The organism is Ruegeria marisflavi (assembly GCF_025673445.1).
Classification (GTDB): Bacteria; Pseudomonadota; Alphaproteobacteria; order Rhodobacterales; family Rhodobacteraceae; genus Ruegeria_B; species Ruegeria_B marisflavi.
This window is the reverse complement of sequence record NZ_JAOVQN010000010.1, coordinates 1-110,234: the sequence shown is the minus strand read 5'-3', so window position 1 is coordinate 110,234 and position 110,234 is coordinate 1. Positions and strand designations below refer to the sequence as shown.

Here is a 110,234-nt window from a genome sequence, read left to right as displayed (position 1 = left end):
CGCATCGGCTGTTCCGACAGCCGCAGCCCCTGACGTGCGATATCGCCAGCCAGATGGGTGTTTTCGGCGGGATAGATCGTGTCGACCCCACCGGCCATCACCGCGATGGTGCCGCTGGGCAGCGCCGCCAGATGTGCGGCGGTGTCGATGCCGCGCGCCAGGCCCGAGACCACGACAAAACCGGCGGCGCCCAGTTCCTGAGCCAAGGCCCGCGCCATGCGGGTGCCCAGTGACGAGGCATTTCGGGCACCCACCAGCGCGATCATCGGGCGGCGCAGCAGGGCCGGATCGCCGATCAGCCACAGGATTGGCGGCGCATCCGACAACTCCGCCAAGTGAAGGGGATAGTCGTTATCACCCAAGCACAAAAGCCGCGCTTGCGCGGCTTTTGCGGCCTTGAGCTCTGCTTCGACAACACCGGGCGGGCATATTTCATAGCCCTCGACCCCGGCGGCACGTGCCACTTCAGGCAGCGCAACCAGCGCGTTCTGCGCCGTGCCATGCTCGTGCATCAGTCGGCGGAACGTTGTCGGGCCAACTCTGCGCGAGCGCAAAAGGCGGAGCCAGGAAAATCGGTCCTCTTCCGTGGTGGGTGGGAGTGGGGGGTGATAGGAAGAAAACTGTTCCTCGGTCATCCGTCGCTCCGCCTGTTTGCAGAAACAGGTTTACAGCCCGGCCCGTTAACAGGTGGTGAATCATGCTAAATTTTTCGCAGTTTTTTGCGGTCGGGACAGAAAGTCACGCTCAACTATCTGAAACAAAAGAACTTTGATGAATGATCTCTGGACGAGCCCGTGGGCTGCTCGAACGCAGAGAAGCGAATCGGCGGCAAAGCTGTTTACCTTGCCGCCGTCCGGTCTCAGGCTGCGGAGCCCCCCACAGTCAGCCCATCCATCAGCACCGTGGGCTGTCCCACACCCACCGGCACCCATTGGCCTTCCTTACCGCAGGTGCCCATGCCGGGGTCGAGCGCCATGTCATTGCCCACCCCCCGAATGCGCATCAGCGCCGAAGGACCGTCGCCGATCAAGGTGGCTCCCTTGACCGGGGCGCCGACACGGCCGTTGCGCACCCGGTAGGCCTCGGTGCAGGAAAAAACGAACTTGCCGTTGGTGATATCGACCTGGCCGCCACCGAAACCCACCGCCCAGATGCCGTCTTTGATCTCAGCCACCAGATCGGCGGGATTGGCATCGCCGCCCAGCATTACGGTATTGGTCATGCGTGGCATCGGCTTGTGCGCATAGCTCTGACGCCGCCCGTTGCCTGTGGGTTCCACCCCCATCAGGCGGGCATTCTGCCTGTCCTGCATATAGCCGGTCAGAATGCCGTCCTCGATCAGCACGGTGCGGCGCGAGGGCGTACCCTCGTCATCAATGGTAATCGAGCCGCGCCGGTCAGGCAGGGTGCCGTCATCGACCACAGTAACCCCGCGCGCGGCAACCTGCTGGCCCATCAGCCCGGCAAAGGCAGAGCTTCCCTTGCGGTTGAAATCGCCCTCCAGCCCATGGCCAATTGCCTCGTGAAGTAGAATGCCGGGCCAGCCCGGCCCGAGGGCAACTTCCATGACCCCCGCAGGCGCGGGTTCGGCATCCAGGTTGACCAGCGCGATTCTCAGCGCCTCCCGCGCCTGGGCCTGCCAATAGGCCGGATCAAGCAAGCCATCGAGCCCAACCCGGCCTCCACCACCGGCGCTTCCGCTTTCCCGGCGGCCGCCGCGTTCGACAATCACGGATACGTTCACGCGCGTCATGGGGCGCACATCCCGGACGTGCACGCCGTCGGGGCGCAGAATCTCTATTTCCTGAAGGCTGGCCGCAATCGACGCTGATACCTGCACGACTCTTGAATCGAGGTCGCGAGTATACGCGTCGATTTCTCTCAAGGTCTCGATCTTCACCGGAAAGGATGCCGATTCAATCGGATCATTTTCCGTGTAGAGGTGTTTGTTGGTCGGTTTAGGTGCCTCGGCCAGAATACCGCCGCCGTCTTGAACAGCCAGTCGTGCGGTTTCTGAGGCACGGCGCAAGGCAGGAATAGAGACTTCGGTCGAATGCGCGTAGCCTGCCACCTCTCCGCGAACGGCGCGCAAGCCGAATCCTTCGGATGCGTCATAGGATGCTGAACGCAGACGCCCGTCGTCGAAGCTCAGCGCCTCCGATTTGCGCCGCTCGACATAGATTTCGCCATCGTCCGCGCCGTCCGTCGCCTGACGCAGGATCGTCTGCGCCTGGTCCAGCGGAAGCGCGGTTTCAAAGGGGCGAAAACGGTCTTGCGCCATGGTTTACGTCCTTGTCATTTGATCCAGATCAAAAATAGCGTCTGTTTGACGCAAGCATTTTGCTTTATCTGCCTCCCGGAATATGATTTTTAACGCGACCAAAGACAACGGGCGGAGTGGATCTCGATTCATTGTTCGCCCGTAAGGGACGCAAAGATCAAACGATCAGGACAGAACATGAAGAACGCTTTGACGCTTTCGGCGCTTCTCGCCACCTTTACCGGCCTGCCGGCAGTGGCGCAGGAACTTGAATCGATCGGGAAACCGGTAGATGCAGCCATGGGTTTCCAACCGGCCGCCACGGAATTGGCTCGCGAATTGCAGTCACTCGATTACATGGTGCTGGTCATCATCTCGGCCATCTGTATCCTGGTCGCTGGCTTGTTGATTTGGTGCATTGTGCGTTTCAACAGTCGCGCAAATCCAACACCCGCCAAGTTTTCGCACTACACCCCGGTCGAGATCCTTTGGACCGTGGGGCCGATCCTGGTCCTGGTTTTCATCGGTGCCTTCTCGCTTCCGGTTCTGTTCAAGAGCCAGGAAATTCCCGAGGCTGACATTCACATCAAGGTGACCGGCTACCAGTGGTACTGGGGTTATGAATACACCGACGAAGGCTTTGGCTTTGAAAGCTTCAAGTTGGAAAAGGAAGCCCTGACCGAGCACGGCTATTCCGAAGACGAGTATTTGCTTGCCACCGACACCGCCGTTGTCGTGCCTGTGGGCAAGGTCGTGGTCATGAGCGTGACCGGCGCCGATGTCATCCATGCCTGGACCATCCCGGCCTTCGGCGTGAAGCAGGACGCTGTCCCCGGCCGCCTGGCCCAGCTGTGGTTTGCAGCCGAGAAAGAAGGCGTCTATTTCGGCCAGTGCTCAGAACTGTGCGGCAAGGATCACGCCTACATGCCGATCACGGTCAAGGTTGTGAGCGAAGCCGAATATGCCAAGTGGCTGGAAGGCGCCAAGGAAGAGTATGCGGGCATTCCGCAGTCCATCCTGGTTGCTTCCAACTGATCGGCACCCGGCGATTTCTTCGCCAAAACTTGACTGATACAAGCTGCGCGGCCACCGCGCAGCTTTCGCCCAAAGAGACGAGCGCATGAGCGACGCAAGCTTCAACGCAAGCCCTTCCCGGATCGCAAGCCGCCAAGACGAGGCAGGCTTTGGCGATTACTTTACGCTGCTCAAGCCGCGTGTGATGTCGCTTGTGGTGTTCACTGCGCTTGTCGGGCTTCTGGCGGCACCGGTTCCTGTCCACCCGTTCATCGCGTTTTGCGCAATCTTGTTCATCGCGATCGGCGGCGGCGCCTCAGGCGCACTGAACATGTGGTGGGATGCGGACATCGACCGCGTCATGAAACGCACCAAGAAACGTCCGATTCCGGCAGGCAAAGTCGAACCAGGTGAAGCACTGGCACTGGGCCTGGCGCTTTCCGGCATGTCGGTGATGATGTTGGCGCTGGCCACCAATGTCTTTGCCGGCGCGTTTCTGGCCTTCACCATCTTTTTCTACGTGGTTGTCTATACCATGTGGCTGAAGCGGACGACGCCGCAGAACATCGTCATCGGTGGCGCCGCTGGGGCGTTCCCTCCGGTGATCGGCTGGATTGCGGCGACCGGCGGCATGTCGGTCGAACCTTGGCTGATGTTCGCACTGACCTTCATGTGGACTCCTCCGCATTTCTGGGCGCTGGCGCTGTTTATGCGTTCGGACTACGACGATGCGGGCGTACCGATGTTGACCGTGACCCATGGCCGTCGCGCCACGCGGGTGCATATTCTCGTCTACACGATCCTGCTTGCGCTGCTCGCTTTGGGTACCGCTTTCTCGGATATCGGCGGCCCGGTCTACCTGACTGTTGCCTTGGTGTTGAATGCGCTCTTCCTGATGGGCGCAGTGCGGATCTGGCGTCGTGACGAAAACGACTCCGAGGCCGATAATTTCGGGGTCGAGCGCAGTTTCTTCAAACTGTCCCTTCTCTATCTGTTCCTTCACTTCGGTGCGATTCTGGTCGAAGCCCTGCTCAAACCTTACGGGCTGGGGGGCTGGCAATGAGCCTGCGTCCGACCCATGAACTGCATCAGCGACGGTTTGGCCGGAATCTAGGGGTGGCGCTGACCTTGGCCGGGTTCATTGTGATCATCTTCGGTCTGACCGTGGTCAAAGTGACCCGTGGGGACTTCGAACCGCCGCGCGGCAATGTGGAGGTGCAGAACTGATGGCGTTGAAGGGACCTCAGAAAACAGTTGTGCAACTGGTATCGGTTGTTCTCGTGATGGGCGCGCTGTCCTGGGCATCAGTCCCGTTTTACGACTGGTTCTGCCGGGTCACAGGTTTTGGCGGGACGACGGGTGTGGCGGACGCGGGCTCGGACAGCATCCTGGACAAGACCATCAAGGTTCGCTTCGACGCTTCAAAAGAGCGCGGAATGCCGTGGGAGTTCCGTCCGGTCCAGCAGGAAATGGAACTACGGATCGGTGAAACCGGCCTGGCCTTTTACGAGGCCTACAACCCCACGGACCGACCAGTGGCAGGGCAGGCTTCCTACAACGTCGCACCTTATTCGGCAGGGGGCTATTTCGACAAGATCGCCTGTTTCTGCTTCGAAGAGCAGGTGTTGCAACCGGGCGAACGGGTGCAGATGCCCGTCAGCTTCTTTGTCGATCCCGAGATCGTAAACGATCGGGACGCGAAATATGTGCATACGATCACGCTGTCGTATACATTCTACGAAATCGACCTGCCCGAGGGCTATGCCGCCCTCGATAAGCAGACCGAAACCAATACGAACTAACGCCGCAAGGTGAGGGACACTGATGGCACACGCTAAGAACCACGATTATCATATTCTGGCCCCGTCGATCTGGCCGCTGATCGGCGCAATTGGCGGTTTCGTCATGCTGTTCGGGGCCGTGCTCTGGATGCATGGCATCACGGCCTGGCTGTTCTGGGCCGGCCTTGTTGCTGTGCTATACGTCATGTTCGCGTGGTGGTCCGAGGTTGTCGTTGAAAGCCGCCAGGGCGATCATACTCCGGTTGTGCGCATCGGTCTGCGTTACGGCGTGATCCTGTTCATCATGTCCGAGGTGATGTTCTTCTTCGCCTGGTTCTGGTCGTTCTTCAAGCATCGCATGTATCCGATGCAGGACTATATCGGCACGGAATACGTGGCACCGAACATCCACGCTGTCGATCCGTTTCACCTGCCGCTGATCAACACGCTGGTGCTGTTGCTCTCGGGCTGCGCGGTGACCTGGGCGCACCACGCATTGGTGCATAACAACGACCGCAAGGCGCTGATCCAGGGCCTGTCGATCGGCATTGTCCTTGGCGTCGCGTTCACCTTCCTGCAAGGTTATGAGTATGCCGAGCTGCTGCTGCACGAAGACTGGACCTTTGGCGGCGACCAGTTCTACTCGAACTTCTTTATGGCAACCGGGTTCCACGGTGCGCATGTGATCATCGGGACCATCTTCCTGACCATCTGTCTGCTGCGCGCGCTCAAGGGCGACTTCACACCGGAAAAGCACATCGGCTTTGAGGCTGCTGCCTGGTACTGGCACTTCGTTGATGTGGTGTGGCTGTTCCTGTTCTTTGCGGTCTACATCTGGGGCCAGTGGCCGCTGCTCTGAGCGCAAGGCTCGACGCAATATCCCGGAAAGCCGCCGCCAAGGCGGCTTTCCTTTTTCTCGCGATACGAACTATTGCACCCGATACAATTGCCCGGTTGCATTGTCGGGCTTTCCCAACATAACAAGGCACCGGCCTACGCCGGGCCGAACACCTTCTTGTCGGAGCCATAATGGGCCGGGTTTTGTTTTTGTTGATCTTCGGGGTTGCGGGCCTTGGCATCCTCCTGTCCCTGGGGACATGGCAGGTGCGCAGGCTGGCCTGGAAAGAGGGGCTGCTCGCCGAGATCGACAGCCGCATCGCAGGGGCGACCATGCCGCTTCCGGCACTTCCCGAACCGGACCAGGACAAGTACTTGCCTGTCGCGGTTACCGGCGTATTTGACCCTCAAGAGCTGCATGTGCTGGTGTCGGTAAAGATGGTGGGGCCGGGGTACAGGATCATAGCACCATTCGTCACCGACGAGGGGCGTCGAATTCTCGTCGATCGAGGGTTCATCCCGACCGAGGACAAGCAGACCGCGCGCGTCGCCGGGCCCATGGAGGTTACCGGCAATCTTCACTGGCCGGATGAGATCGACAGCTACACGCCGGTGCCGGATCTCAAGTCGAACATCTGGTTTGCACGCGATGTTGACGCGATGGCGGTAGAACTGGGAACCGAACCGGTCCTTGTGATCGCCCGGGAACGGACCGATCCGGGGGTCGCGCCGCTGCCAGTCGATTCCGCCGGTATCCCGAACGACCACCTGCAATACGCAATCACATGGTTTGCGCTGGCCCTTGTCTGGACCGCCATGACCATCCTGTTTCTGTGGCGCAGCCGCGCCCGAACGAAAGGCTAATATCCATGAAGTATATCTCTACCCGGGGCCAGGCACCGGAACTGACGTTCGAAGAAGCAATGCTGACTGGCCTGGCGCGCGATGGCGGTTTGTACTTGCCGGCCGAGATTCCCACTCTGACTCAAGACGAAATCGCGGGCCTTGCCGGGTTGCCTTACGAAGAGATCGCCTTTCGCGTGATGTGGCCCTTTGTAAGCGGTTCGTTCTCGGAAGATGAGTTCAAGGGCGCGATCGCACGCGCCTATTCCGGGTTTGGCCATGCTGCCCGGGCGCCGCTGAAACAGTTGAACGAGAACCATTTCCTGCTTGAGCTTTTCCATGGTCCTACGCTGGCCTTCAAGGATTTCGCCATGCAGCTGATCGGGCAATTGTTCCAACTGGCCCTGAAACGGCGCGGCGAGACGGTGACCATCGTCGGCGCCACCTCGGGCGATACCGGTTCGGCCGCGATTGAGGCGTTCCGGGGGCTCGACGCGGTCAATGTCTTCATATTGTTCCCGCATGGCCGGGTCAGCGAGGTGCAGCGCCGCCAGATGACCACGCCCGCCGACAGCAATGTGCACGCGCTGGCGGTGGATGGCGATTTCGATGACTGCCAGGCGCGGGTCAAGGACATGTTCAACGACTTCGCCTTCCGCGACGGGGTGCGGCTGGCTGGCGTGAACTCGATCAACTTCGCGCGGGTTCTGGCGCAGGTGGTTTATTACTTTTCGGCCGCCACCAGTCTGGGCGCACCGCATCGCAAAATCAGTTTTACGGTGCCGACTGGTAATTTCGGCGATATTTTCGCGGGCTACATCGCCAAGCGGATGGGGCTGCCGATCGAACAGCTGGTGGTGGCAACCAACCAGAACGACATCCTGCACCGCTGCCTGTCCGGGAAGGGCTATTTCAAGGGCGAAACGGTCCCCTCGATCAGCCCGTCGATGGACATCCAGGTTAGCTCCAATTTTGAACGCGCGCTCTACTACGCCTACGGGCAGGATGGGGCAGCGGTGTCGCAAGTGATGGAGGAGTTGAAATCTGGCGGTTTCAAAGTCAGTCAGGGCGCGATGGAGAGTCTGCTTGCGACATACAGTTCGGGCCGCGCCTCGGAAGAGGAAACGCTGGCCACGATCCGGACGACGCTTGCGAACAGCGGCGAACTGCTCTGCCCCCACTCTGCGGTGGGTGTGAAGGTCGCCGAAGAGAACCGTGGCGATGACCATTGCCCAATGATCACGCTTGCCACCGCGCATCCGGCAAAATTTCCGGCGGCCGTAGAACAGGCAAGCGGTGTGTTTCCGCCTCTTCCCCCGCGCATGTCTGATCTGTATGAACGTCCGGAACGGCTGACCCGCATCGCCAACGATCTGGCGGCCATCCAGGATCATATCAGAGGGCATATCGCCGAGTGACTGTAAGACAAGACCAACTGGCCAACGGTTTCCGGATCGTCAGCGAGCATATGCCGGGCCTGCAATCGGCGGCCATCGGCATCTGGGTAACCGCAGGTGGCCGTCATGAGCGGATCGAGCAGAACGGGATTGCGCATTTCCTTGAACACATGGCGTTCAAGGGCACCAATCGGCGCAGCGCGCTTGAGATTGCCGAAGCGATCGAGGATGTGGGCGGCTATATCAACGCCTATACCTCGCGCGAGGTGACGGCCTATTATGCGCGGGTTCTGAAAGACGATGTCGCGCTGGGTCTGGACGTGATCGGCGATATCGTTCTGAACCCCATCTTCGACCCGCGCGAAATCGAAGTTGAACGCGGGGTGATCTTGCAAGAGATCGGGCAGGCGCACGACACGCCCGATGATGTCATCTTTGACTGGCTCCAGGAAGAAAGTTATCGCGACCAACCGTTGGGCCGGACCATTCTGGGACCAGTGGAACGCGTGCGCGCGTTTTCGCGCGAGGACTTGTCTGCCTTTGTGTCCGAACACTACGGTCCCGAGCAGATGATCCTGTCTGCCGCCGGCGCAGTGGATCATGACAAATTGGTACGGCTTGCCAGCGAGATGTTCGGTCATCTCAAACCGTGCAAAGGTTTGATCGCGGCTCCCGCCCGTTTCACCGGGGGTGAGGCGCGCCATGACAAGGCGCTGGAACAGGCACATTTCGCGCTGGCCTTTGAGGGGCCGGGGTATCGCGATGATGCCATCTATACCGCCCAGATCTACTCGTCGGCCCTGGGTGGGGGCATGTCCTCACGGCTGTTCCAGGAGGTGCGCGAGGTACGCGGTCTCTGCTACACAATCTTTGCCCAGACCGGCGCCTATGCCGACACCGGTACCACGACGATCTACGCTGGCACCAGCGCCGAACAGCTCGGTGAACTGGCGACGATCACCATCGATGAGATGAAGCGCGCCGCCGAGGACATGTCAGAGGCCGAAGTGGCGCGCGCCCGCGCGCAGATGAAGGCCGGGATGCTGATGGGGCTTGAAAGCCCGTCGAACAGGGCCGAGCGGCTGGCCCGGCTGGTTCAGATTTGGGGAACCGTTCCCTCGCTGGAGGAAACCGTCGCCCGGATCGACGCGGTGACCACAGCGGATGTTCGCGCCTTTGCAGAGACTATGGCCGTATCCGCCCCGGCGGCGCTGGCGCTCTACGGTCCGGTTGCGGGCGCACCCGGTCTGGAAGAATTGCAGGAGAGGCGCGCGGCGTGATGCTGTTGGGCAGGCGCAAGCTGAAACTCGAGACCGAGCGGCTGAGCCTGCGCCCGCCCGTCCATTCCGATTTTCGGGATTGGGCGGCCCTGCGGCGTGCGTCCATGGGCTATCTGACCCCGTGGGAGCCTGCATGGGCCACAGACCATCTCAGCCGCAAGAGTTTCACCAACAGGGTCTATTGGGCACAACGATCCGTCGCCGGTGAGACAGCGGTTCCCCTGTTCCTGTTCCGTCGCGCGGATGATGTCCTGGTTGGCGCGATTACGCTCGACAATATCCGTCGGGGCCCGGCTCAGGCGGGGACGCTGGGTTATTGGACCGGGCAGGCCTACGCCCGTCAGGGTTACATGCGCGAGGCTATCGGGGCAGTGGTGCACCATGCGTTTACCCGGCTTGATATCAGCAGGATCGAGGCGGCCTGTCTGCCCGAGAACCTGCCGTCGCGCGGGCTTCTGGAAAGTTCGGGTTTCAAGTACGAAGGCGTCGCGCAATCCTACCTTCAGATTAACGGGCGCTGGCGAACGCATGTTCTTTATGCCGCCTTGCGCTCGGACAGGCGCGGGCGCACCGACGCGGGCTGAGGGCGCGCGCTGTCCAACAACGAAACGTCACATTCATAGAATTTGACGCGATGCACTCCCAATGCCGAAGCTACCCCAGAACAAGCATGGGGAAGGCGACGCATGGAGAAGTTTCCGGATATCGAGCGGCTGGGGTTCGATCTCAGCGAAGAGCAGCGCGCGATACGCGAAACTATGGCGCGGTTTGCCGCCGACCGGCTGGCGCCCGGTGCGGCGGAGCGGGATCGCAGCGCAGAATTCCCGGCGACGCAGGTGTCGGAGTTGGCCGCACTGGGTGGGATGGCAATGAAGACCTCCACCAAGGACGAAGGGCATGGTGCCGACAATCTCGCCTATGCGCTTGCGGTCGAGGCGATCGCCCGGGCTGACGCCTCGGTTGCTGTGATCATGGTGGCGTCGAACCTTTCGGCGGCCATACTCGCGGGGCATGCCACCGAGGATCAACGCGACCGGTTTCTCCGGCCCGTGGCGCGCGGCGAACGGGGGGCGCTGTCTTTTGGCCTGACAGAACCGGGGGCCGGGTCGGATGCCGCGGCGATCCGTACTACGGCGCGCTCTCAAGGCGACAGTTGGATTATCGACGGCACCAAACAGTGGATCACCGGGGCTGCCGGGGCCGAGGTCTTTGTGATCTTCGCCAAGACGCCCGAGGCGGGCGAGGGTGCGGTTACCTGTTTCATTGTCGAGGCGGATGCGCCCGGATTTTCCTTGGGACGAGTCGAGGATAAGATGGGCCTGCGGTCCTCGGGCACCGCCCAGTTGCATTTCAACGGCGTTCGGGTACCTGCGGCGAATGTGGTCGGCCAGGTGGGGCAGGGGTACCGCGTGGCTTTGGGGGCGCTGGCGCCCAACCGGGTTGCTATCGCCGCCCAATCCTTGGGAATCGCCGAACGGGCTTTTGAACTGGGGTTGTCCTACGCTCAGGAACGGCAGGTATTCGGTCAACCGGTGGCGGCCTTTCAGAACAGCCGTTTTTTGCTGGCCGATATGCGCTGTGCGCTGGATCAGGCCTGGTTATTGATGCTCCGAGCCGCGCGCCTGTTGGACAGCGGAATCCCGATCCGCGGCGAAGCGTCGATGGCGAAACTGGTAGCCTCGGAAACCTGCGGCCGGGTCGTCGATCAGATGCTGCAACTGCATGGCGGCAACGGCTACTCCCGCGAGTACGAGATCGAGCGGCTCTATCGCGATGCCCGCGTCATGCGCATCTACGAAGGTACCAGTGAGATACAACGCGAAGTCATCGCGCGCGACTTGCTGGGAAATTGAGCGAGGTTCGACGACGGTCCAAGCCGTGCTATCTTTCGGGCAGGAGGGATACCGATGTTGCGATCGATTGTTTTTGTCTTTCTTGCCCTGATCATAACCCCGGTCAGCGCCCAAGAGCGCCGTCCAAGCCATTGCATCGCGATTGCCGATGCCGCGCCGGGGATGGAGTATGTTCAACTGGCCAACTGGCAATTGCCGGTGCCGCAATACGCGGTGCGGATCAGCTATATCGCTCATGCCTCTTTCCTGCTTCAGACCGAGGGAGGACTGACGGCTGTGACTGATTTCACCGGGTTTCTCGGCACCGCGCCGTTGATCCCCGACATCGTGACCATGAACCATGCGCACGAGACGCACTGGACGGCCTTTCCCGACCCGGCGATTCCCCATGTCCTCGAAGGGTGGGGACCGTTTGGCGAAGGGATCGACCATTATCTTGACCTGGGCGAGATGCTGGTGCGCAATGTTTCGACCGATATCAGGTCGGATTTCAGCGGGATCGAGCCGAACGGAAATTCGATCTTTGTTTTCGAGGTGGCGGGGCTGTGCATCGGGCATCTTGGACATTTGCACCATGTACCCGACGATGCACAGTTTGCGGCGCTCGGGCGGCTTGATGTGGTCATGGCGGCAGTCGATGGGGGTACGACCATGTCACTGCCGGAAATGATGCAGGTGCTCAGACGCCTGAAATCCTCGGTCGTGATCCCGATGCATTGGTTTTCGGGGTATTCGCTGAACGCCTTTCTGGCCGGAATCGGCAACGAGTTCGATGTTCGCCGCGATGGGGTTTCCTCGATCGAGGTCAGCCTGCGAAACCTGCCGGATCGTCCCACGGTGGTTGTGCTGGAGCCGCGTTACCTGCGCCCCGATGAATAGGGCTTGCCGGGGAAATGGCGCTGAGGCATCACTGGGGTCATGACGCTGAATGCCGCCGACGCCCCGTTTGCCGCTCATCTGAGCGGGCTGTTGCCCGAAGGTGTTCTGCGCCCGGTCGAGCCACGCTATTTGACCGAGCCGCGTGGCCGCTGGCAGGGGCAGGCGGGTGTACTGGCGCTGCCGCGCACGGTGGATGACGTCGCAACCCTTGTCCGGGCGGCGAACCAGTGGCGGGTTCCGGTATTGCCCTATGGCGGCGGAACCGGGCTGGTCGGGGGGCAAGTGATGCCGGACGGCCCTGCTCCGCTTGTCGTTTCGCTCGAAAGAATGAACCGCATCCGTGCGGTTCATCCCGAAGAAAACGTGCTGGTGGCCGAGGCAGGATGTATCCTGGCCGATATTCAGGCTGCGGCTGCCAAAGCAGACCGTCTGTTTCCCTTGTCGCTGGCTGCCGAAGGATCGTGCCGCATCGGTGGAAATCTGTCGACCAACGCGGGCGGGGTGAACGTCTTGCGCTACGGCAACACTCGTGACCTTTGCCTGGGATTGGAGGCCGTGCTGCCTTCGGGTCAGGTGTGGCACGGGTTGTCCCGGCTCAGAAAGGACAATACCGGCTATGATCTTCGCAACCTGCTGATCGGCGCCGAGGGGACGCTGGGCATCATTACGGCGGCCGCGCTTAAACTGTCGCCGGTACCGGGGTCAATCGGTACGGCCATGCTCTCTGTGTCGTCGCCCAAGGCTGCGCTTGAACTTCTGTCTCTGTCACGCGCGCAGGTCGGCGAGGCGGTCAGCGCTTTTGAACTCATCCATCGCCAGGGTCTTGAGTTCCTGACCGAAGTTCTGCCGACGGTGCGTCAGCCTTTTGAAACTCCGCCGGAATGGTGTGTTCTGATCGAACTGGGTCTGTCGGGCGATGGAGAAGCAAGCGAGGCACTGGAGCATCTGTTCGAGACCGCGCTTTCCGCTGGTCTCGCCGACGACGGAGTAATCGCCCAAAGCGAGGCGCAGCGCTACGAGCTGTGGACTGTTCGCGAACACCTGCCCGAGGCCAATCGGCTGATCGGCTCAGTCTCGAGCCACGATGTGTCTCTGCCGCTTTCGGCGATCCCGGACTTCATCAAGCGGGCCGCTGCCGCTGTCGCCGAAATCGGACCTTTCCGGATCAACAATTTCGGCCATCTTGGTGACGGCAACCTGCATTACAACGTCTTCCCGCCCAAGGGGCACAGCCGGACCGAGTTTGCAGCGGTGGCCGGGCGGGTCCAGCGCGCCGTTCACGACCTGGTTCACGCGTTGGACGGATCGGTCAGCGCCGAACACGGGATCGGCAGGTTGAAGGCCGATGACCTGATCCGCTATGGCGACCCGGTGAAGCTGGCGGCAATGCGGGCGATCAAGACAGCGCTCGATCCAGTAGGGATCATGAACCCCGGAGCGGTCCTGCGCACTTAGCCTGGGTTTCGTGCCTCTGCTGGCAACAGCTAGTCGCGGACAGGGTTACAGGAAAACTCGTTCACTGTTACGCATCAACCCAACTGTCACGGACAAATGAATGCACGAAATATGATTTTTCTATGCATATGCCTCCTACTGCGTGACAATGATAGTGTTCAGGGAAGAACACGAAAATGAAACATCTTTTTCTGGCGGCTGCTCCGGCCTTTTCGACAGCAAGCGGTGCCTGGGCCGAAGGCAAGACGCATTATCTCGCTGTTCATGTGGACGAGAATGATCCGCAGGTCATGAACATAGCGCTAAACGACGTGGCAAATGTCACCAAGCATTAAGAAAGTGTGGGCGATACCGTCGTCGTAGAGGTCGTGGCCCATGGCCCAGGTCTCAATATGTACATCCCCGGCAAAAGCCCCGTTGCCGACCGAATATCGGTCATGAGCCTGGAGATGGAGAACCTGTCTTTCGCGGCTTGCGGCAACACCAAGGCTGCCATGAGCAAGAAGGCCGGGCACGAGATCGAACTGATGACAGAGGTAACAGTCGTTCCTTCGTGCGTCGGCCGCCTCATCGAATTGCAAGAGCAGGGCTACGCCTACGTGCGTCCGTGATGGGAAAAACGGGGCCGGTTCGGCCGGCCCCGAAAACACGGTTTATCCTTTCGGCAGGATGACCTTGTCGATGACGTGAATGACGCCGTTGCTGGCTTCGATATCCGCCGCAGATACGGTCGCATTGTTCACCATCACGCCGTTATCCAGGTCGATGGTCACCGAGCCGCCCTGCACGGTGGTCGCGGTCATGTCGTCGCTAAGATCCGTCGACATCACCTTGCCGGGAACCACGTGATAGGTGAGCACCGCGATCAACTGGTCTTTGTTTTCCGGTTTCAGCAGGTTCTCGACCGTGCCCGCCGGCAGCGCGGCAAAGGCTTCGTCTGTCGGGGCGAAGACGGTGAAGGGGCCATCGCCTTTCAGCGTGTCCACAAGCCCCGCAGCCTGAACAGCAGCCACAAGTGTCGAGAACGAGCCCGCGCCCACGGCTGTATCGACGATATCCTTGGCATTTCCACCCGCGCCGGCCGAGCTGGCAAACAGAACAGCGGCGACGGTAGCAAGGGCTGACTTTCGAAACATTCGGTATCTCCTTCGGTTTGCTGCCGGTGTTGGCATCGAAGTCGATTACGCAGAATTCCGGGTATCGGATGTCAGCAAATTAGCGACCCGCTCACTTGACGGAAATAGAGCGCGGCCTAAGCCGCAGGTTTTTGATCCGGCCAGTCAAAACTTCGTGAATCGTCGTGATCAAAGACCTTCGAATTCGCACAGGGCATGCACGTCCATGCCCATCTTTTCCAGCACCTTTCGGCCACCAAGTTCGGGCAGGTCGATGATAAAGGCGCAAGAAACGATCTCGCCACCCAGCCGTTCGATCAGTTTGATACCCGCAGCAGCGGTTCCGCCCGTTGCCAGCAGATCGTCGACCAGCAGGATCTTTTCCCCCGGCTGGATCGCGTCATCGTGGATTTCGACAATCGCTTCGCCATATTCCAGCTTGTAGTCCTGGCTGATGGTGGTTCCGGGCAGTTTGCCTTTCTTGCGGATCGGTACGAACCCGACGCTCAGCTGGTGGGCAATGGCCCCACCGAGGATGAAGCCGCGCGCCTCCAGTCCGACGACCTTGTCGATCTGCTCCCCCGCGTAGGGGTGTAGCATCTGGTCAATCGCCATGCGAAACCCGCGCGGATCTGCAAACAGCGTGGTCACATCCCGGAACATGATCCCTTCATGAGGGAAGTCGACAATTGTGCGGATGTAATCGCGGACGGATTTGGTTCTGGACAAGGGCGTATCTCTATCTTCTTTGACTGCCATTCGGCAGGTTTGATCGGACCACTATTGGATCGCGTCGGCACAGTTTTTAAGCCGGTCGGCGCAACAGGGCAGTTGCAATTCCCATACCCATCAGCGTGAGTCCACCCGTGCGCGTCAGACCAGAGATCACCGTTGGCCGCCCAATCCAGAGGCGCAAGCGATCAGCCAACATCGCATAGGCAAGCGCATTCAGCCCGGCAAGGCCGACAAAGGTTGCGATCAGTACCGCGAACTGCGGCAAGAGCGGCACCTCGGGGCGCAGGAATTGCGGTACGAAGGCGATGAAAAAGGCGATGGATTTCGGGTTGAGCGCGGTGACGGCGGCGGCATGAGTAAAGACCGAGCGTGCGCTGACCTCGTGTGACACCGGCACCTGGGTCAGTCCGGCGGTACCTGCACTGCGGAACAGGCGATAGCCGAGCCACAGCAGATAGGCGGCTCCGACCCATTTCAGGACCGCAAACAGCGTGGCCGAGGCCAGCACCAGGGCGCCAAGCCCGGCGAGCGAGGCGCTCATCGCGATCAGGTCGCCCAATGCCACCCCGGTTGCTGAGGCGACGGCCACTCCTCGCCCTTTGGACAGGGCATAGCTCAGCACCAACAGTACCGTCGGGCCGGGGATCAACAAAAGGGCGGTGGAAGCTGCGACAAAGGCAATCCAGAGGTCAAGAGGCATTTTGGAACTCCGAAAGGGATGGCTCAAGCAAGCCCATCTTTGCAGATCACGTCAAGCGGAGTTACCAAAACGCCGGGCACGTAACCATCAAACATAAACTGCCGGTCAGCGCGCCAAAGGCCAACCAGCCGAGGGTAAACCATATGCGGTAGAGGTCCCGGGCCTCGTCGGGAAGAAGTTTTCCGACTGCATGAGCCTTACCTGTCAGATCGCGGAAGCGGATTTGCAGATGCACCACCGGGGCCCAGCAGGCAAAGGGCAGGATGTTCAGCCAACGGGCCAGAAAATAGGGATCCATCAGTGCTCCTCCTCCATCACGAGAAACAGCCAGATTAGCATCAAGATCGGCAGGTTCTTTAGCAATTTACCAAGCGGCAGCAACCACAGGCCAGAGGCCAGCGCCGTAAAGACCACTGTATAGGCCAGGAAAAGGCCAAGCTGCAGCTAGCCAAGCAACCTCAGTCGTCATGCCGTTGCCAGACCGATTGCTAGCAACACATCCGCCGCCTGCCTGCGCGAGCCAGTACGATCAGGATGGGATCCGAAAGCATCCCTTCGCGGATCAGCGGCAGTAAACTTTGTGAAGGCAAAAAGAGCCAAAGAAGCCCGGAGACGAGGCAAAGAAGGATTCGGACTAGCCTCAGCGTCGATTTCATCAAGTAAAGCCGTGCGTGCCAGAGATCGGCTGTGCCTGTGGGCCGTGCAGCCAAGAACCGCGAAAACCCGCGTGGATGTTCGGGCTCGGGCAGATGCCCCAAAAGTGGCGCATCCTGCGCCTCGACCCCTTTGGCAAGCTAGTCTAACGCGGTGGTAGAGATCGGTTCGAATCTCAGCGCATCCCCCACTCGTGATATCCCGCGGGCCTGAAACCGGGGTATCGGTAGCACAGGTACTGGGCGCAGCTCCAGCCAGCGGCGTATGGCTTTCAGCAATCTTCCTTGCGTTACCCGTTCTGGTCTGCCGATCTCATGCGCGCCGGGGTCGGGACCTTTCGTGAGACGGGCCATGATGATGCGCGCCAGATCGGTGGCCTGGATCGGGTTGAACATCTGCTCGCCCCTGCCCATCTCGGGCGTGGCCAGCGGCAGCGCCGCCAGCCCCCCGCGCCAGAACGGACCCACCTTCGGCGCTGTCGGCCAGCACCAGACCGGGCCGCAGGATGGTGACCCGGTACCGTTTCGCCAATGCCTCTCCTGCCCTTCGGAAACGGGCAAAGGGTGTGTCGGCCTAGAGCTCCACCGCTGAAATCAGCACGGCGCGGCAATCATTGGGCATATAATCATAGACGGAATTGGGGGCCGATACATGCAGGGCCTGAAAGGTGTCGTCGCCGCCCGTCAGCAGCCCCGCCGCATTCACAACGTATAGGCAGCCCCTCAAGTGTAGTGTCCAAAAGGCGGAGCCGTCAGTTTCGGGCCGGGCTAGATCGGTGGCCACGGTCTGATATCCCATCTGGTCGAGCGCGCCCATTCGCCGGGCTGATGCAAGCACAGTCCAACCCAGCGCGCGAAGGCAACAATGCGATATGCGGTCGATGAAACCATCCGCCCCCAGTAGTGGAACCTTTGGTGCGTCGGTCACAGCACCCGGCCGGCAACCGCGTCAAGCCGGGCGAGCAGCGAGGGATCGCGCGCCTGGGGGGCGGTTAGGATGGCATTCTCGAGCGCCCGGTCGCAACTATGCGGGCAATCTACGCGCTCGGCGTTCAAGAGGGCGGGCAGGCCCTTGACCATGGCGCGGCCTTTGTCGGCATTGCCCATCAGCGTGGCGATGATCTGGCTCACGTCTACCTCACCATGCTCGGGGTGCCAGCTGTCGTAATCGGTGACCATCGCGACGGAGGCATAGCAAAGCTCGGCCTCGCGGGCGAGTTTCGCCTCGGGCATGTTGGTCATGCCGATCACATCGGCGCCCCAGTGTTCGCGATACATCTTGGATTCAGCCAGGGTTGAGAATTGCGGCCCTTCCATCGCCAGATAGGTGCCGCCGCGATGTACCGTGATGCCAGCGGAGCGGGCAGAGGTCTCGCAGGCGTCCGACAGGCGCGGGCAGGTGGGATGAGCGACGCTCACATGGGCGACGCAGCCGGTGCCAAAGAAGCTTTTCTCGCGCGCGAAGGTGCGGTCGATGAACTGGTCGACGATCACGAAATGCCCCGGCGCCATCGCTTCGCGGAAGGAGCCGCAGGCGGACACCGAGATCACGTCGGTGACACCCAGCCGTTTCAGCGCGTCGATATTAGCGCGATAGGGAACCTCGGTCGGGGAATGTACGTGGCCGCGCCCATGCCGAGGTAGAAAGGCCATGTCGACGCCACCCAGTCGCCCGGTCAGGATCTGGTCCGAGGGAGCTCCCCATGGGGTGTCGACGCTGACCCACTCCGCCGCGTCCAGCCCGTCGATGTCATAGATGCCGGAGCCACCGATCACGGCGATCTTGGTGTTGCGCATGTCTGGGCCTTTTCCTGTTGCGGGCGTTTCGCGTCCGAGTTGTGCGGATTCCGGCGCGTTTTTCAAGGGCGCGGCTTATCCGCCCTGGCAGTCGCCTTCGCATATCAGCCTGCGCTGCCGGGATTGCGCCAGAAAATCCAGCCAGGCCGCCTCGAACTGGTCGAGTGGCCAGGCAAGGTCCTGCGCCAGCCCGTGCTGGTCGCGGAAGGTGAAGCGGAAGGTTTCGCCCTGACGCATTGCAGTGATCAGCTCCTCGGCGCTGCTGCCCGAGAAGTTACACCCCAAGCCGGTCAGGCAGCCGGGCCAGTTGCTGTGCCAGACCCGGCTCTCAGCGCGCTCGACACGGATGCCCCCGGGGGCAAACAGCGTGCCCGGTTCGATGCCAATCTCGACCGCGAAGCCTTGGTCCTCGGGTGTGACAAAGAGGTATTGCGCGGCAAACGCGGGTTGAGGCGAGAACACGCCTACATGCCGCAGATAGCAGCGCTGTACGATGTGTCCTTGTTCCATGCGCTCGTCGCACATGGAATCCCAGATGCCGATCAACCGGTGATGGGTGACCTGCCAGTTGCCGGCGGTATCTCTGCCCTGCATGTCTTGGGAATGGGCGGGCAGGGCAGCGAGGGTGGTGAACAGGAGAGGGGTCAGAAATCGCATAGCTCAAAACTTTGTGGCGCATGTATTAACTGCAAATCACGTTGCTGCGATCCGGGTAGTCATGTGTGCTGCGCATGGCTGCTACCCGCGTGATGCCATGGCCGGATGGGTCCCGTTTCGTTACAAAGCCCGGAACGCGAACTCCCCATCTGGATCTGCCCCATGCCCCGTGCCTTCCTGGCAAGTGTTGCCAATCGTCTCGCCATTCCCGATCTGCGCTGGATGCCGGACGAGCCGCTGACCGCCTCGCGACTCAGGATCGAGCTACTGTCGGGGCTGACCGTGGCGCTGGCGCTGGTGCCCGAGGCGGTGGCCTTTGCCTTTGTCGCCGGGGTGCACCCGCTGGTGGGGCTTTACGCGGCCTTTCTGGTCGGGCTGATCACCGCACTAATTGGTGGGCGGCCGGGCATGATCTCGGGCGCCACCGGGGCGCTGGCGGTGGTTATGGTGGCGTTGGTGGCGCAGCACGGGGTGGAATACCTGTTTGCGACCGTGGTGCTGATGGGCCTGTTGCAACTGGTCGCCGGGGTCATGCAATGGGGCAAGTTCATCCGGCTGGTGCCGCATCCGGTCATGCTGGGCTTTGTTAACGGTCTGGCCATCGTGATCTTTCTGGCGCAGATGGGACAGTTCAAGGTGCCGGGCAGCATGGAAAACACCGGTCACGGGCTGGGCGGCGGGGAATGGCTGTCTGGGGGGCCGCTGATGCTGATGCTGGCGCTGGTGGCACTGACCATGGTGGTGATCTGGATCATGCCGCGGGTCACCCGCGTCATTCCGGCGCCGCTGGCGGGGATCGCGGTGGTCGCGGCGCTGGTGATCGGCGCCGGGCTGGATGTACCGCGGGTCGGCGACATGGCCTCGATCAAGGGCGGTCTGCCACAGTTCCACATTCCGATGGTGCCGCTGAACTGGGAAACGCTGGAGATCATCCTGCCCTATTCCGTCATTCTCGCCGCCATCGGGTTGATCGAGTCGCTGCTGACCCTGAACCTGGTTGGCGACATCACCGGCAAGCGCGGTGGCGCCAGCCAGGAATGTATCGCCCAGGGCGCGGCCAATGTGGTGACCGGTTTCTTTGGCGGCATGGGCGGCTGCGCGATGATCGGCCAGTCGATGATCAACGTGAAATCCGGCGGCCGGACACGGGTGGCGGGGATCGCGGCGGCGCTGTTCCTGCTGGTGTTCATCCTGGTAGGCGCACCGCTGATCGAGCAGATCCCGCTGGCCGCGCTGGTGGGTGTGATGTTCATGGTGGTGATTGGAACCTTTGCCTGGAACTCGCTGATGATCCTGCGCAAGGTGCCGCTGACCGATGCCTTTGTCACCGTTCTGGTCACCGTGGTGACCGTGATGGAGGACCTCGCGGTTGCCGTTGTGGTGGGGGTCATCGTCTCGGCGCTGGCTTATGCGTGGAACAACGCCAAGCGCATCCATGCGGTGACGCGCGAGTCGCACACCGCCAAGGGCGCCAAGGTCTATGAAATCCAGGGGCCCCTGTTCTTTGGCTCGACCGACGGGTTCGTTGAACTCTTCGAGGTCGAAGATGACCCCGACACAGTGATCGTCGATTTCAAGGAGAGCCGAGTTGTCGACCAGTCGGCGTTACAGGCTATCGAGGCGGTGGCGCTGAAGTACGAGGCGGCAGGCAAGCAGGTGATGCTGCGGCATCTCAGTCGCGACTGCCACCAGCTGCTGACCAAGGCCGGGCACCTTATGGTCGACAGTGACGATGATCCCGATTACGGGCTGGCGGTGGATTACTCGGTGCGGACGGGCATCCTAGGCGGCCACTGATCGGGAGCGCGCCTGACGGCCCTCGACCTGCCCGTGCCGCGCCTTTGGCGCGGGGGGCGAGGCTCTCGCCTCGCGTTCCTTGATATCTGCGCCAAGAATCAAGAGGATCTACGGTGCAAGGGTGGCGAGCCCAGCGAGGTCGCCCGCGAGAAGCGCTGGTTCGGCCCGGATGATAAGGTCGGGCGGCCAATCCCACCAGCGCAGGTCAAGAAGTCTTACAGTTGTTTCCGGGTCAAACCGGTAGCGGATCACCCGCGCGGGATTACCGGTAACAACCGCATAGGGCGGCACCGTGCCGCGCACCACTGCGCCGGCCCCGATGAGGGCGCCGTCTCCGATCCGGGCGCCGGGCAGGATCATCGCACCATAGCCGATCCAGACATCGTGGCCCACCACGGTATCGCGGCAGTCGGGTTGGTAGGAGGCCATTTGCGCCGGGTCGAAGACCGGGAAGGGGAAACAGGTGATCCCGTCCATCGCGTGATTGGCCGAGGCGGTGATAAAGCGCACCCCGTGGGCGATCTGGCAGAACCGCCCAAGTGTTAGCGTTTCGCGGGAATTCGGGAACAGATAGGGCGCCAGCCGGTTCGCCCAATCCGTCGGAGGGTCGAAGTCCGAAGCATAGCTGTAGTCCCCGGCCCGGAACCGGGGATGGTCGATCACCCGGTTCAGAAAGACGGTGCCGGCATGTTCCGTTCCGTCCGGCAGGGTGATCGGGTAGCGGCGGCTGGAATCGGGCAGAGGCATCAGTCGTCTGGCCTGGCCAGCGTGAAGAGATCGCGCACTACAGTGTAGTCGCGATAGCCGAGCCGGGCCAGCGGCTGGTAGGTCGTGACGTCGAAAATCCCATCCTTCAGGCAATCGTCGCGCAGGTGGATGCCCGTTACCTCGCCAAAGACCACCCGGTTTGACACGCCGGGCAGGGTGACGATCTGGGTCAGCTTGCATTCCAGTGCCGCCGGGGCGCCTGCGACGCGCGCGCAGGCGATGGTCTTGCACGCCTCGGGTGTCAGCCCGGCATGGGCGAATTCATCCACCTCACGCGGAAGCGTCTGAGAGGTCGCGTTCATCGCATCGCGCATCGCGTATTCGACGATGTTCACACAGAAGACACCGGTTGCCTCGATATTGGCGACCGTGTCCTTTGTATTGTCCTGGTCCGGTTTGCTGCCCGTGGTCGAGAACATCACCTGTGGCGGGACATAGGCGGCGCCATTGAAGAAGCTGTAGGGGGCCAGATTGTTGGTGCCATCGACGGCGCGGGTCGATATCCAGCCGATGGGACGTGGCGTGATGATCGCGTTGAACGGGTTATGCGGCAGGCCGTGCCCGTCTTCGGGTCTGTAGAACATGTGCGGTCGTCTCCAAGCGTTTGCCCTAGGGGTAACGAAGTGATAGGGCGATTTCCACCCAAGAGGAGAGGCAGGGCGGAAGGTGATCGAAGTCAAACCGGAAACACCGGACGATTGGTGGGAAGTCGAGGCGCTGTATGACCTGTGTTTTGCTCCGGGCCGCACTGCGTTGTCATCTTACCGATTGCGCGATGACGTCCCGCCCGTCGCCGGTTTGTCGATGGTTGCACGGGACAGTGACGGCACCATGGCGGGCGCGATCCGGTTCTGGCCCGTCCATGTGGGGGCCGCTGATGCGCTGCTTCTGGGGCCGGTTGCCGTACACCCGACCCATCAGGGCGAGGGGCTCGGTGGATTTCTGATCCAGGAAGGGCTTGAGGCCGGACACAACAGCGGTTGGGACCGGGTGATGCTTGTCGGCGATTTCCCTTACTACAGCCGGTTCGGCTTCTCCCGGCTTGATGGCGTAATCATGCCGCCGCCCACGAACCCGGATCGCGTTCTGGGACTGGAACTGACGCCGGATGCCTGGAAGGGCGTCACCGGCCACGTTACCCGCTGGACAAGGTGATCCGTTGAAATCCGGTTGAACAAACCCGATGTTGAACGGGATCGGGAGGTGAGTCCATGCAGGATATCGTGATTGTCGCGCCGGTTGATGTCGAGGCCGAACTGGATTCGCTGGCGCAGCGGTATCGGGCCGCGGGCGGCATCGGCATCCAGGTGTTGAATGCGGTCGGCGGCAAGGCCGAGTCGCTTTTGGACAAGCTGCCACAGCAGGTGCGCGGCGGCTTGACCGAGGCGACCGAACGCGCCCTTTCCCTGGCGATGCGGGCGGCGCAAGGGTCGCGGCGCGCGTTGCCGAAACAAACCGAACGCGGCAACATGGTCTGGACAACAGCAATGGGCGCAGCTGGCGGGCTGGGTGGTCTGTCCACCGCGCTTGTGGAACTGCCGGTCACAACCACCGTTCTGTTGCGGGCAATACAGGATGTGGCGGCCAGTTACGGCTTTGATCCGGCTTCGGAAAATGTGCAATTCGACTGTATCCGGGTGTTTTCAGCCGCGGGCCCGCTGGCGGTGGATGACGGTGCTGACCTGGGTTTTGTTTCACTCAGGCTGACCCTGACCGGCAATGCGATGCAAAAGATGATCGCCGCCGTCGCTCCGCGGCTGGCGGCGGCCATGGGACAGAAACTGGCGGTTCAATCGGTGCCGATCCTTGGGGCCATGGCCGGTGCGTCGGTGAACTACGTTTATACCCGGTACTATCAGCAGATCGCGCATGTCCATTTCGGGTTGCGCAAGCTGGCGATTGACGCGGATATCCCGCATGGCGAGCTGGTGTCCCGTCTGAGCGATCGGATGGCGCTTGCCGCGCGCTAAACGGGCGATTCCCCGGAATTCAGATATGTACCGGGGTGCGGCCATGAGGTAAGGACAGCGTCACCCCTCGAGTCGGCCGCTCGGCGGAGTGGCAGGTCATCATGGTCGATGTGTCAATGAATCCACAACCTCAGCCAGAGTTTTCCATCGAAACCGGCCTTGCGACGAGCCATATGCAATATGGGGCTCTGTGCTATCGCTTCAAAGGAGAAACGCTCAGAGTGCTGATGGTAACGACGCGCCGCACAGGGCGCTGGATACTCCCCAAGGGCTGGCCGATGAAGGGGCGCGATGGCGCTGGCGCCGCCGCGCGCGAAGCCTGGGAAGAGGCCGGCGTCATCGGAACCGTTCATGCCAGCAGCGTAGGTCTTTTCTTCTATTCAAAGATCCTTGGGAAACGAGGGCCGGTCCCCTGTATGGTGCAGGTCTATCCGATCCATGTCAGCGAACTGGCCGACAGGTATCCCGAACGTGGTGAACGCAGGCGCAAATGGTTCTCGGTGGCAAAGGCGGCCAAGATTGCCGGTGAACCTGACTTGGCGCGCTTGCTTGGTTCTGTCGATCTGGATCACTTGCGTCAGATGCAGTTTTGATCGCGCGCGTCGGAAGGTCCACTTGATCTTGATGGTTCGGTGGATATTTACTTGTCAGACCGTACGGGAATGTCTTGATGATTCAATATTCTCTGAAATGTAGTGAAGGCCACAGCTTCGAGAGCTGGTTCCAGTCGGCGGCGGCGTTCGACAAGCTGTCCGCGTCTGGGTTGGTGAATTGTGCGATTTGCGGTGGTAATCAGGTTGAAAAGGCGATGATGACCCCCCGGGTCCGCCCGGCGCGGTCTGCGGCCGGATCGCAGGATACCGAACGTCCTTTGAGCGCCCCGGCAAGTCCGGCAGAACAGATGCTGGCGGAGCTACGCAAGAAAATCGAACAGAATTCGGATTACGTCGGAAAAGATTTCGCTGCGGAAGCGCGCAAAATGCATCTGGGTGAAACGCCCGAGCGTTCGATCTATGGAGAGGCAAGGGTCGAAGAGGCAAAAGCCCTGCTAGAGGATGGCATTCCGGTATCTCCATTGCCGTTTCTGCCCAACCGAAAGGCCAATTAACGTGCATGTCGTCGTCACCGGAGCGAACCGGGGAATTGGGAAGTCCCTGGTCGAGCAATACCGCGCACAAGGGCACCGGGTAACCGGTGCCGCACGGAATGGAAGCTGCGAGATTTCGCTCGATGTGACCGACCCTGAACAGCAACGGAACATGGCCGCCGCGCTGGCCGGGCAGGATGTGGACCTGCTGGTTTGCAATGCCGGAGTCTATCTGGATAAGGGGCAAAAGATCGACGGCTATCCGGCCCAGATGTGGGCCGATACGTTTGCGGCGAATGTCACCGGCGTGTTCCTGACGGTTCAGGCGCTGCTGCCGAACCTGCGCGCCGCGCGGGGCAAGATTGCGATCATCTCGTCGCAAATGGCGTCGCATACGCGGGCGCCTGGCGGCAGCTACATCTATCGCGCCTCCAAGGCGGCGGCGTTGAATCTGGGCCGTAATCTGGCCGCAGATCTTGCGGGCGATGGGATCGCCGTGGGCATCTATCACCCCGGCTGGGTGCAGACCGACATGGGGGGAGGAGCCGCAGACATCACCGTGGACACGGCCGCTAAAGGGCTGGCAGAGCGGTTTTCCGCGCTGTCCCTTGAGACGACCGGATGTTTCGAAACTTGGGATGGACGGGCGCACCCTTACTGAGGCGCGACCGCCGCTACAGGTAGTTCAAAAATTTCGCCCGGTTCGATGTAGATCCGCATTGTGTCCCCAACGGTTTCCGAACTGATGGATGAAGGCGAACTGCTCGACACCGGTTTTCCGCTTTCGAAGTAGATGTTGCGCACCTCGCCGCCGGGCAGGATGACAGCCAGTGTTGCGGTCCCGTCCTCCTTGCGGCGCAGTTCCGCCGGACAATCCGACAGTGCAAGACCGGCGGTTGCACAGGGCACGGTTCCCAGCGCGTTCTGTCCATCGGTTCCTGATACGGTGGCGGCAAGCACAGACAATGGATAAACGCATAGGCTGGCAGCGAGAAGGGTGGCACGCATGGGCAATCCTTGATCCGGAGTACAGTCACCTGACGCTCGCATCAGGGCCACCCTCTGTAAACCCTGTTCGCAACACCCGAGCCCTGCGTCAAATCGGTGCGCCCTGAATGCCCCCTTGATCTTGCACACCCCCTTGCATATGAGGCTCCAGACCATTTCCAAGGCGCGGAGACTTTGCCCCCATGCCAACGCTCGTGATGAAATTCGGCGGCACATCGGTTGCCAATCTCGATCGTATCCGACGCGCGGCCAAACGCGTCGGCGTCGAGGTGGCCAAGGGTTATGACGTGATCGTCATCGTTTCGGCCATGGCGGGCAAGACCAACGAACTGGTCGGTTGGGTCAACGAAACTTCCCCCCTTTTCGATGCGCGCGAATACGATGCTGTTGTGTCGTCGGGTGAGAACGTGACTGCGGGTTTGATGGCGCTGACCCTGCAGGAAATGGATATTCCCGCCCGCAGTTGGCAGGGTTGGCAGGTGCCGCTGATGACCAATAGCGCCCACAGCCAGGCCCGGATCGAGGATATCCCGCCGCACAACATCAACCAGAAATTCGCCGAAGGGATGAAAGTCGCTGTGATCGCCGGTTTTCAGGGCGTTAGCCCCGAGGGCCGGATCACCACGCTTGGCCGCGGTGGCTCGGACACGACGGCGGTGGCCTTTGCGGCGGCCTTTGGGGCCGAGCGGTGTGACATCTATACCGATGTGGATGGGGTCTATACCACCGATCCGCGTATCTGCTCCAAGGCGCGCAAGCTGGAAAAAATATCGTTCGAGGAAATGCTCGAACTGGCTTCGCTGGGGGCCAAGGTGCTGCAAACCCGTTCTGTCGAACTGGCCATGCGATACAAGGTGAAACTGCGTGTCCTCTCCAGCTTTGAGGAACAAACGGACGAGGCGGGAACGCTGGTCGTCGATGAGGAGGAAATCATGGAATCCAATGTCGTTTCCGGTGTGGCCTATTCCCGCGACGAGGCCAAGATGACCGTTGTTTCGGTTCAGGACCGTCCTGGTGTCGCCGCCACCATCTTTACCGCGCTCAGCGATGGCGGGGTGAACGTGGACATGATCGTGCAGAACGTGTCCGAGGAGGGCATTACCGACATGACCTTCTCTTGCCCCACCGATCAGGTGGCGCGCGCCGAAAAGGCGATGAATGCCGTGCGCGATGCCGGTCATCTCGAATTCGAGTCGCTGATCGTCGACTATGACGTGTGCAAGGTCTCGGTTGTCGGTATCGGCATGCGCAGCCAGTCGGGCGTTGCGGCCAAGATGTTCAAGATCCTCTCGGATGAGGGGATCAACATCAAGGTCATCACAACTTCAGAGATCAAGATTTCCGTTCTGATCGACCGGAAATACATGGAACTTGCCGTGCAAGCGCTGCATGATGCGTTTGAATTGGACAAGGCGGCCTAATCCTTTCGGACCCGGACGCGCCTGACCACAGCAAGGCACAGGGGCCCATGGCGGACGGAACGGAAAGCGAATCCCGCAAGCTGCTTGGACGGCTGCGAGAAGCGATGGCGTCGGACGAAGCCGGTCAGGCTCGTCTGGATCGGATTACCCATCTGATCGCCGACAGCATGGGAACCGAGGTCTGTTCGGTCTATCTGTTCCGCGACGCCGAAACGCTGGAACTGTGTGCCACCGAAGGGTTGAAACCCGAATCTGTCCACCAGACACGCATGCGTCTGGGCGAAGGTCTGGTTGGTCGCGTGGCAAAGTCGGGCAAGGTCGTCAACACGCCCGACGCGCCTTCGGCCAAGGGTTTCCGATATATGCCGGAAACAGGCGAAGAGCGTTTCTCCTCCTTCCTTGGTATCCCGATCCAACGGCTTGGCGAAAAACTGGGCGTGCTTGTTGTACAGTCCCGCATCGCCAGGGAGTTCTCGGCCGACGAAGTCTATGCTTTGGAAGTGGTTGCCATGGTTCTGGCCGAAATGGCCGAACTGGGTGCCTTTGTCGGCGAAGGCGCCGCTTTGTCGCCGCTCCATCAGAAGTCCGCGATGTTCCGGGGGGGGACCGGGCAGGAGGGTGCGGCCGAAGGTCATGTCTGGCTGCATGAACCTCGTGTGGTTGTCACCAACCCGATTGCCGACGATCCGCATCGCGAACTGGAACGGCTGAATGAGGCGATCGAAGAGTTGCGGGTCGGCGTCGATCGGATGCTGGAAATGTCCCAGAATGGCGACAAGGAGCAGCTGCAAGTTCTGGAAGCTTATCGCATGTTCGCCAATTCCAAAGGCTGGATGCGGCGGATGGAAGAGGACATCGCGCGCGGTTTGAGTGCCGAGGCGGCGGTCGAAAAGGAACAGTCGCAGGCGCGGGCCCGAATGGAGCAGGTACAGGATGCCTACCTTCGTGAACGGCTGGCTGATCTTGACGATTTGTCGAACCGGCTTCTTCGCATCCTGACAGGTCAAGGCAAACAAACAGGCGCTGATCTTCCGGCCGACCCGATTCTTGTTGCACGCAACATCGGCCCCGGTGATCTGCTGGAATACGGTCGCTCTCTTAAAGGGATCGTGCTCGAAGAGGGTTCGGTCGGTAGCCATGCTGCGATTGTCGCCCGTGCCTTGGCGATCCCTCTGGTCGTTCATGCGGAACGCATCACGACCGAGGCATTGAACGGTGACCATATCCTTGTCGACGGTGACCAAGGCATTGTGCATCTGCGTCCAGAAGACAGCGTTGTCAGTGCCTTTCAGGACAAGATTGCGATGCAGGCCGATGCCCAGGCACGTTATGTCTCGATTCGAGAAACCCCTGCCGTCACGCTGGAAGGGCAACGCATCAATTTGGTGATGAATGCGGGCCTGATGGCCGATCTGCCTTCGCTCGAAAGTTCGGGTGCTGAGGGGGTGGGACTGTTCCGCACCGAGTTGCAATTTCTGGTGCGCAACCAGATGCCGAAACGCTCGGAACTGGTGGCGCTTTATTCTCGGGTGCTGGATGCAGCCAAAGGTAAGCGTGTAGTCTTCCGCACGCTCGATATCGGGTCGGACAAGGTTCTGCCCTACATGAAGCCAACCGACGAGCCCAACCCGGCGCTGGGCTGGCGTGCGATCCGGGTCGGGCTGGACAAGCCTGGCATCATGAGAATGCAGTTGCAGGCACTGATCCGTGCGGCCAACGGACGTCCGCTGACGATCATGTTCCCCTTCGTCGCGCAAGCCGAAGAATACCGTGCCGCCCGTGTCGAGGTAGACAAGACCATCGAGCGTGAGCGAATTCTGGGCCACAAGTTACCGGAATCCCTGGAAATTGGTGCGATGCTCGAAACGCCATCTCTGGCGTTTGCACCGCAAAAGTTCTTTGACGAGGTGGGCTTTCTCTCAATCGGGGGTAACGATCTCAAGCAGTTTTTCTTTGCCGCCGACCGCGAAAACGAGCGTGTCCGCCGCCGTTATGATACGTTGAACTGTAGCTTTTTGACTTTCATCGAAAAAATCGTCGAACGATGTGACGAGTCCGGCACACCGCTCAGCTTTTGCGGCGAGGATGCAGGGCGTCCTATCGAGGCAGTCTGTTTGGCCGCGATGGGAATTCGCACTCTGTCGATGCGCCCAGCTTCAATTGGGCCGGTTAAAAGTTTGTTATTGAGAACAGACTTGAGGAAGCTACGCGAGATCATCTTTGCAGAGCGTTACAAGGGCGTGCAGTCTGTGCGGCCTGCGATAACCGAATGGTTCCGTCAGCAGGGCTGAAGAACATCCAGACTCCTACTTTCTGGCAAGCTCCAAGGGGACAAATCCCGATGTTTGGCAACTGTGCCACCTTTCACTGAATATTCTCAGAATTTCATATGATTGGGATCAGACTCTCATGCTGGCCCTGAATATGAGCTTTTGTGGCGCAAGCTCCCGGCACGTCGGATATGTGGATAACTCAATCGGTTTTAGACCCAGAATTTTTAACGTAATATGATCTTCGTAATAGATATTTTGGCAATTGAGTTAAAAAAATTACCACTGTACGACTGGCGACCAATCTACTGCACATACTATTCACAGGAGTATAGTGGATAAAATGGCAGTAACAGATTGCCCGACCTGAACGTCCCTATGACGGGATGCGTGAAAGACCAAGGGGTGAAGAAAAGTATTGGCATTATCTATGATTTTTCGTTTATTTTTAAATGGTTATATGGTTATGCTTACGTCGCTTTTTGCAATGATCAGGAGTACTCTCGGTCGCCGAGTTGCCACGAAGGTTCAGGTCGAATTTTGCGGGAAGTTGAGGTTTAAATATTTGATTTTTATACATATTAAAGGTACATCCAAGGCGCTTTGTGGCCTTCCGAACAAATTTCTGGCCTCGCTGGCTCCGATTTGCGCCGACTGACAGGTCCCAAGGCGGCTACAGCGCTGTTTTGTATTCTCCATGACTTGATATTCTCGTGGAACTGAGTAAAGAAGATGAAGAAATGTTATCGCTAACATTTGGCTGGATGTGATGTTGCTTTGGTGCGATCCGTCTGGGCCCTCGCAAAGGAAGAATAATGGTATCCCGTGTTATTCCGGTTGAACCGTTCGATCTTGTCCTCTTCGGCGCTACCGGAGATCTGGCCCGGCGGAAAATTCTCCCCGGGCTCTTTCATCGCTACGAAGTTGGCCAGGTCCCGGAAGAGGCACGCATCATTGGTTCGGCTCGGACCGACATGAATCCGGATGACTTCAAGGCCGATGTCAGGGCGGCGATAGAGGAATTCACGCCGGATACCCCTTCCAGGCCGGCGGTTCTGGATCGGTTTCTCGGATGTCTCGATTATGTGTCGGTTGATGCGATGTCGGATGCAGGCTGGGCGGCCCTGAATGACCGGTTAAGACCGGATGTTGTGCGCGCCTTCTATTTGTCGGTCGGTCCGTCACTCTTTGCCGGGATCGCTGAGCAACTCGAAAAACACGGGATGGCGACCCCAGACGCCCGTATCGTGGTGGAAAAGCCGTTTGGCCGGAACCTGGAAACCGCGCGCGATCTGAACGCCAGCCTGCGAAAGTTCTTTCAGGAGCATCAGATTTATCGGATCGATCATTACCTGGGCAAGGAAACGGTGCAGAACTTGATGGCGCTCAGGTTTGCCAACTCGCTGTTCGAACCGTTATGGAACGCGACCCATATCGACCATGTCCAGATCACGGTTGCCGAAAGCCTCGGGATCGAGGGGCGAGAAGCGTATTACGATCACTCCGGCGCCATGCGGGACATGGTGCAGAACCATCTGGTGCAGCTTCTCTGCCTGACCGCGATGGAGCCTCCCTCGAAGTTCACGCCCAATGCGGTGCGGGATGAAAAGGTCAAGGTGATCGAGGCGCTCGATCCCGTCGCGTCGACGGACATTGCGCGAGGGCAATACCGCGCCCTTGAAGGTGAAGATGGTTATCTCGATCATGTCGGTGATCCGCAAAGCCGAACGGAAAGCTTTATCGCCATGAAGGTCAGGATTGCCAACTGGCGCTGGGCCGGGGTGCCGTTCTACCTCAGGACCGGCAAGCGGTTGCGCGCGCGGGTGTCCGAGATCATGGTGCAATTCCGCGATCCGCCACACACGATTTTCCCCAATGTGGAACCTGTTCACGGCAACAAGCTAATCATCCGGTTGCAACCTGACGAAGGGATCACCCTTCGGACCACGATCAAGGATCCGGGACCGGGCGGCTTCCGTCTGGCCGAAGTGCCGCTCGACATGAGCTTTGCTGAGGCGTTGGGCGCGGATTCCCGGCCACAGGATGCTTATGAGCGGCTCGTGATGGATGTGATAAGGGGCGATCAGACGCTGTTCATGCGCGGCGACGAGGTTGAGGCGGCCTGGGCCTGGGCCGATCCCATCATTGAGGGATGGGAGCGCACCAGAGACAGACCCTTCCCTTACGACCAGGGCAGTTCAGGCCCCGAAGAGGCCCTGATGCTGATGCATCGCGACGGGCGCCGCTGGCGCCAGATAGGAGGTTGAGCATGGTTCGATCGGTCATCCAACGGGTCACCGACAGGATTGCGGCACGCAGTGCTGCTCCGCGCTCTGCCTATCTTGACCGGATGGAGGCTGCCCGGGCCAACGGACCTGCGCGCGCACATCTGAGCTGCTCGGGTCAGGCGCACGCCTATGCCGGGGCAGGAGAGGATCAGCAGAAACTGGCAAGCAGCAGCGCAGGCAACCTGGGGATCGTGACCAGCTACAACGACATGCTGTCGGCGCATCAGCCGTTCGAACGTTATCCCCACTTGATCCGCCGCGCAGCCCGGACAGCAGGTGGAACGGCGCAGGTGGCTGGCGGCGTGCCTGCCATGTGCGATGGTGTAACCCAGGGAGCCCCTGGTATGGAGCTGTCGCTGTTCTCCCGCGACGTGATCGCGCTGGCGGCCGGTGTGGCGCTCAGCCACAACACCTTCGATGCGGCGGTGTTTCTGGGTGTGTGCGACAAGATTGTGCCGGGCCTGGTAATCGCGGCGCAGACGTTCGGGCACCTGCCTGCTGTCTTCATTCCCGCTGGGCCAATGACCAGCGGCATGCCCAACGATGAAAAGGCCAAGGTGCGCCAGAAATTCGCGGCGGGCGAGTGCGGCCGAGCAGAACTGATGGCGGCCGAGATGGCGGCCTATCATGGTCCGGGCACCTGCACCTTCTACGGCACCGCAAACACCAACCAGATGCTGATGGAGTTCATGGGTCTGCACCTGCCGGGGGCCAGCTTTGTGCCGCCGAACACCGGTCTGCGCGATGCCCTCACCGAAGAGGCCGCGCGCCGGGCGCTTGCCTTGAGCGCGCTGGGCAACAGCTATACCCCCGTGGCGCAGATTCTCGATGAACGCGCCTATGTCAACGGTATCGTCGGGCTTATGGCGACAGGCGGATCGACCAATCTGCTCATTCATCTTGTTGCCATGGCGCGGGCGGGGGGCATCCTGCTGGACTGGGCCGATTTTGCCGATATTTCTTCGGTCGTGCCGCTGGTTGCGCGCGTCTATCCCAACGGTCTGGCGGATGTGAACCATTTCCATGCCGCAGGCGGGTTGGGATACACCATCCATACCTTGCTGGAGGCTGGGCTTCTGCATCCCGACACGCAGACGGTCGCCGGGCAGGGGCTGGAGCGCTACACACAGGAGCCGACGCTGACCGATACCGGGCTGACGTGGCAGAACGGTACGGATCACAGCCTCAACGAAAAGATCCTGCGACCCGCCTCGGACCCGTTCCAGCAGACCGGCGGCCTGTCGCGGCTGACCGGCTCGCTGGGCACCGCTGTCATGAAGGTTTCCGCAGTCGCCACGGAACACCGTATTGTCGAAGCCCCGGTGCGGGTGTTCCACGATCAGGAAGACGTCAAATCCGCTTTCCGGGCCGGGGAACTGACCGGGGACATGGTCGTGGTGGTCCGTTTCCAGGGGCCAAAGGCAAACGGCATGCCCGAACTGCATTCGCTGACCCCGATCCTGTCAATCCTGCAAGGGCGTGGGCAAAAGGTGGCCCTTGTCACCGATGGCCGCATGTCGGGGGCCTCGGGCAAGGTTCCGGCCGCGATCCATGTGGTGCCCGAGGCGCTGGATGGCGGCCCGATTGCGCGGTTGCAGGATGGCGACATGGTGCGGGTCGATGCCGAGACTGGCGTTCTCGACATCCTGACAGATGGGGCGCTCGATCGTGCGCCCGTCTTGGCGGACCTGTCGGGCAGTCAATTCGGCACCGGGCGCGAGCTGTTCTCGGCGTTCCGCGCGGTTGTCGGATCTGCCGACACCGGCGCCAGCATCTTTGGAGGGTAGGGCGATGAAATTCACCGAAACACGGGCAATCTGCGAACTGGCCCCGATCGTGCCCGTTCTGGTGATCGAGGACGCGGCGCAGGCGCGGCCATTGGCCGAAGCGCTTGTCGCGGGCGGTCTGCCCGCGCTCGAGGTGACACTGCGCACGCCTGCCGCACTCGAAGCGATCCGGCGCATGGCCGAGGTGCCGGGCGGCGTGGTCGGCGCCGGCACTCTGGTCACGCCCGAAGACGTCCGCGCCGCCAAGGCCGCCGGTGCCCGGTTCGGCGTGTCGCCGGGGGCCACTGACCGGTTGATCGCCGCCTGCGAGGCGGAGGGTCTGCCGCTTTTGCCCGGTGCTGCCACCGCCAGCGAGGCGATGCGCCTCTTGGAGATGGGCTATGACATGCTCAAGTTCTTCCCGGCGGAGGCATCGGGCGGCGCACCGGCGCTCAAGGCCATCGGCGCCCCTTTGCCGCAAATCTCATTCTGCCCGACGGGCGGCGTGTCCCCCGGGAATGCCGATACCTACCTGAGCCTGCCCAACGTGGTCTGCGCCGGCGGCAGCTGGGTTGCCCCCCGCGAGATGGTACAGGCGGGCGACTGGGCCGGGATCGAGGCCCTCGCCCGTACAGCCTCGCGGCTGGGGCGGGCGCGGTAAGCCTCAGTCCGATCCGCGAAAGATCCGTAACATCAGCCGTTTGTACCAGCCACCTGACCTATCCGGGTCATCACTGGCATGGGTGCGCTGGGCCGCGGCGCCGACCGGGTCCACCAACTCCTTACCGCCTTCGAATTGAAGACGGTAGAGGTCGGCATAGATGCCGCCGCGTGACAGAAGCTCCTCATGGCTGCCTTCGTCCACGACTTCGCCGCGTTCCATCACTACGATCTTGTCGGCGTTGCGGATGGTGGACAGGCGATGCGCGATGACCAGAGTCGTGCGCCCGCCTGACAGCTGGTCCAGCGCCGCCTGAACGACCTTTTCCGATTGCGCATCCAGGGCCGAGGTCGCCTCGTCCAGCAACAGCACCGGGGTGTCGCGCAACAGCGCCCGGGCGATCACCACCCGTTGCCGTTGCCCCCCCGACAGGGCCGAGCCGCGCGGGCCGACCAGGGTATCCAGCCCATTTTCCAGCTTGGGCAGGAAATCCGAGACATGGGCGGCATCCAGCACCTGCTTCAGCTGCGCTTCGCTGACATCGGTACGGCCTAGCAGGATGTTCTCCCGCAGGGTCTCGTCAAACAGCAGCGCCTCTTGCGTCACCACCGAGAAGAGGCCACGCAACTTCTCCAGTGACATCTTGCCGACCGGCACATCACCCACGGAGACGCTGCCCGATTGCGGATCCACCAGACGCGTCAGCAGGTTAAAGATGGTGGACTTGCCCGCGCCCGAGGCACCGACCAAAGCGGTGGTCTTACCCGCTTCGGCCGTCAGGGTCAGCTTGCGCAGCACCTGCGCGTCGCCATAAGAGAGCGAAACATCCTTGAGCGCGATCCCGGGCAGGCCCGAGGGGGCCGCAACCGGTTTCGGCGGCGACAACAGCAGGATCGGCGCGTCGAGCAGGTCCTTGATCCGCTCCAGCGCCGCTGCTGCCGCCTGCCAGGTGCCCGAGATCGAGGCTAGCCGCCGCATCGGGTCAAAGCTGAGGCCGATGGCGGTAAAGAAGCTCATGAACTGGCCGACGCTCTTTTCCCCGGCGATGATCTCGGCCCCGCCATAAAGCAGCACGCCCATGAAGCCGAGCCCCGCCATCACGTCGACCAGCCCGGTGATCGAGGCCGTGCCGAACGAGGCGCGCACCTCGGACCGGACATAGGTGTTCATATGTCCGCCGAAACGGTCGAGCTGGTATTCCTCCAGCCCGTTCAGCTTGATCGGGACGATACCGTGGAAAATCTCGTCCAGCCGGGTCGCGAGCGTCGCGCCCTGATCGCGGGCCATCGCGGCCTTTTTTCGCACGTATCGTTGTGCCGCCGCAATCGGCAGAAACGCGATCGGCACGCCCACCAGCATCACCAGCGTCCAGACCAGATCGACATTCACCGCGACCCCCAACAGCACGACGAGCGACACCAGGTCCTTGCCCGCGCCGGTGATGATGACCTGCCAGACCTGGTTGACCGACCCCACATCCACCTGCACCCGCTGGATCAGGAATCCCGGCGGATGGGTCTGGTGAAAGGCGGTGTCCTGCCGGATCAGCCGTTTGAGCAAGTCCTTCCGCAGATGTGCCGCGGTTTCCTGCGAAATCCGCGCCAGCAGCACCTTCTGCCCGACGCTGGCCATGCCGCGTACTGAAAAGATCACGAAAAACGCAAGGCTGACCCAGACCAGCGCATCGGCGTTGCCGTTGACAAAGATCTCGTCGAACATCGGCTGCATCATGTAGCTGATCGCGCCCACCATCGAGCCTTCGAGCAGCATGAACAGCATCGCGATGCCGAGCAGGCCCATCCGGCTCTTGAGGTAGTTTCGCCAGAGCCAGCCCACCAGCTCGCGCGAGGACATCGGTTTTGCGCTCATGGTCGGGCCTTTGGTCGGGGGAATGGGGACAGATCGCGTGTCATGGTCGGCCCATTTAAGCAGGAGACCGCCGTGGCGCAAGCATTGCGCGGCTTGACCCGGCGGCGCATCCGGGCAGGGTGTTGGTCAAAGAGGTTGATCCGGGGAGAGGATTCAGGATGGCGGACACAGGATTTCAACCGGTTTCGGGGTTCGATTTGCCACGGTTCGCGGGCATTGCCAGTTTCATGCGCTTGCCGATGATAGATCTGGACGATCCGCGCCTGCCGCGGGTCGACATCGGTTTGATCGGCTTGCCCTGGAATGCCGGAACCACCAACCGCCCCGGTCCGCGCCACGGGCCACGGCAGGTGCGCGACATGTCCACGATGATCCGCGCGCAACACGGGGTCAGCGGCGTGCGTCCGTTCGAAACGGTCAATTGCGCCGATCTGGGCGATGTGCCACCCAATCCGGCCGACCTGTCGGACACGATGGACCGGATTACCCAAATGCTCACCCAGTTGCGAAGGGCCGGTGTCCTGCCGGTCTGCGTCGGTGGTGACCACCTGTGTACCCTGCCGGTCCTGCGGGCATTGGCGGCTGACGCGCCCCTGGGGCTGATCCATTTCGACAGTCACACCGACCTCTTTCATTCTTATTTCGGCGGGTCGATGTACACGCATGGCACCCCGTTCCGCCGTGCTGTCGAAGAGGGGCTGCTGGACCCGGCCCGGATGATCCAGATCGGCATTCGCGGTACCGCCTACGATTCGGAAGATCGAGAGTTTGCCGCCGCGCAGGGCATACGAATTGTCACCATCGAGGAACTGTTCGACCGTGGTCTCAAGGATGTGATGGCCGAGGCGCGGTTGATCGCTGGCACTGGGTCGACCTATGTCAGCTATGACATCGACTTCATCGACCCGGCCTATGCGCCCGGGACAGGCACGCCAGAGGTGGGCGGGCCAAACGCCTTTCAGGCCTTGCAGGTTGTGCGGGAACTGGTGGGCGTGAACATCGCGGGCGCCGACCTGGTCGAGGTGTCGCCGCCCTTCGACAACAGCGGCGGTACCGCCTTCCTGGCGGCGTCGATCCTGTTCGAAATGCTTTGCGTCATTGCCCCTGCACTGGCCGCGTCGCGCGGGGTGGATTGACGCCGCGAAACCGCTGGCTAGGGTGTGCCCAATGCAGACAAAAGGCACGGACATGACGGGCAACATCTCTCTGGCGCAGGGGCGCGAGTATCTGGCGATTCCGGGGCCGTCGGTGATGCCCGAAGAAGTGCTGCGCGCCATGCACCGGCCCGCGCCCAACATCTATGCCGGTGCACTGATTGACATGATGCCTGGGCTGACAGCCGACCTGCGGCGCATGGCCCGGACCGAGCACGATGTCGCCATCTATATCGCCAACGGTCATGGTGTGTGGGAGGCCGCACTGGCCAACACCATCGTACCCGGTGAACTGGTGTTGATACCTGCCTCCGGCCGGTTCTCGCACGGTTGGTCGGAAATGGCACGGGGCTTGGGCGCCGAAACACAGATCATCGACTTCGGCAAATCCGCCCCCTGGGACATGGATCGCATCGCCGAGGCGCTGCGCGCCGATACCGAACACCGGATCAAGGCGGTGCTGGCGGTGCATGTGGATACGTCCAGCTCGATCCGCAACGATGTGCCCGGATTGCGCAGGCTGCTTGACGAGCTGGGGCATCCGGCCTTGTTGATGGCCGATTGCATCGCCTCTTTCGGCTGCGATGTGTTCGAGATGGACACCTGGGGCGTCGATGTCATGGTCACCGCCTGCCAAAAGGGGCTGATGGTGCCGCCCGGCGTCGGTTTTGTCTATTTCAATGAAAAGGCGGCGGCCAAACGGGCCACCATGCCGCGCGTGTCCTGGTATTGGGACTGGGTGCCGCGCGGCAATCCGGATGAGTTCTTTCAGTATTTCGGCGGCACCGCGCCCACGCATCACCTCTATGGCCTGCGCGCGGCGCTCGACCTGATCCATGGCGAGGGCATCGAACATGTCTGGGCGCGCCACGCCAAGCTGGCCCGCGCCATCTGGGCCGCCTGCGAGATCTGGGCCGAGGGCGGCGATCTGGTCCTGAACGTGGCCGATCCCGCGTTCCGCAGTCATGCGGTGACCGCGCTCCGCCTCGACAGTGGCAAGGGTACTGCCTTGCGCCAGTGGACTGAAAAGACCGTTGGCCTGACGCTGGGGATCGGCCTTGGGATGGCCGGGCCGGGCGATCCCGCGCGCGACAAGTTCTTCCGCCTTGGCCATATGGGTCATCTGAACGGCCAGATGGTCATGGGATTGCTCGGGAGTATCCAGGCAGGGTTGACGGCACTGAATGTGCCCCATGGCAAGGGCGCACTCGAAGCGGCGGCAGGCGTGATCGCGTCCTGAGCTAGCCCGCCCGCTGTGCCAGCCGGGTGATGCCGTGGTTCAGGGCCATGGCCAGCAAGAGCGACGCGAACATGCCCCACATGGCCCAGATCAGGACGAAAACCCAGGTCAGGTTCACGCCCAGCATGATCAATGCCGCATTGGTGTAGTCGGGCGCCCGCCCGATGCGATGGTCGTCCATGTCCGGCAGTTTAGGGTCTTTCCCGTAAATGTCAGGTAAAACCTTGGCGATCAGCCGCGCGCGATCTCCAGCGCGCGGGGCAGGGCGGCGGCAAAGGCATCCAGTTCGGCAGCGGGGCCGCAGCTGACGCGAATGCAACGGTTTTGCGGCGCGGCGAAAGGCATCCGTACAAAAATGCCAAGCGAAACCAGCGCATCCAAAACTGCCTTTGCAAACGCGCCATCACTACCGCAGTCAATCGCTACGAAATTGGTGGCCGAGGGCAGCGGTGTCAGCCCGTTGTCACGTGCGATGGTGGCGATCCGGTCGCGGGCCGTGCTGATTTCGGATTGTACATGCGCCAGCCAATCGCCATCGGCCAGTGCCGCCAGCGCCCCGGCCTGCGCGGCCCGGTTCATGCCGAAATGGTTGCGCACCTTGTTGAAGGCGGCGATCAGCTCGGGCGCGCCAATGGCATATCCGACGCGCGCGCCCGCCATGCCATACACTTTGGAGAAGGTGCGCATCCGCACCAAGCGCGGATCGTCAGAATCCACCGGCGCGGCGGTACCCTCTGGGGCGCATTCCACATAGGCCTCGTCCAGCACCAAGAGCGTGTCTTCGGGCAGCGCCTGCATCGCGGCAACGATATCGGCCCCCTTGTGCCAGCTGCCCATCGGGTTGTCCGGGTTGGCGAGATAGACCAGCTTGGCCCCGACCTCACCCGCCTTGACAAAAAGCGCCCTCGGGTCCTCGTGATCGCCCGCGTATGGCACCTTGTGCAGCACGCCGCCAAAGCCCGCGACGTGATAGTTGAAGGTTGGATAAGCGCCCTCGGAGGTGACGACAGCATCGCCCGGTCCCACCATCAGGCGAACGAGATATCCCAACAGCCCGTCGATCCCTTCGCCCACCATGATGTTGTCGGGGCGCACCCCGTGATGCGCGGCCAGCGCCTGACGCAGGTCATGGTTTTCCGGGTCGCCATACATCCAGACCTCAGCCGCCGCCTGTTGCATTGCTGCAATCGCACGTGGCGAGGGGCCATAGATGCTTTCATTGGCACCCAGACGGGCGGCAAAGGGTGCGCCGCGCTGGCGCTCCTGTGTCTCGGGGCCGACAAAGGGCACGGTGGCGGGCAGCGATTGGGCAAGCGGGGTGTATCGGGGTCCGGTCATGCGCGCCACATAAGCGCAAGCCGCGGTGCCGGGCAAGGCTTGCCTTTGCTGGCCCCGCCTCGCATGGTGCGCGCAAATCCAAAGAGGTACCCATGCGTTACGTTTTGATCCTGTTGCTCGCCGGCCTCGGCTATCTGCTGTTCTGGCCCATCCCGGTGGCGCCCGTGGCCTATTACCCGCCGGAAAACCCCGGATTTACCGGTGAATTCGCCGAGAACCGGGTCCTGGACAAGGCCGAGTTCGTGCCGCTCCCCGAGGGAGAGATCGGGCCCGAGGATCTCGCGGTGATGCCGGACGGAACGGTCTACACGACCTCGCTGGCGGGTAATCTCTATCGTATCGACGGGGCGGCGCCGGAACTGGTCGACCGGTTGGGCGGGCGGCCGCTGGGCCTCAAGGCAGGACCCGACGGCGCGCTTTACATCGCCGACAGTTTCCGGGGTATCCTGCGCTGGACAGCGCCCGGCAAGGTCGAAACGGTGGTGGACCGGATCGACGGCGCCCCGGTGATCTATGCCAACCAGCTGGATCTGGGACGGGACGGCACGATCTACTTCTCGAACTCCACCGACCGGTTCGATCCCCGAACCCTCGGCGGCACCAAGCCCACCTCGGTTATGACCGTCTGGGAACAGTCCGATACCGGCTATGTCGCCCGGCGCACACCCGACGGAAAGGTCGAGAAGATCGCCACCGGCTTTGTATATACCAATGGCGTGGTGCTTTCGCCGGACGGGAATTTCCTGCTGATCAACGAGACCGGGCGGGCGCGGGTGCACCGGCTGTGGCTCAAGGGCGAGAAGGCAGGCCAGACCGAGGTGCTCCTCGACAACCTTCCGGGTTATCCCGACAATCTCGAGGCGCAGGGCGACGGCACCTATTGGCTGGCCTTTGCCAGCCCGCGCGTGCCTGCCGAGGCGCTGATGCCTTACCCTTTCCTGCGCAAGGTGGTCTGGCGATTGGGACCCAAGGTACGCCCCGCGCCGATCCATCGCGGCATGCTGATCCAGTTCGACGGGCAGGGGCGCATCCTGCGCACGGTGCAGGACCCCGATGGCCGGTTGGGCATCACCACCGGCGGCAAGCAGGTGGGCGAGCGGTTCTATGTCATGACGCTGGACAGCCCCGGTTTTGCCCGCATGGCGGCCGCTGACCTGCCCTGATCTGCCCCCACGTCGGGCTGGCGCTTGAACACAAGAGCGGGCAGTCTGGCGCCAAACAGGAATGGAGGCCCCGATGGCGCGCGTATCCGTCGAATACAAGGACCATGTCGCATTTGTCACCCTGACCCGGGGGGACAAGATGAATGCGCTGGACGAGGCGATGTTCAAGGCGATTATCGCGGCGGGGCAAGAGGTTGCGGCCTCGGACGCGCGGGCGGTGGTGCTGTCGGGCGAGGGTAAGAGCTTTTGTGCCGGGCTCGACGTGTCGAACTTTGCGGCCTTTGCGGGCAAGAACCCGACCCAGATGCTGATGCCGCGCAGCCATCACGATGCCAATGACTTTCAGGAGGTGGCGCTGGTCTGGCGCAGGGTGCCAGTACCGGTGATCGCGGCGCTACATGGGGCGGTTTATGGCGGTGGGTTACAGATTGCGCTGGGCGCCGATATTCGGATTGCCGCACCGGATACGAAACTGTCCGTGCTGGAAATGAAATGGGGCCTGATCCCGGATATGGGCGGCATGGTGCTACTGCCGCAGCTGGTGCGCTCGGATGTGCTGCGTCTGCTCACATATACCGCGCGGCCCATCAGGGCCGCCAAGGCGGCGGAATGGGGGCTGGTGACAGAACTGGCCGATGATCCGCTGGCCGAGGCCACAGCGCTGGCGCAAGAGATCGCGAGCAAGAGCCCCTCGGCGATACGTTCGGCCAAGCGCTTGATTGAGCTTGCTGAATCGGAGCAGCGAACCGATGTCTTGCTGGCGGAATCGCAGGAACAGGCGCGGCTGATCGGCAAGCCGGATCAGATGGAAGTAATCGCGGCCCAGTTGCAGGGGCGCGCCCCGGTCTTCAAGTAGCGGGTTCAGACTTTCGCGAAAGTCTGAAGACAAATCCTCGGAGAGGATTTGAGACAATTCCTTGCAGGAATTGGGTTCTTGTCAGTGTCGCTAATCGACCCCACCGGTTCTTGGCTGGTGGGGTCTCTATGTTGAGTATTTTCAGCGAAATGAAGGGGTTAGCCGAGTTCCGCCAGGCGCGCCAACGCCTCGTCGATCCGGGCCTCTTCCTCTTCGCGGGCGGCGAGGTTTTCGCGGGCCTCTTCAACCACTTCGTCCGGCGCGGACTCCACGAATTTGGGATTGTTCAGACGCCCGCGCAGCCCGCCCAGCTCCTTGGCGAGCTTGGCCTTGGCCTTTTCCAGCCGGTCCTTCTCGGCGCTGATGTCGATGATCTCGGCCAGCGGCAGGCCAAAGGCCGCGCCGGGGGCAGCGATCGAGATGCAGCCCTTGGGCATGACATCCGCTTTGGTCAGGCTGTCGATCCGCGCCAAACGTTTGATCAGTGCCTCGTTCCGGTCCCAGGCGGCCTGCCCGTGATCGTCGATTTCCGTCACGATCATAGGCACATAGAGGCCGGCGGGCACGCGCATCTGGGCGCGCGCGGACCGCGTGTTCTCGATCACCGAGATCACCCAGTTCATTTCGCGGTCAGCGGCGTCATCGACCAGATCGGCCGCCTTGTAGGCGGGCCAGTCGGCGTGCACCAGCATCTTTGCCCGCTCCGCTGTCAGCCCCCAAAGCTCTTCGGTGATGAAGGGCATGATCGGGTGCAGCATGATCATGCACTGGTCCATCACCCAGGCCATGGTGGCGCGGGTTTCCTCTTGCGCGGCGGTGTCGTCGCCTTGCAAGAGCGGCTTTGAAAGCTCCACATACCAGTCGCAGACCTTGCCCCAGACAAAGGCGTACAAAGCGTTTGCGGCATCGTTGAAGCGGTAGCTGTCAAGCGCCGCGTCCACCTCTTCGCGCACGCGGGCGGTTTCGCCGATGATCCAGCGGTTCACCGCGAATTGACCGTTTTGTACGTTTTCCAGGCGGGTGATTGACCGTTTTGTACCGTCATAAACGCCGTTCATCTCGGCAAAGCGGACGGCGTTCCACAGCTTGGTGGTGAAGTTGCGATAGCCGGTGATCCGCTCTTTCGACAGTTTCAGCACGCCGCCAATCGCCGCCATGGACGCATTGGTAAAGCGCAGGGCGTCGGCGCCAAACTCGTCGACGATCTCCAGCGGGTCGATGACGTTGCCGGTGGTCTTGGACATCTTCTTGCCCTTCTCGTCGCGGACGAGCTGGTGCAGATAGACGGTGTTGAACGGCACCTCGTTCACGACAGCAAGCTGCATCATCATCATCCGGGCGACCCAGAAGAACAGGATGTCGAAGCCGGTGATCAGGACCGAGGTCGGAAAGTACCGGCGCATCTCGTCGGTATCCTCGGGCCAGCCCAGCGTGCCGATGGGCCAGAGGCCGGAGGAGAACCAGGTGTCGAGCACGTCGGGGTCGCGGGTGATGCCGATCACTTCGATTTCGGGAGCATTCGGATCAGAGAACTCGTTGGAGAGTTGCTTTTCAACGAGTTCTTTGACTGTAAGGTCCGTAGGGATGACCCGGACGTCCCCGTAGTAGCTCTCAAATTGGCGAATGGCTTCTTCTTCTGTAGCAGCACAAACGCTGTGCATTTCGTCGAAGAAGAGAACTAACGCTCCGTCGTTGTTTGTTTTTGCCTTCGGCCCATACCAAACCGGGATCTGGTGCCCCCACCAGAGCTGGCGCGAGATGCACCAGGGCTCGATGTTTTCCAGCCAGTGGTAATAGGTCTTTTCGCCCGATTCAGGGATGATCTTGACCGTGCCGTCGCGCACCGCGTCCAGCGCGGGCCCCACGACCTTTTCGGCGTCGACGAACCACTGGTCAGTCAGCATCGGTTCGATCACCACCTTGGAACGGTCGCCAAAGGGCTGCATGATGGGCTTGGCCTCGACCAGCGGCACGATGGCTTCCGCCCCCTCGGCGCCGGGTTTCAGCGCGGCGGTGCCCAGGCGCGGGTCGGAGGCCACGGTCATCACGGCGAGACCTTCGCTGGTGATTTCGTCCACCACTTTTGCCCGCGCTTCGAACCGGTCGAGCCCGCGCAGATGGTCGGGGACCAGGTTGATCACGTCGATCTCGTTCTCGGTGAACGCTCGCCCGCGCGCATAGTCCTGCGCCTTGCCTGCTTCTTCGGCATAGGGCGCACCGTCGGCCCGCATCACGCCGCGCGTGTCCATCAGGCGGTAGAGCGGGATGCCGCCACGCTTGGCCACCGCATAGTCGTTGAAATCATGCGCGCCGGTGATCTTGACCGCGCCCGAGCCGAAATCCTTGTCCGGGTACTCATCGGTTATGATCGGGATTTGGCGGCGATGCTCTTTGGGGCCGACCGGGATTTCGCAGAGCTTGCCGACGATGGGGGCATAGCGTTCGTCCGAGGGATGCACGGCAACGGCGCCATCGCCCAGCATGGTCTCGGGCCGGGTGGTGGCGATGGAGATATAGTCGCGCTCTTCCTCAAGCACGATGTTGCCGTTTTCGTCCTTTTCCACATAGGTATAGGTGGCCCCGCCCGCGAGCGGGTATTTGAAGTGCCACATGTGACCCGCGACCTCGATATTCTCGACCTCGAGATCGGAGATCGCGGTCTCGAAATGCGGATCCCAGTTGACCAGCCGCTTGCCGCGATAGATCAGGCCCTTGTTGTACATGTCGACAAAGACCTTGATCACCGCGTCATGAAAATTCGGCGAATTTTCGTGGCCGGTGCGCGGGTCGCCCGCGGCGCCCGCCATGGTGAAGGCATTGCGCGACCAGTCGCAGGAGGCGCCGAGTCGCTTCAACTGTTCGACGATGGTGCCGCCGTACTGGCCCTTCCACTCCCAGACCTTCTTGAGGAACTCCTCGCGGCCCAGTTCGCGGCGCGAGGGCTGCTGGGTGGCGGCCAGCATCTTTTCCACCTGCATCTGGGTGGCGATGCCCGCGTGGTCCTGACCGGGCTGCCAGAGCGTGTCGAAGCCGCGCATCCGGTGCCAGCGGGTCAGGATGTCCTGAAGCGTGTTGTTGAAGGCATGGCCCACATGCAGCGCGCCCGTGACGTTGGGCGGCGGGATCATGATGGTGAAGCTTTCGTCGCGCGAACGGTTGGCGCCCGCCTTGAAGGCGCCGGCCTCTTCCCAGGCCTTGGTGATGCGGGCCTCGGCCTCGGCCGCGTCGAATGTCTTTTCCATCGCCATCGTGGTGATCCCTTCGGTCAATCGAGGGATCAATTACCCAAAGGCGGGGCGAAGGAAAAGGCGGCTGGCCATGTTTTCTTGCTGCATCGGGCCGGATCATGGGTGGAGGGGGCGGAAATGAGTATTTTTGACCAGAAAGAAGCGGCAAGTCTTTGTTAACCAGAATCGCCGCAGGCTGGGGAGGCGGTACAGGCTGGAGAGCCGATGACCGCACCAGGAAGAAGCCGCCCCTGTCCCGCGGCAGGATTATCCCCTTGCGGACGGACGGCCGCCGGATCGGGGCGCTTCGTTTGCTGCTTCTTTCTGGTTACAAATACTCAAATGGCGTAGCGGTGTGGCCGGGCACACCGCAGGGGTTTATCCGGCTGTCTGATACAGCGGCACCGCGCTGCTGGCGCCCTGGGCCAGGGCCTTGGCCTGATCCGCGCGGATGCGGTCGTAGAGCGCCAGCGCCTCGGGGGCGAAGAGGCGCGCGGGCGCGGCGACAGGGATGAAATTGCCCGAACTGTCTGTGCCGCGCGCGGGCAAGGCATAATCGCGCTCGGCCACCAACTGGCGGGCGTTTGGGTTGAGATAGCGGATCGCCATGCCGATGCGGCGGTCGTCCGAGCGGTTGGGGCCGGAGCCGTGGATGGTCAGCCCGTGGTGCAGCGACATCTGGCCGGGGGACAGTTCGATATGGGTCTTGTCGGCCTCGGCCACGTCGACGGCGATCTCCTGCCCGCGCGACAAAAGGTTGTTTTCGGAATAGGTGTCGGTATGCGGCAGGATCGGGTTCCTGTGGCTGCCCGCCACGAAATCCATACAGCCGCTTTCCACCGTCGCGGGCGACAGCGCCAGCCAGGCGGTCACCTGGTCGGGGGTTTCGCCCATGCCCCAATAGGTCAGGTCCTGGTGCATGCCGACCACATGGGTGGTGCGGGGTTCCTTGATGAAGAATTCGGCCGACCAGACCAGGAGGTCGGGGCCAAGCACGCCCTGGACCAGATCGAGGATGCGCGGGTCGCGGGCGATGCGGGCGGCAAGCGGCATCACCACATGGGCATTCACGCGCTTGTACATGTTGAGCGGCAGCGGCAGGTCGGAGGTAAGCCAGTCGCGCTCGATCTGTTCCAGGTCGGCGCGCAGGGCGGCGGCCTCACCCTCGGGCATCACCTGGAACGGGTGCAGGAAGCCGTTCTGCCAGTATTGCTCGGTCTGCTCGGCAGAGAGGTGGCCGTTTCTGGTGGCAATGGGGCTGGGCATCGCGGTCTCCGTCTGGTCGCATTTCCGGAAGGATAGCGGCGGTGTAGCGCGGTTCAGAGCGGTAAGTCTTGCCGGTCAGCATAAGTTCAGCTTAGCCTTGTGATCATGGTATCGCGGATCCCCTCGCTCAACTGGTTACGTGTCTTCGAGGCGGCGGCGCGCACGCAGAGCTTTGCCCGGGCGGGGGCGCAGCTGAACATGTCGGCGGCCGCCGTCAGCCAGCAGGTCAAGGCGCTGGAGGGGCATCTGGACGTGGCGCTGTTCGAGCGGCGGGCGCATTCGGTGGTGCTGACCGAGAGGGGGCGGGCCTATCTGCCCGGTGTGCAGCAGTCGCTGTTGATGCTCGAAACCACGACGGCCGGGCTGTTCGGGGGCGGGGGTGAGCAGATCGTTTATGTCCGCTCGATCCTGCTCTTTGCCCAGGGCGTGCTGGCCCCGGCGCTGGGCGGGTTCATGGGGCTGCATCCGGGGGTCGAGCTGCGGCTGAGTACCGGCAATGACGTGGCCGATTTCCAGGGATCGGTGGCGGATATGCAGATCGTGTTCGGCAACCCGTCGCTGTTTGGCGGGCAGGCGGACGATCTGATGGGCGAGCGGCTCTACCCCGTGGCGCATCCCGATCTGGCGGCGGGGATCCACCGGCCCGAGGATCTGCTGGCGCATCGGTTGATCGATGTTTCGGCGCATCGGGCGGGGTGGTTGCGTCTGTTCGAGGCGCTGCGCCTGTCACCGGCGGCGGGGCAGTTCCTGTTTGTCGACAACACCGTGATGGCGGCGGCGCTGGCGGCCGAGGGGGTCGGGCTGGCGCTGGCGCGGGCGCCTGCCAGCGATACGCTGATGGCGCGGCATGGGCTGGTGCGCTGCCTGCCCGGGGTCGAGGCGGCGGGGCTGGAGCGCTATCATCTGGTTTGTGAGGATCGCGCGCGGTTGCGCAAGCCCGCGCGCCTCTTCCGCTCCTGGCTGCTGGATCACCTTGGGGTGGCGCCGGATCAGGCGCCCAGACGGGCGCGGAAATAGGCCTCGACCCGCTTATAGGCCGGTTCGTGGAAATGCAGCGTCAGCAGGGAATGCCGGTTGCCGGGGTATTCGACGGTGTCCAGCCCGTCGCCGAACACCTCCTCCATCCGGCGCATCAGGCGGGAGGGCGACATCCGGTCGCCGCGATAGCGCAGCGCCAGACCCGGACCCTTGGCTGCCATGCCTGCGCAGGTCTCGGCGATGTCCGCCTCGCTCATATGCAGGGCGTCGCCGCCCATCAGCGGCAGCGCGGGCTGGCTGGCAACCCCGCCCAGCACCGCGTCATCGGCCATGAGCGTCAGGGCGAAACTGCCGGTCAGGCACATGCCGATCACGCCGATGCCCGTCCCCCCCTGGCGGTCGCGGATGTGGCGGGCCAGCGCGCGCATCCAGCTGGCGACCGGGCTTTGCCGCCCTTTAAGGAAGATGTTGAACTCGCGCCGGATGCAGAACAGCCGGGCCATGTTGCGGGCCATGGAGATCTTGCCGAAGGTGCCGAAGAGATGCGGCAGGTAGACGGTAAAGCCCGCGCGCACCAGCCGGTTGGCCAGGTCGAGCGTTTCGGGGCCGATGCCGGGCAGCTCTTGCAGGATCAGGATCGCGGGACCATTGCCCTTGACGTGAACCGGGTGCGTCACCTCCTGGCCGCCGTCGAGGGCAGAGGTGAAGTCGAAACGTGCATCCGGTTCCCAGCTGGTCATGCAAGCTTATACACTTAATGCGCGCATTTTTCCATGATCAACACCTGCAACACTCTGTTTTCGGATTGGCCCGGAAACGCCGGGGAACGGCGGGCGGTCACTGGACAATGGCCTGGGCGGGGCTAGTGTCGGAAGGCAAGCCCCCCGCGCAGGAGAGACCCATGGAAAAGTTTGGAAAAAGTCAGGCGGTGACCCGGGTCGAGGACAGCCGGTTCCTGACCGGACAGGGCCGCTACATGGAGGATGTCGCGCCCGACAGGGCGCTGGTGGCGATGTTCTTTCGCTCGCCCGTGGCGCATGGCGAGATCCTGGATCTGGATATCGACGCGGCGCGCACGGCGCCGGGCGTGCATCTGGTGCTGACGCTGGCCGATCTGGAGGCCGCCGGGATCACCGTGGGCATGACCGGGGCCGCGATGCCTAACCGCGACGGCAGCAAGGGGGCATCGCCCGAGCGACCGATGCTGGCGCGCGACCGGGTCCGGTTCGTGGGCGAGCCCGTGGTGGCGGTGATCGCCGAAACCGCGGATCAGGCGCGCGACGCGATCGAGATGATGGGCATGGATATCCGCGACTTGCCGGTGAAAACCGATGTGGGTCCGGGCGGGCCGGAGCTGCACCCCGAGGCGCCCGAAAACCGGGCCTTTGACTGGGGGATGGGCGACGAGGCGGCGACCGAAGCCGCCTTTGCCGCGGCGGCGCATGTGGTGTCGCTGCGGATCGATGACAACCGGATCATCGCCAATTCGATGGAGCCGCGCGGCTGCTTTGCCGAGATGGTCGAGGGGCGGCTGCATTTTTCCTATGGCGGGCAGGGGGTCTGGGCGCTGAAGGCGCAACTGTCCGAGAAACTGGGCCTTGCGCCCGAGGATCTTCGGGTGACCACGCCGGATGTGGGCGGCGGCTTTGGCATGAAGGCGTTTCCTTACCCCGAGTATTTCTCGGTCGCGCATGCGGCGCGGGTGCTGGGCCGCCCGGTGCGCTGGATGTCGGAACGGACCGAGGCCATGCTGACCGACAACCACGGCCGCGATCTGAGCTCGGTGGCGGAGCTGGCCTTTGACGCCGATCTGAAGATCACCGCCTACCGGGTGCGGACCCGCTGCAATCTGGGCGCCTATAACAGCCATTTCGGGCAGGCGATCCAGACGCAGTTGTTCTCGCGCGTGCTGACCGGCGTCTATGACATCCCCTCGGTCTGGTTGCAGGTCGAGGGCTATTACACCAACACGACCCAGGTCGATGCCTATCGCGGCGCGGGTCGGCCCGAGGCCATCTATGTGCTGGAGCGCGCGATGGATCGGGCGGCGCGCGAACTGGGCGTGTCGGGGGCCGAGTTGAGGAGGCGCAATTTCATCCGGCCCGAGGCGTTTCCCTACAAGACGCCCACGGGCGAGACCTATGACGTGGGCGCGTTCGACCGGCTGCTGTCGCTGGCCGAGGCGGGTACCGCCGGGTTCGAGGCGCGGCGCGCGTCGGACGCCGCGCGCGGCCTGCTGCGGGGGCAGGGCCTGTGTTACTATATCGAAAGCATTCTGGGCGATCCTTCGGAAGGGGCCCGAGTCGTGTTCAACGAGGATGGCACCGTGGACCTGCTGGTTGGCACGCAGTCGAACGGACAAGGGCATGAGACGGTTTATGCCCAGTTCCTGTCGGACCAGACCGGCATTCCGGTGGATCGGATCCGGGTCGTTCAAGGCGACAGCGACCGGATCGCGCAGGGTGGCGGCACTGGCGGGTCGCGTTCGGTCACGGTGCAGACCCATGCGACGCTGGCCACGGTTGACCGCATGGTCGCCGCATTCATGCCCTATCTGGCGGGCAAGATGGGGGTCGAGGAGAGCGACGTGACATTCGATAACGAGACCTTTCGCGCGCCGGGGTCGAACCTGACGCCGACCCTGCTGGAGGCAGCCGAGATGGCCCGGGTCGACGGGCGTGTCGAGCTCTTGACCCATGAGGCGCGCGCGACGCTGCCGGCGCGGTCCTATCCCAACGGCGCCCATGTTGCCGAGATCGTGATCGACCCGGAAACCGGCGCCGTGCATCTGGACCGGTACCGGGTGTGGGACGATTTCGGAAATCTTATCAACCCCTTGCTGGCCGAGGGGCAGGTGCATGGCGGGGTGGCGCAGGGGCTGGGCCAGGCGCTGATGGAGCATGTGGTGCATGACAGTGAGGGGCAGCTGCTCACGGCAACGTTCATGGACTATGCCTTGCCGCGCGCAGGCGACGTTCCCATGATTGGATTTACCTCGGTGCCGGTGCCGTCGACAGCCAACCCGATGGGGATGAAGGGCTGCGGCGAGGCGGGCACCGTGGGGTCGCTGGCCGCGATCGCCAACGCGGTGCAGGACGCGCTCTGGGACCGGGGGGTGCGGCAGGCGGACATGCCTTTCACGCCCCTGAGATTGTGGGAACTGCTGAATGCTGAACCTGTCATGGCTGAATAGACGTCTGCTTGGCTGGCTGGGCCGGCCGCTCAGCTCGGAGCATTCGGGCGAGACCCTTGAACGGGGGCCGCAGACCCATGTGATCATCCTGGACGGTACCATGTCGACGCTGGAGCCGGGGAACGAGACCCATGCCGGGCGCCTGTTCCGCCTGATCTGCGAGATGGGACCGCGCGCCTCGGTCTATTACGAGGCGGGGGTGCAGTGGACCAGTTGGAAGAACACGACCGACGTGATGGTCGGGCGCGGGCTGAACCGGCAGATCCGGCGCGCCTATGGCTATCTCGCCTCGCGCTATCGGCCCGGCGACCGGGTGTTCCTGTTCGGCTATTCACGCGGCGCATTCGCGGTGCGGAGCCTGGCGGGGGTGATCGACCTGGTTGGGCTGCTGCGGGCGGAACATGCGACCGAGCGCAATATCCGGCAGGCTTACCGCCATTACGAATGCAACCCGAACGGCGCCCATGCGGCAGATTTCCGGCGGCTTTACTGCCATTCGGACCTGCCGATCGAGATGGTGGGGGTTTGGGATACGGTCAAGGCGCTGGGGTTGCGGCTGCCGCTTCTGTGGCGGCTGACCGAGGAGCGGCACGCGTTTCACAGCCACCGGCTGGGCCGCAGCATCCGGCATGGTTATCACGCGCTGGCCCTGCACGAGACCCGGCAGGTGTTCGAGCCGATCCTGTGGGATTATGACCCGGATTATGATGGCCATGTGGAACAGGTCTGGTTTCCCGGATGTCACGGTGACGTGGGCGGTCAGCTGGGCGGGTTCGAGGCGGCACGGCCGTTGTCTAACCTGTCGCTGGTCTGGATGCTGGAACGCTCGGAACGTCATCAGTTGCCGCTGCCGCCGGATTGGCGCGCGCGGTTTCCAACCAGCGCGGTAGCACCTTCGGTTGGCACCTGGCGCGGCTGGGGCAAGATATTCCTGTTCCGTTCGGCCCGCCGCGTCGGCCGCGACCGCAGCGAGCGCCTGCATGAGAGCGTGAGCGCCGAAGCTTTGCCGGCCGGTCTGCCCGCGCTCGATACGCCGACAAGCAGTTTCGGCTGAGTAGGGCTGTTTCCAGATTGCGCGCCTGCCGGCGCAAGACGATGTCTCGGCGCCGTTCCGTCGCCTCGGGTGGGCGCGTGTGGCGGGCGGATTGCCAGTTTTTCAGCGTTTGCCCAGTGGCGAGGGAGGGAGCCTCCGGCGGGAGTATTTTTCACCAGAAAGAAGCCCGGACGCGTGTTGCTTCTTTCTGGTCTGACATACTTCGGGGGCTTAGCCGCGCGGGATGTTCAGCACGATGCAAGTGGTGGAGCCGGTTGCATAAAGGCGGCCATCCGCGACGCCCCTGATCTCGCCATGGGCGACGCCGGTGGAGCGACCGACGTGATCGGCGATGCCTACGCATTCGACCTCGGTTCCGGTCGGGATCGAGCGGATGATGTTGATCTTGTATTCCAGCGTCGTATAGGCCGCGCCCTGGGGCACCATCGTCTGCACCGCGCAGGCCATAGCGCTGTCGAGAAGGGTACCGTACCAGCCGCCATGCACGGCGCCAAGTGGATTACAGACATCAAAGGTCGGTGTGCCGCGAAAGGCGACGCGGCCTTCGGCGACCGCGTGCAGGTGATAACCCATGGTACGAGAGATAGGGGGCGCGGGCAGGCGTCCGTCCAGGATGCCCTGCATGAAGTCGAGCCCCGAGATATTGGCCATGTCGGCCGGTCCCAGCAGCTCTTCGGGGCCTTTGGCGAAAGTCATGGCGCGTTCCTCCGGTTCAGGGTCGAAGGAACGCTAGCAGGGGCCGCGGGATGCTCAACCGTTACGCAACGTTCTGGAGGGCCACCCTGGGGGTGACGCCAAGCGCGTGGCAGACATCGCGGGTCAGTTCGGGGCGGTTCAGCGTGTAGAAATGCAGCTTGTCGACGCCGCCGTCGATCAACTCCGAGCAGAGCTCGGTGCAGATGGCGGTGGCCAGCAGATCCTCGCGCCCGTCGCGGGTGGCCTTGTCAAAGGCGTCCTCGACCCAGGCCGGAATATGGGTGCCGCAGCGGCGGGCGAAGTTGCGCGCGCCTTTCCAGTTCTCGATCGGCAGGATGCCCGGGGTGATCTGCTTGTCGATGCCGGCCTTGGCGCAGGCGTCGCGGAAACGGAAGAAGGTTTCCGCCTCGAAAAAGAACTGGGTCAGCGCCTCATCCGCCCCTGCGTCCAGCTTGGCCTTTAACCAGTCAATGTCGGCCTGGGCGCTGGCGGCTTCGGGGTGGATGTCCGGGTAGGCGCCGACCCTGATGGCGAATTTGCCGGTTTCGGCCAGGGCCTGGATCAACTCCACCGAATTGGCAAAACCGCCGGGATGCGGCGTGAAGTGGCCTGCGCCCTGGGGCGGGTCGCCGCGCAGGGCGACGATGTCGGTGACACCGGCCAAGGCAAAACTGTCGGCGATGGCGAGGGTTTCCTCGCGGCTGGCCTGCACGCAGGTCAGGTGGGCCGCCACGTTGAGGCCCGAGGATTTGTGCAGCGTGGCCACCGCGTCGCGGGTCAGCTCGCGGGTGGTGCCGCCGGCGCCATAGGTCACCGAGACGAAACGGGGGGCCAGCGGCGCCAGTACCTGCACCGTATCCCAGAGCCGGAACGAGGCTTCGAGGTTTTTCGGCGGGAAGAATTCGAAGGAGATCTGGGGGGCGGTCATTTGTGCGGTCATCCTGCGCAAGGGGCGGTGTTTCGCCTCTTGTCGCACCCGCAGCATTGTGAAACAACTTCATAATACTCAAGAACAACATGAGCGATACTGTAAGATGCATATCGAATTCCGGCATTTGCGGACCATAAAGGCGATCCATGATTGCGGCGGTCTGGCCCGCGCCGCCGATCAGCTGAACATCACCCAGTCGGCCCTGAGCCATCAGATCAAGGGGTTGGAGGATCAGGCCGGGGTCGAGCTGTTCGTGCGGCGGTCGAAGCCGATGAAACTGTCGGCGGCGGGAATGCGCCTGCTCAGGCTGGCCGAGCAGATCCTGCCGCAGGTGGAGGCGATGCAGGCCGAGTTCACCTCGCTGCGCGACGGGAAGTCGGGGCGGATGCATATCGCCATCGAATGTCATGCCTGTTTCGAATGGCTGTTCCCGGTGCTGGAGGCGTTTCGAAAAAGCTGGCCGGATGTGGATGTGGATATCCGGCCCGGTCTGGCGTTTGATGCGCTGCCCGCGCTGCAAAAGGAAGAGGTGGATCTGGTTGTGTCCTCGGACCCCGAGGACATCCCCGGCGTCGAGTTCGTGGAACTCTTCGATTACAACGCGGTGTTTGTTGCGGCCTCGACCCATCCATTGGCCGAGAAACCGTGGATCGAGGCCGAGGATTTCCGGGGCGAGACGCTGATCACCTATCCGGTGGAACGGTCGCGGCTGGATGTGTTCAGCCAGCTTCTGATCCCGGCCAAGGTGGAACCGGCGCAGGTGCGTCAGGCCGAGCTGACGGCGGTGATCCTGCTGTTGGTGGCGTCGAATCGGGGGGTGTCGGTACTGCCGGATTGGGTGGTGCGCGAGGTGAAGTACAGTTCCGATTATGTGACGCGGCCCTTGACCGAGACGGGAATCACCCGGCGGCTTTATGCGGCGGTGCGCCGCGAGGACCTGGAAAAACCGTTCGTGCGGGAACTGGTCGGGCTGGCCCGGACCGAGGCGCGCAAGTTGCAGTCGCAGTAGCGCGGGCCATGGGGGAGACCCGGCGAGGCCGGGTCTCGGGGTCTTGGTGTCAGCACTTGCCGAAACATTGGTGGATGACCTGGATGCCAAGCGCCGTGATCGTCACGCAGGCCCCGGTCGGAATGCCGAAGGTGGTGCAGATCTTGATACAGGCCTTGGCGGCGGTGCCGTTGGGGATCGAGACCGGGATCGGGAAGCAGACCTTCTGGTTCACGATGGGGATCTTGACGCAGACCTTGTTGTCCTCGACGGTGACGGAGATGCAGGTTTCGCCCAGGATCAGCGGCGAGGCGTGCAGCATTGCGTCAGCCGGGGCCATGGACCGGACGCCCATTGCGTCGTGGTGGCTCTGAGCGGTCTGAACCAGACGGTCGATCTCTTCCTGTGGGAATTCGTGATATGTGGTCATTTTCTTCTCCTGGGATGCTGGGGGCGCGGGGGGCCGCGCTGTTTGATGCCTCGGAGTGTCGAGACGCCCGGCTTTGGTGCCGGACCTGTTCACAATGCGCCGTTTGGAGAGAGCGGGCTGTGTCCGAAGTCACAACCTATGGGTGCGAATCACCAAAAATGACAATTTTTGGATGTCGTTTCGACCACGGTGGTTGCATGTGGTGTTGCCGGACGGGAAAAAAGGGGGCGCTGCCCCCGTCGCGCTTTGCGCGCCTCCCCCGGAGTGTTTTGGACCAGAAAGAAGCGGGGTCAGATGCCCTGGTACATGTAGCTGTCGCGGTTGGCCTTGGCGCGTTCATAGCGGTCGGGCGAGGCACCGGCGGGAATGCCGTCGCCCGTTGGCAGGCACCCGGCCAGCAGGGTCAGGGCGAGGAGGGTGGCGGTGCAGCGGGCAAGGCGGCGCATGGCGGGGTCCTTTGATCGCGCGGGATATCGCATGAGGATCAGGTAAGCGTCCTGCGCGCGGTTTCAACTACTGGTTGGTTGCGGCCAGATAGCCGATACCGGCCGCCAGCAGCAGGCCGAGCACCACGGCGATGGTGATCTTGATCGCGGACCAGGGGCGTTCGCCCTGCACCCGTCCGGTGCGGCCGTTGACCACGAACCGGTAGGTAGTGCCACGGTACTTGTAGGCGGCGAGCCAGACAGGCAGCAGAATGTGTTTGAATGTCACATCCGACACGGTGGTGTCGATGGCATGGATGCGCTGCTGGTCGCCGCCGATGTCGAAACGCACGTCGCGTTCGATGACGCGGGCCATATGGGCGCGCGCCTCTCCATGCGCCTCGGCCAGCTCGACGGTATAACCCTCGGCCCGGAACCCGGCCAGATATTCGGGCCGATAGGGTTCGAGCGCGGCCAGGTCCCAGGGTTCCAGCGCGTCGGTATGGGATTTTGGCAGCGAGCGCGAGGCCAGCACCAGCACATCGTCGAAGAATCGGGCAACCCGGCCCGATTTTGGCGACCAGCGGATCTTGGGCACCTGTTCGGTCACGGTCTTGCCGTCGCGCACCACGGTGCGGGTCTCGTAATAGACGGTACCGCGCTCGCCCCGGTAGCTGGATTTGGTATCGGCGTCGAAGGTCCAGTAGGGCACGTAGATGCCCTGCATCCGGCGCCCCTTGCGGGCATATTCCTTCAATCCGTTCGGCGCGAACCAGAGCCGACCCAGCCAGTCGGTCATCGCCTGGCGGGCGCTGCGCTCGTCCAGCGCGAAGGGCAGCACGCCGCGCGGTTTGATATGGCGGTGGATGCCGGTGTCGGTCACCACGGGCGTGGCGCAGAACGGGCATTCGGCGGCGTGGGTGTCGGGGTCGAATTCGACCTGGGCTGCGCAATTGGGGCAGGTGAGGACGCGGGTTTCCTCGATCTCGGCCTCGGGCAGGGACTGCGCCATGGCAGCGTCGAAATCCAGCTCGCGCAGGCTGGCGCCCTTCCACGGGTCGGCGCGCATCGGTTCGCTATGGCCGCAATGGTCGCAGACCAGCATGCCCGCGCCCGGATTGAACCGGTAGTCAGCGCCGCATTGGGCGCAGGGAAAGCGGTGCTCCTGCACCGGTGCCGGGGCGGCACCGGGCGGGGGCGGGGGGATATCGGTCATGCCTCAGCCCTGTGGTCGGGTGATCCGGGTCAAACTGCCATCCTTTTTGACATATTGATGCCAGAGCGCAACCAGCGCATGCGCCAGCGCCACCAGCATGAGCGCGCCTCCCACCGTTTCGTGGATTTCGCCCACGGTTCGGGACGGGGCGTTCCAGGCCACCGCGCCCAGGGCGGGGGTGAGCACCATCAGCAGATAAAGCAGCCGGTGGCCCCAGAGGGCGGCTTTCTCCATCAGCGGGGTGGCGCCGGGCAGCGGGCCAGGGGCGCCCTTTACGCGGCGCACCACGATGCGGATCAGCACGAGGACAAAGACCGTGATGCCCAGCCAGACATGCGGCGTGTTGCCTTCGAACCCGCTGGCGCCGGTCTCGATCCGGGCTTTCAGCGCCCGGCCCATGTTCTCATGCGTGAGCCAGGTCGCGGCAATCAGGACCGCGATGAGCCAGTGCAGCGCGATCTGGAGGCGGGAATAGGCGGCGCGAGGGGACATGTCGGAGGCTCCTTGGACAAGCTACGTCTGGCTGTAACGGCGCTGGTCCCGGTTTCCGTCGGCGCGGGTCAGATGCCGGGGGGCGGCGGGGGCGGCGGCAGGATGGTGAAGAGCTGGGCCAGTTCGCGCACGTCCTCGGCCCGTTTCCAGCCGTCCTGCCCGGCGGTCCAGACATAGGTGTCGCGGGTCAGGCTGCCCTCGGTCGCCATGCGGCCCATCTTGGCCTTGGAAAACGGGCCCGAGGTCTGCCCGTCGACCGCGATGTGCCAGACATGTTCGACGGGCGGCGGCGGCGGAGCGGCTGGCGCGGCGGTGGCGGGGGCGGCGCCCCAGGGGCCGGGCTGGGCCATCTGCTGGGCCATGGCCATGCCCATCCCGGCGCCCAGACCGGCGGCCATGCCGCCGCCGGCGGGGTTGGCGGCGGCGGCGGTCATCGCCTCGGCCGCCGAATACTGGGTGAACTTGCCCAAATCGCCCGCCAGCCCCATCGAGGTACGCTTGTCCAGCGCCGCCTCGACCGCAGGCGGCAGGCTGATGTTCTCGATATAGAACTCGGGCATTTCCAGCCCGTAATCGGCCAGCGGTTTCGACACCTGCGCCGCGATGAGCTTGCCCAGGTCCTGGGTGTTGGCGGCCATGTCCAGCACCGGAATGCCCGAACCCGCGATCACGCGCGAGAACTCCTGCACGATGATGTTGCGGATCTGGAAGCTGATCTCGTCCATGGTGAATTCGCCATCGGTGCCGACGATTTCGGTCATGAAGCGGGCGGGGTCGGTGACCCGGATCGAATAGGTGCCAAAGGCGCGGATGCGGGTCGGCCCGAATTCCGGATCGCGCAGCATGATCGGGTTCTTGGTGCCCCATTTGAGGTCGTTGAACCGGGTGGTGTTGACGAAGTAGATCTCGGACTTGAACGGCGATTTGAAGCCGTGGTCCCAGTGCTGCAACGTCGTCATGATCGGCATGTTGTTGGTCTCGAGCATGTAGAGACCGGGGGTGAACACGTCCGCGATCTGGCCCTCGTGGACGAAGACCGCCGCCTGCCCCTCGCGCACCGTCAGCTTGGCCCCGTACTTGATCTCGTGGCCCTCGCGCTCGAACCGCCAGACCATCGTGTCGCGGGTGTCATCGGTCCAGTGGATGACGTCGATGAATTGGCCGGACAGAAAATCGAAAATACCCATGGTTCAGGTCTCCTTGCTACGCTTGAAGAGAGTTCTCATTTCTTCGTCTTCACGTTTTCTGCGTGCTTCAAATTCAGCCTGTGTTTCAGCTACCACGTGTAGTTCTGAATGCTGAGTAAGTTTGGAAAGCGCTTTCTGAATTTTCTCTAGTTCCTTGGAAATCTTCGTGATCGGTGGCGTGTTAGCATCCTGCCAAGTCAATTCCTTCACATCGATAATGTGTTCAGAAAAGTAACTCGATCCTTCAACGTCTTCGTACGACAGTTGTATTTTGAACGGCTCAATAGGGTTGTCGCCGATCAGTTGATGTCCAACCCCAAAAGCAAATGAAACAGATCTGTTCTGTAGTATTGTCATGATTGGATGCGTGAGGTCGCGCGGGTCTCGTAGCACCCGATCAAGAAATGGCCATTCGGGCGGAAGAATGGCCTTAATAGTAACGTTGATAGCTGCACCCGCTCCGACGTTGCTGATCTCCAAGTTGATCAACATCGGTTGATCTTTGCGTTGGCCCAAATGAGCAATCACAACCGGGTCGGTGCCAGCTTGTCTCATCAATCTCTGCTCTGAGAGCGCGTAGAATGAAACGACAAGTGAGACCAAGGCAACGGAGAGCGTAAGCAGCGCCGGTGTAATTGCTATGAACTCATTTCTATCTAAGCCGCTATTCAAAACATCGTTCAACAATAAGAAAACTATTGCGAGGCATACACCGATTGTTACCCCGAGCGCCAATAAGTCACCGTGCCGCAACGAGGATTTTTGAGCGGAATGCGATTTCCTGACGTATGGTTTTGCTTGATCGGCACTGTTTTCTATCACAGCGACAATCCCAACTTTTCCGTCGCGATGATGCGGATCACCGGGCGGGCTTCTTCGGCGCTCATGCCCTGAACGAGCCTATCGTCATAGAGCATGGCAAGCAGTTTCTCGTCCTGGCTGGTGAGCAGGGCGAATTCGTCATCGTCGTTGAAGATCGAGGGCCGCGCGGCGGGGCTGTCGTTGGACAGGCCCAACCCTTGGGCGATTTCCTCGTGGACGCAGCTGAGCCGCACCAGGTCGGGGTGTTCGGCCCGGATCAGCGCCACGGCGCGCACATAGGTATAGGGCGCATCGGGCGCGGTGGCGGCAAAGACGAAACAGTAGAAATCGCGCGGCAGGTTGACGAAGAGGTCAAGCTGCTGCTCGCTGATGCCGGGCACAAGGCGGCGCAGGCGGTCCTGCACAAAGGGGCCGTCATCCAGCCCGGCGACAAAGACGTGGAAGTTGGCGTTGCGCTCGGCGGTCGAGACCGGGTGGCCGGTCAGGCGACCCAGCCGCGTGGCGTAGGACTGAATACTGGCGCGATCCTTGTCGCGGCGGTCGAGCGGCACGGTGGGGCCGAATTCGACACCTATGCGCACGGGCGCGGTCCAGCGGCTGAGCCGGCCGCTGGAGCGGCCGCCGGTGGGCACCGGGGTATTGCCGGAATACTCGTTGAAAAAGGCGATATTAACGAAATTCCGCTCCAGATCCTCGGCGTCATAGGGCGTATCGGGGCCGCCGCCATCGGTGCGGAGGAGCCCCCGCGTGAGCAGGTCGTTCTGTACCGCGCTGTAATAGCGGGCAAGATCCTGGCTGGCGGCCGAGGCGGCCACGACCTCGGACCCGACGGGAGCCAGCCCCGCCGGCCGCGCCTGGGGCACGGGCGAGGTGCGCGGGGGCATGTCGCAGGCGGCAAGAGCCACAAGGGCAAGCAGCGCTCCCAGGGCGCGTATCAGGGGGAATCGTGGCAAGGGATCAGCCCGGAACCGCGGTGCCGGCATTGTCGCCGGTGCCATCGGCGCGGGCGCGGGCGGCGGCCAGCGTGTCGCGCAGCTCGGCCTCCATTTTCTTGAGCTCTTCCTCGGCCGCGGCGCGCTTGGCCTTGCCTTCGTCGGCGATCTGAAGGCTTTCCTGAATGGTGCCTATCAGGTCGGCATTGGCCTTTTTCACGGCATCGATGTCGAACACGCCGCGCTCCATCTCCTTGCGGATCAGCTTGTTGCTTTCGCGCAGGTTGGCGGCATTCGAGGTGAGAAGCTCGTTCGTGAGGTCGTTGGCGTCGCGCACGGCGGCGGCGGCCTCGGCGCTGCGCTGGATGGTGACAGCCTGCGCCAGCTGGGTTTCCCAGAGCGGCACGGTGTTGACCAGGGTCGAGTTGATCTTGGTCACCAGCGACTTGTCGTTTTCCTGCACCAGCCGGATCGAGGGCAGCGACTGCATCGTCACCTGGCGGGTCAGTTTCAGGTCATGCACCCGGCGTTCCAGATCGTCGCGGGCGGCGCGCAGGTCGCGCAGTTCCTGCGCCTTCATCACCTGGTCGCCCTCGGGCGCGGCGTCAACGGCGGCGGCCAGTTCGGGGATGTCGTGGCTGTCCAGCTCGTCCAGCTTTTCCTCTCCCGCCGCGATGTAAAGCGCCAGTTCGTCGTAAAAGCGAAGCGTCTTTTCATAGAGCAGGTCGAGCGACTTGATATCTTTCAAGAGCGTGTGTTCATGCCGCAAGAGGTTGTCGGTGATCTTGTCGATCTGGCCCTGCACCTCTTCGTACCGGGCGGTGAACTTGGCAAAGGGGGCGGCGCGGCCCAGCAGCCGTTCCCACCAGCTACGTTCGCGGCGCACGTCCAGTTCGCTGACCGAGAAGCCGCGAATGGTGGTGACAATGTTGCGCAGGCTGTCGCCAGCGGGGCCCACATCCTTGTTGCGGACATCGGCCAGCATGGCCTGGCTGATCTCCTGCAATTCGGCCTGCGCGCCCGAGCCGAAGCGGACTATGGAATTGGTGTCACCCATGTCGATCTCGCTCATCCGCTTGCGGATCTCGGCGCCCACGGGCGCGTCGGCCTCGGCCAGAGGCACCACCTCCTGGGTGGGTTCGGGCAGGGTGACGGCAGTGACCTCCTCGACCAGGCTGACGGCTTGGGCGGCTTTCTTCTGGATGCTGTCGGACATCTTGGGTTCCTTTGCTCTCGGGGCCGGTCAATCCAGCCGGACGCCTTCGCGCTGCAATCTTTCGCGCAGGACGTCGATTTCGATGGTCAGGTCGCTGCGGTCGTCCAGCAGCATCTTGCGGGTGCGGGCAGCAAAGTTCTGCTCCAGATCGTCAAGCAGCGCGAGATAGTCGAGCATGCTTTTCTGATCGCGGGTGCGGGAATAGATATCGGCGAACTTGACGGTCGCGTCGCGTGCCCCCTGAAGGTAGACGGTCAGGTACTTGCGGGCGCCGGTCAGGTCGCGCGGGTCCTCTTCGACGGTGCGGAACAGCTCGCGCGCGGTGGTCTGGAAACGTTCGACACGGGCTTCGATCTGGCGGTTGCCGGCGCGGCGGATGGCGTCGGACATGTCGGCAAGCAGGCTCTCGGCCTCGCCCACGACGCGGGCGACGCGGTCCTGCTGGAAGGTGTCGACCCCCTCCATCCCCTTGTCGCGCATCGGGTCGGGGCCAAAGGCCACCAGATGCAGGGCACCTGCGGCCAGGCCGAAGAGACCGGCGGCCAGAACCGAGGCGTCGCCGTCCATCAGGCCGGATTTGTAGACGGCAACCCCGGTTCCCAGCGCGGTCAGCAGCGTTGCCGCCAATTTGCGCGGGAAGGCGGGGCGGCGCGCCACGCGGCGGGCGTGATAGGCGGCCTCGGCCCTCAGCCCCTCGCGCAGGAGCAGGGCGGCGCCGGTCCAGAGACCGGCGGCGATCAGGCCAAGCGTCAGCCCGATGGCGCCGTCGTTCAGCGAGGTGAAGACCAGCGGAATGGCGGGCACGAACATCGCGTTCGCCCGCGCGCCTGCGGGGTCCACGCGGGCCCCTTCGAACTGGCCGCGTTTGGGCGTTTCGGCCTGGTCCGCCTTGGATGCCTCGGGGCTGTATTTGCCGCCATAGCGCTGGGCCATCGGGTCAGAGCCCCCCCCACCAGCCGGTGGCCACGCCGAACAGCAGCACCAGAAGCGCGGTATAGGCCAGTTTCTGAATGCTGTTCTGCGACACAGCCAATCCCCTGGTGGTTGTTCTGAAGGGAATCTAGGCGATGCGGCGCGGGCTTGCTAGGGGGAAGGTTGGGGCAATCGGCTCAGGGCCGCGGTTTGCCGCCGGTGGGGCGGGTGCCGGGCCGGGTGCCCGGTTTTGCGCCTTTGGCCGGACGCGGCCCCTTGGACGCGGCGGATTTGCCAGCGGTCACGGGCCGGGACGGGGCCGGTTTGGCGCCCGGTTTGCCGAACGTTTTACCGTCCGGTTTGCCGACCGGTTTGGTCCCCGGCTTGCCGACCGGTTTGCCAAGCGGTTTCGACCCCGGTTTGCGGGCCTCGTTCCGCGCGGCGGCGGCCTTGGCTGCACCCGGCGCGGGCCTGCGCTTGCGTTCGGGGCGGGCGGGGCGTTCATCGGTTGGTTGGTCCTCGGCATCCAGCCCCAACTGGTCGCGCAGCACCCGGCGGCGCACCTCCTCGACCTTGCCGGGCGCAAGGGTGCCCAGCTGGAACGGACCATAGGATATCCGGATCAGCCGGTTCACCACCAGCCCGATATCCTCCATCGCGCGGCGGATCTCGCGGTTCTTGCCCTCGCGCAGGCCGACGGTCAGCCAGGCGTTGGCGCCCTGCTGGCGGTCGAGCGTCACGATCATCGGCTGGAACCGCTGGCCCTCGATCACCAGGCCCTGGCGCAGCGGTGCGAAATCCTCGTCCTTGGGCGTACCCTTGATCCGCACCCGGTACCGGCGCAGCCAGCCGGTCGAGGGCAGTTCCAGCTGCCGCTTGATGGCGCCATCGTTGGTCAGCAGCAAGAGCCCCTCGGAATTGAGGTCGAGACGGCCCACGCTCATCACCCGGGGCATCTCTTCGGGCAGCTCGTCGAAAATGGTCTTACGCCCCTTTTCGTCGCGCGCCGTGGTCACCAGGCCGCTGGGCTTGTGATAAAGCCACAGCCGCGCCGGTTCGGCGGCGGCCAGCGGCGCGCCGTCGACCGTCACGCGGTCGCGTTCAGTCACGTTCAGCGCCGGGCTGTCGATCACCTTGCCGTTGACCGCGACGCGGCCGGCCTCGATCATGCGTTCGGCCTCGCGGCGCGAGGCGACGCCCGCGCGCGACAGGATCTTGGCGATGCGCTCGCCGGGGGGAGGGGTGTTGCTCATCCCCGCGCAATAGACCATTTGCCGCGCTTGCGGAAGATGGATGATCGGGGCAGGGTCGGGCATGGTTTTCAGATCGCATATGGATCAGGCGCTGGCGGAGGCGCGCGCGGCGGGCGCGCGCGGCGAGGTGCCGGTGGGCGCGGTGATCGTGGCCCCGGACGGGCGCGTGGTAGCCGCCGCCGGCAACCGCACGCGCGAGACCTGCGATCCCACCGCGCATGCCGAGATTGTGGCGCTGCGCGCGGCCTGTGCCGCCGCCGGGTCGGAACGGCTGGTGGGGCATGACCTCTATGTGACGCTGGAGCCCTGCGCCATGTGCGCGGCGGCGCTGGCTGCGGCGCGCATCCGGCGGGTGTATTATGGTGCGGCGGATCCGAAATCGGGCGGGGTGGCGCATGGGGCGCGGGTGTTCTCACACCCGCAGGCGCATCACGCGCCCGAGGTCTATGATGGCATCGGCGGCGAGGCGGCGGCGGAACTGTTGCGCGGGTTTTTTGCTGAACGGCGGAACAAGGAAGAGGGTTGAGATGGAATTCAGGTTTCGCGAAGGCGAAGAGGTGGTGGACCTGCCCGAAGGCACGGACGCGGGCGTCTATTTCATCGGCCGCATCCGCACCCCCTGGAGCGACCGCAAGGACTGCCCCCGGCAGGGGCGCGAGGACGGGCCGGAATGCCGGATCGAGCTGGATGCGCGCTGGGCGCCCGCGCTGCGCGGGGTGGCGGAGTATACCTGGCTCGACGTGCTCTACTGGCTGGACAAGAGCCGCCGTGATCTGGTCACCCAGAACCCGAAAAGCGACGGCAAGCTCTTTGGCACCTTTGCCCTGCGCTCGCCGCAGCGGCCCAACCCGATCGGCCTGTCGCGGGTACGGCTGGAGCGGGTGGAGGGCACCACCCTGGTGGTGCGCGGCCTCGATTGCCTCGACGGCACGCCGCTGATCGACATCAAGCCCAACCGCTGTGAGTTCACGCCCAAGGCGCCACCCAAACCCGGGATCTGAGGTCTTTCCCTCTTTTCAACCTGCGGTTTATCCGGTTCACTGCCGGTCCGGACAGGGCAGGGGGCGCAAATGGTACAGGTGTTTCTGGATGCGGTGGCGATCCGCTTCTATCGCGGCATCGGGGCAGAGATGCAGCGCATCGGCCCGTTTTCCGCGATCAACTTCTTTGTCGGCGCCAATAACGCGGGCAAGTCCATCGTGCTGAACTTCATCCACGACCGCCTGCCGTTCTGCGAGGGCAAGTCGCAGCGGCTGGAGCCGAACTCGCCCGAGATCCATCGCGGATCGGGTGTGGAAGGCGAGTTCGTGGCGGCGGTGGGGGTGTCGAAGGAGCGGTTTCTGGAGGCGGTTTGGGAGCGGTTTCCGCAGGCGGAAATGCATGTGCATGAATTTAAGGGAAAAGTCTCCGCCATATTTGACGAGTTGTCTGTCGGCGAGTGCGTTTGGTTTCGTTCTGGCCTTCGAATAGGAGACAGAGAGTACCATCCGCAGCCCGACATTGAAGCCTTGTCCAAGCTTTTTCCGGATAGAGAATGGAACGCTTTATGGCAAAGCGTTCAAGGCTCCTCTGGTGGAGGCCTAAAAAATCATTGGATCCCGCAGAGCCTGGACACACTTGGTAAATGCTTGGCACTCACTTTCCCCTCCACTCAGAAGATCGAGGCAAAGCGCGGGATCGGCCGGGCCGACGAAGCCTTCAACGGGCGCGGCGACGGGGTGATCTACGAATTGGCGCGCCTTCAGGAACCTGGGTTCAACGAGGATGAAAAGCGGGTCCTGTTCGAGCAGATCAACGCCTTTGTGCAAGAGGTGACCGGCAAGCCGGATGCAAGAATACGTATTCCGCATGATCGGTCACAATTGCTGGTCGAGATGGACGGCAAGGTGCTGCCGCTCGACAGTCTGGGTACCGGCATTCACGAGGTGGTTCTGATCGCCTCGTTCTGTACCATCCACCAGAACCAGATCATCTGCATGGAAGAGCCGGAAATCCATTTGCATCCGCTCTTGCAGCGCAAGCTGGTGGAATATCTGCGCGACCACACCGACAACCAGTATTTCATCGCCACCCATTCGGCGGCCTTTATCGACACGTCCGGCGCGGCGATCTTTCATGTCGAGAATGACGGGCGACAGACCCGCGTGCGCCCGGCGCTGGTTCGGCAGGACAAGTGGCATCTGCTCGACGATCTGGGCCTGCGCGCCTCGGACCTGTTGCAGGCCAATATGGTGATCTGGGTCGAGGGGCCGTCGGACCGCATCTACCTCAACCACTGGATCGCGGCGGTGGACCCGGACCTGCGCGAGGGGATCCATTATTCGATCCTGTTCTATGGCGGTGGGCTGGTGTCGCATCTGTCGGCGGGGGCGGAGGAGGACGGGGTGCAGGACCTGATTGACCTGCGCCGGATGAACCGCAACATGGCCATCGTGATGGACAGCGACCGGGCGGGACCTCGGGCGCGATTGAAAGGGACGCCCGAGCGGATTAAGCGGGAGTTGACTGACGAATGGGGCATGGTCTGGATCACCAAGGGGCGCGAGATCGAAAATTATGTCGATCACACGGCCTTACAGACGGCGCTGCAAACCCTGCATCCCCGGATCTATGACCATCCCGCCGAGGGTGGTGTCTTTGACCACGCCTTCTACTTCCATCGCAAGGACGGCAAGGTTCATCAGGCCGCCGACAAGGTCGGCGCCGCGCGGCTGGTTTGCGAAGACCCGGCCAAACTCGATATCCTTGACCTGCGAGACCGAGTGACGGAGCTTGCCCGGCGCATTCGCGGGGCGAACGGGCTGGCTGTGCGCGGGAAGGCGTGACGGGCGCAGATCACCCGGCCTCGGACAGGTGACGTCAGGAGGCCCGGCATTGTCCCGGTTGAACCGGGCTGGCGAGGCGGGCAGCCTCGGGGGTCATCCGTCCGCCTCCAGGCGGTAAACCGCGTGTTCGCCCTCGAACCCCTTGAGACGCAGGGGAACCGGGGCCGAGAAACGGCAACCTGCGTCACTGCTGACCATCTGGTGCAGGGCGTCCGAGACCAGGATCTCGCCGGGACCGGCGGCGGCGGCGATGCGCGCGGCCTTGTTCACCACGGTGCCAAAGAAGTCGCCCCGGTTTTCGACCACCTCGCCGGTGTGCAGGCCGATGCGCAGGGCGAGGGTTGCGTCGGGTGAACCAGTTGCCGCCCGAATGGCCCGGGCCGCGCGGGCCGCGCCGGTGGCGGACTGGAACGAGGACATGGTGCCATCGCCCAGCGATTTGACCAGCGTGCCGCCATGGCCCGTGACAATCGTCTCGATCCGGCGGAAATGGGCATCGAGCAGGCGCACCCATTCGGTATCGCCCATGGCCTCGGCCTGGGCGGAACTGTCGACGATATCGGTGAACATGATGGTGGCGAGCCCGCCGGTGCCGAACCGGTGCGATCCGGCCTGGGCGGCCGCGATCAGGCGTTGAAAGGCGGTGTGCTCGATCCCCAGCTTGTCGCGGTTTGAGTCGGCCTGAGAGATATGGTGCTGCACCATCTTCCAGCTGCCGCGTTCCAGCACAAAGACAAAGGTCACCCGATGGGTGCCACGGCTGCCGGTGCCGAGAAAGGTGTAATGGCTCTGATAGGTGGCCCAGCCGGCTTCACCATGCTCATAGGCTTCGATTTCAATATCCTCTTCGATGAAATCGGGGACCTCGGACAGATGATCAGCGAGACCGTCGCGCACCAGCTGTCCGCGCCAGAGCTCGCCATCGGCGCTTCCGATATAGACCAGCGCGTCGGATTGCGACAGGTAATGCGGCAGGTCGGCCACCTTGTGGCTGCGGATCAGGGTGGTCCAGCGGCGCACGATGGCTTCGATCTCGGGCGAGCGCTGGATCATACCTTCCACTCCAGCCGATGGACCCGGTGCAGGCCGTCAAAGCCCTTGAGCGGGATCTCTGCCGGCGGGTGAATGACCAGGTCCACCACCTTGCCGGTCAAATCACAGGTGGCGCCGGAGATCACGATTTCGCCCGGTGCCGCGGCGGCGGCGATGCGGGCGGCCTTGTTGACCACGCTGCCAAAGAAATCTTCGCGGGTCTGGATCACCTCGCCGGTATGGATGCCGATCCTCAGGGCGATGGCGGGGCCGTCGAAGGCCTCGGTCGCGCGCAATATGGCCTGCGCCGCGCGCAACCCCTGCTCTGGTGACGGGAAGCTCGACATGGTGCCATCGCCCAGTGATTTGACGAACTGCCCGCCCCGCGCCTCGATGATCTCGCGCAAGCTGTTGAAATGGCGGGCCACCTCGGACGACCACAGCCGGTCGCCCATGGCCGAGGCCAGGCGCGAGGAATTGACGATGTCGGTGAACATGACCGACGCAAAGCCCTCGCGCTGATCCAGCGAGAACCCCTGTTTCGCGGCGGCGACCAGATCGGCGATGGCCGTCTGTGCGGCACCGGTGAACTCCATGTTCGGGATCGGGACCGATCCATGGCGATGCACGATCTTCCAGGCGCCGTCCTCGAGCGTGAAGATCAGGGTCGAGCGGACCTGGAACACCCGGTCGGGGTCGGTGACAAAAACCAGTTCGTGGCACAGGCAGGCCCAGCCGGTGCCGTCGTGCTCGTAAGCCTCGGCAAAGACCTCTTCATGTTTGAGGAACTCGGGAATGTCCCCAAAGAAATCTCCGATCCCCTCACGTACCGATGGGCCGACCCAGATCTCGTCCTGTCCGGTTCCGATGAAAAGTAGGTGGTCCTTTTCGGTCATCATGTTGCGCAGGTCATTTGGGCGCCTGTTGGGGATCGCGTCGATCCAGCGCCGTGCCATGGCCAGCAGCTCGGGAGAGGCGACAACACCGCTCATTCCCGCCACTCCAGCCGGTGGATGACGTGTTCGCCCGCAAGTCCCTTGAGCGACGTGGTGACCGGGTCGGCAAAACGAAATTCGCGGCCGGCAACCAGGATGCGGGTCGCGTCCGACAGCCGGATGTCGCCGGGTTGTGCGAGGACTGCGATCCGCGCGGCCTTGTTCACCACCAAGCCGAAGAAATCGCCGCTGGCCTCGGTGACCTGTCCGCTGTGCACGCCGATACGCACATGAAGGTGTGGTTCCGTTTCGCGCTCGGCCATCCGCTCCTGGATTTCCTGAGCCGCCAGCAGCGCGGGACCGGCACCGTAAAAGGCCGACATGGTACCGTCCCCAAGTGTCTTGACAAGCTCGCCCCCGTGCCGGGTCACGATGGTCTTGATCTCGCGAACATGGTTCTGAACCAGATCGCTCCACGCGGTATCGCCGATGGTTTCCGTGATCAGTGTGCTGTCGGCGATGTCGGTGAACATGATCGTGGCCAGCCCGGCGTGTCCGAGGTTTGGCCGGTCGCGCGCGGCGGCCTTTGCGATCTCGTCGAAGTTCCCTGGATCGTAGCCCAGCGAGGTGGCGTTTGGGACCGGGTTCGAGTTGTGTAAATGAACGATTTTCCACTGGGCCTCTTCGAGGCCGAAAACGATGGTGCCCCGGAACTGGATTCTTGCGCCCGTATCCGGCGTGACCATTGTTGCGCTCCAGACCGACCAGCCCATGACATCCCTCTCGAATGCATGGATGTCGATATCTTCGTAGCGGAAGACGGCAAGCTCTTCGCGGGTTTCGGAAAAGAACCTGCGCAGCACGTCACCGGTGAACAACTCGCCCTCGGCGGACCCGAGGTAGAGAAGCGCGCTGCTGTGCGAGAAAAGCCCGCTGGCAGATCCGTCGCGCCGGGCCGTGCACTGGAGAAACCGCCTGGTAATGGCGGCGAGTTCTGGCGAGTTCTGGTAGCGGTCGGGCATGCAGAGCCTCCGGCCGGCGGAAATAGGGGATGACTGTTCCCTTTCTAAAGCCTCGGGCGGCTTTCCCGCAATCTCTTGCATGCGTGCAGGGTTCGGGCCGACGAGAAACATGCAAGGGGCAGGAAACATTCATGCAGTTTTCACCATCGAAGCCTTGCAGCGCGCGCCGCAGTCCTCAGGGTGAGAAAGACAGGTTCGAAGAGCGGTTCGGTTAGTCTCGCCACTCCAGCAGATGGGTCAGGTGCTCGCCCGTGAGCCCGCGCAGGGCCACGGTGGCGGGATCGGCAAAGACGAAACCGCCGCTGTCGCCGACCATCAGACGGGTGGCATCGGAGACGCGGATTTCACCCGGCCCGGCAAGGGCGGCAATGCGGGCGGCCTTGTTGACCACGGTGCCGAAAACGTCCGTGTCGCCGGCGATCAGGTCGCCGGTATGCAGGCCGATGCGGATCCGCAACCTCGGCTCGGCTTCGGCCTGGGCCACTGCCTGCTGGGCGGCTGCAGCGGCGGAAAGCGCGGCACGGGCCGATGGAAAGCTGGACATCGTGCCGTCGCCCAGCGACTTGATCAATGTCCCGCCCAAGCCTTCGATCAGCGACTTTACGGTGCCGATATGGGTCTTGACCGCAGCCGACCATAGGGCGTCGCCGATGGCGGCGGCGATGGCGGTGCTGTCGGCGATATCGGTGAACATTATGGTGGCGAGCCCGGTGCGGGCTGGTGCCTCGGTTCCGGACAGGGCTGCATCCAGAAGCTCATCAAAGCGCGCGAGCTCTCGCCCCAGACCTTCGGTATTGGTTCGCGGGATCGAGTTGTGGACATGCGCGATGCGCCATTGGCCCTGTTGCAGGTGAAAGATCAGGGTAGTGCGCACCACGGCGGCGGTGCTGTCGGGGGCCTTGGCCTCGTGCAGCGTGATCGACCAACCCACCGGACCACAGGCGAAACCGTCGATCGAAATGAAGCGCAGGCGCATGCGCGGGTGGGCATCGACAAACCGGCCAAAGGCCTGCCGGAACTCGGTGCCTTTGCCGATCTCGTCAGGGGCGGTGCCGACGTAGCACAACAGCGCGTCATCCGTCAGCAGATTGACCATCGTGGCGCTGTCGCCGTTGGCATAGGCTTCGTGCCAGCGGCGCGCGATGGCGGCGATCTCGGGGCTGGGTTGGAGCGGTGCGCTCATTCCTGCCACTCCAGACGATAGGTCACATGCCGCCCTTCCAGCCCCTTGAGACTGACTTCGACAGGTGGGGAGAACCGGAAGTGCCGCGCGGCGCCGACCATGATGCGGGTTGCGTCCGACAGGCAGATGTCGCCCGGTGCCGCCAGCGCGGCAACGCGCGCGGCCTTGTTCACGACGGTGCCGAACAGGTCGCCGTCCTGTTCGACCAGATCGCCGGTATGCAGGCCGATCCGGATGCGCAGATGCGGCTCCTCGGTGGTGTTCGTGATGATGTTCTGCAATGTTACCGCCGCGGACAGTGCCGCCGAGGCCGAGGGAAAGGCCGACATGGTGCCGTCGCCCAAGGTCTTGATCAGCGTGCCGCCATGCTCGGTGACGATGCTTTCGACCTGTTTCAGATGCGCCTGCACGGCAACCGACCAGCGGGCGTCGCCCAGGGTTTCGGCCAGCACCGAACTGTCGGCGATATCGGTGAACATGATCGTGGCCATGCCGGTGCGCTGGAACTGGGCCGGGGTGGCAAGTGCTGCTTCGAGCAGATCCTCGAACCCGCGCGATTCGTATCCCAGCGCCTCCATGTTCGAGACCGGGTTCGAGTTGTGCACATGCACGATCCGCCAGACGCCCTGTTCAAGATGCAGAACGAAGGTGGAGCGAAAGGTGATCTCCTTGCCGGTATCCAGCGACACCCGCTCGCCGAACCATTCGACCCAACCCAGTTCGCCGCATTCAAAGCCGCGAAACTCGTCCCGGTCCCAGGCAAAGCTGGGGATGTCCTCCATATAGCTCGCCATGCCCCGGCGCAGCGTGTCGCCGCGCCAGATCTCGCCATGGGAGGAGCCGATATATCCCAGCGCCGGATCGGCCGAGAAGAGGTTGGTCACGGCCGCCTTGTCCCCTGACGCATAGGCGCGGAGCCATCGCCGCACGATGGCGCCAAGCTCGGGCGAGGGGGTGATGGCGGCCACGGCCTCAGACCTCGATGGGTTGCATCACCTCCGGCTCGATCACGTCTACATCGGGCAGGCCGTCGATCAGCGCCTTGGCCGATTGTTCGAGGATCGGGAAGGTCTTGTAGTGACCCGGGATCACCGTCTTGAAGTCGAAGAAGCGCTTGGACGCCCAGGCGGCGCCTTTCATGTCCATGGTGAAATGGCCGCCCGCGCTGAGGATGCCGATATCGGGTTTGTAATACTCGCCCATCCAGTCCATGTCGGCCATCATCGCGGTATCGCCGGAGTGGTAGATCGTGTGCTTCTCGGCGCTGATCATGTAGCCCACTTCCGATCCGCCGGTGCGCAGCCCCTCGGGGGTGGAGAAGGTCGAACTGTGCGAGGCGGGCACCATCGACACCCGGACGCCGTTCAGGGTGACTGTCCCACCCTTGTTGAAGCCTATGGTTTCGATCCCCTCGGCCTCGCCCCAATATCCCATCAGGTCGTACTGGCCCACGACCGGGATTCTGAGCCGTTTTGCCAATGGCAGCACATCGATGACATGGTCGAAATGCGTATGGGTCAGCAGGATATGGGTGGCGCCGGCGACGGCGGCGTCGTGCTGATCCTCGGGCAGGGCGGGGTTGCCGCTGAGCCAGGGGTCGATCAACAGCACGGCCTCGCCGCTTTCGATCCGGAAACTGCCATGTCCCAGCCAGATGATCTTCATGTGTTTCTCTCCGTGAACTGCGTTTCAGATCACCCTAGCACCGGCCGGGTGAAAATCCACGGAGAGGTTGCGGGAAATCGCGATAGGGTCGGGGCCGGACCGGTCGCGAACGGGACAGACGTGCAGCGTTTCTGTGGCGGACAACCGGGAAACAGCAGGCGGAGGGGCAGCGATGCAGGAAGTAACGGCGGATGTACTGGTGATCGGTGGCGGCACCGCCGGTTTTGGCGCGGCGGTGGCGGCGGGGCGGTTGGGGCTCGATGTGGTGCTCTTGGAAGCGGGGACCAAGGTGGGCGGGGTCATGGCATTCTGCCCCGGCATGCCCTGGGGCGCGGCTTATCCGCAGGATGAGAGTATCGGTGGGCTGATGCAGGAACTGGAGGGCCGGTTGATGGCGATGGACCCGCCGATGGCCGAAAAACGGCCCTGCACGCTGGAGAATTTCGGCCCCGAGATCCAGTACGACCACGACGCCGCCACCACGATGATGTTCGAGATGCTGGAAGAGGCGGGTGTGAGGGTGTTCCTGGGCGCGGTGGCTTTTGCCCCGGTGATGGAGGACAACCGCATCGCCGCCGTCGAATTCTTCGACCGGCGCGGACCACAGCGGATTGCGGCGCAGATCGTGATCGACTGTTCCGGCGATGGCGACATCTCGTCCAAGGCGGGGGTGCCGTTCACGCTGGGCGACGGTCAGGGCAACATGATGGCGGTGACGCTGTCCTTTTTCATGGAAGGCGCGGACTGGGACCGGGTGTTTGCCGAGAACGATCCCTATTTCCGCCGCTATGCCGCCCGGGGCATCGCCGAGGGGCGGTTGCATCCACATCTGGCGCAGCTCTACCTGATGAAGGGGTTTCATCCAGGCACGGTGTTCTGCAACTCGGTGGCCATTCGCGGGGTGGACGGAACGGATCCCGCCGATGTTACCCGCGCCACGCAGGAGGGGCGGCGGCGCTGCCTGCAACTGGCCCAGTTCCTGCGCACGGATGTGCCCGGGTTCGAGGCCGCGCACATGTCGCAGCTGGGCCCCACCGTGGGCGTGCGCGAGACCCGCAAACTGGAGGGTATCTATCGTGTGACCGGAGCCGATCTGGCGGCGGGCACCAAGTTTGCCGACGGGGTCGTCGCCTGTGACAACCCGATCGACGATGTGATGCGCACCTCGGATCAGATGACCCATGACGCCATGGTCGAGCGTGGCGGTTATTACACCATCCCGTTCCGGTCGCTGTTGCCGAAAGCGGTTGAGAACCTGATGTTCGCGGGCCGCATCCTGTCGGCGGATCTGGTGGCCTTTGCCTCGGTCCGGGGGATGCCGCAATGCATGGCGATGGGTCAGGCGACCGGGACAGCGGCGCATCTGGCGATCCGCGACCGCGTGCCGGTGCAGCAGGTGGATCACGCCGAATTGGTGAGACTGTTGTCAGAGCAGGGGGTGTCGCGTCTGGCATATTGATGCCGTAGTGATAATCTACGTTGGAATGTTGAGTCCTTGAATTACCAATGCCGATCTTATCACATTTGCGTATCATTCGTTCATATGTTTGAACGATCTACCAAAGTGATTGAACGAGCGATCATTCACGGTGGGCCTCCATAGATGCAGTTTCCTGATACGCCCAACAGGCCGCAAGGCCGGGCGCCGACATTCAATCGAAAGGAAACCAACCGATGAACCGAATGATCCCCTTCACCGCCGCTGCCCTGTCGGCCCTGCTTGCCTTTGGTCCGGCGATGGCCGCCGATGAAACCAATGTGGTGCCCGGCCTGACTGCTGCTGGCGCGCCGCTGGGCCTGCATGGCTCGGACCCGGTCGCGCTGCTCGACAAGGGCAAGAACCGCGAAGGCAAAGCCGCGCATACCGCCGTCCATAACGGGGTGGCCTATTACTTTGCCTCTGAGAAGAACCTCAAGGCGTTCGAGGCCAACCCCGCCCACTACGCGATCCAGAACGGCGGGTTCTGCACATTCGGCGTCTCGGTGGGCAAGAAGTTCGACGGCGACCCGAACTATGCCGCCGTGGTCGATGGCAAGCTCTATGTCTTCCTCAACGAGGAGATCTACAAGATGTTCGAGAAGGACAAGGCCGGCACCATCGCCAAGGCGGCAGCCAATTGGCAGAAGATCGAACACAAGGCGGCCAAGGATCTCTGATCCCGCCCGCTTCCCGGATCGGCCCGTGCGACCCCTTGCGCGGGCCGTTTCGTTTTGGTCGCTTGACCTTTGCCGCCCGGGTCGGTCATCTGCCCGGATGCGCAAGGAGGAAGCGATGACGGCGGCGGTTATGACCGACAGGGCGCGCCGCGCCGGGATCGTGGGCGCGATTGCCTGTACCACCATCTTTGCCTTGACCGTTGGCCTCAGCTTTCCGCTGTTGTCGCTGGTGCTGGAGGATCAGGGCACCAGCGAGGCCGCCATCGGGGTCAACGCGGCGATGACGCCGCTGGGGATCATGATCGCCTCGCCTTTTTACCCGCGCCTGATCGAGCGATTCGGCAGTTGGCAAGTGGCCATCGGCTCGCTGCTGCTGTCTGCGCTGCTGATCCTGTCGCTGGGGCTGACCCGCTCCTTTGGCGCCTTTCTGGTGCTTCGGCTGATGCTGGGCATGGCCGATGTGGGCATCTTCATCGTGTCGGAGACCTGGATCAATCAACTCGCCCGCCCCGAGACCCGGGGCCGGGTGGTGGGCATCTATGCCACCGGGCTGTCGGTGGGGTTTGGTGCCGGGCCGTTCACGCTGGCGCTAATCGGGTTCCAGGGGTTTGCGCCCTTTGCCGTTGGCGCGGCCTGCTGTTTGCTGGCCGTCGGCGTGGTGCTGGCGGTCAGGGCGCAGGTGCCCGATGTCTCGGACGAGGCACCGGTGTCGCCGCTGGGGTTCCTGCGCCGGGCGCCGACCCTGCTGGCGGCGATCTGCGTCTATGCCTTCTGGGAGGGGGCTATGCTGTCGCTGTTTCCGGTCTTTGGCCTGGCGGCGGGGCTGACGGTGGCGGTGGCGACCTCGGCCCTGTCGGTGGCGTTCCTGGGAAATACGGTGTTGCAGATCCCGATCGGATGGCTGTCGGACCGGACCTCGCGTCGGCAGGTGATGGTGCTGTGTGCCCTCTTGACCGCGCTGGGCGCGCTGTTGTTGCCCGGCCTGCCTGACCGGTTGCCGCTGTTTCTGGGCGTTCTCTTTGTCTTTGGCGCCACGGCGGGCGGCATCTATACCATGGCGATGTCGGAACTGGGCGACCGGTTCAGCGGCAGCGACCTGGTGGCGGGCAATGCCGCCTTTGCCATCGCCTTTGGCCTGGGTGGCATGCTGGGCGGGCCGATCACTGGTGCGGCGATGCAACTGACCGGCAATGGCGGTTTTGCCGGGGTTCTGGCGCTGATTTTTGCGGCAATGGCGGCGCTGGCCTATCTGCGCAGGCGGCGCGGCTGACCATCGCCTTTCCGTTGCCCTTGCGACCGCGCCCACGGGGCGGTAAATGCGGGCCTGACGCAGATGAGGGAAACCGATGTCGATTGACCAAAGCACCGCCGCCAAAGTGGCCAAGCTGGCCCGGATCAAGGTGGACGAAGAAGCGCTGCCTGCGCTGGCCGCCGAATTCAACACCATCCTCGGTTTCATCGAGCAGCTGAACGAGGTGGATGTCGAGGGCGTCGAGCCGATGGTCTCGGTTACGCCGATGCGGCTGAAGCGCCGCGCTGACGGGGTGACCGACGGCAACCGGCAGGCCAAGGTCCTGTCCAATGCGCCCGACGCGCGCGAAGGGTTTTTCGCGGTTCCCAAGGTGGTGGAGTAAGACATGAGCGATCTGAACACGCTGACGCTGGCCCAGGCGCGCGATGCGCTGCGCAAGGGCGAGACCACCTCGGTCGCGCTGACCGAAGCCTGCCTAGCTGCCATCGAAGGGGCAGGGGCGCTCAACGCCTTTGTCCACAAGACCCCCGAGATCGCGCTGGAGCGTGCGAAAGCCGCCGACGCAAGGCTGCAATCGGGCGATGCGCCCAAGATGTGCGGCCTGCCCATCGGCATCAAGGACCTGTTCTGTACCAAAGGCGTGCCGTCTCAGGCGGCCAGCCGTATCCTTGAAGGGTTCAAGCCGGAATACGAATCCACCGTCAGCCAGCAACTGGCCGATGCAGGCGCCGTCATGCTGGGCAAGCTCAACATGGACGAGTTTGCCATGGGGAGCAGCAACGAGACCTCGTGCTATGGCAATGCGGTCAACCCCTGGCGGCGCGGCAATGACGACGCGGCGCTGACGCCGGGCGGCTCTTCGGGCGGCTCCGCCGCCGCCGTGGCTGCCGATCTGTGCCTGGCCGCGACCGGCACCGATACCGGCGGCTCGATCCGCCAGCCTGCCGCCTTTGTTGGCATCACCGGCATCAAGCCGACCTATGGCCGCTGCTCGCGCTGGGGCATCGTCGCCTTTGCCAGCTCGCTGGATCAGGCCGGGCCGATGACCAAGGATGTGCGCGACGCCGCCATCATGCTCGAGGCGATGTGCGGCCACGATCCCAAGGATTCGACCAGCGCCGATCTGGCGGTGCCCGATTTCGAGGCGATGCTGACCGGCGATATCCGGGGCAAGGTGATCGGCATCCCGCGCGAATACCGCATGGACGGCATGCCCGAAGAGATCGAGGCGCTGTGGCAGCAAGGCACCGAGATGCTGCGCGCCGCCGGGGCCGAGATCCGTGACATCTCGCTGCCGCATACCAAATACGCGCTGCCCACCTATTACGTGATCGCGCCGGCCGAGGCGTCGTCGAACCTGGCCCGGTATGACGGGGTGCGCTATGGCCACCGCGCCAAGTTGGCACAGGGTGACGGCATCACCGAGATGTACGAAAAGACCCGCGCCGAAGGGTTCGGACACGAGGTGCAGCGCCGGGTCATGGTCGGCACCTATGTGCTGTCGGCGGGTTTTTACGACGCCTATTACAACCGCGCCCGCAAGGTACGCACCCTGATCAAGAAGGATTTCGAGGACGTCTTTGCCGCCGGTGTGGACGCGATCTTGACACCCGCCACCCCCTCGGCCGCCTTTGACCTGGGCGAGATGACCGATGCCGATCCGGTGCAGATGTATCTCAACGACGTGTTTACCGTGACGGTGAACCTGGCCGGTCTGCCCGGTGTGTCGGTGCCCGCCGGACTTGACAAGCAGGGGCTGCCCTTGGGCCTGCAACTGATCGGCCGTCCGTGGGAGGAAGGCGATCTGCTGAACACCGCCTACGCGCTGGAACAAGCGGCTGGCTTTGTGGCCAAGCCCGGGAAATGGTGGTAAACCTGTCGCCAAAGCAAAAGAGCAGGACGGCAAACATGCGCGTATTCTATCTTGTCCCCGTGATCGGGGTGCTTGCGGCCTGTGATCCGGCAATTCCGGATTCGGGCTCGGGGGTCGGATTCAACACGCCTGAGTATCAGGCCCAGCGCGAGGCCGTTCTTCAGGGCCAGACGATCAATGGCGATCCGCTGATCCCGCCCTCTGCTGTCTCGACCGAGGGGCTGGCGCCCGCCCAGACGGGCGGCTTGATTCAGCCGAACCCGATCGAGGACCCGATCGCCACGACCGCCACCGCATATACGCCGCAGCCGACCGATACCGCCGAGGAAATCGCCCGCGAAACCGCCGCGGCCTTGGCAGCGGCCAATGCCAATTCCGGTGTCGCACCGGTTCAGGCCAGCCCCTCGAATCCGGCACCGGATCTGATCAGCAGCCCGTCCATCTCGGACGAGCAGGATTTTCAGGCGGTTGCCAGCCGCCAGACGATCCAGAGCGACGCCGAACGGATCGCGCAGAACCGTGCCAGTTACCAGGTGATCGCCCCCACCGCGCTGCCTGAACGCACCAGCGACGGCACGCCCAACGTGGTGCAATACGCGCTCAGCACGAGCCATCCGAAGGGCACCCAGATGTACAGCCGGTCGGGTTTCAACCTTGCCGCCAAGGCGCAGCGCAACTGTGCAGGTTACGCCTCGCCCGATCAGGCACAGGCCGAGTTCCTGGCCAATGGCGGCCCGCAACGCGACCGCAAGGGGCTGGACCCTGACGGCGACGGCTATGCCTGTGCCTGGGATCCGGCGCCGTTTCGGCGCGCGGTGCAGAACTAAGGCCGCGTGATCCCGGTCTGGCATCCCTCGCCAAATTTCGGCCCCCGCCGCGACGGGTTGTCTCCGTCGCTGGTGGTGCTCCACTATACCGCCATGCAGGACGCGGCAGCAGCGCTGGACCGGCTCTGCGATCCGGCGGCCGAGGTTTCGGCCCATTACCTGATCGGCGCCGATGGCAGGCTCTGGCAGATGGTCGACGAGGCGCAACGGGCCTGGCATGCCGGGGCGGGGGAGTGGCAGGGCCTTGATGACATCAACTCCCGCTCCATCGGTATCGAACTCGACAACCGCGGCGATCACCCGTTTTCGGCCCCGCTGATGGCCACGCTGGAAATCCTGCTGGCAGAGGTTCTGCGCCGCTGGGCCATTCCCCCCGCTGGCGTGATCGGCCATTCCGACATGGCACCCGGGCGCAAATGCGACCCCGGTCCGCGATTCGACTGGGCACGGCTGGCCCGTGCCGGTCTGGCCGCGCCAACCCTTTGTGAACGCTTGTTTGAGTACCCCTCGCCGCAAGCGTTACGTGCCCGCGCCTGTGCCGCCGGATTCACCGCGCCGGTCGATGACGACACTCTTTTGGCCGCCGTCCGCCTGCGCCACAGACCCTGGGCGCACGGCCCGCTTGCGCCCGAGGATCTTGCATCGCTCGCGCCCGCCGCCCCTCGGGCGTGATTCCTGCGCGTCGCCGCCCCGCGCTCGGGAATATCCGCGGCGCAACGAAGACCGGGCGCCATGTGACTTCATTTCGCTAAAAATACTCCGGGGTGAATTGGCCGCAGGCCAAGAGGGGCAGCGCCCCTGCTTGTCTCGCCCCCTTGACCTCTGCCGCGCCAACGCCTAACTGCGAAGCCGCGCGGAGGGCCGGATGGCCGCGTGGGGGGCAACCCCCGCGAGGAAAGTCCGGACTCCATGAAGCAGCGGTGCCGGGTAACGCCCGGGCGGGGAAACCCGACGGAAAGCGCCACAGAGAACAGTCCGCCGCGCAGGTCGCGGCAAGGGTGAAACGGTGGAGTAAGAGCCCACCGCGCCCCTGGCAACAGGGGCGGCACGGCAAGCCCCACCGGGAGCAATGCCAAATAGGACCCCCGCGCGGGACGCGTCGGTTTCGGCCGATACCTCCGCTAGGCCGCTTCAGCCGAGAGGGGTCGGGTTGGCAGCTTGAGGCGCCTGGTAACAGGCGCCCCAGAGGAATGGTCATCGAAGGGGGAAACCCCGGAACAGAATCCGGCTTACAGGCCCTCCGCGCGCGTTGTCTGTTTAGCCTGGCGGCGTGTAGGCGCCCGTCAGGGTCCCGGCCTTCTTGGCGATGGCGACAAATTCCGCCCCGGTCCATGCCCGTACCGTCTCGACCTTGGACACCGAACCCGAGGCCGCCACAGCCATGCCGACGGCCACGGTATCGGCCCCATCGGGCGCCTCGCTGATCATCACGACGTCATTGGTCCCGGTCGTCATGTACAGCGCCACGACCCGGCCGCCCACCTTGTCCAACAGGGCCTGTATGGGGCCGCTGCGGTCTTCGGGCTTTTTCATCAGCCCCTGGATGCCGGATTGGGAATAGCTTGCATAGGTAATGAACAGCGCCATGGTATTCTCCTTTGACCTGTCGGGTTGCGGACCCTTTGTCTTGGACCGGGTCCGGGGGTCCATATTCCGTTCAACCGGTCGGTATCGACAGTCCGGTCAGAACGAGACCGCCGGCGATGATCAGGACCACGCCGAGGGCCGGGGCGAGCCAGCGATTGTCGGGCAGGATCTTTTCGGCTGCCACATAAAGAGCGATGCCGATAATCCAGTAGAGATTCATGACGCCGCCGACAAAGAGCAGGGCCATCAGGGCCCAGCAGCAACCGATGCAGTAGATACCGTGGTGAGCGCCAAGAGTGAGAGCACCCTTGGCGCCTGGCCGGTTATGTGCCACCAGGAACTCCGCCGGGCTGGAGCAATGTTTCAGGCAGGTCCGTTTTAGATTTGAAAATTGGTAGAATCCCGCCCCGAGCAGCAATGCGCCGGACAACCAGCCCGCCGACAGGGTCATCATTGGATCGCTTGTCAGGTCCAACTGGCCCAGCCCCCATTGCGCAAGCGTGGCTGCCACGCTGAACCCGGCCCAGACCAGAAGGTAGCCCGCCAGGAACAATCCGGTCAGACGGCCCGCTATGGCGCGATCGGGACCCATACCCTTGATGCGCGCATAAAGCAGCAGCGCTGGCGTGGCGCTTGGTGTCATCATGGCGATCATCATGACCCACCACATCAGGAACACCAGCACCGCGCGGCCCGGCGTCCATTCGATGCCGGGACCCATCCGCATCGGCTCGCCGATCGGACGGGCCATCCGGGTCATCTCGACCGCGCTCATCTGCATGCCGATACCTGCGATCGTGTACCAGGCCGCTATGATGACCACAAAGGCGACGCCGCCGAGAACGATCAAGGCATCATGCCGCAGCAATCGTTCGACCGAGCGCGCGGGCGAGCTTCGGTTCTGGTCTGTCATTGCCGGTGCCTGACTAGGCGTCCACGATGCCGTGGCCCGATATGTTCAGGCGCGCAAGATGGGCATGAGTGGCATCGAACGTCAGGCTGATTTCTCCGCCGGTGGTCCTGGCAGAACCGGAGGCGGCTTCGGCGCTGCGATACTCGAAGCCGTTTGGCAGGTGAATCGCCGCACGGTGCGGCAGCCCGGAAACGATGTTCGGGATCGGCCCGACTTCGACGTCGAAAACGCCCTTGACCTTGGCGTGGCCGGTGCGCTCTTCGCGGTTCCAGTCCAGTTCAATGGGGACGTAGAGCGTTTCGAACTTTTTCGGGGCCATCGCGCTGTAGACATACCACATCGTGGCCATCTCTTCGGTGTCTTCGCCTTTCATGATCGCTTCGAGCGCGGCGCGCTGATCGGCATCGGCGCGTTCGTCTATAATCAGCTGCATCTGGCCATTGCCTTCGTGAATCGGGCCTGGCCAGTGATAGACGCCGGCGGCACGCAGGCCATCCAGCTTAGTGTTTCCGTAATGTCCTTTTTCAATGTCGTAGACGACGACCGCCTCGCAATTGCCGGTGGTCGGCAGAACGCTAAACTGGCACGGGCAACCAAAGTTGCAGTTGCAATTGGCGAGTTCCTCGCCCTCGATCTTCCATTCGGTCATGATATCCCCCAAAATGTCTGGCCTAACTAAAGTGCCTGCTCGGGGGGTCTTGCCAGCATATTGCCTCGCGCCGGTATCATCCGGCTTGGCCTTTCTGGATCGTAGAACTGAACCATATCACGAAACTGTGAGTTCTCAAAATGGCGGTTCAGCAACGCACCTCTGGCTTTGTCCGGAAATTCCAGATTACCGCAAGGAATCCGGTTGACTCGGCCCGCCAGCCGGGTAAAAGCGCAGCCTCAAGAGAGATTTCAACCGAAAGGCCCCTGCCTTTTCGGACGCAGGAGATAACCATGGCGAAGCCGACGACAATCAAGATCCGTCTGAACTCGACCGCGGGCACGGGCCACTTCTACGTGACCAAGAAGAACGCGCGTACGATGACCGAAAAGATGACCGTGCGTAAGTACGATCCGGTCGTCCGCAAGCATGTCGAGTACAAGGAAGGCAAGATCAAGTAATCTTGCATTGCAGACTTCGAAGAGGGGCTGTGCCACAGGGTGCGGCCCTTTGTCGTTTGATATGCTTTGTGGTTGGGTGAAAAGGTCCTGCTTGCCATAGCGGCCTTTGCAGGGCAAGGTTGGGGTGTCCGCCACAAAACCTCTGCAAGTTCAAGCTTATCATGAAAAAACTTCTGCTGCCCGCCGCTGCCCTGTTGTCCCTGTCCGCCTGCGCTAGCTGGTTCCATCGCGAAGGGGTCGGCTTTACCGGCATTGATGGTGAACCAAAGTCTGTTACCGCCGAGAAAGGCTCGGCCGACTATGTCTCCCGCCGGCTGAGTCTGCCTGCGGAACTTGCCAGCAAACCGACGCCGCGCCTGCAAAGCGACAAGGGTGATATGGAAAGCCTGGCCAAGGTGGCCATTGCCAACGGCGGCCGGAACCCGAACACCGCGGTCGAGGCCGGAGCCGGAGATATCGACGTATTTCTTAGCACGGTCGAGGTGAACGGTGTTCTGTTCGCGGTCCTACGTACTGCGGAGGACGGTATCGACCGGTTGCCCGAGGGTGCCGGGGCAGGGTTTGCCCAGTCGGTGCCGCGCCTGACCGGGTGCCTTGCCGGTGGCCAAGTCTATCAGGCCGGAACCGCCAAGCGCGCCAGCGGATTGGCCGTGCCGCTTAATTGCAGCTAAGACGCTTGGCGGTGGCAAATGAAAAAAAAGGGCGGGGATTTCCCCGCCCTTCGTTCTTTGTGTCTGCTCTTGGCTTATTCGCGGTTGCCCAGGAATTGCAGCAGGAACATGAACAGGTTGATGAAGTCCAGATACAGGCTCAGCGCGCCCATGATGGCGGCCTTGCCCAACCACTCCTGATCGCCCGAATGGGCCATTTGCAGGTAGGTATTCTTGATGTTCTGGGTGTCATAGGCGGTCAGGCCCGCAAAGATCAGAACGCCGATCGCCGAAATCGCAAAGGCCATGGCCGAAGACGCCAGGAAGATGTTGACCACCGAGGCTACGATCAGGCCGATCAAGCCCATCACCAGGAAGGTGCCCATCGCGCTCAGGTCTTTCTTGGTCGTGTAGCCAAAGAGCGACAGACCGGCAAAGGCAATGGCGGTGATCAGGAACACCTGGATGATCGACTCGCCGGTAAACACCAGAAAGATCGAGCTGATCGACAGGCCCATCACAAAGGCAAAGGCATAGAACACCAGCTGCGCGGCGGCGGCCGACAGGCGGTTGATCGCGGCGCTGAAGCCAAACACAAAGGCCAGCGGGGCGAACATGATCACCCATTTCAGCGGCGAAGCGTAGATCGAATAGCCGAACTGGGTTAGGAACTTGTCGGCGCTCAGCTGTGCGGCGGCGGCGCTGGGATCGGTCGTCACCGCCAGGCCCGAAATCGCCCAGGCCGCGGCAAAGGTGATCAGCATACCCACGGACATCGTGCCGTAGACTTTGTTCATATGGGCGCGCAAGCCCTCGTCGATCTGGACGGCGCGCGAACCGGCTGCGGACCGGACCGTGTCGAATTGAGCCATGTGGGTCTCCCTCAATAACATTCTCCGGCCGTCAGGTTCCCCCGACGGCGGTCAGATCAAATATCGGAGAGCTTGCCCCTCAATTCAAGACGTTCCTCAGGAAATCGACGGATTTCCAGGCTGTTTTCCCGGCTAAATTTATATTCCGGATGCATAAAAAGGCGGCCCGCCGCGGGGACGGGCCGATTCAGGGGAAAAATCGTCTGTTTCGGCCAGGCTCAGCGGCGCCAGAAATCGGGCGCATCCCAGACCGACCGGCGCGCTTCGGCCTCTGCTTGCGCACGGTTCACTCCGATGTCGTCCAGCGCCCGGTCGTCCAGCCGGGCCAGGGCGCGGCGCTGCCGCCAGAGGGCTGCCAGCCGGGTCACAACGCCCGGGCGGGAGACGAGGGCAGGGCGGCAGCGCTGTGCAGAGGTAAATGCGGTCATGGGCTGTTCCTTTCGTTGTTGTGATGATTGTCGTGCGTTTCATCAATTGCCTTGATGTATATGGTGCGTTATAAACATCATGGAAATGAATAGTTTTGAACCAACACATCAAGGCTTGTGATGATTAGAAATCTCGATATCACCACCCTGCGCAGTTTTGTCACCGTGGCGGACAGCGGCGGCGTGACCCGCGCGGCGGGTTTCCTGCATTTGACGCAGTCGGCGGTCTCGATGCAGCTCAAGCGGCTGGAGGAGTTACTGGGTCTGGAACTGCTGGACCGGTCCGGGCGCGGCATTGCCTTGACCGCGGCGGGCGAACAACTGCTTGCCTATGCGCGGCGCATGGTGGCGCTGAACGACGAGGTGATCGCCCGCCTGACCGATCAGGGATTCGAGGGCGAGGTGGTTCTGGGCGTGCCGCATGACATCGTCTATCCGGCGGTTCCGCGCGTGCTGCAACAGTTCAACGCCAGCTTTCCACGGGTGAAGGTGCAGCTTCTGTCCTCCTATTCGTCGCGGTTGAAGGAACTGTATGACCGGGGCGAATGCGACCTGATCCTGACGACCGAGGCTGGCGGCGGCGATCATTGCGAAACCATCGCGGAACTGCCGCTGCGCTGGGTCGGGGCCGCCGGTGGTTCGGCCTGGCGGCAGCGGCCATTGCGGCTGGCGCTCGGTCGGCGCTGCCTGTTCCGGCCCAAGGTCATCGCCGCGCTCGATGCCGCAGGCATCCCTTGGGATCTGGCGGTCGAGACCGAGAACGACCGCACCATCGAGGCGACCGTCTCGGCCGATCTGGCGGTGCACGCCATGCTGGACGGGACCGAGGCCAAGCATCTGGTGCAGATCGAACCGGGCGCGCTGCCCGACCTTCCGGTACACAAGATCAACCTTTACGGCGGCGCCGATGGCAAGGGTCAGATCGTTGAGGAACTGGCCGCGCTTGTGCGGCAGAACTTCAAGACCCTCGGCAGCGGTCATCTCCGCGCCGTCGGCTGACGGGTACCGGTGGACGCCGGTCGCCTCCGGCGGGAGTATTTGTGACCAGAAAGAAGCGGCATCGCATAGTCCTGCGTCTTCCAGGTGCGAAATCCTTCCGGGACCGCAATTGTTGCGCGATTGATCCGAGCGCCAACGGGGCTGGCCGCCGCCCTGCGTCTCAGGGGGTGATCACCACCTTGCCGGTCGAGGCGCGGCTGCGCAGCAGCTCCATTCCCTCTTCGACACGATCCAGCGGCAGAACATGGCTGACATGCGGTTTCAACTTGCCGTCCTGGTACCACTGGAACAGGGTCTCGAAACTTCGCCGCATGACCTCGGGCCGGAAATTCAGATAGCCGCCGATATAGAAACCGATCACCGTCAGGTTCTTGACCAGCAGGTGATTGGCCGGAATTTGCGGCACGTCGCCACCGGCGAAACCGATCGGCAGCAGGCGGCCTTCGGGGTTGGTGGCGCGAAAGGCGGCCTTGAACACCTCGCCGCCAATCGCGTCGTAGACGACATCGACCCCGCCAAGCTCTAACAGGCGGGCGCGCAGATCCTCGCTCGCGTCGATCAGGATATCGGCGCCGGCATGGCGCGCGATCTCGAGCTTGTCAGCTCCGCGTGCATGGGCGATCACCCGCGCGCCCATCAGCTTGCCGATCTCGACTGCCGTCAGCCCGACCCCGCCCGCGGCCCCGGTGACCAGCAGCGTCTCACCCGGTTGCAGGCGCGCCCGGTGATCCAGCGCCATGTGGCCGGTGCCATAGGCGATCAGGAAGGCGGCGGCGTGCTCGAAACTCATCGCATCGGGCAGTTTCACGGCGCGGCCGGCAGAGAACACACCCTGTTCGGCCAATCCGCCCTGTCCCGAGTAGACAGCGATTCGGTCGCCGACGGCAAAACCGTCCACCCGCGGCCCCACGGAATTGACGATTCCGGCTACTTCGAGGCCCAAAGTGAAGGGAGCGGCCGGAGTATCCTGGTACGTGCCTTTCTGCATCAGCAGGTCGGCAAAGTTCAGTCCGCACGCGCGAATATCGACCCGGATTTCACCGGGTCCCGGCGCCGGAACTGGCCTGTCGACCAGAACGGCCCGGGTGGCATCCTTGAGAACAGTAAATGAACGCATTGCTGTTACCTCTTGATTCTTAGGCCATAAAGGTCAAGCGCGGCGCGGCTGTCAAACTGGCAGGTCTTTGGGAGGTCACTGAGTCGCGGCGGTCTTCTGAGCGGTGCCGGGCGTTACTCCACACAGGTTGTATACGTCAAAAAGAAACGCAACCAAAAGTGGACTTCCGAGTTGGAAGATTCAACCAGCTTGAATTCAACCCACAATTTCGTCATATTCCAAAGTGGTGAGGTTCGAGTTGCCAGACGTTATTAGGAAAACCTTAGTCTGCAATGCCGGACAATTGGGCAAGTCTGCCCCTCCGGTTGTTTCCCCGGGCGGTTGTCAGTGTATCAGAGGAGAATTTCAATGACCCATCCTGTTGACGTCCATGTGGGCAAGCGCGTCCGTCACCGGCGCTGGCTGATTGGTATGACCCAGCAGCAACTGGCCGAACAGGTCGGCATCAAGTTCCAGCAGATCCAGAAATACGAGACCGGAGCCAATCGGATCAGCGCCTCTCGCCTCTGGGATATCGCCGATGCGCTGGATGTGCCGGTCAGCTTCTTCTTCGAAGGGTTGGACAACACACAAAAAGGCAGTTCGGAAAAGCCCAGCGTGCCTGCCGATTTGATGGGCGACAAGGAAGCGCTGGATCTGGTCCGTTCCTACTACGCAATCCCCGAGAACCAGCGCCGCCGTCTGTTCGAACTGGCCCGCGTCCTCAGCGACGTCGCCTGACAATCCGACACCTGTTGCTTTACCGTGTCGTCGATGGCAAAGCACCGTCATGACAGACACAGACCTGACAGATGTCGTGATCGCCGAAAAGCTTGCCGATGCAGCGCGGCAGGCCATTCTTCCCTATTTCCGGCGGGCGGACCTTGACGCGGAAAACAAGCTTGCCGCCGGGTTCGATCCGGTAACAGCGGCCGACCGCGACGCCGAGCTGGCGATGCGCGCCATCCTGGCGGATCTGCGGCCGCAGGACGCGATTCACGGTGAAGAATTCGCCAATGTTCCGGGCCGATCCGGTCGGACCTGGGTGCTCGATCCCATCGACGGGACCCGGGGGTTCATCTCCGGTACGCCCACATGGGGGGTGCTGATTGCCCTTTCGGACCAGAATGGTCCGTTCCTTGGGGTGATCGATCAGCCTTACATCGGCGAACGGTTCATCGGCACGCCGCAGGGGGCGCATATGGTCGGGCCGATGGGGCGGCGCGATTTGGGCACGCGGCGTGGTGCCGCGCTGGAGGACGCGGTGCTGTTCACCACATTCCCTGAACTGGGCAGCAGCGATGAAGAGGCCGCTTTCCGGGCGGTGTCGAGACGGGTCAAACTCACCCGATACGGCATGGATTGCTACGCTTATGCGCTGCTGGCCGCCGGGCTGGTGGATCTGGTCATAGAGGCAGGGCTGAAGGCGGTCGACATCCAGGCCCCGATTGCCCTGATCCGGGCCGCCGGGGGCGTTGTCACGGATTGGCAGGGGGGACCGGCTCATGAAGGGGGCAGGGCGCTCGCCGCGGCCAATCCGCAGATGCACGCGGCGGCGCTGGAGATCCTCAGCCGGGCCTGATGTCTTGCGGTCCGCCGACCGCTGGGGTAGGCTTTGCAAGCGCCGGTTCTTGACCCCGTTTTCCATCGGCGCATCACACACTTCCATGAGACGGGTGAGAACAAGAGAAGTGTGTCGACATGTCCGAAATCCTCATCCGCAAGGCCGATTGCATCCTGACCATGGATGCCGGTCGCCGCGAACTCACCGGCGCCGATATCCTGATGCGGGACGGAACCATAGCGGCCATCGGCCAAGGCCTGGCCACCACCGGCGCGGTGCACGACGCGCGCGGCTGCGTGGTCACGCCGGGCCTCGTGAATACCCATCACCACCTCTATCAGAGCCTCACGCGCGCGGTGCCGGGCGGGCAGGACGCGCTGCTCTTTGGCTGGCTCAAGACGCTCTATCCGATTTGGTCCCGTTTCGGGCCCGAGGAGATGTTCGTTTCGGCCCAGATCGGGCTGGCGGAACTGGCGCTGTCGGGCTGCACGCTCAGTTCCGATCACCTGTATCTCTACCCCAACGGCGCGCGGCTTGACGATACCATCGCCGCCGCGACCGAGCTTGGCCTGCGCTTTCACCCCACAAGGGGCGCCATGAGCATCGGCGAAAGCGCCGGTGGCCTGCCGCCCGATACGCTGGTCGAGGGTGAAGCCGCGATCCTGGACGACATGATCCGGGTGGTCGATGCCTTTCATGACGCGGGCGAGGGCAGCATGTGCCGCGTGGGCCTTGCCCCCTGTTCGCCCTTCTCGGTCAGCCGCGAGCTGATGCGCGACGCGGCGCTGCTGGCGCGCGACAAGGGCGTGATGCTGCACACCCATCTGGCCGAGAATGACGAGGATATCGCCTATAGCCTGGCGCAGTTCGGTTGCCGCCCCGGTCAATATGCCGAGGATCTGGGCTGGATCGGCCCGGATGTCTGGCACGCCCATTGCGTCAAGCTGGACGGGGCCGAGATCGACCTCTTCGCCCGCTCACGCACCGGCGTCGCCCATTGCCCCTGTTCCAACTGCCGTCTGGGCAGTGGCATCGCCCCGGTGCGTGCGATGCGCGACGCGGGCGTGCCGGTGGGGTTGGGGGTCGACGGCTCGGCCAGCAACGACAGCGGCAACCTGATGGGTGAGGCGCGGCAGGCAATGCTGTTGCAGCGCGTTGCGCGGGGCGCCAATGCCATGTCGGCCCGCGAGGCGCTGGAGATCGCCACCCGCGGCGGCGCCGATGTGCTGGGCCGCCCCGATTGCGGCCGGCTCGAGCTGGGCAAACGTGCCGATATCGCGGTCTGGGATGTCTCGGGCATTGATAGCGCGGGCAGCTGGGATCCGGCGGCGCTGCTGCTGGCCGGACCTACCCGGGTCAAGCACCTGTTTGTCGAAGGCCGCCAGATCGTGCGCGACGGCCAGATCATCACCATAGACCTGCCGCGCATGATCGAACGGCAAAACCGCCTTGCCCGCGCGCTGATGGACTGATCCCCTTCATTTCGCAAAAAAATACTCCCGCTGGAGGCCCGCCCGCAGGGCGATCAGACCCGCCTACCGCCGATCCAGACCTCGGCAATGGCGCGGTCGTCGCCCATCATGATGGTCGGGAACAGCGCTTCCCACAGGTCGTCCGCCACGGCGCTGCGCTGGGCGATGGCGGGGGTCGAGGCGAGGTCGAGCACCACCAAGTCGGCCTCCATCCCCGGGGCGATATTGCCGATCTGGTGATCCATCCGCAGCGCCCGTGCCGAGCCCTGCGTGGCCAGCCAGATCAGTTGCGCAGCATGGAGCGGCACGCCGCGCAGCTGGCCGATCTCATAGGCCGCCGCCATGGTGCGCAGCATGGAGAAGCTCGACCCGCCACCGGTATCGGTGGCCAGCCCGATCCGCTGCCCCTCAGCCATCAGCCCGGCCATGTCGAAGAGGCCCGAGCCGATGAAGGTGTTCGAGGTCGGGCAATGGATAAGCCCGGCACCATGTTCGCGCAGCCGGTCGCGCTCGCGCTTTTCCAAGTGGATCGCATGGCCATAAAGCCCACGCCCACCCAAGAGCCCGTGCTGCTCGTAAGTGTCCAGATAGTCCCGCGCCTCGGGGTAGAGCCCCTTGACCCATTCGATCTCGTCGGTCTGTTCGCTCAGATGGGTCTGCATCAGGCAATCGGGATGCTCGGCCCAGAGCGCGCCCATCGCATCCAGCTGTTCCGGTGTGGAAGTGGGCGAGAACCGGGGCGTGATCGCGTAAGAGATCCGGTCCACCCCATGCCACTTCTGCAACAGCGCCCTAGACTGGTCATAGGCGCTTTGCGCCGTGTCGCGCAGGAATTCGGGGGCGTTGCGGTCCATGCAGGTCTTGCCCGCCACCACCCGCTGCCCGCGCGCCTGCGCCTCGGAAAAGAAGGCCTCCACGCTCTCGGGATGGATGGTGCAGAAACTGCACATGGTGGTGGTGCCATGCGCCGCCGTCAGGTCCAGATAGCGCGCCGCGATCTCGGACGCATAGGCCGGATCGGCGAACTTGCGCTCCTCGGGAAAGGTATAGGTGTTGAGCCAGTCGATCAGCCGCTTGCCCCAACTGGCGATCATCGCCGTCTGGGGATAATGCACATGGGCATCGACAAAACCGGCCAGGATGACATGCGCGCCATGGTTCGTCTCGGCGGCATCCGGTGCCGCCGCGCGCATCGCCGCCAGCGTACCGACAGCCGCGATATGCGACCCGTCGATCAGCACGGCCTCATCGACCTGTACCGCATCCGCGGGCGCGCCTTCGAACGGAGAGCGGGCAAAGGACAGGACCTGCCCCCTGAGGATCGTCTTGCCGGTCATCGTCCGGACCTCCTTTGCGCATCACAAAACGGACGCTACCCTAAAACATTCCCGGCCCGGCGGTAAATTGCGCCATTGTCATTGTTTTCTGATAGCTGCTTCTTCAAATTCGCGGCCAATTCGCATAGGGGCTAACCATGAGCACAGGTTCCGACACACCCGATCTGGAAAAGCCCCGCGACGAGGACGCCTATGAGCTCGATCTCGAGCTTGTGGCCGAGATTCTCGAGGCGGTCGAGGCAGGCAATCGAGAGCGTCTGATCGAGTTGATGGAGCCGTTGCACGCGGCCGACATCGCCGACCTTCTGGAACAGATCGACGCCCAGGACCGGGCGGACCTGATCCGTCTCTACGACCGCGAGTTCGATGGCGAGATCCTGTCCGAACTTGACGAGGGCATCCGCGAGGACGTGATCCGCCAGCTGACGCCCGAGGTCCTGGCCGAGGCGGTGCGCGAACTGGACAGCGACGATGTGGTCGACCTGATCGAGGATCTCGAAGAGACCGAGCAGGTGGCGATCCTCGACGCGCTGGACGATGCCGACCGGGTCGCGGTCGAACAGTCGCTGACCTATCCCGAAGGTTCCGCAGGCCGCCTGATGCAGCGCGAGGTGGTGATGGCCCCCGAACACTGGACGGTGGGCGAGGTCATCGACTTCATGCGCAACTCGGACGAGTTGCCGGACCAGTTCTATCACGTGGTGCTGGTCGACCCGCGCCTGCATCCCATCGGCAACGTGACCCTGGGCCGGATCATGTCGGCCCGACGCGAGGTCCCGCTTGCCGACCTCGCCGAAGAGACGTTTCAGATCATTCCCGTCGACCAGGACGAGGAAGATGTCGCCTATGCCTTCAACCAGTACCACCTGATCTCGGCGCCCGTGGTCGATGCCGAGGGCCGGCTGGTCGGCATGATCACCATCGACGATGCGATGATCGTACTGGACGAGGGCCACGAAGAGGACATCCTCCGCCTCGCCGGTGTCGGCGAGGAAAGCAGCCTGTCCGACACGGCGGTCGAGACGACGCGCCAGCGCCTGCCCTGGCTGGCGGTCAACCTGGCGACCGCGATCCTGGCCTCGCTGGTGATCTCGATCTTCGAGGACACGATCGCCAGCGTCGTGGCGCTGGCCGTGCTGATGCCGATCGTGGCCTCCATGGGGGGCAATGCCGGTACCCAGAGCCTGACGGTGGCGGTGCGGGCGCTCGCCACCCGCGACCTTACGGGGTCGAACCTGGGCCGGGTGATCCGGCGCGAGGTGGTGGTGGGCCTGGCCAACGGGCTGGTATTTGCCGTGGTGATGGGGCTGGTCGGCTATGTCTGGTTCGGCCTGCCGATGCTGGGCATCGTCATCGCTGCCGCAATGGTGGTCAATCTGGTCGTGGCCGGGCTGGCGGGCACAGGCATTCCGGTGCTTCTTGAAAAGGCCGGAGTCGATCCGGCGCTGGCCTCGGGCACTTTCGTCACCACCGTTACCGACGTGGTGGGGTTCTTCGCGTTCCTGGGGCTGGCTTCCGTCTTCCTGTTGTAAAGGCTCCCGCATGGACGACCTGACCGAGATCAAGGCCGCTGCCCGCAAGGCGGCTTTTGCCCGCCGTAAACTGGCCTTCGACGCGCGTCCCCCGGGTGCTGCGGGGCGGCTGTCGGAAGTCCTGGCTGGCTATCGCGGCGTGCCGCTGTCGGGCTATATGCCGATCCGGACCGAGATCGACCCGCTGCCCGCCATGGCCGAGGCCGCCGCCCACGGTCCCGTGGGCGTTCCTGTCATTCAGGGGGCGGGGCTGGCCTTGCGGTTTTCGCGCTGGGACCCGGACGGCCCGCTGCGCGAGGGGCCGTTTGGGGCCATGGTGCCGGAAATCGACGACTGGATGGAACCCGAGATTCTGATCGTGCCGCTGGTGGCCTTTGACGCGCGCGGCGGGCGGCTGGGCTATGGCGGCGGGTTCTACGACCGCACCTTGCAGGGGCTGCGCGCCAAACGGGCCACGCTTGCCATCGGCTTCGCCTTCGACGCGCAAGAGGCTGAGGCGCTGCCGCTGGAAGCCACGGACCAGCCGCTTGATATGGTGGTCACCGAAAGCCGGGTGCTGAGCTTTTGACCTTTCGCCCGGGTTCGGCCAGCGCGCATTGAGTATTTTTGACCAGAAAGAAGCCCGATCACGCGCCTGCTTCTTTCTGGTTGAAAATACTCCGGGGGAGGCGCCGAAGGCGCCGGGGGCAGCGCCCCCTGCATTTCCCGCTTGCCCGAAGGCGCGCCGCCGCCTAGGACCGGGGACATGAAGATACTCTTTCTTGGCGATGTGATGGGCCGTGCCGGGCGCGCGGCGGTGGTTGAGCACCTGCCGCGGCTGCGGGCAGAGTGGAAGCTTGATTTTGTGGTGGTGAATGGCGAGAACGCCTCGAACGGCATGGGCCTGTCGGGTGAGCATGCCAAGCTGCTGCTCGATGCCGGGGCAGATTGCCTGACCCTTGGCGATCATGCTTTCGACCAGAAGGACATGCTGCAATACATCGAGGGCGAAAGCCGCATCGTGCGCCCGATCAACTATGCCAAGGGCGCGCCGGGGCGGGGGCATCGCCTGTTCAACGCGCCGGGCGGGCGCAAGGTGCTGGTGGCGCAGGTGCTGGGCCAGGTCTTCATGAAGCGTCCCTATGACGATCCGTTTTCGGCCATCGAACCGGTGCTGAAGTCGCATCCGCGCGGCGGCATGGCCAATGCGGTGATCGTCGACATGCATTGCGAGGCGACTTCGGAGAAGATGGCGATGGGCCATTTCTGCGACGGGCGCGCCAGCCTGGTGGTGGGGACCCATACCCATGTACCCACGGCGGATGCGATGGTAATGCCGGGCGGCACCGGATACCTGAGCGACGCGGGCATGTGCGGCGATTACGATTCGGTTATCGGCATGGACAAGGCCGAGCCGATGCGCCGGTTCATCACCGGCATGGCCAAGACCCGTTTCACTCCGGCACTGGGCGCCGCGACGGTGTCGGGCGTCTATGTCGAGACCGATGACCGCACCGGCGCCACGACCCGGATCGCGATGGTGCGCGTGGGTGGCCGGCTGGAACAATCCGGTCCATGACCCGCCGCACCCTGGCCTTTCATATCGGCCTCTTGCTGCTGTTCGGGACCGGCTGGGGCCTGACCCAGCCGCTGACCAAGATCGCGGTCAGCACCGGGTATCAGCCGCTGGGTCTGATCTTCTGGCAACTGGTGATTGGTGCGGGCGTCATGGCCGGGGTTTCCCTGCTGCGCGGGCGCGGCCTGCCGGTGACTGGGCGGACCCTGGCGGTTTGCCTGATCATCGCGCTGGTGGGCACGCTGGTGCCCAACGCGGCCTCTTACCGGGCCATCACGCATCTGCCGTCGGGGCTGATGTCGATCCTGATGTCGCTTATCCCGATGATGGCTTTCCCGATTGCTCTGGGCTTGGGATTGGAGCCCTTCAGTTCGCGCCGTTTCGGCGGCCTGGCCGCCGGGCTGGCGGGGGTCCTGCTGCTGGTGCTGCCCGAGGCGAGCCTGCCCGACCGGTCGATGCTGGCCTGGCTGCCGCTGGCGCTGGTGGCGCCGCTCTGCTACGCGGTCGAGGGCAATTATGTCTCGCGCTGGGGCACGGCCGGGCTTGACGCGATCCAGGTGCTGTTCGGCGCCTCGCTGATGGGCGCCGCGATTGCCCTGCCGCTGGCGCTGGCCTCGGGCCAGTTCATCTCGCCGCTGGCGCCCTGGCGCGCGCCCGAATGGGCATTGATCGCCTCGTCGTTGATCCATGTCTTTGCATATGCGGGCTATGTCTGGCTGGTGGGGCAGGCGGGGGCGGTCTTTGCGGTTCAGGTCAGCTATGTCGTCACCGCGACCGGGGTGCTCTGGGCCATGGCGCTGCTGGGAGAGAGCTATTCGCCTTATATCTGGGCAGCCATGGGCCTGATCCTGCTGGGTGTGTTCCTGGTGCAGCCCCGGCCCAAGGATGGGCTTGCCCAGACGGGGACGATACGGGAAACTTAATGTCGGCACTGATGCCGGGCGCGAATGGATCATAACAGTTCGATATGCAATTCCTGACATTGAGCGAAACCGGCAGCGCCATCCTGACCCTCGGGATTGTGGGGCTGATGTTCATCCTCTTCCTGCGCGAGGTGTTCCCGACCGAGGTGGTGGCCATTCTGGGCGTCTCGGTGATGCTGGTGACCGGGGTTCTGCCCTATGATGCGGCGTTGCCGGTGCTGTCGAACCCGGCGCCCTGGACCATCGCGGCCATGTTCATCATCATGGGGGCTCTGGTGCGCACCGGCGCGCTTGACGCCTTCACCTCGATCGCACAGCGGCAGGCCCAGACCAATGCCCGCTTTGCCATCGGTCTGTTGATGGCCTTTGTCGTGGTTGCCTCGGCCTTTGTCTCGAACACGCCGGTGGTGGTGGTGATGATCCCGGTTTTCGTGCAGATCGCCCGCACGCTTGATGTCGCCGCCTCCAAGCTGCTGATCCCGCTCAGCTATGGTGCGATCATGGGCGGCACGCTGACGCTGATCGGGACCTCGACCAACCTGCTGGTCGACGGTGTGGCGCGGTCGCAGGGGCTGGAGGCGTTCTCGATTTTCGAGGTCACGCCGCTGGGCATCGCGGTGGTGGCCTGGGGCATGATCTATTTGCGTTTCATCGCCCCGCGTCTGCTGCCTGAACGGGACAGCATGGCAATGCTGTTGTCGGACAAGTCCAAGATGAAATTCTTCACCGAGGCGGTGATCCCGCCCGATAGCAACCTGATCGGGCGCGAGGTGACCGGGGTGCAGCTGTTCAAGCGGCCCGGCGTGCGGCTCATTGACGTGATCCGGGGCGACCTGTCGCTCCGCCGCAACCTCAAGGGGGTCGAGTTGCAGGTGGGCGACCGGGTGGTGCTGCGCACCCAGATGACCGAGCTTCTGAGCCTGCAACGCAACAAGGAACTGAAGCGCGTCGACCAGGTCTCAGCGGTCGAGACAACGACGGTCGAGGTGCTAATCACCCCTGGCTGCCGTATGGTGGGCCGGTCGCTGGGCGAGATGCGCCTGCGCCGGCGTTACGGTGTCTATGTGTTGGCGGTGCACCGCCGCAACCAGAACATCGGCCGCCAGTTGGACCAGCTGATTGTCAAGGTGGGCGATACGCTGCTGCTCGAAGGTGCGCCCGCCGATATCCAACGGCTGGCCGCGGATATGGAGATGGTCGATGTCTCGCATCCCTCGGCGCGCGCCTATCGGCGCGGCCACGCGCCCATCGCGGTAGCCTCGCTGGTGGGGATCGTGGCGCTGGCGGGCCTGGGGGTTGCGCCGATCCTGATGCTGTCGATCGTCGCCGTGGCGCTGGTGCTGGCCACCCGCTGCATCGACGCGGACGAGGCGTTCTCCTTTGTCGACGGACGGCTGCTGGCGCTGATCTTTTCCATGCTGGCCATCGGCGCGGCGCTGGAAAGCTCGGGCGCGGTGCGGCTGATCGTCGAGGCCATCGCGCCGGGGCTGGGCGGCCTGCCGCCCTTCCTGGTGATCTGGGCGATCTACCTGCTCACCTCTGTTCTGACGGAACTGGTGTCGAACAATGCGGTGGCCGTGGTTGTCACCCCGATTGCCATCGGTCTGGCGCAGGCCACCGGGCTCGATCCGCGCCCGCTGGTGGTGGCGGTCATGATCGCGGCCTCGGCCTCTTTCGCCACCCCTATCGGGTATCAGACCAACATGCTGGTCTACGGGCCGGGCGGCTATCGCTTTACCGATTTCTTAAAGGTGGGCGTCCCGCTGAACCTGAGCATGGGCCTGTTGGTCTCGGCTCTGATCCCGTTTATCTGGCCGCTTTGATTGCGCGCGGAACGCTGCGTTTCCGCGCGCCCGACTTGAATGTACACGCGCGGGCCCGATCTCTTGGATTGGGTCAGCATCTATATCGAAAGGTCTTGATGGCATGAAACGGTTTTTTGGATGGGCGGCGCTCTGCCTGGGCGCCCTGATCGGAGGCAGCGCAATGGCGGGAACGGTGACCGGAACCGCAGGCTATCGCGAGCGGATCGCGTTGCCGCCCGGAGCGGTGTTGGATGTGCAATTGCTTGACGTCTCGCGAATGGATGTGGCGGCCACGGTCCTGTCGGCCCGCCGCTATGCGATGACCGGCGTGCCGCAGGCCTTTGAGCTGGCCTATGACGATGCGCTGATCGACCCGGCGATGAGCTATTCGGTCTCGGCCCGCATCCTGGTGGGGGAAAAGCTGCTTTTCACCACCGACACGCATTACCCGGTGCTGACCCGCGAGGCGGGCGACAGCGTGGATCTGATGCTGGTCCGGGTCGCGCAGGCGGCCCCCAACCCGCTGGAGAACAGCTCCTGGCGCCTGTCCCACCTCGAAGGCGCGCCGGTCGAGGCGGAAAAACGGCCTGAGCTTGCCTTTGCCGACGATGGCGGCCTGGGGCTGCGCGGCGCCTGCAACAGTTTCCGGGGCAAGGCCGAAATCTCGGGCAACAAGCTGACCTTGCCGGCCAATATGGCCGGCACCCTGATGGCCTGCCCCGAGCCCGCGGAAGCGCTGGACCGGGCGCTGCTGGCGGCCTTTCCGCGGGTGGCGGGGTTTATCGTCGACGGTGACACCCTGATGCTGACCGATGCGGACGGGGCCGAGGTTTTGCGCCTGACACGGCTGCCGTAACCCCTTGGCCGCCCGCCCGGCTTGTGCCTATGCTGCGGCAAAGCCAGGAGGGCAGGTATGACGAAACAGGACATCCGCATGGCGCTGACCATCGCCGGGGTGGTGCTGTTTCTTGGCTGGGCGATCGGCTATGGCATCGGCCTGCTGACGCGCCCGGTCTCGGTCGTGCCGCCCAATCCGCCTGGCGAGGCCGCGGAAACGGTTAAATCCGAAATCGAAAAATCCGCGCGCACCGTCACCGGCGCGGACGGCGCGACCTATCCCGGCTATGCCGATGTCTATGTCAACGATTATGCCGACCTGCTGGATGAGGATGCGGAAAGCCGCATCCGCCAGGTCCTGATCGACCTCTACGATTACGCGGGCATCGAGATGACGGTGCTGATCATCGACAACATGGGGCAATATGGCCACCAAGGCGAGATCGAGCCCTTTGCCACCGGGCTGTTCAATGCCTGGGGGATCGGCAACGCCAGCCGCAACGACGGGGTGCTGGTGTTGGTCGCGCGTTATGACCGGCGCATGCGGATCGAGATCGGCGCGGGCTACGACATGAGCTGGAACGCCCGGATGCAACGGGTGATCGACACAGGGTTCCTGCCGTATTTCCGGCGCGACGAATACCAGAAGGGGATCGAGGCTGGGGTGGACGAGACCGTGCGCGAGCTGACCGGCAGCTATCCCGGCGCCTGGGACATGGGTACCGCACAGCGCGGCTGGTCCTGGATCGCGCGCGCGGTCGACCGGATCGGCGAATGGGTGCTGGCGCTGGTGCTGGTGCCGCTGGGCGGGCTGGCGCTGTGGCTGCGCCGCTATCTGCGCACCCGCCCGCGCCCCTGTCCGCAATGCCGCACGGTGTTGGTCCGCGCCGGGGAAGAGGCCGATGACGAACATCTCGACGGCGGCCAGCGGTTGGAGGAATTCCTCAAATCCGTCGACTATGACGTCTGGCATTGCCCGGGATGCGGCCATATCGACATTCACCGCTATAAAAGCTGGTTCTCTTCCTTTGGCGCCTGTCCGCAATGCAACTATCGCACGCTCTCGACCACCTCGACCGTGCTGACCGCCGCCACCAAATCGCGCGAGGGGCGCAAGCGGGTGGATTACGATTGCCGACATTGCGCCTATCACAACAGCGAGACCCGTACGATCCCCAGGATCAGCGACAGCAATGGCGGTGGTTCGGGGCGGTCGTCGTTCGGCGGCGGCTCCTCCTCGGGCGGCGGCGCTTCGGGAAGCTGGTAGCAGGGGCGCTGCCCCTCTGCGGCTGCGCCGCATTCACCCCGGGATATTTTTAGCAAGAGGATGAGGGCAGGGTGGTCTGCTCGAAGGAGAGCACCCTCGACACAAGCCAGGTCGGACGGGTACCCTTGCCCCCATATGGCAAGGGAGGCAAAGCCATGCATCCAACCGAAAAGGTTGTGCGCCAGTTTCACGAATCCTGGGACCTGCGCGACCCCGAGCGCGGTGCTGCCGTGATCGCCGAGGATTGCGATTTCGAAGACATAGCGCGCGGTGAAAAACTGCCGGGGAAACAAGCGTACAAGGCTGACTACAATCGCTGGCGCGAGGCCTTTCCCGACGGGCTGTGCAAGGTGGAGAATGTGATCGTCAGCCAATGTGGCGAATGGGCGACGGTCGAGTTCCGCAACACCGGGACGCATACCGGGGTTCTGCGGTCCAGCCTTGGTGATTTCCAGCCGACCGGTCGGCGGGCCGAGGTGCGCTATTGCTCGGTCATGCGTGTTCGGGATGGCAAGGTGGTCGAAGGGCGCGACTATTACGACAGTGTCACAATTGTCCGCCAGCTGGGTTTGATGGAGTAGGACTTTTCGGGGCGGACCAAATGCGGGCTTCTGCCTGATCCTCAGGCCATGGCCCGCGACCGCCCGGCATTGCGGCCCGAGAAGATGCAGCCGCCCAGGAAGGTGCCTTCGAGCGCGTTATAGCCGTGGTATCCACCGCCGCCGAACCCCGAGACCTCGCCCGCCGCAAAAAGGCCCGGCACCACCTGCCCATCGGCGCCCAGCATTTGGCCATCCAGATTGGTATGCAGCCCACCCAGCGTCTTGCGGGTCAGCACATGCAGGCGCACCGCGATCAGCGGACCATTGGCGGGGTCGAGGAACTTGTGCGGCTTGGCGGTGCGGATCAGCCGGTCGCCGCGATAGTTGCGCGCGGCATGGATCGCCATGATCTGCGCATCCTTGGTGAATGGGTTGTCCATCTGCGCATCGCGCGCCTCGATCTGGGCGCGCAGATGGGCCTCGTCGATCGGCACCTCGCCCAGCTGGTTCATGCCGCGCACCAATTCGCTCAGGCTGTGGGCGACAACAAAATCCTCGCCATGCTGCTTGAAAGCCTCCACCGGCGCAGTTGCGGATTTGCCCGACAGGATGCGCTGGCGGATCACCTCGGACCATTTGGCCGAGGTGAAATCGGGGTTCTGTTCCGAGCCCGAGAGCGCGAATTCCTTCTTGATCACCTTCTGGGTCAGCACGAACCAGCTGTATTCGTATCCGGTCTTGAGGATCTCGCGCAGTGTGGTCAGCGTGTCGAACCCCGGCAGGCAGGGCGGCGCCAGCCGGTTGCCGCGCGCATCGAACCACATCGACGAGGGGCCGGGCAGGATGCGGATGCCGTGGTCGGGCCAGATCGGATCCCAGTTGCGCACGCCCTCGGTGTAATGCCACATCCGGTCGCCGTTGATCACATGGCCGCCCGCCCGTTCCGAAATCGCGATCATCCGGCCATCGACATGGAACGGCACGCCCGCCACCATGTCGCGCGGCGGCTCTCCCAGCCGGTCGCGCGGCCAGGCCTTGCGCACCAGGTCGAAATTGCCGCCGATCCCGCCCGAGGTGACCAGGATCGAGGGGGCATAGACCTCGAACTCGCCCACCTCGTCGCGGTTGGTCTTTTGCCCGCGTTGGGCGCTGTCATCTGCCAGAACCTCGCCCGAGACCCCGGTCGCGGCACCGTGCTGCATGATGATATGGCTGACCTGATGGCGAAACCGCATCTCGATCCGGCCTGCCGCCACGTGGTCCCGCACCCGGCGCTGGAACTGCGCCAGAACGCCCGGCCCGGTGCCCCAGGTGATGTGAAAGCGCGGCACAGAGTTACCATGCCCATTGGCATAGGACCCGCCGCGCTCGGCCCAGCCCACCACCGGGAACCAGCGCAGGCCCATCGCATGCAGCCAGGGGCGCATCTCGCCGGCGGCGAATTCCACATAGGCCTCAGCCCATTTGCGCGGCCAGGCGTCCTCGGCGCGGTCGAACCGGGCGCTGCCCATCCAGTCGCGCAGGGCCAGATCGGCGCTGTCGCGGATGCCCATGCGGCGCTGTTCGGGGGTGTCGACCATGAACAGCCCGCCCAGCGACCAGAAGGCCTGACCGCCCAGGAAACTCTCGGGTTCCTGATCCAGCAGGATCACCCGCTTGCCCCGGTCGCCCAGTTCGGCGGCGGCGACCAGCCCGGCCAACCCGCTGCCCACGATGATCGCATCGGCGGTATTCGCGCCCATATCCATCCTCCCCTGTCCTAGTGTCAGCCTAGGACGGGGGCGGGGCAACAGGCAACGGCGCCGTTGGGTCAGCCATAGCGCCGGGCAAAGCGGCGCAGGATCTCGCCCGGGGCAGTGACCTCGGCCGAATGGCAGAGCGTGATCAGCCGTTCGGCATCCTCGGGCGGGAAATAACCATGATCCTTGTAGATCTGGATGCGTTGTTCGAAATCATGCGCATCCGCTTCCGGGTGAAACTGGGTGGCATAGACATTCTCGCCCCAGCGGATCATCTGATATGGGCAGGGGGCCGAGGCGACCAGATGGGTACAGCCCGGCGGCAGCGCCTGCACCGCCTCCTTGTGACCCACATAGGCCTCGAAAACCGGGGGCAGGCCAGCGGTCAGCGGATCGGTCGCGCCGCTTGCTGTCAGCGTGCAGGTCGAGGGGCCGACCGGCTCGTCATAGCGCGCCTTGCTGACCGCGCCGCCCAGATGCGCCGCCAGCACGCCCAGCCCATAGCAGCAGCCCATGAAGGGATGATCAGCACCGGTGATCTGCGGCATCAGCCCCAGGATCGCCGCCTCGATCCGCGCTTCGGCCGCGGGCTTGGTGGCGGGATCGTCGCTGACACAGCCGGGGCCGCCGCCGACGATGACGCCCGCGTAATCGGTCACATCCAACCCCTCGGGCAGGTCTTCACAATCCAGCCGGATGCGATGCGCCCGCTCCGGCCCGATCCCGCATTTGTCGAGGATCGAGGCGAACTCGGCGTCAGCAGCATCGGTTTCGGGGCGCAATTGCAGGATCAGAAAGCGTTTCATGGCGCTTCGTCTAACGCGCAGTGCCCTGCCGGGCAAGCGCGTGCATGGCCGGAAGGGGCCAAGCGAGGCTCTGCCTCGCGCTCCGGAGTATTTGGGGCGAAATGAAGAGAGCAGGCCCTGCTGCTTCTTTCTGGTCGGAAATACTCCGGGGGAGTCGCCCGGAACGGGCGGCGGGGGCAGCGCCCCCCGCCTTGGGCGGGTTTATAGCGCCGCCATCACCTCGTCGGAGGCTTCGAAATTGGTGGTCACGCGCTGCACGTCGTCGTCGTCTTCCAGCGCATCCACCAGCTTCATCAGCTTTTGCATCGCATCCAGATCCAGCTCGGTCGTGGTGGTGGGTTTCCACACCAGCTTGGTCGAATCCGATTCGCCCAACTCCGCTTCCAGCGCCGTCGATACCTCGTTCAGGTCGGTATCGGCGCACCAGATCACGTGGCCTTCTTCCGAGCTTTCCACGTCTTCGGCGCCGGCCTCGATCGCCGCCATCATCACGGTGTCGGCATCGCCAACCTCGGCCGGATAGACCACCTCGCCCTTGCGTTCGAACATGAAGCCCACCGAGCCGGTCTCGCCCAGGTTGCCGCCATGCTTGGTAAAGGTCGAGCGCACGTTCGACGCGGTGCGGTTGCGGTTGTCGGTCATCGCCTCGACGATCACCGCCACGCCGTTGGGGCCATAGCCCTCATAGCGGATTTCCTCATAGGCATCGCCATCGCCGCCGATCGCCTTCTTGATAGCGCGTTCGATATTGTCCTTGGGCATCGACTGGGACTTGGCTTCCTTGATCGCCAGGCGCAGGCGCGGGTTCTTGTCCGGGTCCGGGTCGCCCATCTTGGCTGCAACGGTGATCTCTTTCGAGAACTTCGAGAACAGCTTTGACCGCGCGGCGTCCTGCCGGCCCTTGCGGTGCTGGATGTTTGCCCATTTGGAATGGCCGGCCATGTGGAACTCCCGACGTATTTGGCTTGACCGCGCTTCTATAGACGAAGGGCCGGGGGGGCTTCAATCCCCGTTTGGCGCCCCGCCGGACTCACGAAAATTTGTTGGCTTGTTAAGTAATTCATGTTTTACTTAGGGCAGAGCCTACGACGATGCGACGCGGGCGCTCCCGTGGACGCAGGCCATGTTCAGGGAGGAACAGAACCATGACATTTCGCAAGACACTCGCCGCATTTGCGGCTGCGGCCGGTCTATTGGTGGCCGGTATCGCCCAGGCCGAATGGGCGCCCAAGGGCAACCTGACGCTTCAGATCGGGTTCGGTGCCGGTGGCTCGACCGACACTATCGGCCGGGTCGTGGCCAAGGTGATGAAGGAACAGACCGGCTGGAACGTGATTGCCGAGAACAAGCCGGGCGGCGGCGGCGTCGCCATGTTCGCCGGGATCGCCAACCGCCCCGCCGATGGCTCGGTGGTCGGGCTGGGCGTCAACATGCCGATCCTGGTGAACCTGGTGAACAAGCCCGGAGAGTTGGGTTTCGATCTGGACAGTTTCGATTATCTCGGCACCGCGGCGCGGGCGCAGCTGGGCCTCTTTGCCCGTGCCGATGCGTCGTTCGACGATGTCGCCGGGCTGATCGAATATGCCAAGGCCAACGGGGCCGCGCCGCTGGCCTTTGATGCCAAACCGCAGGAACTGGCGATGCGCCAGGTGATGGCGAAATCGGGCGCCGAGTTCCAGTTCCTCTCGACCAAGGGCGGGGCCGAGAACCTGAAACTGGTGCTGGGTGGTCAGGCCATCGCCGGGTTCGAGGCGGGCGAGCATCTGCCCTTCCTGGAAAGCGGCGAGATCAAGATGATCGCCAGCATGAACAACACCCGCCACAACTATGCCCCTGACACGCCGACCCTGCCGGAACAGGGCTATGACATCTATGTCGATCCGGTGTTCTTCTTTGCCGCCGCCAAGGGCACGCCCGAGGATGCCCGCATGGCGATCACCGAGGCGCTGGCTGCAGCACTCGACAGCGAAGAGGTTAAGACCGTGGTGATGAACTCGCTGAAATCGCCGATCGAGAACATGGGCCCCGAAGGCACCGAAAAGATGCTGCGTGACGGGCTGGTGAACGTGGGTGCACTGTTCGGCAAGTGACGGGCCGAGCATGCAAGCCAAGACAAGCGACCGGCTGCTGGGCCTGTTCCTGATCCTGCTGGCGGTGGCGTTTTTCGCCACCATCATCCCCTGGCAGGCGCAGGCGGCCGATTATGGCTGGCTCAAGCCCCGGACTTTGCCCCGTATCCTGGCGATGGTGCTGGGCCTGTGTGGCCTGGCGCTGCTGATCCGCCCGCCGGGCGATGTGCGCCCGAGGCGGTTCTACTGGGCGCGCGCCATGCTTTTTGCCGGGGTTCTGGTGCTGGGGCTGGCGGCGATGTCGTGGCTGGGTTTTGTCCTGGTTGCCCCCCCCATGGCGCTGGTGCTGATGTGGCTTGCGCATGAACGGCGGCCGCTCTGGCTGGTGCTGGGGGCCGCCGGAATGCCCGCCGCGATCTGGTTCACGGTTGTGGTGCTGCTCGACCGCCCGCTGCCGTAACCCCGCCCTCATGACGAAAGGCCAAAGATGCCGGAACTGAGCGTCATCCTCGCCGGGTTTGGCGATGCCCTTGCCCCGATCAACCTGCTCTTCATCCTGTTCGGCGTGGCGCTGGGGCAGTTTGTCGGTGCGGTGCCGGGGATCGGGCCGGTGATGGCGACGGCCATCGCCATTCCGTTCACCTTTGGCATGGACCCGCTGACCGGCATCGCCTTTCTGGTGGGGGTGAACAAGGGCGGGCTGGTGGGCGGTGCGATCCCTGCGGTGCTGCTCAATACCCCCGGCACGCCCGACGCGGCGGCAACCGCGCTTGACGGCTATCCGCTGGCGAAACGGGGCAAACCGCTCAAGGCGACCAAGATGGCGCTGTTCTCCTCGATCACCGGCGACACGTTCAGCGATATCGTGCTGATCACCGTCTCGGCGCCGATGGCGATCCTGGCGCTGCGCATGGGCCCGGTCGAGGTTCTGGGCCTGATGCTGCTCGCCTTTGCCGTCATCGCTGGGCTGATGGGCCAGTCGCTGGTCAAGGGCGTGGTGGCCATCGCGCTGGGCCTGATGGCGGCGATGGTGGGCACCGATCCCGAACATGGCTCGCCCCGGCTGATCTTTGGCAATTACGAGCTTTACGACGGCCTGCCGCTGGCCTCGGTCGCGATCGGCATGCTGGCGATTTCGGAACTGCTGAAACGCCTAAGCGAAACGCGCGGCACCGTGCGCCCGGCAATCACCCTGCCGCGCAACCAGCCGCGCTCCGACCGCAGCGTCAGCTGGGCCGAATACTGGGGCTGCCGCTTCACCATGCTGCGCGGCGCGGTGATCGGCACCATTCTGGGCGCGCTTCCGGGCATCGGCTCGACGGCGGCGGCCTTCATGTCCTATGCCTCGGCCCGGCAGGCGTCGAAAGAGCCCGAGAGCTTTGGCAAGGGCAGCCTGCACGGCATCGCCGCGTCGGAATCGGCCAATTCCTCGGTCATGGGTGCGAACATGATCCCGATGCTGACGCTCGGCATACCCGGCAGCGTCAGCGCCGCGCTGATCATCAGCGCCTTCATGATCCACGGCATCCAGCCCGGCCCCTTCCTGTTCTCGCAGCAGGGGCAGCTGGTCTATGGCCTGTTCGGCGCGATGATCATCGCCAACCTGATCAACCTCTGGGTCGGGCAGCTTGGCTTGCGGTTCTGGGTGCGGGTGGTCTCCGCGCCGGAACCCTTCATCTTTGCCTCGGCGCTGCTGATGTGTTTCGTCGGAGTGGCGCTGGCCTCGGGCGGGCTGTTTGGCATCGGGGTGATGCTGGTCTTTGCGCTTCTGGCCTATGTGATGTCCGCCTTCGGCATCTCGGTCGTGGTCTTCATCATCGCCTTTTTCCTCGGTCCCCGGCTGGAAATCTCGCTGTCGCAGACGCTGGCCCTGCTGAACGGCCAGCCGCAAAAGCTGCTCGATTACCCGTTTGCGCTGGCCCTGATGGCGCTGGCACTGGTAACTGCGGTCGCGCTGGCCCGCCGCCGCGACACCGAAAGCGAAACGCGCTGAGCCTGTGGCCCTTCCCTCCGGCGCGGGGTAAGCTGCTCTGACTGCCGGAGATTTCGCCCATGACGCTTGACCAGATCCTGCTCTTCTCTCTCTTCGCGGCGGTGTTTGCGCTGCTGCTCTGGGGGCGGTTCCGCTACGATCTGGTGGCGTTTTCGGCACTGATGCTGGGGGTGGTGCTGGGGCTGGTCCCGGTCAAGGACGCATTCTCTGGCTTCGGCCATCCCGCCACCATCGTGGTGGCGCTGGTGCTGGTGGTCTCGGCCGGGCTGGTGCGATCCGGCGCGGTGTTCCTGATCACCCGCACGCTGGTCGATGCCTCGCGCGGCCTTGGCGCCCATATCGCGCTGATGGGCGGCATCGGCGCGGTGCTCTCGGCCTTCATGAACAACGTGGCGGCGCTGGCGCTCCTGATGCCGGTCGATATCCAGACCGCGCGCAAGGCGGGGCGGGCAGCGGCGCTGACGCTGATGCCCTTGTCCTTCGCCACCATCCTTGGCGGTATGGTTACGCTGATCGGCACGCCGCCCAATATCATCATCGCCTCGATCCGGGCCGAGGCGCTGGGTGAGCCATACCACATGTTCGATTTTGCTCCGGTCGGCGGGGCGGCGGCGCTGGCGGGGCTGATCTTTGTGGCGCTGATCGGCTGGCGGCTGATTCCTACACGCGGCGGCGGCGCTGCCGAGGCGGCCGAGGCGCTGGCCGAATACATTGCCGAACTGACAGTGCCCGAAGGGTCGCCCCATATCGGCAAACGCCTGGCTGAACTGGACGCCGAGGCGGAAAAGGCCGACGTGGCGCTTCTGGGTCTGATCCGCGACGGCCAGCGCCGCTATGGCCGTGCCGCCAACACCATCCTGGCCGCCGGCGATACGCTGGTGATCGAGGCCACGCCCGAGGCGCTCGATGAATTCCGCGCCGCCCTCAGCCTTGATTTCTCGGACAAGGAACGCCAGCAGGCGCTGACGGCGGCAGGCGAGGGGCTCGACGTGATCGAGGTGGTGGTGACTGACGGCGCCCGCATCGCGGGGCGCACCGCGCAGGGGCTGGGGCTCAGCTGGCGGCAGAACACCGTGCTGATGGGCATCTCGCGCCAGGGCACCCGGATCACCCAGCACATTCGCCGGACCGAGGTGCAGCCCGGCGATATCCTTCTCTTGCTCTGCCCGCGCGACCGGGGCCCGGATGTGACCGAGTGGCTGGGCTGCCTGCCGCTGGCCACGCGGGGCCTGAGCGTAACGGCCAATGACAAGACCTGGCTGGCCATCGGCCTCTTTGGTGCGGCGGTGCTGGCGGCCTCGGTCGGGCTTCTCTACCTGCCGGTGGCCTTGGGGCTGGTGGTGGTGGCCTATGTGCTGACCGGTATCCTGCCCATTGCCGAGCTGTATGACCATATCGAATGGCCGGTGGTGGTGCTTCTGGGCTCGATGATCCCGCTGGGGGCCGCGCTCGAGGCCTCGGGCGGGACGCAACTGATCGCGGGTGGGTTGGTGACATTGACCCAAGGCTGGCCCGCCTGGGCCATCCTGACCGTGCTGATGGTAGTGACGATGACGCTGTCGGATGTGCTCAACAACACCGCGACGACTATTGTGGCTGCCCCCGTCGGCATCCAGATGGCCAATGCGCTGGGCGTTTCGCCCGATCCGTTCCTGATGGCGGTGGCGGTGGCGGCCTCGGCGGCGTTCCTGACCCCGATCGGGCACAAGAACAACACGCTGATCCTTGGTCCCGGCGGCTATCATTTCGGCGATTACTGGCGCATGGGCCTGCCGTTGGAACTCTTGATCGTCGCGGTCACCATCCCGGCCATCCTGCTGTTCTGGCCGATGTAAGCGCTATTCCGCGAAACTCGCGATCTCGCTCAGCGGTTTCTTGATCTTGGCCACCTCGGGCACGGTCGCATCCTTCGCCGGATGCCCCACCGCGATGATCATCGTGGGTTTCTCGGAGGCCGGTCGCCCCAGCGCGTCATTCAGGAACCGCATCGGGTTCGGCGTATGGGTCAGCGCGCACAGCCCCGCGTGATGCAGCGCCGCCAGCAGGAAGCCGGTGGCGATGTTGACGCTCTCGGGCACGTAATAGTTCTTGTAGCGGGTGCCGTCGTCGAACTGGCCCCAGCGCTGGGCAAAGACCACGATCAGCCAGGGCGCAACCGTCAGATGTTCCTTCACCGCATTGGTGCCGATGGGCTCCAGCGCCTTGATCCACTCGTCGCCCGCGCCCCCCGCATAAAACCGCCGCTCTTCCTCCTCGGCCTCCTCCCGGATCCGCGCCTTCAGCGCCGGATCGGCCACCGCCACAAAATGCCAGGGCTGGTGATTGGCGCCCGAGGGCGCGGTGCCCGCCGTGCGGATGCAAGCCTCGATTACCGTACGCGGCACCGGTCGGTCCGCGTAGTCACGCACCGTATGGCGGCGGCGCATGGTGTCGTGAAACGCCTCGGCCGCGACCAGCATCTGGTCGTCACTCATCTCGACCCGGTCGGGCAAGGGCAGGGCGGAATAACTGAGAGCGTCGCGGGCAAACATGGCGCATCCTCCAAGACTGTCGCAACCTTATCCGGCAGTCTCAGTCCGGGTTCAAGCCCAGCACCGCCGCCCGCCGCACTGCGCGCGTCAGAGGCGCCAACGCCGGGGTCAGCACCCGGCTCACCTGCCAAGTCAGCGGCACGTCCAGCGGCCGGTGAGGGATCAGCGGCACCAGATCCCCCCGGTCGAGCTGCCCGCGCACCAGGGCGCGCGGGTTCATCCCCCATCCCATCCCGGCCAATGCGGCATCGACAAACCCCTGCGAGGACGGCAGGTAGTGGCAGGGCGGGTTCAGCCGCGCGCCGGTCTGCGCCTCGATCCAGCGCTGTTGCAGCCGGTCCTTGGCGTTGAAGGTCAGGCAGGGCGCGCGCTCCAGCGCCTCGGCCGTGACCCCGCCCACGAACCAGCGTTGCATAAAGGCGGGGCTGGCCGTCGCGATATAGCGCAGCGCGCCCAGCGGATGCGCGTCGCAGCCCGGCACCGGCTTGTCATTGGCGGTGATGGCGGCCGCCACCTCGCCACGCCTGAGCCAGTCGGCGGAATGATCCTGATCGTCGATCACCAGGTCGAACAGCACATCTTTGACCCCGGTCATCGCTGCCAGAAACCAGGTGGCCAGGCTGTCGGCATTGACCGCGATCCGCACCCGCACCGGCCCATCCCCTTGGTCCAGCGCCAGATCGCGGCTCACCTGCGCCTCCAATAGACCCACATCCTCGGCATGTCGCGCCAGCCGCAGCCCGGCGGCGGTGCCGGTGCACGGCGTGCCGCGATGGATCAGCGGCAGGCCCACCCGCTCTTCCAGCGCGCGGATCCGCTGCGAGACCGCCGAAGGCGTCACCGACAGCGCGCTAGCGGCGCCCTCGAAACTGCCAAGCCGCAGGATGGCGGCCAGGGCCGCCAGATGCTGGGGATCGAACTGCATTAGGAAATCTAAATCACCGTCAGTATCTTTAACTGGCTTAAACTGCGTGCGCCGTCTAGTCAAACCCCGACACAATCAAGGATCGCCGCCCATGTCGCCTGCCTTCTTCGCCGGATACGCGCTCAGCCTCGGGCTGATCCTTGCCATCGGGGCGCAGAACGCCTTTGTCCTGCGCCAGGGCATCCGGCGCGAGCACGTGTTCGTCGTCTGCCTGACCTGCGCCCTCTCCGATGCGCTGCTGATCACCGCCGGAGTGGCGGGCTTCGGCAGCCTGACACAGGCGGCGGACTGGTTCGAGCCGCTGATGCGCTATGGCGGCGCGACCTTCCTGATCTGGTACGGCGCGCGCAGCCTGCATGCCGCCTTTACCAAGGTCGAAGCGCTGGACGCGGGCCCTGCAAACGGCGCAAGCCTGCCGCTGCGCCCGGTGCTGCTGACGGTGCTGGCCTTCACCTGGCTCAACCCGCATGTCTATCTCGACACCGTGGTGCTGATCGGCTCGATCTCAGCGCAATACCCCGACCGGCTCAGTTTCGGCATCGGCGCGGCGCTGGCCAGCCTCACCTTCTTCTTTGCGCTGGGCTATGGCGCGCGACTGCTGGCGCCGCTCTTTGCCCGCCCTCGCGCGTGGCAGGTGCTCGACACGCTGGTGACGCTGACCATGTGGACCATCGCCGCCAAACTCCTGCTGGCGTGACTCACGCCGGAACTTGTTGTCATGTGAAGGGTTGCCCCGGCCAGAAATTGGGTGTTCAACCTCAGGCATGACGCCGGACCTGCCCCCTGACGCCCGCCCTGTTGCCGGTATCCTCTGGATGCTTGCGGCGGGGCTCTGCTTTGTGGTGATGACCGCGCTGGTCAAGTCGATGGGGCAGGGGATGCACCCGATCCAGTCGGCTTTCCTGCGCTATCTCTTCGGCATCGTCTTTCTGCTGCCGGCGCTGCGTCAGATCTTGTCCGCCCGGTTGACCCGCCGCCACTGGACCATCTTCGGTGTGCGCGGCGCCATCCATTCGGTGGGCGTGATGCTGTGGTTCTTTGCCATGACCCAGATCCCGCTGGCCGAGGTCACGGCGATGAACTACCTCACGCCGGTCTATGTCAGCCTCGGCGCCGCGCTGTTCCTGGGCGAGAAACTGGCCGCGCGCCGGATCACCGCCATCTTCGTGGCGCTGATCGGCGCTGCGATCATCCTGCGCCCCGGCTTTCGCGAGGTCTCGCCCGGGCATCTGGCGATGCTCGGCACCACGCTGACGCTGGGCGGTTCCTACCTGCTGGCCAAGGTGGCGGTCGATGATCTCAGCCCGGCCGTGGTGGTCGCGCATCTGTCGGTCTGGGTCACCGTGGCGATGATCCCCTTTGCCGTGGCGGTCTGGCAGACCCCCACCTGGCATCAGGTCGCCGTGCTGTTCACCATCGCCTGTTTCGCCACCGCCGGGCATTACTTCATGACCCTCGCGCTCAAGGCCGCGCCGGTGGCGGTGACCCAGCCGGTGACCTTCCTGCAACTGATCTGGGCCACGCTGCTGGGCGCGCTGGTCTTTGGCGAGGGGATCGACCCCTGGGTGATCGCGGGTGGTACGCTGATCCTGGCCTCGGTCAGCTTCATCACCTGGCGCGAGGCGGTGCTGAAACGCCGCCAGATCACCCCGCCCAGCATCGCGCCCAAGCTCTGAACGCTTGCAAGCGGCTCGGCGCGCGCCCTAGGGTCTGTTGAGATTCAGGATTCCCATCTGGTCTAGGTTCTGATTCAAACTCCCAAAAGGGAGGTCTGAATGGAC

At 63.5% G+C, this 110,234-nt stretch carries 113 protein-coding genes and 1 other RNA gene (1 of these 114 running past the window's edge); 64 read left to right on the top strand and 50 right to left on the bottom strand.

The genetic code is table 11. The annotated features are described in order from the left end of the window. Window positions 1-635 carry the 5' portion of a DNA-processing protein DprA gene (gene dprA / locus OEZ49_RS11430; protein WP_263388425.1) on the bottom strand. The gene continues 514 nt to the left of window position 1, outside the view, so 635 of the gene's 1,149 nt are visible here — the first part of the coding sequence; its start codon is at window positions 633-635; the stop codon falls past the left edge of the window. Window positions 636-859: 224 nt separating this feature from the next. Then, complete coding sequence (gene tldD, locus OEZ49_RS11425) at window positions 860-2,281, bottom strand: metalloprotease TldD (protein ID WP_263388424.1); 1,422 nt, start codon at window positions 2,279-2,281, stop codon at window positions 860-862. 177 nt (window positions 2,282-2,458) lie between these two features. On the opposite strand from tldD, the gene coxB reads away from it, so the two are divergent. From coxB to OEZ49_RS11355, 14 genes are all read left to right on the top strand, one after another. Continuing rightward, window positions 2,459-3,295 carry a cytochrome c oxidase subunit II gene (gene coxB / locus OEZ49_RS11420; RefSeq protein WP_263388423.1) on the top strand — a complete coding sequence of 279 codons (837 nt, stop codon included), beginning with the start codon at window positions 2,459-2,461 and terminating at the stop codon, window positions 3,293-3,295. Window positions 3,296-3,380: 85 nt separating this feature from the next. Then, complete coding sequence (cyoE, locus tag OEZ49_RS11415) at window positions 3,381-4,337, top strand: heme o synthase (RefSeq protein ID WP_263388422.1); 957 nt, start codon at window positions 3,381-3,383, stop codon at window positions 4,335-4,337. Then, a complete protein-coding gene (locus OEZ49_RS11410) occupies window positions 4,334-4,501 on the top strand; it encodes a hypothetical protein (protein ID WP_263388421.1) in 168 nt (55 codons plus the stop codon). Before cyoE ends, OEZ49_RS11410 begins: the two co-directional genes overlap by 4 nt. After that, window positions 4,501-5,076: a cytochrome c oxidase assembly protein gene (locus tag OEZ49_RS11405; protein ID WP_263388420.1), complete on the top strand. Its 576-nt coding sequence runs from the start codon at window positions 4,501-4,503 to the stop codon at window positions 5,074-5,076. The genes OEZ49_RS11410 and OEZ49_RS11405 overlap by 1 nt, the downstream gene beginning before the upstream one ends. Before the next feature lie 22 nt (window positions 5,077-5,098). Next, complete coding sequence (locus tag OEZ49_RS11400; RefSeq protein ID WP_164128847.1) at window positions 5,099-5,914, top strand: cytochrome c oxidase subunit 3; 816 nt, start codon at window positions 5,099-5,101, stop codon at window positions 5,912-5,914. Between the two features lie 170 nt (window positions 5,915-6,084). Continuing rightward, window positions 6,085-6,756, top strand: coding sequence for an SURF1 family protein (locus OEZ49_RS11395; RefSeq protein WP_263388419.1), 672 nt, complete (start codon window positions 6,085-6,087; stop codon window positions 6,754-6,756). Between the two features lie 5 nt (window positions 6,757-6,761). Continuing rightward, window positions 6,762-8,153: a threonine synthase gene (gene thrC / locus OEZ49_RS11390; protein ID WP_263388418.1), complete on the top strand. Its 1,392-nt coding sequence runs from the start codon at window positions 6,762-6,764 to the stop codon at window positions 8,151-8,153. Then, entirely contained in the window at window positions 8,150-9,412 is a 1,263-nt protein-coding gene (locus tag OEZ49_RS11385; RefSeq protein WP_263388417.1) for a M16 family metallopeptidase, read from the top strand. The genes thrC and OEZ49_RS11385 overlap by 4 nt, the downstream gene beginning before the upstream one ends. Further along, window positions 9,412-9,996, top strand: coding sequence for a GNAT family N-acetyltransferase (locus tag OEZ49_RS11380; protein WP_263388416.1), 585 nt, complete (start codon window positions 9,412-9,414; stop codon window positions 9,994-9,996). The genes OEZ49_RS11385 and OEZ49_RS11380 overlap by 1 nt, the downstream gene beginning before the upstream one ends. A 102-nt stretch (window positions 9,997-10,098) precedes the next feature. Continuing rightward, the gene (locus tag OEZ49_RS11375; RefSeq protein ID WP_263388415.1) at window positions 10,099-11,265 is read left to right on the top strand and encodes an acyl-CoA dehydrogenase family protein; all 1,167 of its coding nucleotides are present in this window, start codon (window positions 10,099-10,101) and stop codon (window positions 11,263-11,265) included. A gap of 54 nt (window positions 11,266-11,319) precedes the next feature. Beyond that, window positions 11,320-12,144, top strand: a complete 825-nt coding sequence (locus tag OEZ49_RS11370) for an MBL fold metallo-hydrolase (RefSeq protein ID WP_263388414.1) — start codon at window positions 11,320-11,322, stop codon at window positions 12,142-12,144. Window positions 12,145-12,183: 39 nt separating this feature from the next. Then, entirely contained in the window at window positions 12,184-13,599 is a 1,416-nt protein-coding gene (locus tag OEZ49_RS11365) for an FAD-binding oxidoreductase (RefSeq protein WP_263388413.1), read from the top strand. Window positions 13,600-13,775: 176 nt separating this feature from the next. Next, on the top strand, window positions 13,776-13,934 hold the full coding sequence (locus tag OEZ49_RS11360) for a hypothetical protein (protein ID WP_263388412.1): 159 nt from the start codon (window positions 13,776-13,778) through the stop codon (window positions 13,932-13,934). Window positions 13,935-14,036: 102 nt separating this feature from the next. Next, window positions 14,037-14,210 (top strand): DsrE family protein, encoded by a 174-nt coding sequence (locus OEZ49_RS11355; protein WP_263388411.1) that lies wholly within the window; start codon window positions 14,037-14,039, stop codon window positions 14,208-14,210. 42 nt (window positions 14,211-14,252) lie between these two features. Here the strand turns inward: OEZ49_RS11355 and OEZ49_RS11350 are convergent, their stop codons facing one another. The 9 genes from OEZ49_RS11350 to OEZ49_RS11315 form a co-directional block, all read right to left on the bottom strand. Beyond that, entirely contained in the window at window positions 14,253-14,735 is a 483-nt protein-coding gene (locus OEZ49_RS11350) for a fasciclin domain-containing protein (RefSeq protein ID WP_263388410.1), read from the bottom strand. Between the two features lie 168 nt (window positions 14,736-14,903). Continuing rightward, on the bottom strand, window positions 14,904-15,443 hold the full coding sequence (locus OEZ49_RS11345) for an adenine phosphoribosyltransferase (protein WP_263388409.1): 540 nt from the start codon (window positions 15,441-15,443) through the stop codon (window positions 14,904-14,906). 76 nt (window positions 15,444-15,519) lie between these two features. Continuing rightward, window positions 15,520-16,149 (bottom strand): LysE family translocator, encoded by a 630-nt coding sequence (locus OEZ49_RS11340; RefSeq protein ID WP_263388408.1) that lies wholly within the window; start codon window positions 16,147-16,149, stop codon window positions 15,520-15,522. A gap of 61 nt (window positions 16,150-16,210) precedes the next feature. Continuing rightward, entirely contained in the window at window positions 16,211-16,447 is a 237-nt protein-coding gene (locus tag OEZ49_RS11335; protein WP_263388407.1) for a DUF2269 domain-containing protein, read from the bottom strand. Beyond that, window positions 16,447-16,593 carry a DoxX-like family protein gene (locus tag OEZ49_RS23045; RefSeq protein WP_397545662.1) on the bottom strand — a complete coding sequence of 49 codons (147 nt, stop codon included), beginning with the start codon at window positions 16,591-16,593 and terminating at the stop codon, window positions 16,447-16,449. Before OEZ49_RS23045 ends, OEZ49_RS11335 begins: the two co-directional genes overlap by 1 nt. 350 nt (window positions 16,594-16,943) lie before the next feature. Next, on the bottom strand, window positions 16,944-17,270 hold the full coding sequence (locus OEZ49_RS11330; RefSeq protein WP_263388406.1) for a Rossmann-fold NAD(P)-binding domain-containing protein: 327 nt from the start codon (window positions 17,268-17,270) through the stop codon (window positions 16,944-16,946). A gap of 106 nt (window positions 17,271-17,376) precedes the next feature. Continuing rightward, window positions 17,377-17,619 carry a hypothetical protein gene (locus OEZ49_RS11325; protein WP_263388405.1) on the bottom strand — a complete coding sequence of 81 codons (243 nt, stop codon included), beginning with the start codon at window positions 17,617-17,619 and terminating at the stop codon, window positions 17,377-17,379. 107 nt (window positions 17,620-17,726) lie between these two features. After that, the gene (locus tag OEZ49_RS11320; RefSeq protein ID WP_263388404.1) at window positions 17,727-18,599 is read right to left on the bottom strand and encodes an S-methyl-5'-thioadenosine phosphorylase; all 873 of its coding nucleotides are present in this window, start codon (window positions 18,597-18,599) and stop codon (window positions 17,727-17,729) included. Between the two features lie 75 nt (window positions 18,600-18,674). Next, window positions 18,675-19,256: a hypothetical protein gene (locus tag OEZ49_RS11315; RefSeq protein WP_263388403.1), complete on the bottom strand. Its 582-nt coding sequence runs from the start codon at window positions 19,254-19,256 to the stop codon at window positions 18,675-18,677. A gap of 162 nt (window positions 19,257-19,418) precedes the next feature. Here OEZ49_RS11315 and OEZ49_RS11310 point away from each other — a divergent pair, with 162 nt between their 5' ends. Next, the gene (locus OEZ49_RS11310; protein ID WP_263388402.1) at window positions 19,419-21,053 is read left to right on the top strand and encodes a SulP family inorganic anion transporter; all 1,635 of its coding nucleotides are present in this window, start codon (window positions 19,419-19,421) and stop codon (window positions 21,051-21,053) included. Window positions 21,054-21,161: 108 nt separating this feature from the next. Here OEZ49_RS11310 and OEZ49_RS11305 read toward each other — a convergent pair whose 3' ends face one another. Then, window positions 21,162-21,800: a CatB-related O-acetyltransferase gene (locus OEZ49_RS11305; RefSeq protein WP_263388401.1), complete on the bottom strand. Its 639-nt coding sequence runs from the start codon at window positions 21,798-21,800 to the stop codon at window positions 21,162-21,164. Beyond that, window positions 21,800-22,405: a flavin reductase family protein gene (locus tag OEZ49_RS11300; protein ID WP_263388400.1), complete on the bottom strand. Its 606-nt coding sequence runs from the start codon at window positions 22,403-22,405 to the stop codon at window positions 21,800-21,802. The genes OEZ49_RS11305 and OEZ49_RS11300 overlap by 1 nt, the downstream gene beginning before the upstream one ends. 82 nt (window positions 22,406-22,487) lie before the next feature. On the opposite strand from OEZ49_RS11300, the gene OEZ49_RS11295 reads away from it, so the two are divergent. From OEZ49_RS11295 to OEZ49_RS11275, 5 genes are all read left to right on the top strand, one after another. Further along, entirely contained in the window at window positions 22,488-22,976 is a 489-nt protein-coding gene (locus OEZ49_RS11295) for a GNAT family N-acetyltransferase (RefSeq protein WP_263388399.1), read from the top strand. Between the two features lie 56 nt (window positions 22,977-23,032). Further along, a complete protein-coding gene (locus OEZ49_RS11290) occupies window positions 23,033-23,791 on the top strand; it encodes an EcsC family protein (RefSeq protein WP_263388398.1) in 759 nt (252 codons plus the stop codon). A 101-nt stretch (window positions 23,792-23,892) separates the two neighbouring features. After that, the gene (locus OEZ49_RS11285; RefSeq protein ID WP_317853167.1) at window positions 23,893-24,384 is read left to right on the top strand and encodes an NUDIX hydrolase; all 492 of its coding nucleotides are present in this window, start codon (window positions 23,893-23,895) and stop codon (window positions 24,382-24,384) included. A gap of 77 nt (window positions 24,385-24,461) precedes the next feature. Continuing rightward, window positions 24,462-24,899, top strand: a complete 438-nt coding sequence (locus OEZ49_RS11280; protein WP_263388397.1) for a DUF1178 family protein — start codon at window positions 24,462-24,464, stop codon at window positions 24,897-24,899. Window position 24,900: 1 nt separating this feature from the next. Next, window positions 24,901-25,539: an SDR family NAD(P)-dependent oxidoreductase gene (locus OEZ49_RS11275; RefSeq protein ID WP_263388396.1), complete on the top strand. Its 639-nt coding sequence runs from the start codon at window positions 24,901-24,903 to the stop codon at window positions 25,537-25,539. Here OEZ49_RS11275 and OEZ49_RS11270 read toward each other — a convergent pair. Continuing rightward, entirely contained in the window at window positions 25,533-25,886 is a 354-nt protein-coding gene (locus OEZ49_RS11270; protein ID WP_263388395.1) for a hypothetical protein, read from the bottom strand. The two genes, OEZ49_RS11275 and OEZ49_RS11270, sit on opposite strands and share 7 nt — an antisense overlap. 182 nt (window positions 25,887-26,068) lie before the next feature. Here OEZ49_RS11270 and OEZ49_RS11265 point away from each other — a divergent pair, with 182 nt between their 5' ends. The 5 genes from OEZ49_RS11265 (at window position 26,069) to eda (ending at window position 34,292) form a co-directional block, all read left to right on the top strand. Then, complete coding sequence (locus tag OEZ49_RS11265) at window positions 26,069-27,307, top strand: aspartate kinase (protein ID WP_263388394.1); 1,239 nt, start codon at window positions 26,069-26,071, stop codon at window positions 27,305-27,307. Window positions 27,308-27,354: 47 nt separating this feature from the next. Beyond that, on the top strand, window positions 27,355-29,598 hold the full coding sequence (gene ptsP, locus OEZ49_RS11260) for a phosphoenolpyruvate--protein phosphotransferase (protein WP_263388393.1): 2,244 nt from the start codon (window positions 27,355-27,357) through the stop codon (window positions 29,596-29,598). A gap of 794 nt (window positions 29,599-30,392) precedes the next feature. Continuing rightward, window positions 30,393-31,844: a glucose-6-phosphate dehydrogenase gene (zwf, locus tag OEZ49_RS11255; RefSeq protein WP_263388392.1), complete on the top strand. Its 1,452-nt coding sequence runs from the start codon at window positions 30,393-30,395 to the stop codon at window positions 31,842-31,844. A gap of 2 nt (window positions 31,845-31,846) precedes the next feature. Beyond that, window positions 31,847-33,652, top strand: coding sequence for a phosphogluconate dehydratase (edd, locus tag OEZ49_RS11250; RefSeq protein ID WP_263388391.1), 1,806 nt, complete (start codon window positions 31,847-31,849; stop codon window positions 33,650-33,652). A gap of 4 nt (window positions 33,653-33,656) precedes the next feature. Next, entirely contained in the window at window positions 33,657-34,292 is a 636-nt protein-coding gene (gene eda, locus OEZ49_RS11245; RefSeq protein WP_263388390.1) for a bifunctional 4-hydroxy-2-oxoglutarate aldolase/2-dehydro-3-deoxy-phosphogluconate aldolase, read from the top strand. Window positions 34,293-34,295: 3 nt separating this feature from the next. Here eda and OEZ49_RS11240 read toward each other — a convergent pair whose 3' ends face one another. After that, entirely contained in the window at window positions 34,296-36,161 is a 1,866-nt protein-coding gene (locus OEZ49_RS11240) for an ABC transporter ATP-binding protein (RefSeq protein ID WP_263388389.1), read from the bottom strand. Between the two features lie 158 nt (window positions 36,162-36,319). Between OEZ49_RS11240 and speB the strand changes: the two genes are divergently transcribed. Both speB and OEZ49_RS11230 read left to right on the top strand, forming a co-directional pair. Next, a complete protein-coding gene (gene speB / locus OEZ49_RS11235; protein ID WP_263388388.1) occupies window positions 36,320-37,297 on the top strand; it encodes an agmatinase in 978 nt (325 codons plus the stop codon). 52 nt (window positions 37,298-37,349) lie between these two features. Next, window positions 37,350-38,555 (top strand): pyridoxal-phosphate-dependent aminotransferase family protein, encoded by a 1,206-nt coding sequence (locus tag OEZ49_RS11230; protein ID WP_263388482.1) that lies wholly within the window; start codon window positions 37,350-37,352, stop codon window positions 38,553-38,555. Between the two features lies 1 nt (window position 38,556). Here OEZ49_RS11230 and OEZ49_RS11225 read toward each other — a convergent pair whose 3' ends face one another. Together OEZ49_RS11225 and OEZ49_RS11220 are read right to left on the bottom strand one after the other, a co-directional pair. Continuing rightward, a complete protein-coding gene (locus tag OEZ49_RS11225) occupies window positions 38,557-38,736 on the bottom strand; it encodes a hypothetical protein (protein ID WP_263388387.1) in 180 nt (59 codons plus the stop codon). Window positions 38,737-38,786: 50 nt separating this feature from the next. After that, window positions 38,787-39,893, bottom strand: coding sequence for a pyridoxal phosphate-dependent aminotransferase (locus OEZ49_RS11220; protein ID WP_263388386.1), 1,107 nt, complete (start codon window positions 39,891-39,893; stop codon window positions 38,787-38,789). 92 nt (window positions 39,894-39,985) lie between these two features. On the opposite strand from OEZ49_RS11220, the gene OEZ49_RS11215 reads away from it, so the two are divergent. Next, entirely contained in the window at window positions 39,986-41,056 is a 1,071-nt protein-coding gene (locus OEZ49_RS11215) for an SMP-30/gluconolactonase/LRE family protein (RefSeq protein ID WP_263388385.1), read from the top strand. A gap of 73 nt (window positions 41,057-41,129) precedes the next feature. After that, window positions 41,130-41,912: a crotonase/enoyl-CoA hydratase family protein gene (locus tag OEZ49_RS11210; protein ID WP_263388384.1), complete on the top strand. Its 783-nt coding sequence runs from the start codon at window positions 41,130-41,132 to the stop codon at window positions 41,910-41,912. A 158-nt stretch (window positions 41,913-42,070) separates the two neighbouring features. Here OEZ49_RS11210 and OEZ49_RS11205 read toward each other — a convergent pair whose 3' ends face one another. Both OEZ49_RS11205 and OEZ49_RS11200 read right to left on the bottom strand, forming a co-directional pair. Further along, the gene (locus tag OEZ49_RS11205; protein WP_263388481.1) at window positions 42,071-45,160 is read right to left on the bottom strand and encodes a valine--tRNA ligase; all 3,090 of its coding nucleotides are present in this window, start codon (window positions 45,158-45,160) and stop codon (window positions 42,071-42,073) included. Between the two features lie 357 nt (window positions 45,161-45,517). After that, window positions 45,518-46,405 (bottom strand): phytanoyl-CoA dioxygenase family protein, encoded by an 888-nt coding sequence (locus tag OEZ49_RS11200; RefSeq protein WP_263388383.1) that lies wholly within the window; start codon window positions 46,403-46,405, stop codon window positions 45,518-45,520. A 105-nt stretch (window positions 46,406-46,510) separates the two neighbouring features. On the opposite strand from OEZ49_RS11200, the gene OEZ49_RS11195 reads away from it, so the two are divergent. Next, window positions 46,511-47,422, top strand: a complete 912-nt coding sequence (locus OEZ49_RS11195) for a LysR substrate-binding domain-containing protein (protein WP_263388382.1) — start codon at window positions 46,511-46,513, stop codon at window positions 47,420-47,422. Here OEZ49_RS11195 and OEZ49_RS11190 read toward each other — a convergent pair. Continuing rightward, window positions 47,395-48,123: a dienelactone hydrolase family protein gene (locus tag OEZ49_RS11190; protein WP_263388381.1), complete on the bottom strand. Its 729-nt coding sequence runs from the start codon at window positions 48,121-48,123 to the stop codon at window positions 47,395-47,397. The two genes, OEZ49_RS11195 and OEZ49_RS11190, sit on opposite strands and share 28 nt — an antisense overlap. 161 nt (window positions 48,124-48,284) lie before the next feature. Here OEZ49_RS11190 and OEZ49_RS11185 point away from each other — a divergent pair, with 161 nt between their 5' ends. After that, the gene (locus tag OEZ49_RS11185) at window positions 48,285-50,576 is read left to right on the top strand and encodes a xanthine dehydrogenase family protein molybdopterin-binding subunit (protein WP_263388380.1); all 2,292 of its coding nucleotides are present in this window, start codon (window positions 48,285-48,287) and stop codon (window positions 50,574-50,576) included. Continuing rightward, entirely contained in the window at window positions 50,551-51,630 is a 1,080-nt protein-coding gene (locus OEZ49_RS11180; protein WP_397545660.1) for a DUF2235 domain-containing protein, read from the top strand. The genes OEZ49_RS11185 and OEZ49_RS11180 overlap by 26 nt, the downstream gene beginning before the upstream one ends. A gap of 210 nt (window positions 51,631-51,840) precedes the next feature. Here OEZ49_RS11180 and OEZ49_RS11175 read toward each other — a convergent pair whose 3' ends face one another. Further along, entirely contained in the window at window positions 51,841-52,326 is a 486-nt protein-coding gene (locus tag OEZ49_RS11175) for a PaaI family thioesterase (RefSeq protein ID WP_263388379.1), read from the bottom strand. A 61-nt stretch (window positions 52,327-52,387) separates the two neighbouring features. After that, window positions 52,388-53,254 carry a methylenetetrahydrofolate reductase [NAD(P)H] gene (gene metF / locus OEZ49_RS11170; RefSeq protein WP_263388378.1) on the bottom strand — a complete coding sequence of 289 codons (867 nt, stop codon included), beginning with the start codon at window positions 53,252-53,254 and terminating at the stop codon, window positions 52,388-52,390. Window positions 53,255-53,360: 106 nt separating this feature from the next. On the opposite strand from metF, the gene OEZ49_RS11165 reads away from it, so the two are divergent. Next, on the top strand, window positions 53,361-54,266 hold the full coding sequence (locus OEZ49_RS11165; protein ID WP_263388377.1) for a LysR family transcriptional regulator: 906 nt from the start codon (window positions 53,361-53,363) through the stop codon (window positions 54,264-54,266). Window positions 54,267-54,315: 49 nt separating this feature from the next. Here the strand turns inward: OEZ49_RS11165 and OEZ49_RS11160 are convergent, their stop codons facing one another. The 10 genes from OEZ49_RS11160 to OEZ49_RS11115 all read right to left on the bottom strand — a co-directional run bounded on the left by OEZ49_RS11160 (window position 54,316) and on the right by OEZ49_RS11115 (window position 63,130). After that, window positions 54,316-54,675 carry a hypothetical protein gene (locus OEZ49_RS11160; RefSeq protein ID WP_263388376.1) on the bottom strand — a complete coding sequence of 120 codons (360 nt, stop codon included), beginning with the start codon at window positions 54,673-54,675 and terminating at the stop codon, window positions 54,316-54,318. Between the two features lie 290 nt (window positions 54,676-54,965). Next, complete coding sequence (locus tag OEZ49_RS11155) at window positions 54,966-55,121, bottom strand: hypothetical protein (protein ID WP_263388375.1); 156 nt, start codon at window positions 55,119-55,121, stop codon at window positions 54,966-54,968. 67 nt (window positions 55,122-55,188) lie between these two features. Further along, on the bottom strand, window positions 55,189-56,316 hold the full coding sequence (locus tag OEZ49_RS11150) for a TFIIB-type zinc finger domain-containing protein (protein ID WP_263388374.1): 1,128 nt from the start codon (window positions 56,314-56,316) through the stop codon (window positions 55,189-55,191). A gap of 3 nt (window positions 56,317-56,319) precedes the next feature. Then, window positions 56,320-56,808 (bottom strand): cytochrome b, encoded by a 489-nt coding sequence (locus OEZ49_RS11145; RefSeq protein ID WP_263388373.1) that lies wholly within the window; start codon window positions 56,806-56,808, stop codon window positions 56,320-56,322. 68 nt (window positions 56,809-56,876) lie between these two features. Next, window positions 56,877-57,995 carry an SPFH domain-containing protein gene (locus OEZ49_RS11140; RefSeq protein WP_263388372.1) on the bottom strand — a complete coding sequence of 373 codons (1,119 nt, stop codon included), beginning with the start codon at window positions 57,993-57,995 and terminating at the stop codon, window positions 56,877-56,879. Window positions 57,996-57,998: 3 nt separating this feature from the next. Beyond that, window positions 57,999-58,817: a hypothetical protein gene (locus tag OEZ49_RS11135; RefSeq protein WP_263388371.1), complete on the bottom strand. Its 819-nt coding sequence runs from the start codon at window positions 58,815-58,817 to the stop codon at window positions 57,999-58,001. Next, window positions 58,814-59,701, bottom strand: coding sequence for a DUF2927 domain-containing protein (locus OEZ49_RS11130; protein WP_263388479.1), 888 nt, complete (start codon window positions 59,699-59,701; stop codon window positions 58,814-58,816). Before OEZ49_RS11130 ends, OEZ49_RS11135 begins: the two co-directional genes overlap by 4 nt. A 73-nt stretch (window positions 59,702-59,774) precedes the next feature. Then, window positions 59,775-60,965: a toxic anion resistance protein gene (locus OEZ49_RS11125; protein WP_263388370.1), complete on the bottom strand. Its 1,191-nt coding sequence runs from the start codon at window positions 60,963-60,965 to the stop codon at window positions 59,775-59,777. Window positions 60,966-60,992: 27 nt separating this feature from the next. Continuing rightward, complete coding sequence (locus OEZ49_RS11120) at window positions 60,993-61,898, bottom strand: 5-bromo-4-chloroindolyl phosphate hydrolysis family protein (RefSeq protein WP_263388369.1); 906 nt, start codon at window positions 61,896-61,898, stop codon at window positions 60,993-60,995. A gap of 176 nt (window positions 61,899-62,074) precedes the next feature. Next, window positions 62,075-63,130, bottom strand: coding sequence for a pseudouridine synthase (locus tag OEZ49_RS11115; protein WP_450103987.1), 1,056 nt, complete (start codon window positions 63,128-63,130; stop codon window positions 62,075-62,077). Between the two features lie 61 nt (window positions 63,131-63,191). On the opposite strand from OEZ49_RS11115, the gene OEZ49_RS11110 reads away from it, so the two are divergent. From OEZ49_RS11110 to OEZ49_RS11100, 3 genes are all read left to right on the top strand, one after another. Then, window positions 63,192-63,656 carry a nucleoside deaminase gene (locus OEZ49_RS11110; RefSeq protein ID WP_263388368.1) on the top strand — a complete coding sequence of 155 codons (465 nt, stop codon included), beginning with the start codon at window positions 63,192-63,194 and terminating at the stop codon, window positions 63,654-63,656. Between the two features lies 1 nt (window position 63,657). After that, window positions 63,658-64,131, top strand: coding sequence for a tRNA (N6-threonylcarbamoyladenosine(37)-N6)-methyltransferase TrmO (gene tsaA / locus OEZ49_RS11105; protein ID WP_263388367.1), 474 nt, complete (start codon window positions 63,658-63,660; stop codon window positions 64,129-64,131). 69 nt (window positions 64,132-64,200) lie between these two features. Next, a complete protein-coding gene (locus OEZ49_RS11100) occupies window positions 64,201-65,955 on the top strand; it encodes an AAA family ATPase (protein WP_263388366.1) in 1,755 nt (584 codons plus the stop codon). A 93-nt stretch (window positions 65,956-66,048) separates the two neighbouring features. Here OEZ49_RS11100 and OEZ49_RS11095 read toward each other — a convergent pair whose 3' ends face one another. The 6 genes from OEZ49_RS11095 to OEZ49_RS11070 form a co-directional block, all read right to left on the bottom strand. Continuing rightward, window positions 66,049-67,008: a nuclear transport factor 2 family protein gene (locus OEZ49_RS11095; protein ID WP_263388365.1), complete on the bottom strand. Its 960-nt coding sequence runs from the start codon at window positions 67,006-67,008 to the stop codon at window positions 66,049-66,051. Further along, a complete protein-coding gene (locus OEZ49_RS11090; protein ID WP_263388364.1) occupies window positions 67,005-67,979 on the bottom strand; it encodes an adenylate/guanylate cyclase domain-containing protein in 975 nt (324 codons plus the stop codon). Before OEZ49_RS11090 ends, OEZ49_RS11095 begins: the two co-directional genes overlap by 4 nt. Next, complete coding sequence (locus OEZ49_RS11085; RefSeq protein ID WP_263388363.1) at window positions 67,976-68,944, bottom strand: adenylate/guanylate cyclase domain-containing protein; 969 nt, start codon at window positions 68,942-68,944, stop codon at window positions 67,976-67,978. Before OEZ49_RS11085 ends, OEZ49_RS11090 begins: the two co-directional genes overlap by 4 nt. Window positions 68,945-69,155: 211 nt before the next feature. Further along, complete coding sequence (locus OEZ49_RS11080; RefSeq protein WP_263388362.1) at window positions 69,156-70,127, bottom strand: adenylate/guanylate cyclase domain-containing protein; 972 nt, start codon at window positions 70,125-70,127, stop codon at window positions 69,156-69,158. Continuing rightward, window positions 70,124-71,095: an adenylate/guanylate cyclase domain-containing protein gene (locus tag OEZ49_RS11075; protein WP_263388361.1), complete on the bottom strand. Its 972-nt coding sequence runs from the start codon at window positions 71,093-71,095 to the stop codon at window positions 70,124-70,126. Before OEZ49_RS11075 ends, OEZ49_RS11080 begins: the two co-directional genes overlap by 4 nt. Before the next feature lie 4 nt (window positions 71,096-71,099). Further along, window positions 71,100-71,792: a metal-dependent hydrolase gene (locus tag OEZ49_RS11070; RefSeq protein WP_263388360.1), complete on the bottom strand. Its 693-nt coding sequence runs from the start codon at window positions 71,790-71,792 to the stop codon at window positions 71,100-71,102. A 172-nt stretch (window positions 71,793-71,964) separates the two neighbouring features. Between OEZ49_RS11070 and OEZ49_RS11065 the strand changes: the two genes are divergently transcribed. The 8 genes from OEZ49_RS11065 (at window position 71,965) to rnpB (ending at window position 79,149) form a co-directional block, all read left to right on the top strand. Continuing rightward, window positions 71,965-73,251 (top strand): FAD-dependent oxidoreductase, encoded by a 1,287-nt coding sequence (locus OEZ49_RS11065; protein WP_263388359.1) that lies wholly within the window; start codon window positions 71,965-71,967, stop codon window positions 73,249-73,251. A gap of 215 nt (window positions 73,252-73,466) precedes the next feature. After that, window positions 73,467-73,949, top strand: coding sequence for a YHS domain-containing (seleno)protein (locus OEZ49_RS11060; RefSeq protein ID WP_263388358.1), 483 nt, complete (start codon window positions 73,467-73,469; stop codon window positions 73,947-73,949). A gap of 115 nt (window positions 73,950-74,064) precedes the next feature. After that, window positions 74,065-75,219: an MFS transporter gene (locus OEZ49_RS11055; RefSeq protein WP_263388357.1), complete on the top strand. Its 1,155-nt coding sequence runs from the start codon at window positions 74,065-74,067 to the stop codon at window positions 75,217-75,219. A 76-nt stretch (window positions 75,220-75,295) separates the two neighbouring features. Beyond that, window positions 75,296-75,583 carry an Asp-tRNA(Asn)/Glu-tRNA(Gln) amidotransferase subunit GatC gene (gene gatC / locus OEZ49_RS11050; RefSeq protein ID WP_263388356.1) on the top strand — a complete coding sequence of 96 codons (288 nt, stop codon included), beginning with the start codon at window positions 75,296-75,298 and terminating at the stop codon, window positions 75,581-75,583. A 3-nt stretch (window positions 75,584-75,586) separates the two neighbouring features. Beyond that, entirely contained in the window at window positions 75,587-77,074 is a 1,488-nt protein-coding gene (gatA, locus tag OEZ49_RS11045; RefSeq protein ID WP_263388355.1) for an Asp-tRNA(Asn)/Glu-tRNA(Gln) amidotransferase subunit GatA, read from the top strand. A 35-nt stretch (window positions 77,075-77,109) separates the two neighbouring features. Beyond that, entirely contained in the window at window positions 77,110-77,901 is a 792-nt protein-coding gene (locus tag OEZ49_RS11040) for a hypothetical protein (RefSeq protein WP_263388354.1), read from the top strand. Window positions 77,902-77,907: 6 nt separating this feature from the next. Next, window positions 77,908-78,573, top strand: coding sequence for an N-acetylmuramoyl-L-alanine amidase (locus OEZ49_RS11035; RefSeq protein WP_263388353.1), 666 nt, complete (start codon window positions 77,908-77,910; stop codon window positions 78,571-78,573). A gap of 181 nt (window positions 78,574-78,754) precedes the next feature. Further along, window positions 78,755-79,149: RNase P RNA component class A (gene rnpB, locus OEZ49_RS11030), an RNA gene on the top strand. A 9-nt stretch (window positions 79,150-79,158) separates the two neighbouring features. Here rnpB and OEZ49_RS11025 read toward each other — a convergent pair. The 3 genes from OEZ49_RS11025 to OEZ49_RS11015 all read right to left on the bottom strand — a co-directional run bounded on the left by OEZ49_RS11025 (window position 79,159) and on the right by OEZ49_RS11015 (window position 81,050). Next, entirely contained in the window at window positions 79,159-79,488 is a 330-nt protein-coding gene (locus tag OEZ49_RS11025; RefSeq protein WP_263388352.1) for a GYD domain-containing protein, read from the bottom strand. Window positions 79,489-79,558: 70 nt separating this feature from the next. Then, complete coding sequence (locus OEZ49_RS11020; protein WP_263388351.1) at window positions 79,559-80,401, bottom strand: DUF2182 domain-containing protein; 843 nt, start codon at window positions 80,399-80,401, stop codon at window positions 79,559-79,561. A 13-nt stretch (window positions 80,402-80,414) separates the two neighbouring features. Further along, window positions 80,415-81,050, bottom strand: a complete 636-nt coding sequence (locus tag OEZ49_RS11015) for a DUF1326 domain-containing protein (RefSeq protein WP_263388350.1) — start codon at window positions 81,048-81,050, stop codon at window positions 80,415-80,417. A 293-nt stretch (window positions 81,051-81,343) separates the two neighbouring features. On the opposite strand from OEZ49_RS11015, the gene rpmG reads away from it, so the two are divergent. Next, on the top strand, window positions 81,344-81,511 hold the full coding sequence (gene rpmG / locus OEZ49_RS11010; protein WP_007799108.1) for a 50S ribosomal protein L33: 168 nt from the start codon (window positions 81,344-81,346) through the stop codon (window positions 81,509-81,511). Between the two features lie 161 nt (window positions 81,512-81,672). Next, complete coding sequence (locus OEZ49_RS11005) at window positions 81,673-82,182, top strand: hypothetical protein (protein ID WP_263388349.1); 510 nt, start codon at window positions 81,673-81,675, stop codon at window positions 82,180-82,182. A 74-nt stretch (window positions 82,183-82,256) separates the two neighbouring features. Here the strand turns inward: OEZ49_RS11005 and OEZ49_RS11000 are convergent, their stop codons facing one another. Beyond that, a complete protein-coding gene (locus OEZ49_RS11000; RefSeq protein WP_263388348.1) occupies window positions 82,257-83,033 on the bottom strand; it encodes a Bax inhibitor-1/YccA family protein in 777 nt (258 codons plus the stop codon). Window positions 83,034-83,251: 218 nt separating this feature from the next. Further along, window positions 83,252-83,461 carry a DUF1127 domain-containing protein gene (locus OEZ49_RS10995; RefSeq protein ID WP_263388347.1) on the bottom strand — a complete coding sequence of 70 codons (210 nt, stop codon included), beginning with the start codon at window positions 83,459-83,461 and terminating at the stop codon, window positions 83,252-83,254. 120 nt (window positions 83,462-83,581) lie between these two features. Here OEZ49_RS10995 and OEZ49_RS10990 point away from each other — a divergent pair, with 120 nt between their 5' ends. Then, entirely contained in the window at window positions 83,582-84,460 is an 879-nt protein-coding gene (locus tag OEZ49_RS10990) for a LysR family transcriptional regulator (protein ID WP_203583013.1), read from the top strand. Window positions 84,461-84,620: 160 nt separating this feature from the next. On the opposite strand, the gene OEZ49_RS10985 is transcribed toward OEZ49_RS10990, so the two are convergent. Next, entirely contained in the window at window positions 84,621-85,577 is a 957-nt protein-coding gene (locus tag OEZ49_RS10985) for an NADPH:quinone oxidoreductase family protein (protein ID WP_263388346.1), read from the bottom strand. Between the two features lie 348 nt (window positions 85,578-85,925). Between OEZ49_RS10985 and OEZ49_RS10980 the strand changes: the two genes are divergently transcribed. The 3 genes from OEZ49_RS10980 to OEZ49_RS10970 all read left to right on the top strand — a co-directional run bounded on the left by OEZ49_RS10980 (window position 85,926) and on the right by OEZ49_RS10970 (window position 88,592). After that, entirely contained in the window at window positions 85,926-86,297 is a 372-nt protein-coding gene (locus tag OEZ49_RS10980) for a helix-turn-helix domain-containing protein (RefSeq protein WP_263388345.1), read from the top strand. Between the two features lie 49 nt (window positions 86,298-86,346). After that, on the top strand, window positions 86,347-87,138 hold the full coding sequence (gene hisN / locus OEZ49_RS10975) for a histidinol-phosphatase (protein ID WP_263388344.1): 792 nt from the start codon (window positions 86,347-86,349) through the stop codon (window positions 87,136-87,138). A gap of 119 nt (window positions 87,139-87,257) precedes the next feature. After that, complete coding sequence (locus tag OEZ49_RS10970; protein ID WP_263388343.1) at window positions 87,258-88,592, top strand: 8-oxoguanine deaminase; 1,335 nt, start codon at window positions 87,258-87,260, stop codon at window positions 88,590-88,592. Window positions 88,593-88,645: 53 nt separating this feature from the next. On the opposite strand, the gene guaD is transcribed toward OEZ49_RS10970, so the two are convergent. Beyond that, window positions 88,646-89,929, bottom strand: a complete 1,284-nt coding sequence (gene guaD, locus OEZ49_RS10965; RefSeq protein ID WP_263388342.1) for a guanine deaminase — start codon at window positions 89,927-89,929, stop codon at window positions 88,646-88,648. A 137-nt stretch (window positions 89,930-90,066) separates the two neighbouring features. Between guaD and mgtE the strand changes: the two genes are divergently transcribed. From mgtE to OEZ49_RS10925, 8 genes are all read left to right on the top strand, one after another. Continuing rightward, window positions 90,067-91,461, top strand: a complete 1,395-nt coding sequence (mgtE, locus tag OEZ49_RS10960; protein ID WP_263388341.1) for a magnesium transporter — start codon at window positions 90,067-90,069, stop codon at window positions 91,459-91,461. Between the two features lie 10 nt (window positions 91,462-91,471). After that, complete coding sequence (locus tag OEZ49_RS10955) at window positions 91,472-92,029, top strand: 5-formyltetrahydrofolate cyclo-ligase (RefSeq protein WP_263388340.1); 558 nt, start codon at window positions 91,472-91,474, stop codon at window positions 92,027-92,029. A gap of 177 nt (window positions 92,030-92,206) precedes the next feature. After that, window positions 92,207-93,019 carry a TIGR00282 family metallophosphoesterase gene (locus OEZ49_RS10950; protein ID WP_263388339.1) on the top strand — a complete coding sequence of 271 codons (813 nt, stop codon included), beginning with the start codon at window positions 92,207-92,209 and terminating at the stop codon, window positions 93,017-93,019. Next, the gene (locus tag OEZ49_RS10945) at window positions 93,016-93,939 is read left to right on the top strand and encodes a DMT family transporter (RefSeq protein ID WP_263388338.1); all 924 of its coding nucleotides are present in this window, start codon (window positions 93,016-93,018) and stop codon (window positions 93,937-93,939) included. Before OEZ49_RS10950 ends, OEZ49_RS10945 begins: the two co-directional genes overlap by 4 nt. 44 nt (window positions 93,940-93,983) lie before the next feature. After that, window positions 93,984-95,762: an SLC13 family permease gene (locus OEZ49_RS10940; RefSeq protein ID WP_263388337.1), complete on the top strand. Its 1,779-nt coding sequence runs from the start codon at window positions 93,984-93,986 to the stop codon at window positions 95,760-95,762. Window positions 95,763-95,865: 103 nt separating this feature from the next. Beyond that, the gene (locus OEZ49_RS10935) at window positions 95,866-96,600 is read left to right on the top strand and encodes a YbaY family lipoprotein (RefSeq protein WP_263388336.1); all 735 of its coding nucleotides are present in this window, start codon (window positions 95,866-95,868) and stop codon (window positions 96,598-96,600) included. 57 nt (window positions 96,601-96,657) lie between these two features. Further along, window positions 96,658-97,848 (top strand): TPM domain-containing protein, encoded by a 1,191-nt coding sequence (locus OEZ49_RS10930; protein ID WP_263388335.1) that lies wholly within the window; start codon window positions 96,658-96,660, stop codon window positions 97,846-97,848. 155 nt (window positions 97,849-98,003) lie between these two features. Then, a complete protein-coding gene (locus OEZ49_RS10925) occupies window positions 98,004-98,429 on the top strand; it encodes an ester cyclase (RefSeq protein ID WP_263388334.1) in 426 nt (141 codons plus the stop codon). 41 nt (window positions 98,430-98,470) lie between these two features. Here OEZ49_RS10925 and OEZ49_RS10920 read toward each other — a convergent pair whose 3' ends face one another. The 3 genes from OEZ49_RS10920 to OEZ49_RS10910 form a co-directional block, all read right to left on the bottom strand. After that, entirely contained in the window at window positions 98,471-100,132 is a 1,662-nt protein-coding gene (locus tag OEZ49_RS10920) for an FAD-binding dehydrogenase (RefSeq protein ID WP_263388333.1), read from the bottom strand. A 68-nt stretch (window positions 100,133-100,200) separates the two neighbouring features. Then, window positions 100,201-100,935, bottom strand: a complete 735-nt coding sequence (locus OEZ49_RS10915; RefSeq protein WP_263388332.1) for a glutamine amidotransferase — start codon at window positions 100,933-100,935, stop codon at window positions 100,201-100,203. Between the two features lie 201 nt (window positions 100,936-101,136). Continuing rightward, window positions 101,137-101,877, bottom strand: coding sequence for a YebC/PmpR family DNA-binding transcriptional regulator (locus OEZ49_RS10910; RefSeq protein ID WP_263388331.1), 741 nt, complete (start codon window positions 101,875-101,877; stop codon window positions 101,137-101,139). A gap of 203 nt (window positions 101,878-102,080) precedes the next feature. Here OEZ49_RS10910 and OEZ49_RS10905 point away from each other — a divergent pair, with 203 nt between their 5' ends. Genes OEZ49_RS10905 through OEZ49_RS10890 form a run of 4 tightly spaced genes read left to right on the top strand, consistent with a single transcriptional unit; the run spans window position 102,081 to window position 106,832 of the window. Then, complete coding sequence (locus OEZ49_RS10905; RefSeq protein ID WP_263388330.1) at window positions 102,081-103,025, top strand: tripartite tricarboxylate transporter substrate binding protein; 945 nt, start codon at window positions 102,081-102,083, stop codon at window positions 103,023-103,025. A 10-nt stretch (window positions 103,026-103,035) separates the two neighbouring features. Next, window positions 103,036-103,464, top strand: coding sequence for a tripartite tricarboxylate transporter TctB family protein (locus tag OEZ49_RS10900; protein WP_263388329.1), 429 nt, complete (start codon window positions 103,036-103,038; stop codon window positions 103,462-103,464). A gap of 27 nt (window positions 103,465-103,491) precedes the next feature. Next, window positions 103,492-104,997: a tripartite tricarboxylate transporter permease gene (locus OEZ49_RS10895; RefSeq protein WP_263388328.1), complete on the top strand. Its 1,506-nt coding sequence runs from the start codon at window positions 103,492-103,494 to the stop codon at window positions 104,995-104,997. A gap of 59 nt (window positions 104,998-105,056) precedes the next feature. Beyond that, the gene (locus OEZ49_RS10890; RefSeq protein ID WP_263388327.1) at window positions 105,057-106,832 is read left to right on the top strand and encodes an SLC13 family permease; all 1,776 of its coding nucleotides are present in this window, start codon (window positions 105,057-105,059) and stop codon (window positions 106,830-106,832) included. 3 nt (window positions 106,833-106,835) lie between these two features. On the opposite strand, the gene OEZ49_RS10885 is transcribed toward OEZ49_RS10890, so the two are convergent. Next, complete coding sequence (locus OEZ49_RS10885; protein ID WP_263388326.1) at window positions 106,836-107,528, bottom strand: nitroreductase family protein; 693 nt, start codon at window positions 107,526-107,528, stop codon at window positions 106,836-106,838. A gap of 40 nt (window positions 107,529-107,568) precedes the next feature. After that, window positions 107,569-108,453 (bottom strand): LysR family transcriptional regulator ArgP, encoded by an 885-nt coding sequence (locus tag OEZ49_RS10880; RefSeq protein ID WP_263388325.1) that lies wholly within the window; start codon window positions 108,451-108,453, stop codon window positions 107,569-107,571. A 91-nt stretch (window positions 108,454-108,544) separates the two neighbouring features. Here OEZ49_RS10880 and OEZ49_RS10875 point away from each other — a divergent pair, with 91 nt between their 5' ends. Both OEZ49_RS10875 and OEZ49_RS10870 read left to right on the top strand, forming a co-directional pair. Continuing rightward, window positions 108,545-109,150, top strand: a complete 606-nt coding sequence (locus OEZ49_RS10875) for a LysE/ArgO family amino acid transporter (protein ID WP_263388324.1) — start codon at window positions 108,545-108,547, stop codon at window positions 109,148-109,150. 67 nt (window positions 109,151-109,217) lie between these two features. Further along, the gene (locus OEZ49_RS10870) at window positions 109,218-110,129 is read left to right on the top strand and encodes a DMT family transporter (protein ID WP_263388323.1); all 912 of its coding nucleotides are present in this window, start codon (window positions 109,218-109,220) and stop codon (window positions 110,127-110,129) included. Window positions 110,130-110,234 lie beyond the last annotated feature (105 nt).

Coding starts and splice junctions, on each gene's coding strand:
- OEZ49_RS10920 (WP_263388333.1), bottom strand. CDS start 100,132: ATGGGCGCGAATACCGCCGATGCGATCATCGTGGGCAGCGGGTTGGCC.
- metF (WP_263388378.1), bottom strand. CDS start 53,254: ATGACCGCCCCCCAGATCTCCTTCGAATTCTTCCCGCCGAAAAACCTC.
- OEZ49_RS10910 (WP_263388331.1), bottom strand. CDS start 101,877: ATGGCCGGCCATTCCAAATGGGCAAACATCCAGCACCGCAAGGGCCGG.
- OEZ49_RS11335 (WP_263388407.1), bottom strand. CDS start 16,447: ATGGATCCCTATTTTCTGGCCCGTTGGCTGAACATCCTGCCCTTTGCC.
- OEZ49_RS10990 (WP_203583013.1), top strand. CDS start 83,582: ATGATTAGAAATCTCGATATCACCACCCTGCGCAGTTTTGTCACCGTG.
- OEZ49_RS11185 (WP_263388380.1), top strand. CDS start 48,285: ATGGAAAAGTTTGGAAAAAGTCAGGCGGTGACCCGGGTCGAGGACAGC.
- mgtE (WP_263388341.1), top strand. CDS start 90,067: ATGAGCACAGGTTCCGACACACCCGATCTGGAAAAGCCCCGCGACGAG.
- OEZ49_RS11265 (WP_263388394.1), top strand. CDS start 26,069: ATGCCAACGCTCGTGATGAAATTCGGCGGCACATCGGTTGCCAATCTC.
- OEZ49_RS11155 (WP_263388375.1), bottom strand. CDS start 55,121: ATGCGCCGCCTTGCCCGCTGCACCGCCACCCTCCTCGCCCTGACCCTG.
- OEZ49_RS10880 (WP_263388325.1), bottom strand. CDS start 108,453: ATGCAGTTCGATCCCCAGCATCTGGCGGCCCTGGCCGCCATCCTGCGG.
- OEZ49_RS11400 (WP_164128847.1), top strand. CDS start 5,099: ATGGCACACGCTAAGAACCACGATTATCATATTCTGGCCCCGTCGATC.
- OEZ49_RS11040 (WP_263388354.1), top strand. CDS start 77,110: ATGCGCGTATTCTATCTTGTCCCCGTGATCGGGGTGCTTGCGGCCTGT.
- OEZ49_RS11285 (WP_317853167.1), top strand. CDS start 23,893: ATGGTCGATGTGTCAATGAATCCACAACCTCAGCCAGAGTTTTCCATC.
- OEZ49_RS10980 (WP_263388345.1), top strand. CDS start 85,926: ATGACCCATCCTGTTGACGTCCATGTGGGCAAGCGCGTCCGTCACCGG.
- OEZ49_RS11110 (WP_263388368.1), top strand. CDS start 63,192: ATGGTTTTCAGATCGCATATGGATCAGGCGCTGGCGGAGGCGCGCGCG.
- tsaA (WP_263388367.1), top strand. CDS start 63,658: ATGGAATTCAGGTTTCGCGAAGGCGAAGAGGTGGTGGACCTGCCCGAA.
- OEZ49_RS10875 (WP_263388324.1), top strand. CDS start 108,545: ATGTCGCCTGCCTTCTTCGCCGGATACGCGCTCAGCCTCGGGCTGATC.
- OEZ49_RS11120 (WP_263388369.1), bottom strand. CDS start 61,898: ATGGCCCAGCGCTATGGCGGCAAATACAGCCCCGAGGCATCCAAGGCG.
- gatC (WP_263388356.1), top strand. CDS start 75,296: ATGTCGATTGACCAAAGCACCGCCGCCAAAGTGGCCAAGCTGGCCCGG.
- OEZ49_RS11365 (WP_263388413.1), top strand. CDS start 12,184: ATGACGCTGAATGCCGCCGACGCCCCGTTTGCCGCTCATCTGAGCGGG.
- OEZ49_RS11180 (WP_397545660.1), top strand. CDS start 50,551: ATGCTGAACCTGTCATGGCTGAATAGACGTCTGCTTGGCTGGCTGGGC.
- OEZ49_RS11100 (WP_263388366.1), top strand. CDS start 64,201: ATGGTACAGGTGTTTCTGGATGCGGTGGCGATCCGCTTCTATCGCGGC.
- OEZ49_RS10930 (WP_263388335.1), top strand. CDS start 96,658: ATGACGAAACAGGACATCCGCATGGCGCTGACCATCGCCGGGGTGGTG.
- thrC (WP_263388418.1), top strand. CDS start 6,762: ATGAAGTATATCTCTACCCGGGGCCAGGCACCGGAACTGACGTTCGAA.
- OEZ49_RS11005 (WP_263388349.1), top strand. CDS start 81,673: ATGAAAAAACTTCTGCTGCCCGCCGCTGCCCTGTTGTCCCTGTCCGCC.
- OEZ49_RS10995 (WP_263388347.1), bottom strand. CDS start 83,461: ATGACCGCATTTACCTCTGCACAGCGCTGCCGCCCTGCCCTCGTCTCC.
- OEZ49_RS10955 (WP_263388340.1), top strand. CDS start 91,472: ATGGACGACCTGACCGAGATCAAGGCCGCTGCCCGCAAGGCGGCTTTT.
- OEZ49_RS11125 (WP_263388370.1), bottom strand. CDS start 60,965: ATGTCCGACAGCATCCAGAAGAAAGCCGCCCAAGCCGTCAGCCTGGTC.
- OEZ49_RS11140 (WP_263388372.1), bottom strand. CDS start 57,995: ATGGGTATTTTCGATTTTCTGTCCGGCCAATTCATCGACGTCATCCAC.
- OEZ49_RS11195 (WP_263388382.1), top strand. CDS start 46,511: ATGGTATCGCGGATCCCCTCGCTCAACTGGTTACGTGTCTTCGAGGCG.
- OEZ49_RS10915 (WP_263388332.1), bottom strand. CDS start 100,935: ATGAAACGCTTTCTGATCCTGCAATTGCGCCCCGAAACCGATGCTGCT.
- OEZ49_RS11095 (WP_263388365.1), bottom strand. CDS start 67,008: ATGATCCAGCGCTCGCCCGAGATCGAAGCCATCGTGCGCCGCTGGACC.
- OEZ49_RS10940 (WP_263388337.1), top strand. CDS start 93,984: ATGCAATTCCTGACATTGAGCGAAACCGGCAGCGCCATCCTGACCCTC.
- OEZ49_RS11340 (WP_263388408.1), bottom strand. CDS start 16,149: ATGCCTCTTGACCTCTGGATTGCCTTTGTCGCAGCTTCCACCGCCCTT.
- OEZ49_RS10985 (WP_263388346.1), bottom strand. CDS start 85,577: ATGCGTTCATTTACTGTTCTCAAGGATGCCACCCGGGCCGTTCTGGTC.
- OEZ49_RS11160 (WP_263388376.1), bottom strand. CDS start 54,675: ATGACCACATATCACGAATTCCCACAGGAAGAGATCGACCGTCTGGTT.
- edd (WP_263388391.1), top strand. CDS start 31,847: ATGGTTCGATCGGTCATCCAACGGGTCACCGACAGGATTGCGGCACGC.
- OEZ49_RS11015 (WP_263388350.1), bottom strand. CDS start 81,050: ATGACCGAATGGAAGATCGAGGGCGAGGAACTCGCCAATTGCAACTGC.
- tldD (WP_263388424.1), bottom strand. CDS start 2,281: ATGGCGCAAGACCGTTTTCGCCCCTTTGAAACCGCGCTTCCGCTGGAC.
- OEZ49_RS11080 (WP_263388362.1), bottom strand. CDS start 70,127: ATGAGCGCACCGCTCCAACCCAGCCCCGAGATCGCCGCCATCGCGCGC.
- OEZ49_RS11325 (WP_263388405.1), bottom strand. CDS start 17,619: ATGGGCGCGCTCGACCAGATGGGATATCAGACCGTGGCCACCGATCTA.
- speB (WP_263388388.1), top strand. CDS start 36,320: ATGGCGGACACAGGATTTCAACCGGTTTCGGGGTTCGATTTGCCACGG.
- OEZ49_RS11060 (WP_263388358.1), top strand. CDS start 73,467: ATGAACCGAATGATCCCCTTCACCGCCGCTGCCCTGTCGGCCCTGCTT.
- OEZ49_RS11220 (WP_263388386.1), bottom strand. CDS start 39,893: ATGACCGGACCCCGATACACCCCGCTTGCCCAATCGCTGCCCGCCACC.
- OEZ49_RS11380 (WP_263388416.1), top strand. CDS start 9,412: ATGCTGTTGGGCAGGCGCAAGCTGAAACTCGAGACCGAGCGGCTGAGC.
- OEZ49_RS11280 (WP_263388397.1), top strand. CDS start 24,462: ATGATTCAATATTCTCTGAAATGTAGTGAAGGCCACAGCTTCGAGAGC.
- OEZ49_RS11350 (WP_263388410.1), bottom strand. CDS start 14,735: ATGTTTCGAAAGTCAGCCCTTGCTACCGTCGCCGCTGTTCTGTTTGCC.
- OEZ49_RS10945 (WP_263388338.1), top strand. CDS start 93,016: ATGACCCGCCGCACCCTGGCCTTTCATATCGGCCTCTTGCTGCTGTTC.
- OEZ49_RS11360 (WP_263388412.1), top strand. CDS start 13,776: ATGAAACATCTTTTTCTGGCGGCTGCTCCGGCCTTTTCGACAGCAAGC.
- OEZ49_RS11090 (WP_263388364.1), bottom strand. CDS start 67,979: ATGAGCGGTGTTGTCGCCTCTCCCGAGCTGCTGGCCATGGCACGGCGC.
- OEZ49_RS11210 (WP_263388384.1), top strand. CDS start 41,130: ATGGCGCGCGTATCCGTCGAATACAAGGACCATGTCGCATTTGTCACC.
- OEZ49_RS11270 (WP_263388395.1), bottom strand. CDS start 25,886: ATGCGTGCCACCCTTCTCGCTGCCAGCCTATGCGTTTATCCATTGTCT.
- OEZ49_RS11175 (WP_263388379.1), bottom strand. CDS start 52,326: ATGACTTTCGCCAAAGGCCCCGAAGAGCTGCTGGGACCGGCCGACATG.
- guaD (WP_263388342.1), bottom strand. CDS start 89,929: ATGACCGGCAAGACGATCCTCAGGGGGCAGGTCCTGTCCTTTGCCCGC.
- OEZ49_RS11410 (WP_263388421.1), top strand. CDS start 4,334: ATGAGCCTGCGTCCGACCCATGAACTGCATCAGCGACGGTTTGGCCGG.
- OEZ49_RS11070 (WP_263388360.1), bottom strand. CDS start 71,792: ATGAAGATCATCTGGCTGGGACATGGCAGTTTCCGGATCGAAAGCGGC.
- OEZ49_RS11200 (WP_263388383.1), bottom strand. CDS start 46,405: ATGCCCAGCCCCATTGCCACCAGAAACGGCCACCTCTCTGCCGAGCAG.
- OEZ49_RS11230 (WP_263388482.1), top strand. CDS start 37,350: ATGACGGGCAACATCTCTCTGGCGCAGGGGCGCGAGTATCTGGCGATT.
- OEZ49_RS11355 (WP_263388411.1), top strand. CDS start 14,037: ATGAGCCTGGAGATGGAGAACCTGTCTTTCGCGGCTTGCGGCAACACC.
- eda (WP_263388390.1), top strand. CDS start 33,657: ATGAAATTCACCGAAACACGGGCAATCTGCGAACTGGCCCCGATCGTG.
- zwf (WP_263388392.1), top strand. CDS start 30,393: ATGGTATCCCGTGTTATTCCGGTTGAACCGTTCGATCTTGTCCTCTTC.
- OEZ49_RS11375 (WP_263388415.1), top strand. CDS start 10,099: ATGGAGAAGTTTCCGGATATCGAGCGGCTGGGGTTCGATCTCAGCGAA.
- OEZ49_RS10935 (WP_263388336.1), top strand. CDS start 95,866: ATGAAACGGTTTTTTGGATGGGCGGCGCTCTGCCTGGGCGCCCTGATC.
- coxB (WP_263388423.1), top strand. CDS start 2,459: ATGAAGAACGCTTTGACGCTTTCGGCGCTTCTCGCCACCTTTACCGGC.
- OEZ49_RS10950 (WP_263388339.1), top strand. CDS start 92,207: ATGAAGATACTCTTTCTTGGCGATGTGATGGGCCGTGCCGGGCGCGCG.
- OEZ49_RS11020 (WP_263388351.1), bottom strand. CDS start 80,401: ATGACAGACCAGAACCGAAGCTCGCCCGCGCGCTCGGTCGAACGATTG.
- OEZ49_RS10895 (WP_263388328.1), top strand. CDS start 103,492: ATGCCGGAACTGAGCGTCATCCTCGCCGGGTTTGGCGATGCCCTTGCC.
- OEZ49_RS11165 (WP_263388377.1), top strand. CDS start 53,361: ATGCATATCGAATTCCGGCATTTGCGGACCATAAAGGCGATCCATGAT.
- cyoE (WP_263388422.1), top strand. CDS start 3,381: ATGAGCGACGCAAGCTTCAACGCAAGCCCTTCCCGGATCGCAAGCCGC.
- hisN (WP_263388344.1), top strand. CDS start 86,347: ATGACAGACACAGACCTGACAGATGTCGTGATCGCCGAAAAGCTTGCC.
- OEZ49_RS11290 (WP_263388398.1), top strand. CDS start 23,033: ATGCAGGATATCGTGATTGTCGCGCCGGTTGATGTCGAGGCCGAACTG.
- OEZ49_RS10905 (WP_263388330.1), top strand. CDS start 102,081: ATGACATTTCGCAAGACACTCGCCGCATTTGCGGCTGCGGCCGGTCTA.
- OEZ49_RS11225 (WP_263388387.1), bottom strand. CDS start 38,736: ATGGACGACCATCGCATCGGGCGGGCGCCCGACTACACCAATGCGGCA.
- OEZ49_RS11240 (WP_263388389.1), bottom strand. CDS start 36,161: ATGAGCGCAAAACCGATGTCCTCGCGCGAGCTGGTGGGCTGGCTCTGG.
- gatA (WP_263388355.1), top strand. CDS start 75,587: ATGAGCGATCTGAACACGCTGACGCTGGCCCAGGCGCGCGATGCGCTG.
- OEZ49_RS10925 (WP_263388334.1), top strand. CDS start 98,004: ATGCATCCAACCGAAAAGGTTGTGCGCCAGTTTCACGAATCCTGGGAC.
- OEZ49_RS11085 (WP_263388363.1), bottom strand. CDS start 68,944: ATGCCCGACCGCTACCAGAACTCGCCAGAACTCGCCGCCATTACCAGG.
- OEZ49_RS11145 (WP_263388373.1), bottom strand. CDS start 56,808: ATGTCCCCTCGCGCCGCCTATTCCCGCCTCCAGATCGCGCTGCACTGG.
- OEZ49_RS11320 (WP_263388404.1), bottom strand. CDS start 18,599: ATGCGCAACACCAAGATCGCCGTGATCGGTGGCTCCGGCATCTATGAC.
- OEZ49_RS10885 (WP_263388326.1), bottom strand. CDS start 107,528: ATGTTTGCCCGCGACGCTCTCAGTTATTCCGCCCTGCCCTTGCCCGAC.
- OEZ49_RS11190 (WP_263388381.1), bottom strand. CDS start 48,123: ATGACCAGCTGGGAACCGGATGCACGTTTCGACTTCACCTCTGCCCTC.
- OEZ49_RS11310 (WP_263388402.1), top strand. CDS start 19,419: ATGCCCCGTGCCTTCCTGGCAAGTGTTGCCAATCGTCTCGCCATTCCC.
- OEZ49_RS11000 (WP_263388348.1), bottom strand. CDS start 83,033: ATGGCTCAATTCGACACGGTCCGGTCCGCAGCCGGTTCGCGCGCCGTC.
- OEZ49_RS11055 (WP_263388357.1), top strand. CDS start 74,065: ATGACGGCGGCGGTTATGACCGACAGGGCGCGCCGCGCCGGGATCGTG.
- OEZ49_RS11315 (WP_263388403.1), bottom strand. CDS start 19,256: ATGCGATTTCTGACCCCTCTCCTGTTCACCACCCTCGCTGCCCTGCCC.
- OEZ49_RS11300 (WP_263388400.1), bottom strand. CDS start 22,405: ATGTTCTACAGACCCGAAGACGGGCACGGCCTGCCGCATAACCCGTTC.
- OEZ49_RS11215 (WP_263388385.1), top strand. CDS start 39,986: ATGCGTTACGTTTTGATCCTGTTGCTCGCCGGCCTCGGCTATCTGCTG.
- rpmG (WP_007799108.1), top strand. CDS start 81,344: ATGGCGAAGCCGACGACAATCAAGATCCGTCTGAACTCGACCGCGGGC.
- OEZ49_RS11130 (WP_263388479.1), bottom strand. CDS start 59,701: ATGCCCCCGCGCACCTCGCCCGTGCCCCAGGCGCGGCCGGCGGGGCTG.
- OEZ49_RS11405 (WP_263388420.1), top strand. CDS start 4,501: ATGGCGTTGAAGGGACCTCAGAAAACAGTTGTGCAACTGGTATCGGTT.
- ptsP (WP_263388393.1), top strand. CDS start 27,355: ATGGCGGACGGAACGGAAAGCGAATCCCGCAAGCTGCTTGGACGGCTG.
- OEZ49_RS11370 (WP_263388414.1), top strand. CDS start 11,320: ATGTTGCGATCGATTGTTTTTGTCTTTCTTGCCCTGATCATAACCCCG.
- OEZ49_RS11150 (WP_263388374.1), bottom strand. CDS start 56,316: ATGACCGATATCCCCCCGCCCCCGCCCGGTGCCGCCCCGGCACCGGTG.
- OEZ49_RS11115 (WP_450103987.1), bottom strand. CDS start 63,130: ATGAGCAACACCCCTCCCCCCGGCGAGCGCATCGCCAAGATCCTGTCG.
- OEZ49_RS11065 (WP_263388359.1), top strand. CDS start 71,965: ATGCAGGAAGTAACGGCGGATGTACTGGTGATCGGTGGCGGCACCGCC.
- OEZ49_RS11395 (WP_263388419.1), top strand. CDS start 6,085: ATGGGCCGGGTTTTGTTTTTGTTGATCTTCGGGGTTGCGGGCCTTGGC.
- OEZ49_RS10870 (WP_263388323.1), top strand. CDS start 109,218: ATGACGCCGGACCTGCCCCCTGACGCCCGCCCTGTTGCCGGTATCCTC.
- OEZ49_RS10900 (WP_263388329.1), top strand. CDS start 103,036: ATGCAAGCCAAGACAAGCGACCGGCTGCTGGGCCTGTTCCTGATCCTG.
- OEZ49_RS11305 (WP_263388401.1), bottom strand. CDS start 21,800: ATGCCTCTGCCCGATTCCAGCCGCCGCTACCCGATCACCCTGCCGGAC.
- OEZ49_RS11205 (WP_263388481.1), bottom strand. CDS start 45,160: ATGGCGATGGAAAAGACATTCGACGCGGCCGAGGCCGAGGCCCGCATC.
- OEZ49_RS10890 (WP_263388327.1), top strand. CDS start 105,057: ATGACGCTTGACCAGATCCTGCTCTTCTCTCTCTTCGCGGCGGTGTTT.
- OEZ49_RS10970 (WP_263388343.1), top strand. CDS start 87,258: ATGTCCGAAATCCTCATCCGCAAGGCCGATTGCATCCTGACCATGGAT.
- OEZ49_RS11025 (WP_263388352.1), bottom strand. CDS start 79,488: ATGGCGCTGTTCATTACCTATGCAAGCTATTCCCAATCCGGCATCCAG.